This window comes from Pseudomonas sp. LBUM1644, from assembly GCF_059716195.1.
The window spans coordinates 1,495,323-1,610,665 of sequence record NZ_CP166812.1 but is presented as its reverse complement, the minus strand read 5'-3'; the positions used below and the strand labels follow the sequence as shown (position 1 = coordinate 1,610,665).

General features: G+C 59.7%; 102 protein-coding genes and 2 pseudogenes (2 of these 104 cut by a window edge). 52 read left to right on the top strand and 52 right to left on the bottom strand.

Features of this window, described 5'->3' with window-relative positions; genetic code table 11:
- Positions 1-292 carry the 3' end of an HD domain-containing protein gene (locus ACA052_RS07350; RefSeq protein WP_497649060.1) on the top strand. Its footprint begins 299 nt before the window's first position, so 292 of the gene's 591 nt are visible here — the last part of the coding sequence; its start codon lies beyond the left edge, outside the window; its stop codon occupies positions 290-292.
- A gap of 56 nt (positions 293-348) precedes the next feature.
- Here the strand turns inward: ACA052_RS07350 and ACA052_RS07345 are convergent, their stop codons facing one another.
- Positions 349-1,164, bottom strand: a complete 816-nt coding sequence (locus ACA052_RS07345) for a UDP-2,3-diacylglucosamine diphosphatase (protein WP_497649059.1) — start codon at positions 1,162-1,164, stop codon at positions 349-351.
- Between the two features lie 132 nt (positions 1,165-1,296).
- On the opposite strand from ACA052_RS07345, the gene ACA052_RS07340 reads away from it, so the two are divergent.
- Both ACA052_RS07340 and ACA052_RS07335 read left to right on the top strand, forming a co-directional pair.
- Positions 1,297-2,061, top strand: coding sequence for a helix-turn-helix transcriptional regulator (locus tag ACA052_RS07340; protein WP_497649058.1), 765 nt, complete (start codon positions 1,297-1,299; stop codon positions 2,059-2,061).
- Positions 2,062-2,224: 163 nt separating this feature from the next.
- Complete coding sequence (locus ACA052_RS07335; protein WP_497649057.1) at positions 2,225-3,118, top strand: DMT family transporter; 894 nt, start codon at positions 2,225-2,227, stop codon at positions 3,116-3,118.
- Here ACA052_RS07335 and ACA052_RS07330 read toward each other — a convergent pair.
- From ACA052_RS07330 to recQ, 4 genes are all read right to left on the bottom strand, one after another.
- Positions 3,112-3,399 (bottom strand): Rdx family protein, encoded by a 288-nt coding sequence (locus ACA052_RS07330; protein WP_497649056.1) that lies wholly within the window; start codon positions 3,397-3,399, stop codon positions 3,112-3,114. The genes ACA052_RS07335 and ACA052_RS07330 overlap by 7 nt on opposite strands.
- Positions 3,400-3,431: 32 nt before the next feature.
- Positions 3,432-5,237, bottom strand: a complete 1,806-nt coding sequence (locus ACA052_RS07325) for a motility hub landmark protein FimV (protein WP_497649055.1) — start codon at positions 5,235-5,237, stop codon at positions 3,432-3,434.
- 128 nt (positions 5,238-5,365) lie between these two features.
- Positions 5,366-5,800 carry a MarR family transcriptional regulator gene (locus tag ACA052_RS07320; protein ID WP_497649054.1) on the bottom strand — a complete coding sequence of 145 codons (435 nt, stop codon included), beginning with the start codon at positions 5,798-5,800 and terminating at the stop codon, positions 5,366-5,368.
- 119 nt (positions 5,801-5,919) lie between these two features.
- Complete coding sequence (gene recQ, locus ACA052_RS07315) at positions 5,920-8,046, bottom strand: DNA helicase RecQ (protein ID WP_497649053.1); 2,127 nt, start codon at positions 8,044-8,046, stop codon at positions 5,920-5,922.
- 380 nt (positions 8,047-8,426) lie between these two features.
- Between recQ and ACA052_RS07310 the strand changes: the two genes are divergently transcribed.
- The 4 genes from ACA052_RS07310 (at position 8,427) to lapD (ending at position 12,774) form a co-directional block, all read left to right on the top strand.
- Positions 8,427-9,014: a UPF0149 family protein gene (locus tag ACA052_RS07310; RefSeq protein ID WP_497649052.1), complete on the top strand. Its 588-nt coding sequence runs from the start codon at positions 8,427-8,429 to the stop codon at positions 9,012-9,014.
- 10 nt (positions 9,015-9,024) lie between these two features.
- On the top strand, positions 9,025-9,420 hold the full coding sequence (locus ACA052_RS07305; RefSeq protein WP_497649051.1) for a YbaN family protein: 396 nt from the start codon (positions 9,025-9,027) through the stop codon (positions 9,418-9,420).
- A gap of 684 nt (positions 9,421-10,104) precedes the next feature.
- The gene (lapG, locus tag ACA052_RS07300) at positions 10,105-10,812 is read left to right on the top strand and encodes a cysteine protease LapG (RefSeq protein WP_497649050.1); all 708 of its coding nucleotides are present in this window, start codon (positions 10,105-10,107) and stop codon (positions 10,810-10,812) included.
- A 21-nt stretch (positions 10,813-10,833) separates the two neighbouring features.
- Positions 10,834-12,774: a cyclic di-GMP receptor LapD gene (gene lapD / locus ACA052_RS07295; protein WP_497649049.1), complete on the top strand. Its 1,941-nt coding sequence runs from the start codon at positions 10,834-10,836 to the stop codon at positions 12,772-12,774.
- Positions 12,775-12,962: 188 nt separating this feature from the next.
- Here the strand turns inward: lapD and ACA052_RS07290 are convergent, their stop codons facing one another.
- The gene (locus ACA052_RS07290) at positions 12,963-20,840 is read right to left on the bottom strand and encodes a retention module-containing protein (protein ID WP_497649048.1); all 7,878 of its coding nucleotides are present in this window, start codon (positions 20,838-20,840) and stop codon (positions 12,963-12,965) included.
- A gap of 59 nt (positions 20,841-20,899) precedes the next feature.
- Here ACA052_RS07290 and ACA052_RS07285 point away from each other — a divergent pair, with 59 nt between their 5' ends.
- From ACA052_RS07285 to ACA052_RS07270, 4 genes are all read left to right on the top strand, one after another.
- On the top strand, positions 20,900-21,115 hold the full coding sequence (locus ACA052_RS07285; protein ID WP_497649047.1) for a hypothetical protein: 216 nt from the start codon (positions 20,900-20,902) through the stop codon (positions 21,113-21,115).
- Between the two features lie 321 nt (positions 21,116-21,436).
- Entirely contained in the window at positions 21,437-22,795 is a 1,359-nt protein-coding gene (locus tag ACA052_RS07280; RefSeq protein ID WP_497649046.1) for a TolC family outer membrane protein, read from the top strand.
- Between the two features lie 172 nt (positions 22,796-22,967).
- Positions 22,968-25,127: a type I secretion system permease/ATPase gene (locus ACA052_RS07275; RefSeq protein WP_497649045.1), complete on the top strand. Its 2,160-nt coding sequence runs from the start codon at positions 22,968-22,970 to the stop codon at positions 25,125-25,127.
- A gap of 9 nt (positions 25,128-25,136) precedes the next feature.
- A complete protein-coding gene (locus ACA052_RS07270) occupies positions 25,137-26,516 on the top strand; it encodes an HlyD family type I secretion periplasmic adaptor subunit (protein ID WP_497649044.1) in 1,380 nt (459 codons plus the stop codon).
- A gap of 136 nt (positions 26,517-26,652) precedes the next feature.
- Here ACA052_RS07270 and ACA052_RS07265 read toward each other — a convergent pair whose 3' ends face one another.
- Positions 26,653-27,249, bottom strand: coding sequence for a tRNA-uridine aminocarboxypropyltransferase (locus ACA052_RS07265; protein WP_497649043.1), 597 nt, complete (start codon positions 27,247-27,249; stop codon positions 26,653-26,655).
- A gap of 14 nt (positions 27,250-27,263) precedes the next feature.
- Positions 27,264-28,160 (bottom strand): LysR family transcriptional regulator, encoded by an 897-nt coding sequence (locus ACA052_RS07260; protein ID WP_008153227.1) that lies wholly within the window; start codon positions 28,158-28,160, stop codon positions 27,264-27,266.
- Positions 28,161-28,456: 296 nt separating this feature from the next.
- Between ACA052_RS07260 and speB the strand changes: the two genes are divergently transcribed.
- The 6 genes from speB to ACA052_RS07230 all read left to right on the top strand — a co-directional run bounded on the left by speB (position 28,457) and on the right by ACA052_RS07230 (position 34,063).
- Positions 28,457-29,407, top strand: coding sequence for an agmatinase (gene speB / locus ACA052_RS07255; RefSeq protein WP_178129018.1), 951 nt, complete (start codon positions 28,457-28,459; stop codon positions 29,405-29,407).
- Positions 29,408-29,416: 9 nt separating this feature from the next.
- Positions 29,417-29,839, top strand: a complete 423-nt coding sequence (locus tag ACA052_RS07250; protein ID WP_497649042.1) for a YybH family protein — start codon at positions 29,417-29,419, stop codon at positions 29,837-29,839.
- 54 nt (positions 29,840-29,893) lie between these two features.
- A complete protein-coding gene (locus tag ACA052_RS07245) occupies positions 29,894-31,402 on the top strand; it encodes a purine-cytosine permease family protein (protein WP_497649041.1) in 1,509 nt (502 codons plus the stop codon).
- 163 nt (positions 31,403-31,565) lie between these two features.
- A complete protein-coding gene (locus tag ACA052_RS07240; protein ID WP_497649040.1) occupies positions 31,566-32,945 on the top strand; it encodes a sodium:solute symporter family protein in 1,380 nt (459 codons plus the stop codon).
- 85 nt (positions 32,946-33,030) lie between these two features.
- Positions 33,031-33,756, top strand: coding sequence for an MBL fold metallo-hydrolase (locus tag ACA052_RS07235; protein WP_497649039.1), 726 nt, complete (start codon positions 33,031-33,033; stop codon positions 33,754-33,756).
- A 55-nt stretch (positions 33,757-33,811) separates the two neighbouring features.
- Positions 33,812-34,063, top strand: a complete 252-nt coding sequence (locus ACA052_RS07230; RefSeq protein ID WP_497649038.1) for an acyl carrier protein — start codon at positions 33,812-33,814, stop codon at positions 34,061-34,063.
- Positions 34,064-34,257: 194 nt separating this feature from the next.
- Here ACA052_RS07230 and ACA052_RS07225 read toward each other — a convergent pair whose 3' ends face one another.
- Positions 34,258-34,386, bottom strand: a complete 129-nt coding sequence (locus tag ACA052_RS07225; protein WP_007914492.1) for a PA1414 family protein — start codon at positions 34,384-34,386, stop codon at positions 34,258-34,260.
- 139 nt (positions 34,387-34,525) lie between these two features.
- Positions 34,526-35,419: a putrescine utilization regulator PtrR gene (ptrR, locus tag ACA052_RS07220; protein ID WP_497649037.1), complete on the bottom strand. Its 894-nt coding sequence runs from the start codon at positions 35,417-35,419 to the stop codon at positions 34,526-34,528.
- 103 nt (positions 35,420-35,522) lie between these two features.
- Between ptrR and ACA052_RS07215 the strand changes: the two genes are divergently transcribed.
- A complete protein-coding gene (locus ACA052_RS07215; RefSeq protein ID WP_497649036.1) occupies positions 35,523-36,704 on the top strand; it encodes an MFS transporter in 1,182 nt (393 codons plus the stop codon).
- On the opposite strand, the gene ACA052_RS07210 is transcribed toward ACA052_RS07215, so the two are convergent.
- The 3 genes from ACA052_RS07210 to ACA052_RS07200 all read right to left on the bottom strand — a co-directional run bounded on the left by ACA052_RS07210 (position 36,649) and on the right by ACA052_RS07200 (position 39,103).
- The gene (locus ACA052_RS07210) at positions 36,649-37,581 is read right to left on the bottom strand and encodes a DMT family transporter (RefSeq protein ID WP_497649035.1); all 933 of its coding nucleotides are present in this window, start codon (positions 37,579-37,581) and stop codon (positions 36,649-36,651) included. The genes ACA052_RS07215 and ACA052_RS07210 overlap by 56 nt on opposite strands.
- A 165-nt stretch (positions 37,582-37,746) precedes the next feature.
- Positions 37,747-38,139 carry a DUF2177 family protein gene (locus ACA052_RS07205; RefSeq protein WP_497649034.1) on the bottom strand — a complete coding sequence of 131 codons (393 nt, stop codon included), beginning with the start codon at positions 38,137-38,139 and terminating at the stop codon, positions 37,747-37,749.
- 127 nt (positions 38,140-38,266) lie between these two features.
- Positions 38,267-39,103, bottom strand: coding sequence for a CvfB family protein (locus ACA052_RS07200; RefSeq protein ID WP_157710135.1), 837 nt, complete (start codon positions 39,101-39,103; stop codon positions 38,267-38,269).
- A gap of 350 nt (positions 39,104-39,453) precedes the next feature.
- Here ACA052_RS07200 and ACA052_RS07195 point away from each other — a divergent pair, with 350 nt between their 5' ends.
- The 3 genes from ACA052_RS07195 (at position 39,454) to ACA052_RS07185 (ending at position 41,502) form a co-directional block, all read left to right on the top strand.
- On the top strand, positions 39,454-39,642 hold the full coding sequence (locus ACA052_RS07195; protein ID WP_017337097.1) for a PFL_1563 family small protein: 189 nt from the start codon (positions 39,454-39,456) through the stop codon (positions 39,640-39,642).
- Between the two features lie 209 nt (positions 39,643-39,851).
- Positions 39,852-40,568 carry a TorF family putative porin gene (locus ACA052_RS07190; RefSeq protein WP_497649033.1) on the top strand — a complete coding sequence of 239 codons (717 nt, stop codon included), beginning with the start codon at positions 39,852-39,854 and terminating at the stop codon, positions 40,566-40,568.
- A 64-nt stretch (positions 40,569-40,632) separates the two neighbouring features.
- Positions 40,633-41,502, top strand: coding sequence for a DUF6279 family lipoprotein (locus tag ACA052_RS07185; RefSeq protein ID WP_497649032.1), 870 nt, complete (start codon positions 40,633-40,635; stop codon positions 41,500-41,502).
- Positions 41,503-41,603: 101 nt separating this feature from the next.
- Here ACA052_RS07185 and ACA052_RS07180 read toward each other — a convergent pair whose 3' ends face one another.
- Positions 41,604-41,993, bottom strand: a complete 390-nt coding sequence (locus tag ACA052_RS07180; RefSeq protein ID WP_497649031.1) for a transcriptional regulator — start codon at positions 41,991-41,993, stop codon at positions 41,604-41,606.
- 178 nt (positions 41,994-42,171) lie between these two features.
- Between ACA052_RS07180 and ACA052_RS07175 the strand changes: the two genes are divergently transcribed.
- The 3 genes from ACA052_RS07175 to ACA052_RS07165 all read left to right on the top strand — a co-directional run bounded on the left by ACA052_RS07175 (position 42,172) and on the right by ACA052_RS07165 (position 44,075).
- Complete coding sequence (locus tag ACA052_RS07175) at positions 42,172-42,906, top strand: DUF899 domain-containing protein (protein WP_497649030.1); 735 nt, start codon at positions 42,172-42,174, stop codon at positions 42,904-42,906.
- A 132-nt stretch (positions 42,907-43,038) separates the two neighbouring features.
- Entirely contained in the window at positions 43,039-43,506 is a 468-nt protein-coding gene (locus ACA052_RS07170; protein ID WP_497649029.1) for an AraC family transcriptional regulator, read from the top strand.
- Between the two features lie 296 nt (positions 43,507-43,802).
- On the top strand, positions 43,803-44,075 hold the full coding sequence (locus tag ACA052_RS07165; protein WP_497649028.1) for a hypothetical protein: 273 nt from the start codon (positions 43,803-43,805) through the stop codon (positions 44,073-44,075).
- Between the two features lie 160 nt (positions 44,076-44,235).
- Here ACA052_RS07165 and ACA052_RS07160 read toward each other — a convergent pair.
- Positions 44,236-44,481: pseudogene (locus ACA052_RS07160) on the bottom strand (S-layer family protein); the annotation flags it as partial.
- 210 nt (positions 44,482-44,691) lie between these two features.
- Between ACA052_RS07160 and ACA052_RS07155 the strand changes: the two are divergent.
- Entirely contained in the window at positions 44,692-44,967 is a 276-nt protein-coding gene (locus ACA052_RS07155) for a hypothetical protein (protein ID WP_497649027.1), read from the top strand.
- A 101-nt stretch (positions 44,968-45,068) separates the two neighbouring features.
- Here ACA052_RS07155 and ACA052_RS07150 read toward each other — a convergent pair whose 3' ends face one another.
- Positions 45,069-46,415 carry a DEAD/DEAH box helicase gene (locus ACA052_RS07150; protein ID WP_008153197.1) on the bottom strand — a complete coding sequence of 449 codons (1,347 nt, stop codon included), beginning with the start codon at positions 46,413-46,415 and terminating at the stop codon, positions 45,069-45,071.
- 193 nt (positions 46,416-46,608) lie between these two features.
- Here ACA052_RS07150 and ACA052_RS07145 point away from each other — a divergent pair, with 193 nt between their 5' ends.
- On the top strand, positions 46,609-47,907 hold the full coding sequence (locus ACA052_RS07145; RefSeq protein WP_497649026.1) for a mechanosensitive ion channel family protein: 1,299 nt from the start codon (positions 46,609-46,611) through the stop codon (positions 47,905-47,907).
- Positions 47,908-48,030: 123 nt separating this feature from the next.
- On the opposite strand, the gene ACA052_RS07140 is transcribed toward ACA052_RS07145, so the two are convergent.
- Complete coding sequence (locus ACA052_RS07140) at positions 48,031-48,675, bottom strand: hydrolase (RefSeq protein WP_497649025.1); 645 nt, start codon at positions 48,673-48,675, stop codon at positions 48,031-48,033.
- Positions 48,676-48,834: 159 nt separating this feature from the next.
- On the opposite strand from ACA052_RS07140, the gene ACA052_RS07135 reads away from it, so the two are divergent.
- Positions 48,835-49,722: a LysR family transcriptional regulator gene (locus ACA052_RS07135; protein WP_497649024.1), complete on the top strand. Its 888-nt coding sequence runs from the start codon at positions 48,835-48,837 to the stop codon at positions 49,720-49,722.
- 15 nt (positions 49,723-49,737) lie between these two features.
- Here ACA052_RS07135 and ACA052_RS07130 read toward each other — a convergent pair whose 3' ends face one another.
- From ACA052_RS07130 to ACA052_RS07115, 4 genes are all read right to left on the bottom strand, one after another.
- Positions 49,738-50,586, bottom strand: coding sequence for a mechanosensitive ion channel family protein (locus ACA052_RS07130; protein ID WP_497649023.1), 849 nt, complete (start codon positions 50,584-50,586; stop codon positions 49,738-49,740).
- Between the two features lie 103 nt (positions 50,587-50,689).
- A complete protein-coding gene (locus ACA052_RS07125) occupies positions 50,690-51,556 on the bottom strand; it encodes a carboxylate/amino acid/amine transporter (RefSeq protein ID WP_497649022.1) in 867 nt (288 codons plus the stop codon).
- A gap of 325 nt (positions 51,557-51,881) precedes the next feature.
- Positions 51,882-52,481 (bottom strand): FMN-dependent NADH-azoreductase, encoded by a 600-nt coding sequence (locus ACA052_RS07120; RefSeq protein WP_497649021.1) that lies wholly within the window; start codon positions 52,479-52,481, stop codon positions 51,882-51,884.
- Positions 52,482-52,695: 214 nt separating this feature from the next.
- Positions 52,696-53,025, bottom strand: a complete 330-nt coding sequence (locus ACA052_RS07115) for a 3-phosphoglycerate kinase (RefSeq protein WP_497649020.1) — start codon at positions 53,023-53,025, stop codon at positions 52,696-52,698.
- Between the two features lie 49 nt (positions 53,026-53,074).
- Between ACA052_RS07115 and ACA052_RS07110 the strand changes: the two genes are divergently transcribed.
- From ACA052_RS07110 to ACA052_RS07095, 4 genes are all read left to right on the top strand, one after another.
- The gene (locus ACA052_RS07110; protein WP_497649019.1) at positions 53,075-53,998 is read left to right on the top strand and encodes a PA3225 family LysR-type transcriptional regulator; all 924 of its coding nucleotides are present in this window, start codon (positions 53,075-53,077) and stop codon (positions 53,996-53,998) included.
- 14 nt (positions 53,999-54,012) lie between these two features.
- Positions 54,013-54,828: an alpha/beta fold hydrolase gene (locus tag ACA052_RS07105; protein WP_497649018.1), complete on the top strand. Its 816-nt coding sequence runs from the start codon at positions 54,013-54,015 to the stop codon at positions 54,826-54,828.
- Positions 54,822-55,379: a peptidylprolyl isomerase gene (locus ACA052_RS07100; RefSeq protein WP_497649017.1), complete on the top strand. Its 558-nt coding sequence runs from the start codon at positions 54,822-54,824 to the stop codon at positions 55,377-55,379. Before ACA052_RS07105 ends, ACA052_RS07100 begins: the two co-directional genes overlap by 7 nt.
- 82 nt (positions 55,380-55,461) lie before the next feature.
- Complete coding sequence (locus ACA052_RS07095) at positions 55,462-57,294, top strand: ABC transporter ATP-binding protein (protein ID WP_497649016.1); 1,833 nt, start codon at positions 55,462-55,464, stop codon at positions 57,292-57,294.
- Between the two features lie 272 nt (positions 57,295-57,566).
- Here the strand turns inward: ACA052_RS07095 and ACA052_RS07090 are convergent, their stop codons facing one another.
- Positions 57,567-58,691 carry a GNAT family N-acetyltransferase gene (locus ACA052_RS07090; RefSeq protein WP_497649015.1) on the bottom strand — a complete coding sequence of 375 codons (1,125 nt, stop codon included), beginning with the start codon at positions 58,689-58,691 and terminating at the stop codon, positions 57,567-57,569.
- Between the two features lie 283 nt (positions 58,692-58,974).
- Here ACA052_RS07090 and ACA052_RS07085 point away from each other — a divergent pair, with 283 nt between their 5' ends.
- Entirely contained in the window at positions 58,975-60,333 is a 1,359-nt protein-coding gene (locus ACA052_RS07085; RefSeq protein ID WP_497649014.1) for a putative porin, read from the top strand.
- Between the two features lie 201 nt (positions 60,334-60,534).
- Here ACA052_RS07085 and ACA052_RS07080 read toward each other — a convergent pair whose 3' ends face one another.
- From ACA052_RS07080 to aceK, 3 genes are all read right to left on the bottom strand, one after another.
- The gene (locus tag ACA052_RS07080) at positions 60,535-61,656 is read right to left on the bottom strand and encodes a beta-ketoacyl-ACP synthase III (protein ID WP_497649013.1); all 1,122 of its coding nucleotides are present in this window, start codon (positions 61,654-61,656) and stop codon (positions 60,535-60,537) included.
- 454 nt (positions 61,657-62,110) lie between these two features.
- Complete coding sequence (gene hrpA / locus ACA052_RS07075; RefSeq protein ID WP_497649012.1) at positions 62,111-66,022, bottom strand: ATP-dependent RNA helicase HrpA; 3,912 nt, start codon at positions 66,020-66,022, stop codon at positions 62,111-62,113.
- A 271-nt stretch (positions 66,023-66,293) separates the two neighbouring features.
- Complete coding sequence (gene aceK, locus ACA052_RS07070; protein WP_497649011.1) at positions 66,294-68,012, bottom strand: bifunctional isocitrate dehydrogenase kinase/phosphatase; 1,719 nt, start codon at positions 68,010-68,012, stop codon at positions 66,294-66,296.
- Between the two features lie 157 nt (positions 68,013-68,169).
- On the opposite strand from aceK, the gene ACA052_RS07065 reads away from it, so the two are divergent.
- Positions 68,170-69,075 carry a DMT family transporter gene (locus ACA052_RS07065; protein ID WP_497649010.1) on the top strand — a complete coding sequence of 302 codons (906 nt, stop codon included), beginning with the start codon at positions 68,170-68,172 and terminating at the stop codon, positions 69,073-69,075.
- A gap of 132 nt (positions 69,076-69,207) precedes the next feature.
- Here ACA052_RS07065 and ACA052_RS07060 read toward each other — a convergent pair whose 3' ends face one another.
- From ACA052_RS07060 to ACA052_RS07035, 6 genes are all read right to left on the bottom strand, one after another.
- Positions 69,208-70,785, bottom strand: a complete 1,578-nt coding sequence (locus ACA052_RS07060; RefSeq protein WP_497649009.1) for an aldehyde dehydrogenase (NADP(+)) — start codon at positions 70,783-70,785, stop codon at positions 69,208-69,210.
- A 41-nt stretch (positions 70,786-70,826) separates the two neighbouring features.
- The gene (gene araD1, locus ACA052_RS07055) at positions 70,827-71,822 is read right to left on the bottom strand and encodes an AraD1 family protein (RefSeq protein WP_497649008.1); all 996 of its coding nucleotides are present in this window, start codon (positions 71,820-71,822) and stop codon (positions 70,827-70,829) included.
- Positions 71,823-71,852: 30 nt separating this feature from the next.
- Complete coding sequence (locus tag ACA052_RS07050; RefSeq protein WP_497649007.1) at positions 71,853-73,028, bottom strand: L-rhamnonate dehydratase; 1,176 nt, start codon at positions 73,026-73,028, stop codon at positions 71,853-71,855.
- Positions 73,029-73,263: 235 nt separating this feature from the next.
- Complete coding sequence (locus ACA052_RS07045; protein WP_497649006.1) at positions 73,264-74,268, bottom strand: 4-hydroxythreonine-4-phosphate dehydrogenase PdxA; 1,005 nt, start codon at positions 74,266-74,268, stop codon at positions 73,264-73,266.
- Entirely contained in the window at positions 74,265-75,221 is a 957-nt protein-coding gene (locus ACA052_RS07040; RefSeq protein ID WP_497649005.1) for an amidohydrolase family protein, read from the bottom strand. The genes ACA052_RS07045 and ACA052_RS07040 overlap by 4 nt, the downstream gene beginning before the upstream one ends.
- Positions 75,214-76,554 carry an MFS transporter gene (locus ACA052_RS07035; RefSeq protein WP_497649004.1) on the bottom strand — a complete coding sequence of 447 codons (1,341 nt, stop codon included), beginning with the start codon at positions 76,552-76,554 and terminating at the stop codon, positions 75,214-75,216. The genes ACA052_RS07040 and ACA052_RS07035 overlap by 8 nt, the downstream gene beginning before the upstream one ends.
- A gap of 506 nt (positions 76,555-77,060) precedes the next feature.
- On the opposite strand from ACA052_RS07035, the gene ACA052_RS07030 reads away from it, so the two are divergent.
- The 4 genes from ACA052_RS07030 (at position 77,061) to ACA052_RS07015 (ending at position 81,200) form a co-directional block, all read left to right on the top strand.
- A complete protein-coding gene (locus tag ACA052_RS07030; RefSeq protein WP_497649003.1) occupies positions 77,061-78,077 on the top strand; it encodes a Bug family tripartite tricarboxylate transporter substrate binding protein in 1,017 nt (338 codons plus the stop codon).
- A 52-nt stretch (positions 78,078-78,129) separates the two neighbouring features.
- A complete protein-coding gene (locus ACA052_RS07025; RefSeq protein WP_497649002.1) occupies positions 78,130-78,663 on the top strand; it encodes a tripartite tricarboxylate transporter TctB family protein in 534 nt (177 codons plus the stop codon).
- The gene (locus tag ACA052_RS07020) at positions 78,660-80,189 is read left to right on the top strand and encodes a tripartite tricarboxylate transporter permease (RefSeq protein ID WP_497649001.1); all 1,530 of its coding nucleotides are present in this window, start codon (positions 78,660-78,662) and stop codon (positions 80,187-80,189) included. Before ACA052_RS07025 ends, ACA052_RS07020 begins: the two co-directional genes overlap by 4 nt.
- Positions 80,190-80,258: 69 nt before the next feature.
- Positions 80,259-81,200 carry a LysR family transcriptional regulator gene (locus tag ACA052_RS07015; protein WP_497649000.1) on the top strand — a complete coding sequence of 314 codons (942 nt, stop codon included), beginning with the start codon at positions 80,259-80,261 and terminating at the stop codon, positions 81,198-81,200.
- Between the two features lie 766 nt (positions 81,201-81,966).
- Here the strand turns inward: ACA052_RS07015 and ACA052_RS07010 are convergent.
- Positions 81,967-82,830 carry a DMT family transporter gene (locus tag ACA052_RS07010; protein ID WP_497648999.1) on the bottom strand — a complete coding sequence of 288 codons (864 nt, stop codon included), beginning with the start codon at positions 82,828-82,830 and terminating at the stop codon, positions 81,967-81,969.
- Positions 82,831-82,927: 97 nt separating this feature from the next.
- Complete coding sequence (locus ACA052_RS07005; RefSeq protein WP_497648998.1) at positions 82,928-83,092, bottom strand: hypothetical protein; 165 nt, start codon at positions 83,090-83,092, stop codon at positions 82,928-82,930.
- Positions 83,093-83,270: 178 nt separating this feature from the next.
- Here ACA052_RS07005 and ACA052_RS07000 point away from each other — a divergent pair, with 178 nt between their 5' ends.
- On the top strand, positions 83,271-83,816 hold the full coding sequence (locus ACA052_RS07000) for a hypothetical protein (protein ID WP_497648997.1): 546 nt from the start codon (positions 83,271-83,273) through the stop codon (positions 83,814-83,816).
- Positions 83,817-84,066: 250 nt separating this feature from the next.
- On the opposite strand, the gene ACA052_RS06995 is transcribed toward ACA052_RS07000, so the two are convergent.
- Both ACA052_RS06995 and cysK read right to left on the bottom strand, forming a co-directional pair.
- Positions 84,067-85,005: an aspartyl/asparaginyl beta-hydroxylase domain-containing protein gene (locus ACA052_RS06995; protein WP_497648996.1), complete on the bottom strand. Its 939-nt coding sequence runs from the start codon at positions 85,003-85,005 to the stop codon at positions 84,067-84,069.
- Between the two features lie 245 nt (positions 85,006-85,250).
- On the bottom strand, positions 85,251-86,225 hold the full coding sequence (gene cysK / locus ACA052_RS06990; RefSeq protein WP_497648995.1) for a cysteine synthase A: 975 nt from the start codon (positions 86,223-86,225) through the stop codon (positions 85,251-85,253).
- Positions 86,226-86,352: 127 nt separating this feature from the next.
- Between cysK and ACA052_RS06985 the strand changes: the two genes are divergently transcribed.
- Positions 86,353-87,429, top strand: a complete 1,077-nt coding sequence (locus tag ACA052_RS06985; protein WP_497648994.1) for a DUF748 domain-containing protein — start codon at positions 86,353-86,355, stop codon at positions 87,427-87,429.
- On the opposite strand, the gene ACA052_RS06980 is transcribed toward ACA052_RS06985, so the two are convergent.
- A complete protein-coding gene (locus ACA052_RS06980) occupies positions 87,426-87,929 on the bottom strand; it encodes a DUF2442 domain-containing protein (RefSeq protein WP_497648993.1) in 504 nt (167 codons plus the stop codon). The two genes, ACA052_RS06985 and ACA052_RS06980, sit on opposite strands and share 4 nt — an antisense overlap.
- Positions 87,917-88,146: pseudogene (locus ACA052_RS06975) on the bottom strand (DUF4160 domain-containing protein). Before ACA052_RS06975 ends, ACA052_RS06980 begins: the two are co-directional and overlap by 13 nt.
- Positions 88,147-88,347: 201 nt before the next feature.
- Here ACA052_RS06975 and ACA052_RS06970 point away from each other — a divergent pair.
- On the top strand, positions 88,348-89,193 hold the full coding sequence (locus tag ACA052_RS06970) for an AAA family ATPase (protein WP_008035065.1): 846 nt from the start codon (positions 88,348-88,350) through the stop codon (positions 89,191-89,193).
- A 38-nt stretch (positions 89,194-89,231) separates the two neighbouring features.
- Positions 89,232-90,410, top strand: coding sequence for a vWA domain-containing protein (locus ACA052_RS06965; RefSeq protein ID WP_150713797.1), 1,179 nt, complete (start codon positions 89,232-89,234; stop codon positions 90,408-90,410).
- Positions 90,411-90,514: 104 nt separating this feature from the next.
- Here the strand turns inward: ACA052_RS06965 and ACA052_RS06960 are convergent, their stop codons facing one another.
- The 4 genes from ACA052_RS06960 to ACA052_RS06945 are packed head-to-tail and all read right to left on the bottom strand — an operon-like array spanning position 90,515 to position 94,216.
- Positions 90,515-91,435 (bottom strand): 5-oxoprolinase subunit C family protein, encoded by a 921-nt coding sequence (locus ACA052_RS06960; RefSeq protein WP_497648992.1) that lies wholly within the window; start codon positions 91,433-91,435, stop codon positions 90,515-90,517.
- Positions 91,432-92,136 (bottom strand): 5-oxoprolinase subunit B family protein, encoded by a 705-nt coding sequence (locus ACA052_RS06955; RefSeq protein ID WP_497648991.1) that lies wholly within the window; start codon positions 92,134-92,136, stop codon positions 91,432-91,434. The genes ACA052_RS06960 and ACA052_RS06955 overlap by 4 nt, the downstream gene beginning before the upstream one ends.
- Positions 92,133-92,885 carry a 5-oxoprolinase subunit PxpA gene (locus tag ACA052_RS06950; protein ID WP_497648990.1) on the bottom strand — a complete coding sequence of 251 codons (753 nt, stop codon included), beginning with the start codon at positions 92,883-92,885 and terminating at the stop codon, positions 92,133-92,135. The genes ACA052_RS06955 and ACA052_RS06950 overlap by 4 nt, the downstream gene beginning before the upstream one ends.
- A gap of 44 nt (positions 92,886-92,929) precedes the next feature.
- Positions 92,930-94,216: an MFS transporter gene (locus tag ACA052_RS06945; RefSeq protein ID WP_497648989.1), complete on the bottom strand. Its 1,287-nt coding sequence runs from the start codon at positions 94,214-94,216 to the stop codon at positions 92,930-92,932.
- Between the two features lie 147 nt (positions 94,217-94,363).
- Between ACA052_RS06945 and ACA052_RS06940 the strand changes: the two genes are divergently transcribed.
- The 4 genes from ACA052_RS06940 to ACA052_RS06925 all read left to right on the top strand — a co-directional run bounded on the left by ACA052_RS06940 (position 94,364) and on the right by ACA052_RS06925 (position 100,652).
- Complete coding sequence (locus tag ACA052_RS06940) at positions 94,364-95,293, top strand: LysR family transcriptional regulator (protein WP_497648988.1); 930 nt, start codon at positions 94,364-94,366, stop codon at positions 95,291-95,293.
- Between the two features lie 111 nt (positions 95,294-95,404).
- Positions 95,405-97,327 carry an IucA/IucC family protein gene (locus tag ACA052_RS06935; RefSeq protein WP_497648987.1) on the top strand — a complete coding sequence of 641 codons (1,923 nt, stop codon included), beginning with the start codon at positions 95,405-95,407 and terminating at the stop codon, positions 97,325-97,327.
- A complete protein-coding gene (locus tag ACA052_RS06930) occupies positions 97,317-98,474 on the top strand; it encodes an MFS transporter (RefSeq protein WP_497648986.1) in 1,158 nt (385 codons plus the stop codon). Before ACA052_RS06935 ends, ACA052_RS06930 begins: the two co-directional genes overlap by 11 nt.
- 66 nt (positions 98,475-98,540) lie before the next feature.
- The gene (locus tag ACA052_RS06925; protein ID WP_497648985.1) at positions 98,541-100,652 is read left to right on the top strand and encodes a TonB-dependent receptor; all 2,112 of its coding nucleotides are present in this window, start codon (positions 98,541-98,543) and stop codon (positions 100,650-100,652) included.
- A gap of 31 nt (positions 100,653-100,683) precedes the next feature.
- Here the strand turns inward: ACA052_RS06925 and ACA052_RS06920 are convergent, their stop codons facing one another.
- Genes ACA052_RS06920 through ACA052_RS06910 form a run of 3 tightly spaced genes read right to left on the bottom strand, consistent with a single transcriptional unit; the run spans position 100,684 to position 102,546 of the window.
- The gene (locus tag ACA052_RS06920) at positions 100,684-101,226 is read right to left on the bottom strand and encodes a DUF2937 family protein (RefSeq protein ID WP_497648984.1); all 543 of its coding nucleotides are present in this window, start codon (positions 101,224-101,226) and stop codon (positions 100,684-100,686) included.
- A gap of 13 nt (positions 101,227-101,239) precedes the next feature.
- Positions 101,240-102,016, bottom strand: coding sequence for a class II glutamine amidotransferase (locus ACA052_RS06915; RefSeq protein WP_034150022.1), 777 nt, complete (start codon positions 102,014-102,016; stop codon positions 101,240-101,242).
- A gap of 32 nt (positions 102,017-102,048) precedes the next feature.
- Positions 102,049-102,546, bottom strand: coding sequence for an MFS transporter (locus tag ACA052_RS06910; protein WP_497648983.1), 498 nt, complete (start codon positions 102,544-102,546; stop codon positions 102,049-102,051).
- Between the two features lie 191 nt (positions 102,547-102,737).
- Here ACA052_RS06910 and ACA052_RS06905 point away from each other — a divergent pair, with 191 nt between their 5' ends.
- Positions 102,738-104,792 (top strand): S9 family peptidase, encoded by a 2,055-nt coding sequence (locus ACA052_RS06905; protein WP_497648982.1) that lies wholly within the window; start codon positions 102,738-102,740, stop codon positions 104,790-104,792.
- A 263-nt stretch (positions 104,793-105,055) separates the two neighbouring features.
- Complete coding sequence (locus ACA052_RS06900; protein ID WP_497648981.1) at positions 105,056-105,529, top strand: cyclic nucleotide-binding domain-containing protein; 474 nt, start codon at positions 105,056-105,058, stop codon at positions 105,527-105,529.
- On the opposite strand, the gene ACA052_RS06895 is transcribed toward ACA052_RS06900, so the two are convergent.
- A complete protein-coding gene (locus ACA052_RS06895; RefSeq protein ID WP_497648980.1) occupies positions 105,526-105,816 on the bottom strand; it encodes a hypothetical protein in 291 nt (96 codons plus the stop codon). The genes ACA052_RS06900 and ACA052_RS06895 overlap by 4 nt on opposite strands.
- 94 nt (positions 105,817-105,910) lie before the next feature.
- Between ACA052_RS06895 and ACA052_RS06890 the strand changes: the two genes are divergently transcribed.
- The 4 genes from ACA052_RS06890 (at position 105,911) to ACA052_RS06875 (ending at position 108,106) form a co-directional block, all read left to right on the top strand.
- Entirely contained in the window at positions 105,911-106,597 is a 687-nt protein-coding gene (locus tag ACA052_RS06890; RefSeq protein ID WP_497648979.1) for a spermidine synthase, read from the top strand.
- A gap of 48 nt (positions 106,598-106,645) precedes the next feature.
- Positions 106,646-107,020 carry a YajD family HNH nuclease gene (locus tag ACA052_RS06885; protein ID WP_497648978.1) on the top strand — a complete coding sequence of 125 codons (375 nt, stop codon included), beginning with the start codon at positions 106,646-106,648 and terminating at the stop codon, positions 107,018-107,020.
- Between the two features lie 151 nt (positions 107,021-107,171).
- Positions 107,172-107,642 carry an RNA methyltransferase gene (locus ACA052_RS06880; protein ID WP_497648977.1) on the top strand — a complete coding sequence of 157 codons (471 nt, stop codon included), beginning with the start codon at positions 107,172-107,174 and terminating at the stop codon, positions 107,640-107,642.
- Between the two features lie 92 nt (positions 107,643-107,734).
- Positions 107,735-108,106 (top strand): YgaP family membrane protein, encoded by a 372-nt coding sequence (locus ACA052_RS06875; protein ID WP_497648976.1) that lies wholly within the window; start codon positions 107,735-107,737, stop codon positions 108,104-108,106.
- An 87-nt stretch (positions 108,107-108,193) separates the two neighbouring features.
- Here ACA052_RS06875 and ACA052_RS06870 read toward each other — a convergent pair whose 3' ends face one another.
- Positions 108,194-109,423, bottom strand: a complete 1,230-nt coding sequence (locus ACA052_RS06870; protein WP_497648975.1) for a hypothetical protein — start codon at positions 109,421-109,423, stop codon at positions 108,194-108,196.
- 19 nt (positions 109,424-109,442) lie between these two features.
- Positions 109,443-109,892: a YcgN family cysteine cluster protein gene (locus ACA052_RS06865; protein WP_497648974.1), complete on the bottom strand. Its 450-nt coding sequence runs from the start codon at positions 109,890-109,892 to the stop codon at positions 109,443-109,445.
- Positions 109,893-110,171: 279 nt separating this feature from the next.
- Between ACA052_RS06865 and ACA052_RS06860 the strand changes: the two genes are divergently transcribed.
- Positions 110,172-110,765, top strand: coding sequence for a nitroreductase family protein (locus ACA052_RS06860; RefSeq protein WP_497648973.1), 594 nt, complete (start codon positions 110,172-110,174; stop codon positions 110,763-110,765).
- Between the two features lie 90 nt (positions 110,766-110,855).
- On the opposite strand, the gene ACA052_RS06855 is transcribed toward ACA052_RS06860, so the two are convergent.
- The 5 genes from ACA052_RS06855 to ACA052_RS06835 all read right to left on the bottom strand — a co-directional run.
- Complete coding sequence (locus ACA052_RS06855; protein ID WP_497648972.1) at positions 110,856-111,788, bottom strand: D-2-hydroxyacid dehydrogenase; 933 nt, start codon at positions 111,786-111,788, stop codon at positions 110,856-110,858.
- A 120-nt stretch (positions 111,789-111,908) separates the two neighbouring features.
- Positions 111,909-112,202 carry a YcgL domain-containing protein gene (locus ACA052_RS06850; RefSeq protein ID WP_007898694.1) on the bottom strand — a complete coding sequence of 98 codons (294 nt, stop codon included), beginning with the start codon at positions 112,200-112,202 and terminating at the stop codon, positions 111,909-111,911.
- Positions 112,199-113,332 (bottom strand): ribonuclease D, encoded by a 1,134-nt coding sequence (gene rnd, locus ACA052_RS06845; protein WP_497648971.1) that lies wholly within the window; start codon positions 113,330-113,332, stop codon positions 112,199-112,201. The genes ACA052_RS06850 and rnd overlap by 4 nt, the downstream gene beginning before the upstream one ends.
- Positions 113,333-113,455: 123 nt before the next feature.
- Positions 113,456-114,115 (bottom strand): class I SAM-dependent methyltransferase, encoded by a 660-nt coding sequence (locus ACA052_RS06840; protein ID WP_497648970.1) that lies wholly within the window; start codon positions 114,113-114,115, stop codon positions 113,456-113,458.
- Between the two features lie 67 nt (positions 114,116-114,182).
- Positions 114,183-115,343, bottom strand: the 3' portion of a protein-coding gene (locus ACA052_RS06835) for a phosphoethanolamine transferase (RefSeq protein ID WP_497648969.1). Its footprint extends 489 nt past the window's final position; 1,161 of the gene's 1,650 nt are visible here — the last part of the coding sequence; its start codon lies off the right edge, out of view — the gene reads right to left on this strand; its stop codon occupies positions 114,183-114,185.

The window sequence follows — 115,343 nt, the reverse complement described above, 5'->3', positions numbered from 1 at the left end:
CAAGCCGTTCGTCAGCGCAGAAAACCTGTGGATGGTCGAGAAACACGGGATTTTCCAGGGGTATTACTTCTTCCATCATCTGGGCATGGACCGGCATTTGCGCGAGCAATTCAGCGGGCATCCGCAGTATCAGGCGACGATTGAGTTTTGCGCCAAATACGACGCGGCGGCGTTTGATCCGGCGTATGACACACTGGCGTTGAGCTTTTTTGAGCCGATGATGGAGAGATTGTTTGCGCAGCCGAAACATTCGATTTACAAGGCGGCGATGGAGGAATATTCGCCCGCTTAAGATCAAAGGATCGCAGCCTGCGGCAGCTCCTACAGGGGGCTGCGATCTTTTGATTTTTATGCCGGTTCTGCGACTTTAACGGCTTTTAACTCCGCCTCCCGCGCCTGGGCATCCGCCAACCGATACAACTCGATCGAGCCATCCCAATGTTCGATCAGCGCCGTACACGACTCCACCCAATCCCCGCAATTGAGATAATCCACCCCGCCCACCTTGCGAATCTCGGCATGGTGAATGTGCCCGCACACCACGCCATGCAATTCGCGCTTGACGCATTCATGGGCGATGGCTTCTTCGAAGTCGCTGATGAAGCTGACCGCCGTCTTCACCTTATGCTTGAGGTACGCCGACAGCGACCAGTACCCATAGCCATAACGGGCGCGCCAGTGGTTGAGCCAGCGGTTGAGGGTCAGGGTGAACTCATAGGCCGAGTCGCCGAGAAACGCCAGCCAGCGGTGATAGCGGGTGATCACGTCGAACTGATCGCCGTGGATCACCAACAGGTGGCGGCCATCGGCAGTCACGTGTACGGCCTCGTCCACCAATTGGATATTGCCCAGAATCAGCTTCGAATAGCGGCGTAGAAATTCGTCATGATTGCCGGTGACGTAGATCACCTCTGTGCCGCGTTTGCTCATGGTCAACAGGCGACGAATCACATTGGTGTGCGCCTGCGGCCAATACATGCCGCCGCGCAGTTTCCAGCCGTCGATGATGTCGCCAACCAGGTAAATCTTGTCGGCGTGATACCCCTTGAGAAACTTCGACAGGTGTTCGGCCTGACAATCGCGCGTGCCCAAATGCACATCGGAAATCCACAAGGTGCGCACACGTTGCTTACGGCTGGGTTTGGCGAGCTCGGCGCTGGTCATGGGCAACCCTCTGCTATTTTTTGCGAGCTTGCACTGAAGCCGTTAACAGTCAGTGACACAAACAAGTCAGTGCCATGACAGTGAACCGGCAAGTCGCCGGTGTAGACTGGCGACCTGCCAAGGAGACCTGCGATGAGACCGTTCCTCACGCTTCGCCAATACAGCCGAGACCTGATCGTCCACAGCCACGACCACGCACAATTGGTGTTCGGGCTCTCGGGCGCGCTGGATTTCGAGGTTGGCGGCCATGGCAGTCAGGTGGTCCAGCAAAGTTTCGTGGTGGTGCCTTCCGGTTTTCATCACGCCTGCGGCAGCGCCAATGGCAGCCGTTGCCTGGTACTCGATGTGCCGAGCGATCAATGGGTTGCCCAGTCTCTGGGAGAACACGCCGATGCCAGCCGTCGCTTGCTCGACAACGCCGGGCGCCTGCCGCTGGATGCCGGGCAAAGCCAATTGGTCAGCTGGCTGGCGGGAAGTCAGGTCAGCGACCCATTGATCGCGCAACAAGGCGCGGTGCTGTTGCTGGCCAGTCTCAACAACGCCAAACCCGAACGTATTGGTGGTCGGCGGCTGCCTTATGCCGCGTTGAATTCGCACATCGACCAGTACGCGGCCTCTCCGCTGCAAGTGGCGGACCTGGCCCGCGTGGCCGGCCTGTCCAGCGCTCGATTGCACGCACGGTTCGTTGCCGAATGTGGGCAGACGCCCATGGATTACATCCGCAGTCGACGCCTGCACCGGGCCGTGGAGTTGTTGCGGGATTCGGCGTTACCCATCGGGGAGATCGCCAGCCGGGTCGGATACAGCTCTCAAAGTGCTTTCGCTGCGGCGGTGTTGCGGGAGTTCGGTGCCTCGCCCGGAAAACTGCGCCGCGAGGCTGGCGACAAAAGTCGATAGTTTGCCGACAGACATACCTGGCTTCGCACGATTCAATGTAGGAGCTGCCGAAGGCTGCGATCTTTTGATCTTGATCTTGGAAAGGCAAGATCAACAGATCGCAGCCTGCGGCAGCTCCTACAGGAGACGATGTTGTTTCCGGCCACGCTTATCAAGGATTGCAATGACTCCCCGTACCGCCCTTGGCGCCCTGCATATCGGCGCACTGATGTTCGGCCTGACTGGCGTATTCGGCAAACTCGCCGCTGCGTCACCCGCTGTGATCGTTTTCGGTCGTGCTGCGTTTGCTGTGCTTGCGTTGGCATTCTTCGCGCGATTTGCCAGCACTACGCGCTGGCAGAAACTCGAAGCCGTGGATTGGCGCCGACTGTTGCTCAGCGGCCTGCTGCTGGCCGGGCACTGGGTGAGCTTTTTCATCGCGGTGAAAGTGGCAGGCGTGGCGATTGCGACCTTGGGGTTTGCCAGTTTCCCCGCGTTTACCGTGATCCTCGAAGGACTGATTTTCCGCGAACGAATTCGCGCCAACGAAATCCTGCTGGTGGTGCTGGTGAGTATCGGGCTGGTGCTGGTCACCCCTGACTTTGATCTGGCCAGCGGTGCCACCATCGGGCTGCTATGGGCAGTGGCATCCGGTTTGCTGTTCGCCTTGCTGTCACTGACTAACCGTGCCAGCTCCGGGCGAATTCCACCGGTACAGGCCGCGCTGTGTCAGAACGTAGTCGTCGCGGTGTGCTTGCTGCCCGTGGCGGCACCTCAGTTGAGTGAAGTGCGCGCCCTGGACTGGCTGTGGATTGGTCTGCTCGGGGTGTTCTGCACCGGCGTCGCTCATAGTCTGTTCGTCGCCAGCCTGGCGGTGATAAAGGCGCGGACCGCCGCCGTGGTGTTCGCGCTTGAGCCGGTGTATGGCATCACCGTGGCCTGGCTGTTGTTCAATGAAAACCCAACCTTGCGCATGCTGATCGGCGGTGCGTTGATCATCGTGGCGATCGTGGTTTCCAGCAGGCTGTCGGGCGGTTCAAGCAAGAAAGCCGTGGCCGCAGAAGCCGCGTCTCACTGAGTGCGGTCGTTGTGCCCAAGGTCGCGGTCCGGGTCGATCTGATCCCGGACCCGCTGCTTGAGCACCTTGGCTTCGGGAAAACCACCGTCGGCCTTGCGCTCCCAAATCTGCACATCGTCACAGAAAATGTGAAAGACCCCACCCGTGCCGGGCACCAGGGAGACTTTGCCCAAATCGTCGTCGAAGGTACTGAGCAATTCCTGGGCCAGCCAGGCGGCACGCAACAGCCACTGGCATTGCGTGCAATAAGTGATGACAATTTCCGGTTTGCATGCAGTCATGATCGGCGAAGTTCCTGAAACAGAGGGCGCCGCTATGATAGCCCGGCCAGCAGATTCCGGGCCGTCTGCTTGAGCGATTCGTTATCTTCCTTGAGTAATTCGTTGAGCAGTTCGATGGCGCTGTCCAGATCACCATCATCGATGCAGTTCTGGGCTTGCTCCAACTTCTCGGCGCTGCGCGGCTCAGCGGGTTCCAGGTGCAATGGTTCAAGTTCCAGCGACGGGTCGGGATCGCTGAACGCGTTGAGAAAGCCGTCGTCCAGGGATTGCGAGTCAGACTCATCACCCCATTCAAGCTCGGGCTCGCCGAGCGTGGCGTCGTCGGGCATTTCGAAGACATCGGGCAAGACGTGCAGGTTCGAGGTAAACGCTGACTCAAGCGGTGCCGGCCCATTCGCTAGCTTGGCAGCGGATGGCGAGTTTTCGAAGGGGCTGATCAGGTCCCAACTGGAATCCATCGACAGATCATCCAGGTTCAACTGGAAGTCATCGTGGGGCGTCACCTCGTTGGTCACCGTGCTGGTCGGGGTGATGGTCACTCCTGTGACCAACGGTGCCGCTCCGTTGAGTTTCGGATAACGCGCACGGATTTCCTGAAGCTGCTGGTCGTCGAACCCGGCATCGCGCAGGCTGGATTCCTGCGTTGCATAGGCCGGCCCGTCACCTTGTTGCCCGAGGACTTCCAACAGCTGCACGGCCAGATCGGTTCGCTGCGGTTCCTTGACCAGCGCCTCGCGCAGCAAACCGGCCGCCTCGGAAAAACGCCCGTAGGCGAGATAGATACCAACGCCTTCAAGCACATCACCGGCGGGCGTCGATACTCCCGGTTCAGGTGCCGGCCGCACTACAGGAGATTGCGTAACCGGTTGCGCAGTGCGACTGAGGACCGGTTCAGGTCGCGGCGGTAGCTCGGGGGATTGTTCGGGAAGCGCTTGAACCTGCTGCCGTTGCCGACGAACAAACCACCCCAGCAACAACAAAATCACCAGCGCCAGCACTCCGAAAATCAGCGACCAGTGGCTCGTTTCGGCTTCTTCGACAACAGGGGCGGGGGCGGGGGCGGGGGCGGGAGCAACCGCCACTGGCGCTACTACCGGTGCCGGCGCTTGCTTGATCTCTGCCAGTTGCGTCTGCAGTTCGCTCACCTGTTTTTTCTCGCCGGCGATCTGCTCGTCCTGACTCTGAACCTTCGCCTTCAGCTCTTCGATGGTTGCCTGTAGTTGCTGGTTTGCCAGCACGCTCGCGGCCAATTGCTCGGCGACAGGATCGACGACCGGGGCGGCGGCAGGTTGATCGACCCGTGGAACGGGCGGCTTTTTGCCCTTCGAAGCTGGCGCCGGGGCGGCGGCCGGTTCGACGCTGGGGAATGCAGAAGACTGGGAATGAGCAACCGGCTCGTCAATGACAGGTACGATCCCCGGCGCACCCGGCGGATCAATCAGCACGGTGTACTCACGCAGCAAACGCCCATTGGATTGATTGAGCTGCACCACGAAATCCAGGAACGGTTCATTGACCGGTTTGCTGGAACTCACGCGGATCAAGCTGCGGTTGCCCCGCAGGATCGGTGTGAACTTCAGATCATTCAGGAAGAACACCCGATCAACGCCGGCGCGGCTGAATTCCTCGGCCGTTGCCAGGCTGACCGACAGGTCGCCCTCCTCCAGGCCCGCGGCGTCCACCAGGGCGATGTCCGCGCGTAACGGCTGGTTCAGCGCTGAATGAAGGGTGATCTCACCCAAGCCCAGCGCAGGCGCCAATGCCGAGTAAGTGACTGCGCCACCGACCAGAAGCAGCCTGGCGCAACCCTGCAAAACCGATTGCCAACTCTCGAGCATGAGCATCCCTTAGATAACCAGAACCGACCTGTGCGTGTTCGCACATCCGGTACGAACACGATATTGCCTAGTAGTTCTTTATAGTCTGCCCAACGGGGTATCTCAAAAGCCTGGCGTGCGGTTATGCCTCAAGATTTTTCCAGATTGGCCAGGATGTGCCCGTGAACCCGCATGCAGGTCTTCAAATCTTCCTCATCGACGCCTTCGAACAACTCATGCCGCAGTTTGTTGGCAATGGTTTCAATTCGTTCGATCAGGGGAAGTGCCGGCGCGCAGAGGACGATTTTTTTCGCCCGGCGGTCTTCCAGCACCGATTGGCGCTGCACCAGGCCTTGGGTTTCAAGACTGTCGAGCAGTCGAGCCAGGGTCGGCCCTTCAACACCGACGCTCTGCGCCAGTTCACGTTGAGTCGGCGCTTCATCGAAACGCGCCAGGTGCAACAGCACCAGCCAGCGCGCCTGGGATAGCCCGAGGCCGGCCAGCCGGCGGTCCAGTTCGGCACGCCAGCCACGCGACATATGGGCCAGTTGCATGCCAAAGCGGTGTTGATCGGTTAACGGCATAAAACACTCATGATCAGACTGAAATAGAGAAAAACTAATTATTAGTCAGCTAAGCATGGCCGTAGGCTGGAGGCAAGGTTTGCTCTGTAGTGAATCGTTACATCAATGTAACAGGTGAGTCATATCTCGAATTCGGACTGCAGCGCTGCCCGGACGCAATACAAAACACCTTCAGGCACACGCCCGGCGAACAATGCGGCAATCTCCGCCACTGGCGGCAACTCACCCTCGCCGTCAAGGAACGCGTCCTGGATTTCCCCCATCAAGTCTTCGGGCAGGTCCAGCGCCTGCTCCAGCGACAACTGCTGCTTGCCAATCGCCTCGGCCAGCAGGGTGTAGACGTTCTTTTCCGAGCATTGCAGCTGCCCGGCGATTTGCAGCGGTGTCATGCCGGCGCGCGCCAGGGTGATCAGTTCGTGGCGCAGGTCGGCCACCACTTTCGGTGCCTCGACCTGGCCGCCGAGCACTTCGAGGAATGCTTCGCCGTAACGCTCCAGCTTGCGTGCACCGACGCCGCTGACCGTGGCCATCTCCGACAGCGAGGTCGGCTGGCTGCGGAGCATTTCCAGCAAGGTCGAGTCGGGGAAGATGACGTAGGGCGGCACGCCGTGTTCTTCCGCGAGTTTGCGCCGCAGGGCTCGCAAGGCTTCCCACTGTTCGCGTTCCTCGCCGCGAACCAGTTGGCTCGCCGGGCTCTTGCTGCTTTTAGCTGTCGTTTGCGGTTTGAGATCGCGGCGCAGTTCCAGGGTCACTTCACCCTTGAGCAGTGGCCGGCAAGTGTCGCTCAAGCGCAGGCCGCCGTAGCCTTCGAGGTCAATGTCCGCCAGGCCGCGAGCCACCAATTGGCGGAACAGGGAGCGCCATTCGCTCTCCCCCATCGCCTTGCCGACACCGAAGACCGACAGATGCTGGTGGCCGATACCGCGGATTTTTTCGTTGTCCTTGCCCAACAGCACGTCCACCAGATGCCCGACACCGTAGCGCTGGCCGGTGCGGTAAATCGCCGAGAGTGCCTGGCGAGCCGGCTCGGTGGCATCCCAGGTCTGCACGCCATCGACACAGTTGTCGCAATGGCCGCACGGCTCGGGCATGTCTTCGTCGAAGTAGGCCAGCAGCGTTTGACGACGGCAGCGGGTTTCTTCGCAGAGCGAGAGCATGGCGTCGAGTTTGTGCTGTTCCAGACGCTTGTGGCGCTCGTCGCCCTCGGAGTTCTGCAGCATCTGCTTGAGCATCACCACGTCTTGCAGGCCGTACGCCATCCAGGCGTCGGCCGGCAGACCATCACGGCCGCCCCGCCCGGTTTCCTGGTAATAGGCCTCAAGGGATTTCGGCAAATCAAGGTGCGCGACAAAACGCACGTTGGGTTTGTCGATGCCCATGCCGAAGGCCACGGTCGCGACCATGATCAGCCCTTCCTCGTTGAGGAAGCGCTTCTGGTGATGAGCCCGCGTGTCGTTGGGCAGGCCGGCGTGGTAGGGCAGCGCCGGGAAGCCTTGCTCGCTGAGGAACACCGCGACTTCGTCGACTTTCTTGCGCGACAGGCAGTAAACGATGCCGGCATCGCTGCGCCGCTCGGCGAGGAACGCCAGCAATTGCTTGCGCGGCTGCTCCTTGGGCACGATGCGATAGAAAATATTGGGTCGGTCGAAACTTGAGAGGAAGCGCTCGGCATCCTGCAAATGCAGGCGATCGACGATTTCTTCGCGCGTGCGCTTGTCGGCAGTGGCGGTCAGGGCGATGCGCGGAACGTTGGGAAACAATTCCGCCAACTGGCCCAGTTGCAGGTATTCGCGACGGAAATCGTGGCCCCATTGAGACACGCAGTGCGCTTCATCGATGGCGAACAGGGAGATTTCAAGGCTTTGCAGGAAGGCCAGCATCCGCGGCTGAACGAGGCGCTCGGGCGCCAGGTAGAGCATTTTCACTTCGCCGCGTTTGATTCGCGCGGCCAGGTCGCGTTGCTGCTCGGCGCTGAGGGTGGAGTTCAACGCTGCCGCGGCGACGCCCAACTCTTCGAGTGTCGCGACCTGGTCGTCCATCAGGGCGATCAGCGGCGACACCACCACCGCGAGGCCTTCGCGCAACAGCGCTGGCACCTGGAAGCACAACGACTTGCCGCCACCGGTAGGCATCAGCACCAGGGCGTCGCCACCACTGGCCACGCGCTCAATGATTGCACCCTGACGGCCACGAAAACTGTCGTAGCCGAAGATGTCCTTGAGGACGCGTTGAGCCTGTTCGAGCATAAAAACTCCAAAAATCACCGAAACATCCCTGCAAGGCTGGTTCAGAACCACGAAGGCTGCACCGACAAATCGTAAGTGCGCATTGCATGACGCTTCACATTTAGCCGGGACGCCAGCAGGGCATCACAAAACGCGGGAGTATACCCGAGCCCTCCTCTTCACAGGGTGCCGCTGATAAGAGTGAACAAACATGATCCCCTGTAGGAGCTGCCGCAGGCTGCGATCTTTTGATTTTGATTTTTTGAAAGCAAGATCAAAAGATCGCAGCCTGCGGCAGCTCCTACAGGGAGAGGTGGGGGCAAATATCCCGCGCGGCTGGCCTGAGCGCTCAAGAAGGCCTAGAATTCCCGCATCTGTTTAATTCCCAAGGTAGCCCTTTAATGTCCTTCGCTGAGCAACTAACCCGCCTGCAAGTCTTCCTCGACGCCGACGAGCTGCATGACGAGGCGCTGGACTACGTGGCCGCCCACGGCTATCTCACCGCACTGTCGATCTGTTCCGAAGCCGTGCCCGACCGTGAATGGATCGATGCGCTGTTCGCCGAAGAGCCGCATTACGCCGATGACACCGAGCGTGAAGCGATCGAATCCACATTGCTGGCCCTCAAGGCGCACATTGCTCGCCAACTGGCGTCCGATGAAGAGTTCGAGCTGCCTTGCGAACTGGACTTGGGCGACGATCCGGACGATTCCGACCTGCGTGGCTGGTGCATCGGCTTCATGGAAGGCGTGTTCCTGCGTGAAGCGGCCTGGTTTGAAACCGCCGAAGACGAAGTCAGCGAAATGCTGCTGCCGATCATGGTCGGTTCGGGCCTGTTCGACGAACAACCAGAGTTTTCCGACATCGCGGCCGACGCCAACCTGATGGACGACATGATCGTGCAGATCCCTGAAGCCCTGACCGCGCTGTACCTGCTGTGCAACGCGCCAGACGAAAAACCGGCGATCCTCAAGCCTCGTCACCACTAAGGTTTTGCCTATGGACAACCCCATAGGCAACCGCTCCCTGATGTTGCGTTACGTGCTGCTGGCCATCGGCTGGCTGAGCGTAGCGCTGGGGGTGATCGGGATTTTCCTGCCAGTGTTGCCCACCACCCCGTTCCTGCTGTTGGCGGCCGCCTGCTTCGCCCGCAGTTCGCCGCGCTTTTATCAGTGGCTGGTGGAGCATCCACGGCTTGGCCCATGGATTCGCGACTACCTCGACGGCAACGGCATCCCGCTCAAGGGCAAGGTCTACGCCATCGGGCTGATGTGGGCGAGCATCCTGTTCTCCTGCTACCTGGTGCCCCTGCCGTGGGCTCGCGGGTTCATGTTGACCAGTGCGGTGTTGGTGACGGTTTATATCCTCAAGCAGAAAACCTTGCGCAAATCCTGAGTCCGTTTCTGGATGCTTTTTGACTGGGGACATATCCGTTTCTTCGGTGATGGCTGCTGGGAAAGGGGCAACAGATCCAGATCAAAAGATCGCAGCCTTCGGCAGCTCCTACAGGGATCGCATTCCACTGTAGGAGCTGCCGAAGGCTGCGATCTTTTGATCTTGATGTGATCGTTTCCACGCAGAGTGGAACGATCAAACATCGGCGTACGGCTTTTGATTCTCACCACTCAAGGCCGAGCGTTAGCTCGCCTGTAGCTCTTGATCTTGACGCACCGCCCCCTCGAGAGGCCGAGTGCAGGTTCTGCGCAGTGGGCAACCCGGCATGGATGCCGGGTTAGCCGCCCCCGGCCATGGATGGCCGATGGCGGCGGGCCCACGGAGCAGGACCGGAGCGAGGGCATGCCGAGCCACAGCGAGGCACCGAACGAAAGGGGCAAGAGCCCTTTGGTTACTTTGGGGCTCTTTTCCAAAGTGACTCGCTGTAAGAGCGAAACCGCCAGCAGCCATTACCGCAGCAACGGATATGTACACCAGCAAAAAAATCGTCTGCCACACGGCCTTCGCGAGCAAGCTCGCTCCTACAGTAAAGCCCCCCTCACTGAAGCCACCCACCCGACGACCAACCCTCCCCCGACAAAAACACCGCCTAGACTTCAGGCATCTGCACGTGAGCAGCCAGACATGTCCCGTAGTCCGCGTAGTCCAGGATGGTCAACGCCCCGACTTCGGTTCGGCGGATGGCTGCTGCTGGCAACTTTGCTGTTGGCCGGGCTGAGTACCGTCCAGGCCGACTGGGCCTTCTCGCAAATTCTGCAGATTGCCGAACAACGCTACGCCCCCCTCGGCCCAGGACGGGGACGGATCGAGGCGTGGCATCAAATGCTGCAAGGCGAAGCCCACGCGCCTGAGGGCGAGCAACTGAACGCGGTCAATCGCTTCTTCAATCAACAATTGAGCTTTCAGGATGACACCCGCATCTGGCGTCAGACCGATTACTGGGCCACGCCGGTAGAATCCTTGATCAAGGGTGCCGCCGATTGCGAGGACTACGCCCTGGCGAAATATTTCAGCTTGCGCCACCTCGGAATTCCCAGCGAACAGCTGCGCATCACATACGTCAAAGCCCTGACCCAGAACCAGGCGCACATGGTGCTGACCTTCTACAGCAGCCCCACGGCCGACCCGTTGGTGCTGGACAACCTGATCGGCGATATCCGCCCCGCCTCCCAACGCAAAGACCTGTTGCCGGTGTACGCCTTCAACGCCGAAGGCCTGTACTTGCCGGGCGCCAACGGAGGTAAACGCAGCAGCGACTCGAAAAACCTGTCGCGCTGGCAAGACGTCTTGAAAAAAATGCAGGCCGAAGGGTTCGCCGTAGGTAACGGATAGCCACCACGGCAAGGAGCGTTCATGTCATTGCGCAAACAGTTGTTTCTCGCCATTTGCCTGTTCTTGCTGGTGGCGTTCAGCGGCAGTTTTTTCGTCAGCCTGGAAAGCTCCCGCGACCAGACGCTCGGCCAGCTCCGCGCCCACGCCCAGGATGCCGCCAGCGCGCTGGGGCTATCGCTGACCGCGCAAATTGACGACCCGGCGATGATCGAGTTGATGGTCAGCTCGATTTTCGACAGCGGCTATTTCAACAGCATCCGGGTGATCGACATCAAGGATGAGCAGGTGTTGGTAGAACGCATCGCACCGAAGAAAATCGAGGGGATTCCCGCCTGGTTTGTGAGTGTGGTCAATCTTTCGCCACAGGGTGGCGACGCGTTGATCATGCGTGGCTGGGAGCAGGTGGCACGGGTCGAAGTACTGAGCAATCCGCAGTTTGCCCTGGCCAAACTCTGGGACAGCACCCTCGGCAGCCTGATCTGGTTGCTGTTGTGCGGACTGCTCAGCGCCATGGTGGGGGGCTGGATGTTGCGGCGACAATTTCGCCCGCTCGACAAACTGGTCACACAAGCCGAAGCCATCAGCAAACGCGAGTTTCTGACACTGCCGACGCTGCCCCGCACCCCTGAGTTGAAGCGCGTGGTGCTGGCGATGAACCAAATGGTGGAGAAGCTCAAGGCATTGTTTTCCGAGGAAGCCGCACGCAGTGAAAAGCTACGGGTCGAGTCCTATCAGGACAGACTGACAGGCTTGGCCAACCGACGTTTACTCGATGAACAGCTGGCCGATCAGTTGCTGGTTTCCGAACAGAGCCGAGACGGCCATTTGCTGATGCTGCGGATCAACGATCTGGCCGGCCTCAATCAACGCCTGGGAGGTCAAGGGACCGACACGTTGATCAACACGGTCGGCGAACTGCTCAAGCGCCTGACCCAACAGCCGGAGCATCGCACCTGGTTACCGGCACGCAATCGCGGTGGCGAATTCAGCTTGCTGGCGCCAGGACTGGACGCCGAAGGCGGCGCACGCCTGGCCGGCGAAATCAGCGCCACCCTGGAGAACCTGCGCCTGACCGGTACCAGTGATTGCACGCCCGTCGCGCATGTGGGAATCGCCGCCTATCACCCCGGCGAACCCGCTGATGATGTACTGAGGCGAGTTGATCAGGCGCTGACCGAAGCCCGGCACCATCCCGAGCGACCGTGGGTTTACCTGGCCCACGGCAACACTGCATTAAACCCAACGCACCACGACTGGCAACAGTGGATCGACGATGCGCTGACCCATGGCAAGCTGCAGTTGTATTTCCAACCCGTGGTGCAATGCGCCGACACCAGTCAGGTGCTGCATCACAAAGTGCTGGCGCGCCTGCTCGACCCACAGGGCGAAGCGATTGCCGCCGGAGACTTCCTGCCGTGGATCGAACGCCTGGGCTGGTCGGCGCGATTTGACCTGGCCATGCTCGAAGCGACCCTCGATTACCTGGTCGCCAACCGTTGGCCGCTGGCGCTGAGCCTGTCCGGCAGCACGCTGCGCGATCAAGTGCAGTTGCGACAGATCATTGACCTGCTCGAATCACTGCCCGAACTGGCGCCGCTACTGACACTGGAAATCGACGAACGCCAACTGCCACCCCCAGAAGAACTCCAGCGTCTGAGCCACAGCCTGCTCAAGACGGGATACCCCATCGGCCTGCAACATTTTGGCGGCAGCTTTAGCCAGATCGGCAATTTGACCCAACTGGGGCTGGCGTACCTGAAAATCGACGGCGCCTATATCCGTGCCATTGACCAGCGCAGTGACAAGCGGCTGTTCATCGATGCGATTTTCAGGGCGACCCACAGCATAGATTTGCCGTTGATTGCGGAGAGGGTTGAAACCCAAGGGGAGCTTGAAGTGATCAGAGCGCTGGGGGTGTTCGGGGTGATGGGCCGGCTGATCGGGCCGCCGGTGCCGATGTGACTTACCTATTTAACCGAGTCATCGTTCTTCGCGAGCAAGCCCGCTCCCACAGTTTGACCGCAATCCCCCTGTGGGAGCGGGCTTGCTCGCGAAAGCGGTCCAGCAATCGGCACAAGGTTAACTGACAGACAAAAAAAACCGCCATCCCCTTTTACCGGGATGGCGGGTTTTGTCGTTTCGGTGTCAGATCACACCGTATCAACCTTCAACGAATGGTCGTTGAGCATCCCGTTGATAATGGTCGCCGTATCGTGCCCACCTGCAATCACCCCGCCCGCCCCCGGCGTTACGCCGTAATGACTGGCCAGGTTCACACCCGCAAGGTCGATGGTCTGATTTGGCGCAGCGCCCGCCATGCCGCTGACGTCGATGCTGGTCACCAGAGAGGCGCCGCTGCCGGTGACTTTGAAGTGCAGGTAGTCATCCAGCGATGCTGCAGTGCCGTTCTCGCCTTGCAGCAATTGCGACAGGTCGAGTTTGTCGGTGCCCGGCGTGAAGTCGGTCACCACGTCGTGGCCGCTGTTGCCTTTGAGCCACTGGAAGGTATCCGCGCCAGCACCGCCGGTGAGGGTGTTGTTGCCCAGACCGCCAATCAGGAAGTCATCGCCGCCGCCGCCCTTGAGGATGTCGTCGCCCAACCCGCCATTGATGATGTTGCTGTTGTTGTCACCGGTGAGGCTGTCGTTGAAGTTCGAGCCGGTGAGGTTTTCAATCGCGGTCAACGTATCGGTGCCGGCACCGAAGGTGTTTTGCGCGGTGAGCAGGCTCAGGTCGGCAGTGACCCCGGCCGTGGCATGCGCATAACTCGCGGTGTCGTTGCCGGTGCCGCCATCGAGCAGGTCATTGCCCGCACCACTGAACAGCAAGTCATTGCCGGCGCCACCGTGCAACTCGTTGTTGCCTGAGCCTGCAGTGAGCACGTCGTTGCCGTCGCCGGCATTGATGACGTTGTTGCCGGTGCCTGCCACCAGCACGTCATCACCCGAGGTGCCGGTGAGGGTGTGGCCGTCCTGATAACTGATGGTCACGCCTGCGCTGTCACTGCCGCCATGGTTGTCGTTGGCAGAGTAGGTGCTGTGGGTATCGGGGGTAAGGTCGTGAGCCCCGGCGTAGTTGACCGTCATGGTCAGCTGGTAGCCTTCGGCGGCCGCGCTGCTGCCACTGGTGTTGGTTATATTGGTGACGTGGATCTGGTAGGTGCCATCGGCCAGTGCCGTAATGGTCCCTCCATCAGGGATGGTCACGAACGCACCGCCATTGAGCGAGTACTCCATGGTGATGTGACCGGCCGCGAGGGTGTGATCCAGATTCAGGGTTTCACCCTGTTTCAGTTTCACGGTGATGAGGTCTTCATCATTGGCGTTGGCAGTGGTGACCGCGCCCAGAAAGCCACTGATCACCAATACCGCCGTCATCGCTGCCGTGTTGGCGGCGAATAAGCTACGTACATCGGCCAGTGCCCGGTTGGCGGCGACATCGGGGGTAGCGGCGAAGTTGATCGCGCCGGTGCCGACGAAGTCCGCGCCTTTCGGCACCCAGCCCGTAGTGAACGTGGTCGGTGCCGCCGTCAGCGGATCGCCATTGGCGTCGGTGTCGTTGGCCAGCAGCAATTCGCCCGGCACCACGACACTGCCCGACAGCACGTTGGTGATGACGTGGTCATCCCCCGCCACCGGCGCCGCGTTTGGATTGACTTTGACCACCAGGTTCGAGCTGGCCGTATCGCCGTCGTTGTCACTGACGGTGAAGCCGATGTTTTCTGTGAGGACCACGGCGGTGGCTTTTTGCGAGGTGTAGGTGTACTCGCCGGTGTCGAGGTTCACCACCAGGGTGCCCTTGTTGTCGGTGGCGATGCTCAGGGTGTTGTTCACCGTGTTGAACGTGCCGTGGTTCAACCCGCCACTGAAGTTCAGCGAACCCTGGTTGGTGTTGCCTTTAGGGTCGTAGGTGTAGGTCGTGCCGTCGACCGTGATGGTTTTGATGAAACCGCCATCGGCGCCGAACGTCCCGCCCTCCATCAGAGTGCCGGTGACCGGCGCGCCGACCACGGTGCCCGAGAGCACCGCGTTGAGTTGGGTGAGATCGGTCACCACCACCGCGTTGGTATTGGTGTGGTTGCTGCCGTCATAGGCCAGAGGATTGAGGTTGGCGCTGCTCACGCCGCTGCCCAGGCCGATCGCGTAGTTCTTGATGCCGTTGGCGTCGAGGAAGCCTTTCAACGCGGTCTCGTCGGCGGTGCCGATTTCCTGGCCGCTAGTGGGTTTACCGTCAGAGAAGAAGTAGCCGACGTTCTGCGCCCCGGTCAGTTTGCCCGCGGTGTCGAACGCGGCTTTCATTGTGGTCACGGCCGCGTCGTAGTTGGTGTTACCGCCCGCCGTCAGGCCGGAGATGATCGACTTGGCCGTCGCCACGTCCACCCAGACCGAAGTCTTGTCGGTGGCGGTGGTGCTGAAGGTGACAATCTGCACTTTCACGTCGCCCAGGTCGTCGTACTTTTGGAGCAAGGCATTGATCGCCGTTTTGGCCCATTCCATACGCGACACCCCCGGCACGCCGGAAGCGTCGGCCATGCTGCCGGACACGTCGATCACCAGCAGCAGGTTGGAGTCGATCTCCGTGGCGGTGACCGAACGCTCCGAAGCGGCCGCTTTGGGCACGTCATCGACGATATCGACCTTGATGATGCTGGTGCTGCTGTTGCCCAGTGCATCGGTGGCTTTGTAGGTGAAGCTTTCGCTCAAGGTATTGGCGCCGTCGTTGGCACCCGGCGAGGTTTTCGGTGCTGAGGTCAGGGTGTAGGTGTACGTGCCGTTGGGGTTGAGCAGGATTTGTCCGTACGTCCCGGTGGCGCTGCCAACCAGGGTGTAGGTGATCGCGCCGGAGGCACCGGTGACCGAGCCGACCAATGTGCCGGTGGCGGTTTCGCCTGTGTGACCTGGGTCGCTGCCGGTGACGGTGCCCGCGGCCAGGTCCTGGCCGTCCTTGCTCAGGTCGAGGGCTTTTTCGAAGACCGTCGCATCGGTGTCGGGGACCGCTTTGATGCAGCTGTTGGTGACGTCGATGGTGATGGTGGTGGTGCTTTGGTCACCGTCGGCATCACGCAAGGTGTAGGTGAAGGTATCGCTCGCACCCGGGCCGCTCACCGAGTCCGGATTGCTGTGATAGACCGCGTTGCCCGCTGCATCCAGCGTCAGGTAACCGTAGGTGCCATTGATCTGGGTGCCCAGGCCACCGCTGACCGGGGTCGAGGTGTCGGAGCCGAAGCGCACGCCAACCACGCCGCCACCCGCCGCCGGGCCATCGGCGCCGCCGACGTCGTTCCACAGCACGTTGCCGGTGACGACATTACCTTCGCCGACCGAGATCGCATCGGCGTGGGCGGTCGGCGTGTCGTCGACGATGTTGACGTTGATCTGGCCGGTCGCGGTGCTGCCGTCCTTGTCGGTGGCGACGACGTTGAAGTTATCCGAGATGCTGTTGGCGCCGTTGGCATTCGGGTGAGTGTCGCTGTAATTCAGGGTGTAGCTGTAGCTGACCACGCCAGTCGCCGGGTTGTAGCCGGTGATAGTGAAGACGGCGCCGTGCTCGCCGCCGGTCGATTGCGGGAAGCCCGCCGCCACGCCACCGGTGACCACGGCGATGCCGCCGACGGTCAGGGTTTGCAGGCCATCCGGCGCCGTTACGGTGAAGGTGCCGTTCTGGGTCAGGGCCGGGGCGTTCGGATCGGTGCCGTAGGTGAGGTTTTTCTCGTAGACCGTCAGCTCGCCGCCCTGGACGTTGAGGCCGTTGAGGGTTACCGGGCTGTTGTGGATGTTCAGCTCCAGCGTGGCGGTGCTGGTGTCGCCGTCGGCATCGGTCAGGGTGTAGGTGAATTTCTCGGTGCCGCTGTCGCCGTCGTGCAGCGCTTTGAAATCGGCGTCACTGGTGCTCAGGGTGTAGGTGTACGTGCCATTCGCGTTGAGTATCAAAGTGCCGTAAGTGCCGGTGAAGGTGCCGGCGGTGATCGGTCCCGAGTTCGGCCCGGTCGCGACGTGGTCGGCGCCTTGCACGTCGTTGGTCAGCACGTTGCCTTCGAGCGTCAGGTTCCCGGACGTGGCGGTGCTGGCGTTGTTGTCGTTGACCGCTTTCGGCACGTCATCGACGATGTTGACCACGATGGTGCTGGTGACGACGTTACCCAGGGAATCGGTGGCGTGGTAGGTGAAGCTTTCGCTCAGGGTGTTGGCGCCGTCGTTCGCGTGCGGCGTGGTGCTGGCCGGCGAGGTCAGGGTGTAGGTGTACGTGCCGTTGGGGTTGAGCAGGATTTGCCCGTACGTCCCGGTGGCGCTGCCGACCAGGGTGTAGGTGATCGCACCAGTGGCGCCGGTGACCGAGCCAACCAGCGTGCCGCTGGCGGTTTCGCCAGTGCTACCCGGCTGGCTGCCGGTGACGGTGCCGGCGGCCAGGTCCTGGCCATCCTTGCTCAGGTCGAGGGCTTTTTCGAACACGGTCACGTCATTGTCGCTGACCGCTTTGATGCAGCTGTTGTTCACATCAATGGTGACGGTGGTGGTGCTTTCGTCACCGTCGGCATCACGCAAGGTGTAGGTGAAGGTATCGCTCGCACCCGGGCCGTTCACGGCGTTCGGATTGCTGTGATAAACCGCGTTGCCCGCCGCGTCCAGTGTCAGGTAACCGTAGGTGCCATTGATCTGGCTGCCCAGGCCGCCGCTGACCGGAGTCGAAGTGTCGGAGCCGAAACGCACGCCAACCACGCCGCCACCCGCAGCCGGGCCATCGGCGCCGCCGACGTCGTTCCACAGTACGTTGCCGGTGACGATGCCGCCTTCGGCGACCGAAGTTGCATCGGCGTGGGCGGTCGGCGTGTCGTCGACGATGTTGACGTTGATCTGGCCGGTCGCGGTGCTGCCGTCCTTGTCGGTGGCGACGACGTTGAAGTTATCCGAGATGCTGTTGGTACCGTCGGCATTTGGATGGGTGTCGCTGTAATTCAGGGTGTAGCTGTAGCTGACCACACCGGTCGCCGGGTTGTAGCCGGTGATGGTGAAGACGGCGCCGTGCTCGCCGCCGGTCGATTGCGGGAATCCTGCCGCCACGCCGCCGGTGACCACGGCGATGCCGCCCACGGTCAGGGTTTGCAGGCCATCTGGCGCCGTCACGGTGAAGGTGCCGTTCTGGGTCAGGGCCGGGGCATTGGGATCGGTGCCGTAGGTGAGGTTTTTCTCGTAGACCGTCAGCTCGCCGCCTTGTACGTCGAGACCGTTCAGGGTCACCGGGCTGTTATGGATGTTCAGTTCCAGCGTGGCGGTGCTGGTATCGCCGTCGGCATCGGTCAGGGTGTAGGTGAATTTCTCGGTGCCGCTGTCGCCGTCGTGCAGCGCTTTGAAATCGGCATCGCTGGTGTTCAGGGTGTAGGTGTACGTGCCGTTGGCATTCAGCACCAGGCTGCCGTAAGTGCCGGTGAAGGTGCCGGCGGTAATCGGTCCCGAGTTCGGCCCGGTCGCGACGTGGTCGGCGCCTTGCACGTCGTTGGTCAGCACGTTGCCTTCGAGCGTCAGGTTCCCTGACGTGGCGGTAGCGGCGTTGCTGTCATCGACGGCCTTAGGCACGTCATCGACGATGTTGACCACGATGGTGCTGGTAACGACGTTACCCAGGGAATCGGTGGCGTGGTAGGTGAAGGTTTCAGTCAGGGTGTTGGCGCCGTCGTTCGCGTGCGGCGTGGTGCTGGCCGGCGAGGTCAGGGTGTAGGTGTACGTGCCGTTGGGGTTGAGCAGGATTTGCCCGTACGTCCCGGTGGCATTGCCAACCAGGGTGTAGGTGATCGCGCCAGTGGCGCCGGTGACCGAGCCAACCAGCGTGCCGCTGGCGGTTTCGCCGGTGCTGCCCGGTTGGCTGCCGGTGACGGTACCGGCGGCCAGGTCCTGGCCGTCCTTGCTCAAGTCGAGGGCTTTTTCGAACACGGTCACGTCGTTGTCGCTGACCGCCGTGATGCTGCTGTTGTTCACATCGATGGTGATCGTCGTGGTGCTTTCGTCACCGTCGGCATCGCGAAAGGTGTAGGTAAATACGTCGGTCGCGCCTGGGCCGTTCACGGCGTTCGGGTTGCTGTGGTACTCGGCGTTGCCGTGGGCATCCAGCGTCAGGTAACCGTAGGTGCCATTGATCTGGCTGCCCAGGCCGCCGCTGACCGGAGTCGAGGTGTCTGAACCGACGCGCACGCCGACCACTGCTCCCCCTGCGCCATCGGCGCCGCCGACGTCGTTCCACAGGACGTTGCCCGTAACGGTGCCGCCTTCCGCGACCGAGGTTGCATCGGCATGAGCGGTCGGCACGTCGTCGACGATGTTGACGTTGATCTGGCCGGTTGCCGTGCTGCCGTCCTTATCGGTGGCGACGACATCAAAGTTCTCGCTGATGCTGTTGGTGCCATCCGCATTCGGATGGGTGTCGGTGTAATTCAGGGTGTAGCTGTAGCTCACCACGCCAGTCGCCGGGTTGTAGCCGGTGATGGTGAAGGTCGCGCCCGTGCCAGTGTCGGCTGATTGCGGGAAGCCCGCCGCGACGCCGCTGCTGACCACGGCGATGCCGCCGATGGTCAGGGTTTGCAGGCCATCCGGCGCCGTCACGGTGAAGGTGCCGTTCTGGGTCAGGGCCGGTGCATTAGGATCGGTGCCGTAGGTGAGGTTTTTCTCGTAGACCGTCAACTCGCCGCCCTGGACGTCGAGGCCGTTGAGGGTCACCGGGCTGTTATGGATGTTCAGCTCCAGCGTGGCGGTGCTGGTGTCGCCGTCGGCATCGGTCAGGGTGTAGGTGAATTTTTCGGTGCCGCTGTCGCCATCGTGCAGCGCTTTGAAGTCGGCATCGCTGGTGTTCAGGGTGTAGGTGTACGTGCCGTTGGCATTCAGCACCAGGGTGCCGTAAGTACCGGTGAAGGTACCGGCGGTGATCGGTCCCGCGTTCGGTCCGGTCGCTACGCGGTCGGCACCTTGCACGTCGTTGGTCAGCACGTTGCCTTCGAGCGTCAGGTTCGCTGACGTGGCGGTGCCGGCGTTGCTGTCGTCGACGGCTTTCGGCACGTCGTCGGTGATGTTGATGTCCAGCGAACCCGTGGCGGTATCGCCATTGCCGTCGCCGGCCACCACGCTGAATTGTTCACTGAGGTTGTTGACGCCGTCACCGGCCGAATGGGTTTCGTTGCCGTTGAGGGTGTAGCTGTAACTCACCACGCCGGTGGCCGGGTTGTACCCGGTGATGGTCAGCGTGTTACCCAACTGGGTCGTGATCGATTGCGGGAAGCCTGCGGCAACGCCGCCGCTGATGACACTGATGCCACCCACGTTGAGGCTCAGCAGACCATCAGGGGCGGTCACGGTGAACGTGCCGCTCTGGGTCAGCGCGGAAGGATTGCTTGCCGAGCCATCGGGAAGATTGGCTTCGTTGAGGGTGAGCTCACCGTCCGTAGCGTTGAGACCACCCAGGGTCACCGGGTTGTTGACCGGAGGCGGAGGCAGCACGTCAACCACGGGGGCCGCGGCCGGGGTGTTGTCGTTGATGTCGGCGTTGTGGCGTTCTTCAGGGAATTCGGGAATGCCGCCAAACCCGGCCGTCGGAAAGCCAATCGTAGGATCGATGCGCCCACCCACTTCTTCCAGCAACACAACACTGTGACCGCCGCCCAATGCGCCACCGGGAGCCCCGGTCGCTGCTGGACCTGCCGCCGTGGCTTCACCGGTTTGCGTCGGGTCAGCGCCGGCCGCGATGGCTTTTTGCAGTTGCTCGACATCCGTCAGTTGCGCCTGGCTCGGCGTCACCGCTTCCGCGGTGTCGACATGGGGCGTCTGGTGGGCGAGTAACTGGGCGTTCATTTGCAAGCTGCTGCCACGCCCGAGCGTCAGTTCCTGGCCATTTTGCAGATGCACTGCCACCGCGCCTTCGGCCCCAGTGACCAGTTGATCGCCGGCGAACAACCGGTCTCCTTCGATCAAGGCGCGCCGAGTGCCGTCATTCGCAACCGCGAACACCTGACCAATGACTTTACTGACGATACCGATGAGCGTAGCCATGTGCATTTCCTCCGCTGCCAACCGTCTCGTTGGCATCCTGTTTTCGCGAAGATGTGCGCATGGCTCAGGCGGGTTACCTGGCGAATCGTCTGCTCAATGGGTGCGGTTTTTTTAAATACACCACGACCCCGGCGACGAATTCGCCAAGTGCATCGCTCACGGACCTGTTGTTCGGTTCAGGACAAAAACCCAATGCATTCAATGGCATCGGGATCCAAAAACGAAAACAACAGGCCCTGCGAGCGATTCGTAACAGTTCTGAAGCAACCAAGTGACAAAAAACCGGCACCCCAAAACAGCTACACTTCCCTCCCCTACAGCACATCTCCGCCCTTATCGATAAGTGGTTGGAACTTTTCGCAGCCTCCAAAGAGCTCCCTAAGGCTCATAAATCAAGGGCTGCCGAGTGAAACAATGTGCTGGATTTTAAATAGCGCATAAGTTTTTTTTGGAATAAGCTTATGAAAAAAAGTTCTTAGGTTTTCTCTAGAATGTTCTTAGCTCTGTTGTTACAAGCTTGAAACGGTTTTACCTATAAATGTTGTCAATAAATTGGCGACTGATAAAGCACCATTAGGATTCAGGGAGATGCACCCATGCGCCACTTAACCCCCCTCTGCAGTGCGATTCTGCTGGCCATGACCTGCGCGTCGCAGGCGCAGGCGATGTCCTTGACGGACGCAATCCAGAGCACTATCGCGACCCACCCGGAGCTCGCATCGCGCGTGGACAGCCGCCTTTCGGCCGATGAGCAGGTCAAAGTCGCCAAGGGCGGGTTTTATCCGTCGGTGGATCTGAATGCCGCGTACGGGCGCGGGTACAGCGATAACACCAACACGCGCGCGTTCGGCAACCACCACACCGAAATCCTGACCTACACCCAGTCGGAATTGCGCCTGCGGCAAATGCTCTTTGACGGTTTCAACACGTCCAACGAAGTCGAACGCACCAAAGGCGTGGTCAATTCCCGGGCCTATTACGCTCAGGGCACCGCTCAAGACCTGGCCTTGCGCACCATCGAGGTCTACCTCGAAGTGCTCAAGCGTCGCGAACTCGTGTCCCTGGCCAAGAACAACCTGCAAGCGCACTTGCGGGTCAACGATCAGATCGGCCTGCGCACCCAACGCGGCATTGGCAGCAACGCCGACTCCGACCAGTCGGTTGCTCGTCGGGCACTGGCAGAGAACAACCTCGACACCGCAGAAGTCGACCTGGCCGACGCCGAGTCGAATTTCTACGCCGTCGTCGGGCGCCTGCCCGATGAACTCGAAACACCGCCGTCGACCCGCGGCGAACTGCCCACCACCCTGCAGGAAGCCCAGCAGAGCATGGTGGAAAACAACCCGTACCTGAAATCCGCCCAGGCTGACGTGCAGTCCGCCGAGAGCCAGTACGAAGTCGCCAAATCGCCGTTTTACCCACGCTTCGACGCCGAAGCGGCCGTGGGCGCCAACAACAACGTGCAGGGCGACGAAGGCCACGACAACGAATGGCGCGTGGGCGTAGTGATGAACTACAACCTGTTCCGCGGCGGCAGCGACAAGGCACGCCTGGCCTCCGATGCGCACCAGATCAACCAGGCCATGGACATCCGCAACAACGCCCTGCGCCAGCTCAACGAGAACATCCACCTGGCCTGGAACGCCATGGTCAACGCGAAGAAACAAACCCCGACCGCCCGCGAATACGCCGACACGAGTAAACGCGTGCGGATGGCGTACCAGGATCAGTTCGGCCTCGGTCAACGTACCCTGCTCGACTTGCTGGACAGTGAAAACGAGCTCTACAACGCCAACCGCCGCTACACCGAAGTCCGCTACACCGAGGAGTATTCGATGTACCGTGTACTGGCGAACATGGGCCAGTTGTTGAGCAAACAGCGGGTGGTGCTGCCCGCAGATGCGATCGCCCAGGCCGAAGTCAAAAACGAAGCCCGTTTGCCTGAACTCAAATGAAGTCCGTGTAGGAGCTGCCGAAGGCTGCGATCTTTTGATCTTGGTTTTGTGGCGGCAATGACGGCCCCAAAGATCAAAAGATCAAGATCAAAAGATCGCAGCCTTCGGCAGCTCCTACAGTAGAGGTGTAGATATCGATGACTATTGCCGCAGTGCAACAGGAGCGATCAGTGTGACTAGCATGGAACCCGGCAACACCGGTGTCGATCCGCGACTGAGCTTCGACGACCCGCTTCTGGACGGGCTGTTGATTCTCTGCAAACTCCACGGTGCGACGGTCAGTCGCGCCAGCCTGAGTGCCGGCCTGCCGCTGAACAAACAACGCATGAGCCTGGACCTGCTGCCACGTGCAGCGGCCCGGGCCAGCTTGCAGGCGCGCTTGCTGCGCCGTGAACTGGCGGACATTTCCGCCCTCAACCTGCCCGTGATGCTAATCCTCAACAATGGCCGCACCGCCATTCTGCGGCGTTTTGGCGATGACGGTCAGTTGCTGATTCTGCCCAGCGAAGCCGACGGCGGCGAACAATGGGTCAGCCGTGAAGAGCTGGCCGAAAACTACAGCGGCCAGGCCTTGTTTGCCCGGCCGCGCCACGAACTCGAAGACTTGCGTTCGCCCCTCGTGCCGCGCGTGGAGGCATGGTTTCGCGACACGTTGAAGTTGTCGAAATGGCTGTACAGCGACGCCATCCTGGCGAGTTTCCTGATCAACCTGCTGGGGTTGATGGTGCCGCTGTTCGTCATGCAGACCTACGATCGGGTCGTGCCGAACCAGGCCACGTCAACCTTGTGGGTGTTGTCCATCGGCTTGCTGATCGGCACCGGTTTCGAACTGGCGCTGCGGGTGGTTCGCGCGCACTTGCTGGACACTGCCGGGAAGAAAACCGACGTGATCCTCTCTGCCACGCTGTTCGAACGCATCACCGGCATGTCGATGAAAGCGCGGCCGGCGACTATCGGCGGTTTCGCCCAGAGCATTCACGACTTTCAGGGCCTGCGCGAATTTCTCACCGCCGTGACCCTTACCAGCCTGATCGACTTGCCCTTCGCCGTGCTGATGCTGGTGGTGATTGGCCTGCTTGGCGGCTGGCTGGTGGTGATTCCGTTGCTGGCGTTCCCGATCACGATTTTCTTTGCGATGGTGATTCAGGTGCGCCTGCGCGACACCGTGCAAAAAAGCCTCACCCTCGGTGCCGAACGCCAGGCCCTGCTGATCGAAACCCTCGGCGGCCTCGAAACGCTCAAGGCCTGCAGCGCCGAAAGTGAACGCCAGCATAAATGGGAAACCACCCACGGCGCCCTCACCCGCCTCGACAGCCACGCGCGCAATCTCTCGGCGCTGGCCACCAACGGCACGCTGTTCATCCAGCAGTTCTCCGGCATGGCGACGATTGTCGCCGGGGTCTACAGCATCATCGCCGGCAATTTGAGCGTCGGCGCACTGGTGGCGACTTACATGCTAGGCAGTCGTGTGCTCGCTCCATTGGGGCAGATTGCCGGGCTGATCACGCGCTACCAACAAGCGCAACTGACCATGAAAAGCACCGATGCGCTGATGGGCCTGCCGCAGGAACGCGACGCCAAACAGCGGCCGCTGGAGCGCACCCAATTGCAAGGCGCACTGGATGTCAGCGGCGTGACGTTCCACTACAACGGCCAGAACGCGCCGGCGCTGGCTAATATCAGCTTCAGCGTAAAACCGGGTGAACGAATTGGCATCATCGGTCGCAGCGGCTCCGGCAAAAGCACCTTGGGGCGACTGCTGATGGGTTTCTATGCACCGGAAGAAGGCCAATTGCTGCTCGATGGCCTGGACCTGCGGCAACTGGATGTCGCCGACTTGCGCCAACAAATCGGTTACGTCGCCCACGACCTGCCGCTGCTGGCCGGCAGCCTGCGCGACAACCTGACCCTCGGCGCACGTTACATCAGCGATTCACGGATGCTCGAAGTGGCCGAACTGACGGGCGTGACCGAACTCGCTCGGCAACATCCGCAAGGTTTTGACCGGCCAGTGGGCGAGCGTGGCCAGCTGCTGTCGGGTGGTCAGCGTCAGGCAGTGTTGCTGGCCCGCGCCTTATTGCTCGACCCACCGATCATGTTGCTCGACGAACCAACCAGCGCCATGGACAACAGCAGCGAAGACATCTTGCGGCAAAAACTCCACAGCTGGGTCCAGGGCAAAACCGTGCTGCTGGTCACGCATCGCACGTCGATGCTCAGCCTGGTGGACCGGCTGGTGGTGCTGGACAATGGACGGATCGTCGCCGACGGTCCGAAAGAAGCGGTCATCGATGCACTGCGCAAGGGCCGCGTCGGCTCTGCGGCTGTCTAGGAGCAACTCATGGCCCGTTCATCATCCGACGCGTCGCACTCTGATTCGAAGCGGCGCGGCTACTTCGGCAGTTTCAGTAAAAGCGCGGAAAGCGAATTCATGCCGGAAACCGCCGGCGCTGCATTGCAAGACTCCCCACGCTGGTCGCGGATCACCGTATGGCTCGCTGCCGGGCTGATTATCAGCGCGGTGGTCTGGGCCAAGTTCGCCGTGCTGCAAGAAGTCACCATGGGCGAAGGCAAGGCGATTCCGTCGAGCAAAGTGCAGGTGATTCAGAACCTGGAGGGCGGCATCGTCACCGAAATCTTCGTTCGCGAAGGGCAAATGGTGAACAAGGGCGACACCCTGCTGCGCCTGGATGACACCCGATTCCTGTCGAACAAGGGCGAAAGCGAGGCGGACCGTTATGCGCTGACGGCGCAGGTTGAACGCCTGTCCGCCGAGGCGGAAGGTCGGCCGTTCAAGCTGTCAGAAGTGGTGATCGCAAAGGCGCCACAGGTGGCCGAGGACGAGCGCTCGCTGTATGACCAGCGCCAGCGTCGACTTGCCAGTGAGCAGCGCACACTGAGTGAACAACTTCGGCAAAAAACCCAGGAACTGGCGGAATTCCGCTCGAAACAGGGGCAATTCAGTTCGAGCCTGGCGCTGCTGCAGGAAGAGATGAACATGTCCGCGCCGCTGGTGGGCACCGGCGCCGTTTCACCGGTGGAAATCCTCCGACTCAAGCGCAGCGCCGTTGAGATCCGTGGCTCGTTGAATGCCACCACACTGGCCATTCCTCGCGCGGAATCGGCGATCAACGAGATCAAGAGCAAGATCGATGAGTCCGAACAGTCCTTCCGTTCGGATGCGGCGAAAGAGCTGAACGAGAAACGCACCGACCTGTCGAAAATCACAGCGTCGAGCATCGCCATCGATGACCGCGTGACCCGCACCACGGTGGTCTCGCCCGTGCACGGCATTATCAAGGTGCTGAAGGTCAACACCATCGGCGGCGTGGTCCAGCCAGGCAGCGACATGGTAGAAATCGTACCGCTGGAGGACAACCTGCTGATCGAAGCCAAGGTCCGGCCACAGGACGTGGCGTTCCTGCATCCAGGCCAGAAAGCCATGGTCAAGTTCAGTGCCTACGACTACACGATTTATGGCGGCTTGAGTGCCAAGCTTGAGCTGATCGGCGCGGACACGATTACCGATGACAAGGGCAACAGCTTTTATCTGATTCAGGTCAGGACGGACAAAAACCACTTGGGCGGGGATGTGAAGCCGTTGCTGATTATCCCGGGGATGGTGGCGACGGTGGATATCATTACCGGGGAAAAAAGCGTGCTGGATTACCTGCTCAAACCGGTGCTGAAAGCCCGGACCGAGGCGATGCGCGAGCGGTAGACCTGGTCAGAATTTTGAGTGTTTGTTATACCGCTTCGCGGGCAAGCCCGCTCCCACATTTGACCGAGTTCCGCCAGGAGAAACGCGATCAATGTGGGAGCGGGCTTGCTCGCGAAGAGGCCTTCAAAAACAATAACTATTTCGGCACATGATTACGTAGAAAGGTCTCCTCCCCCATCGCCGCAATCTGCCCCTCGATCAGCGCCTCGAACGGCTTCAACAACGGTTCAAAAGAGCTTGGCGCTTCGAGGGTTTGCAGCGCCTGCACAATCGCCTCCACCGTCGACAACGCACCCGGCCCCGGCGCCTTGCGCAATCGATAACGCGACACCGCACCCTCGGCCAGCGCGACCCTGGGCAGCGCCGCCAGCAACGGATTGAGGTGCAGCATCTTGCGCGCCTTGCGCCAGGTACCGTCCGGGACCACCAGCAGCAGCGGTTCATCGGTTGCGGTGTAAGCCTGCAACGGCTGAGCATCATCGCCAGGAAACAACAACCGCGCCTGATACCCCGGCTGATTCAACAGTGCCGGCAAATCCTCGAACACTTCGCCGACAATCAATTGCGCATTGTTCAACCCCAACGCCGCCAACCGCGCGGTGTTCAGCGCATGGTTCACTTCACTCGGATGCTGCAACAGCAATACCCGCGTGCGGCTGTCGAGGCTCGGGATCAATGGGCACAGGCAATGGGATTGCGGGCGCAGGCAGCGGGGGCAGTGGATTCTGGACATCGCTTCTTTTTCCTTTAGGCGGCCTGGTTCAGTTGTGCCTTGAGCAAGTCGCGAAAGGTCTGGATCAGTGGTTCGCGACTGCGGCCACGGCGCACGATCATCGAAAACGGCGCCTGATATCCGAAGGTTGCCGGGAGCAACACGCGCAAATCGCCCTTGTCCGCCCAGGCCTGGGCATAGTGCTCCGGCAAGTAACCGATGTAGGCACCGGACAGCACCAGAATCAGCTGCGCCTCCATACTTTCTACCGTCGCCGCACTGTGCTTGAAACCGTGGCGTGCCAGTTCGGCCTGGCTCCAGTAACCACGGCCGACCATGCGCTGCTGGGTGATGACTTGCTCGGGGATGCGCCGCTCGGTGAACAACGGATGGCGGCTGCTGCAATACAGCCAATGCTGTTCGCGGTACAGCGGCATGTAGACCAGGCCGCTCATGCGCGTGGAAAACGCACCGATGGCCAGGTCGAGACGGTTGTCCTGGACGCCGAGCTGCAATTCGTAAGGGCTCATGACGGACAAATGCAAATGCACGGCTGGGTGTTCCTGGCTGTAGGCGCCGATGGCCTCGGCAAACGGCAAGGCCTTGTCGCTGACGGTGGAGTCGATGACGCCGAGGTTCAGCGTGCCACGCAGCTCGCCCTTCAACGCTGCCGCATACTGTTCGAACCCTTCAAGTTCGCCGAGCAGGCGCAAGGTTTCCTGATGGAACAGCTCACCTTTGCTGGTCAGGCTGAAACCGCCACGGCCGCGATGACAGAGCACCAGGCCGAGGGCCGCTTCGAGCTGGCTCATGTAGGTACTGATGGCCGACGTCGAGAGGTTGAGCTCTTGCTGGGCGTTGGCGAAACCCTGATGACGAACCACGCTGACGAAGATGCGCAATAGTTTCAGGTCGGGTAAAGCGTTGGCCATGGGGCACTCCAAACACCGGACGGGTTTCAACTGAATCGTGGGCTGCTTCTGTAGGAGCTGCCGAAGGCTGCGATCTTTTGATCTTTAGCGGTTACATGGCTGCAAAATCGAGATCAAAAGATCGCAGCCTTCGGCAGCTCCTACAGGGTCAACTTCGATCTCAAGGGGTGAAGTCTATCGTCGCTCTCGCCATTAGTTTAGAAAAATCTGAACTAAGTATTTGCCCGTAGCGATTCTTCGCCGCCACTACATTTTGCAGAATCGGCCCCTAATACAAAAACGATGAGGCCCTACCCGTGGACAAGATTCTTCACCAACCACTGGGCGGCAATGAAATGCCGCGCTTCGGCGGCATCGCCACCATGATGCGACTTCCCCATTTGCCAACCGCTGCCGGCCTGGACGCTGCCTTTATCGGCGTTCCGCTCGACATCGGCACCTCGCTGCGTCCGGGCACCCGTTTCGGGCCTCGTGAAATCCGCGCTGAATCGGTGATGATTCGCCCGTACAACATGGCCACCGGTGCTGCACCGTTTGACTCGCTGTCGGTCGCCGACATCGGCGACGTAGCGATCAACACCTTCAACTTGCTGGATGCCGTACGGATCATCGAAGAATCCTACGACAACATCCTCGAACACGATGTGATCCCGCTGACCCTGGGCGGCGACCACACCATCACCCTGCCGATCCTGCGTGCCATCCACAAGAAGCACGGCAAGGTCGGCCTGGTGCACATCGACGCCCACGCCGATGTGAACGATCACATGTTCGGCGAGAAAATCGCCCACGGCACCACCTTCCGTCGCGCTGTCGAAGAAGGCCTGCTGGACCCGGACCGCGTTGTACAAATCGGCCTGCGCGCCCAGGGCTACACCGCTGACGACTTCAACTGGAGCCGCAACCAGGGCTTCCGTGTGGTTCAGGCTGAAGAGTGCTGGCACAAATCCCTGGCACCGTTGATGGCTGAAGTTCGCGAGAAAGTGGGCGGCGGTCCGGTGTACCTCAGTTTCGACATCGACGGCATCGACCCGGCTTGGGCGCCGGGTACCGGCACCCCGGAAATCGGTGGCCTGACGACCATTCAGGCGATTGAAATCGTTCGCGGCTGCCAAGGCCTCGACCTGGTCGGCTGCGATCTGGTAGAAGTCTCGCCCGCTTATGACACCACCGGCAACACCTCGCTGCTGGCCGCCAACCTGCTGTACGAAATGCTCTGCGTACTGCCTGGCGTGGTCCACCGCTGAGGATTGACCATGACCGAACGCGATCAGGTTCTGCAAGCTGCCGCCGATCTGGTGACAGCCTTTACCCGTAATGATCGCGAAGCCTACTTCGGCGCTTTCAGCGCCGATGCGAGCTTCGTGTTCTACACCCTCGAACAGCCCCTCCTGTCGCGCGATGACTACCAGGCGTTGTGGGACAGCTGGCGCTCGGAGGATGACTTCGAAGTGCTTTCGTGCACTTCAAGCAACGCTTTCGTCAGCCTGCAAGGTGACGTGGCGATTTTCATCCATGACGTGGCCACCGAGCTGCGCATGCAAGGGAAGCAACACTTCAGCCAGGAGCGCGAGACGATTGTTTTCAAGAAACAAGCGTCTGGCCAAGAACAACAAGGCCAATGGCTGGCCTGCCACGAACATTTGTCCGCCATGCCGGAAGGGCTGCCAACCCCTTAGCCAAACAGGTGACGCTCACACACGATGAGCGCGCCTTTATGATCGGAGCTGATCATGAATAACAACAACAACGACCAAAGCCTTACGCAAATTGAAACCTACGGGGTCGAACAAATCCCGGACAACGAACGCACCGCAGGCCCGACGGACTTGTTCCGGATGATCTTCGGCGGTTCCAACACCTTTGCCACCGCCGTGCTCGGCAGTTTCCCGGTGCTGTTCGGCCTGTCTTTTCAGGCGGGCGTCCTGGCGATTGTGCTCGGTGTGTTGCTGGGTTCGCTGATCCTCGCGCCGATGGGCCTGTTCGGCCCAATCAATGGCACCAACAACGCCGTGTCTTCCGGTGCGCACTTCGGCGTGCACGGGCGGATCGTCGGTTCGTTCCTGTCGCTGTTGACCGCCATCGCCTTCTTCTCGCTCTCGGTGTGGAGTTCGGGTGATGCGCTGATTGGTGGTGCCAAACGCTTGATCGGTCTTCCGGAAACCGACCTGACCCTGGGCCTGGCCTATGGTCTGTTCGCGATCCTGGTACTGACGGTTTGCATCTATGGCTTCCGTTTCCTGCTGTGGGTCAACAAGATCGCCGTGTGGAGCGCCAGCCTGCTGTTCCTGCTAGGCATCTTTGCCTTCGCCGGGCCTTTCGATGTGAACTACGCCGGCACCGTCAGCATGGGCCAACCGGGTTTCTGGGCCGCCTTCATCGGTGCTGCTTTGGTCGCGATGAGCAACCCGATTTCCTTCGGTGCGTTCCTCGGCGACTGGTCGCGCTACATCCCGCGTGACACCTCCAAGCGCCGGATCATGGCGGCGGTGGTGATCTCGCAGATCGCGACCTTTATCCCGTTCCTGTTCGGCCTCGCCACCGCCACTATCGTAGCGATCAAGGCGCCGGACTACATCGCGGCCAACAACTACGTCGGCGGTCTGCTGGCGGTGTCGCCGAGCTGGTTCTTCCTGCCGGTGTGCATGATTGCAGTGATCGGCGGCATGTCCACCGGCACCACCTCGCTGTATGGCACCGGGCTGGACATGTCCAGCGTATTTCCTCGGGTGCTGTCGCGAGTCAAGGCCACGTTGCTGATCGGGGTGATGTCGATTGCCTTCATCTTCATCGGGCGCTTTGCGGCAAACCTGGTGCAAAGCGTGTCGACCTTCGCCGTGCTGATCATCACCTGCACCACCCCGTGGATGGTGATCATGATCATCGGTCTGCTGGTGCGTCGCGGCTTCTACTGCCCGGATGACCTGCAAGTGTTCACCCGTGGCGAGAAAGGTGGTCGTTACTGGTTCACCCACGGCTGGAACTGGCGTGGCCTGGGTGCCTGGATCCCGAGTGCAGCCGTCGGCTTGTGCTTTGTGAACCTGCCGGGGCAGTTCGTCGGTCCGCTGGGCGACCTGGCTGGCGGTATCGACATCAGCCTGCCGGTCACCCTCGGCCTGGCGTCGCTGGTGTACCTGGCGCTGCTGAGCCTGTTCCCGGAATCGGCGGCGGTGTTCGGCCCGAACGATTCGCGCAGCAAGGTTGACATCGCGACTCAAGCGAATGCACGCCAAGTAGCCTGATACCGAAATACCTGTGGGAGCGAGCCTGCTCGCGAAGGCGGCTGCACATCCAGTATTGATGTGACTGACAGACCGCATTCGCGAGCAGGCTCGCTCCCACAAAAGCTGCACCACAGAAACGCTTTTGTTTCACCATAAAAAAGACAATCGGAGACACGCCAACATGGCATTGGATTTATTCGTCGTACTCATCTACGCCGCCGCGATGCTGATACTCGGCTACTACGGCATGCGCAAAGCCAAGACCAACGAAGACTTTCTGGTCGCCGGTCGTAACCTCGGCCCGAGCCTGTACATGGGTACCATGGCCGCCACCGTCCTGGGCGGCGCGTCCACCGTCGGCACTGTGCGCCTGGGCTACGTCCATGGCATCTCCGGCTTCTGGCTCTGCGCCGCACTGGGTTGCGGGATCGTGGCGCTGAACCTGTTCCTCGCCAAACCGCTGCTGAAACTGAAGATCTACACCGTTACCCAGGTCCTGGAAAAACGCTACAACCCGATGGCCCGCTCCGCGAGCGCGGTGATCATGCTGGCGTATGCGCTGATGATCGGCGTTGTCTCGATCCTGGCCATTGGCACCGTGCTGCAAGTGCTGTTCGGCCTGCCGTTCTGGGTGTCGGTATTGCTCGGCGGTGGCGTGGTAGTGATCTACTCCGCGATCGGCGGCATGTGGTCCCTGACCCTGACCGACATCGTCCAGTTCGTGATCAAGACCGTGGGCCTGATGTTCATCCTGCTGCCAATCTGCCTGTACCGCGTTGGCGGTTGGGATCAGTTGGTGTTGAAACTGCCGGCAAGCGCCTTCAGCTTCACCACGATTGGCTGGGACACCATCATCACCTACTTCATGATCTACTTCTTCGGGATCCTGATCGGCCAGGACATCTGGCAGCGCGTGTTCACCGTCAAGAGCGCCAAGGTTGCCCAGGTCGCCGGTACATTCGCAGGCTTCTACTGCATCCTTTACGGCTTGGCCTGCGCCCTGATCGGCATGGCCGCTCACGTGTTGATCCCGGACCTGGACAACGTCAACAACGCCTTCGCCGCCATCGTCAAACTGTCCCTGCCGGATGGTATTCGTGGCCTGGTGATTGCCGCTGCCCTGGCCGCCATGATGTCCACCGCCAGCGCCGGCCTGCTCGCCGCTGCCACCACCCTGACCGAAGACCTGCTGCCGAAACTGCGTGGCGGTAAACAGTCGACCCTGGGCATGAACCGCCTGTTTACCCTGTTGACCGGCATCGTCGTACTGGGCATCGCTCTGGTCGTGAATGACGTGATCAGCGCCCTGACCCTGGCGTACAACTTGCTGGTGGGCGGCATGCTGATCCCGCTGATCGGTGCGATTTTCTGGAAACGTGCCACCACCGCCGGCGCTATCGCCAGCATGGGCATGGGCTTCGCCACGGCGCTGGTGTTCATGTTCAAGGACGGTCTGGACGCCAACACCCCGATCTACTACAGCCTTGGCGTAGGTCTGGTGAGCTTCGTGCTGGTCAGCCTGGTGTCTCCTCGCCCGGCAGCGGTGGCCAGCGCCGCCTAAGCTGAACATAACGACTTGATGCTTTCTTCGACGGGTGCGGCGTCGGTTGCCACACCCGTTTTTTTTCGCCTGAAGGAAACTGCTTATGAAGATTGTCAGCCGCGACCAGTGGTTCGAGGTCAAACAGCTGAGTGACGGCATCCGCTTGATTCACGAGCCGTACATCCGGCCGTTCTATCGCTGCAACCTCTGGCACATCCAGGGCCGCGACAAGGATGTGCTGCTGGACAGCGGCTCGGGGTTGGTCAGCTTGCGCGAGCAACTGCCGTGGATCACCGAACGGCCACTGGTGGCGGTGGCCAGCCATTGCCATTTCGACCACATTGCCGGGCATCACGAGTTTCCTGAACGCCTTGTGCATCCGGCCGAAGCGCAGATCCTCGCTTCTCCGGACGGTGAGAACACATTATCGACGGCGTTTGTCGGCGACGAGATGTTCGAGGCGCACCCTGATTGCCCGTTGTGCTACGCCGAATATCGGGTAAAAGCCGCACCCGCGACAGGGATGATTGAAGAAGGTGACGTGCTGGACCTGGGCGATCGCGTGCTGCAGGTGCTGCACACACCGGGGCATTCGCCAGGTGGCATCAGTCTGTACGAAGCGGCCACCGAGACGTTATTCAGTGGCGACATCATTTACGACGGGCCACTGATCGAAGACGCCTACCACTCCAACCTCGACGATTACGCGCGCAGCCTGCAACGCTTGCATGCGCTGCCGATCCGTACGGTGCATGGCGGGCATTTCGGGAGTTTTTCCGGGGAGCATATGCGTACGATGATTGACCAGTGGCAACGCCTGCACAGCTGAAGCCTGCTGTACTCAGACGCAGGGACAACAACAATAACGCCCTCGAAGAACAACCATGAGAAGAGCCGCCGTTCGCGCCGCCGTACACCGCTTTATCAGCCACCTGCTGGAAAGTCAGGATGACTTCGACGATAACGCCAGCTTGCAGGATTTAGGGTTGGATAAAGCGGACATTGAAGACCTGATCTTCCACCTGGAAGATGAGATGGGGTTGACGGCGTTCACGGCGGAGGAAGATGAGATGCTCAAGACCGCGAGGACCGCGAATGACTTGAGCCGGTTTTTGATTGAGATTGGGCGGCATTGAATCCGCCCACTGCCTGGAATTTACCTGCGTTCCCGTAGCAGCTGCCGAGGCTGCGAGGCTGCGTCCGGCTGCGAAGCAGTCGTAAACCCTACATGCAGCAATGTCCTGATAGATCACGTCGCCTGATTTCACGACTGCTTCGCAGCCGAACGCAGCCTCGCGGGCTCGGCAGCTGCTACATAGCTGCGTCGCGATTACCGGCGGCGCTGCTGGCGTCGGCGTTGCTCGTCGTCAGTGCGAATAGGCACGGGTTGCAGAGGTGGTTCGATCAAACCGAGTGCAACACCCAGGTCGTGCAGCCAGTTTTGGATTTTCTCTTTCATGGTGCCCCCTTCAGGGTAGTGCCGAGCGGCTTAAATTCTGTGGCCCCTTCGCACTGATAATAGTCCGAAGTCCTACGCAATGCTCGACCAAATCCGCAATGATCTGTTACTGAATTGAACAAAATACCTGACCGTTAGTTCAAGCAATTTCCCGAGCCTGAATCGGCGCCGAGGGAAATACCGCTTGTTGCTGCTCAATCCACGCATTCAGATTGGCCCCAACCATGCCCTTGCGCCACATCAGCCAGGTCGTTGCCTTGGCAAACGGCTCGGCCAACGGATGCACTGCGACGCTTTCACGGCCCGGCAGGCTGGCGAGCATCGACTCAGACATCAGCGCCACACCCGAGCCGGCAATCACGCAGGCGAGCATCCCCGGATAGGATTCGATCTCCATCGCCCGCCCCATTGCCGCGTGGTCGTGGGCAAACCAGGCTTCCAGGCGCATCCGGTAGGAACATCCCTGGCGAAAGGTGAACACCGACCGCCCTTCCACATCCAGCGCACTGCGCACCGGCGGGTGATCGGCCTCGCTGATCAGCACCAGCCGTTCGTCGCACAACGGCACGCCATCGAGCCCCGCCAGTTCCAGCGGGCCATCCACCAACGCTGCATCGAGGCGACCGGTGAGCAAACCTTCAAGCAATTCGCCGCTGGGCCCGGACTGCACCTGCAGGTTCACCGCCGGGTAAGTGCGGTGATAGCGGGCCAACAACCCTGGAAGGTGAATGGCCGCGGTGCTGTACATGGTGCCGAGCACGAAGTCGCCGGCCGGTTGCCCGCCTTGTACCGCCGCCTGGGCTTCATCGCGCAGATTGAACAGCTTGGCGGTGTAGTCCAGCAGGACTTTTCCCGCAGGCGACAACAGCAAACGCTGACGCTCACGAACGAAAAGCACTACACCCAGCTGCTCTTCGAGTTGTTTAAGCCGCGTCGACAGGTTCGACGGCACACGATGCAAGCGTTCGGCCGCGCGGGTAATCGAGCCCTCCTCCGCCACGGCCTGGAAGATCCTCAATTGGCTGAATTCCACGACATTCTCCAAATAAGAACAAGTTACTCACTATTATTCATTTTTAAAGAAAGTCAATCAGTCCTAGCCTGACGGTCATTGATCCTCTGTCGGAATTCAGACCATGTCTCCTCTGATTCGCTTACTCGCCAGCTTTATCGCCCTGATGATGGCCATGGGCATCGGGCGCTTCGCCCTCACGCCGCAAATGCCGCACCTGCTCAGCGAAGGCCAGATCGACCTGACTGCCGCCGGTCTGATCGCTGCCGCCAATTACCTGGGTTACTTCGTCGGTGCCGTGGATGCGATGTTTTCCCGACGGCCCGAGCAAGTCCGTCGTCGCCTGTTGGGTGGTTTATGGTTGTGTGTCTTGTTGACCCTGGCTTCGTTCTGGGCCAACGGTTTCTGGTCCCATCTGGTTCTTCGGTTCGGCACTGGCGTGGCCAGCGCCTGGGTGCTGGTGATGATCACTGCGCTGAGCCAACCGCTGGCCGCAGCGGCGGGTCGCCCACGACTCGGTGCCCTGGTCTTTGCCGGACCGGGCCTGGGGATTTTCCTGACAGGACTGTTGGCCCTGGGCTCGAACCTGCTGGGTCAAACCTCCGCGACCTTGTGGCTGGTGTATGCAGGTGTCGGGCTGGCGATGCTGCTGGGCATTCTGCCGTTCCTGCCACAACCCGCCGCCACCGCAGCTGTCGCCCCCACCGTCCCGACCTCCGGCAATCAAGGCATCGCCCGCTTAGGTGTGATCTATGGGCTGTACGGCCTGGGCTACATCATCCCCGCCACGTTCCTTTCGCAAATGGCCAACGCGCAGTTCCATGGCCAATGGCAGGCCGACTTGTTCTGGCCCTGCTTCGGCCTCGCGTCGGCCATTGGTGTTGTGCTGGTCAGTCTTCGTCGACACAACCCGAACGCTACACGTCACTGGCTGGTAGCAACGTTGTGGCTGCAAGCGGCGGGTGTTTTCGCTTGCCTGTTGGGCAGCGGTCCGGGCCTGGCGCTGGGGGTGATCCTGTGCGGCACTCCGTTCCTGGCCTGCATGCAACTGGTGATGCAACGCTCGCGGGAACTGGCGCCTCATGCCACGCAGCGCAACGCTGGACTGCTGACGGCGTGCTTCGCCGTGGGCCAGCTCGCCGGGCCGTTATTGGCCGCAACAAGCAGCCATTTCAGTGGTGGCTTACAGCCTGCGCTGGTGTTCGCCGGCAGCGGTTTGCTCATCGCTGGCGGCCTGTTGTTCCGTCCGGTCAATGCTGGCCGAGGGCTTTGCGCAACCGACGGCGCACCCACTGCTCAGCGCTGACAAACGTGATGCCCAGCAACACCAGGACGGCACCAATGATGAAGTTGAGGCTCAGTGCTTCACCCAGCAATAGCACGCCGAACGTGACGCCGAACAACGGCGTCATGAACGAAAACACCGCCACATTCGCCGCCAGATAGCGGCGCAGCAGCCAGAACCAAACCAGGTAACTGAAGAACGACACCACCAGTCCCTGGAACAGCACGCTCGCCACCGCCACCGCGGTCAGGCTGACGCGAGTCACTTGACCGCTGAGAATGGCGATCAGCAGCAGCCCCACAAAACCGACGATCAGTTGATAGAACAAGGTGAGTGTCACCGGCGCTTCCGACAGCCGCGAGGCGCGTACTACCACGGTAGTCGCGCCCCACGCGGCCCCGGCCAGCACGCCCAGGGCATCGCCCATCAACATGCGGTGATCGAGGTTGTCCCAGGACACACCGCCGGCAAACGCAATGGCAATGCCGAGAAAGGCGAGGACAATTCCCAGCCACTGCACCGGTCTTAAACGTTCACTCGGCAACAGCCAATGAACGCCCAACGCGGTAAAGATGGGTGCGGTGTAGAGGAACACCGACATGTGCGCCGCAGTGGTCAGTTGCAAACCTTCAGAGATGAAGAAGAATTCCACGCCAAACAAGGCGCCCGCGAGCAACCCGCCTCGCCACGTGTTGGGGACCTGATCCCAACCACCCTTCCAGCAGATCAGCAATCCTACGAGCAACGCGGAAATACCCGACCGCCCGACCGCCTGCATCACCGGCGCAATATCAGGTGCGGCCCACTTGATCATAACTTGCTGAATGCCCCAGATCAGGCACAACCCGATCATCACCTGCAGGGCAAACCCATCGGCGCTACGCCGGGCGGCGCTCACCGGAATACCTCGACAACACAATCCATGGCAGTGACTCGACAGTAAAAGCAAAGCCCCGACCGGCTTGTTGAACCAACGGCGCCGGGGCGAAAAATTATGCTGTCGATTATTAACCAGATGGCCAGAAAAGAGAGCCTGCAAGAGACCTTTAAATCATCAGGACCGTCACAGCGCCTTGCGCGCAGCCCAATACCCAATGCTGCAAGCCACGCAGGTTGCCAACGTGCCCCACGCCATGTCCATCAATGCCAACTGCGCCGACCATCCTTGCAGCGTCGCCCAATTGCTGAGGTCGTATGTGCCGTAAGCCACCAGGCCCAGCAAGGCGCCCCGGCTGGCAACCCGCTGCCAGCTGTTTGCCGGAAGGATCACAAACACCACGCAACCCACTGCATAGAGGAGATAGAACGCGGCTGCCGGGGCCAGCAGCGGTTGGTCGAGCATCAGCGAACCGAGCAGCGCCCGATACGTCGGGGCCATCAGCACGCCGAGCCACAGGCCGTCGAGCACGAGAAACGCGAACAAGGTGCCCGCGTAGGCAAACAGCGCTTTTTTCATCAGACCCCAACCTCAAGTGGACCCTTGTAGGAGCTGCCGCAGGCTGCGATCTTTTGATCTTGTCCTTTATAAAATCAAGATCAAAAGATCGCAGCCTGCGGCAGCTCCTACAGGGGATTGAGTGAGGTCAGCTTAGTTCAATGCGATCAGCATGAATGACGATCTGGCCGTTCTTGTACAAGGCACCGATGGCCTTCTTGAAGTTGCCCTTGCTGACGCCAAACATACTGCTGATCACCGTCGGATCGCTTTTGTCGCTGACCGGCAGGCTGCCGTTGTTTTCGCGCAACTTGGCGAGAATCTTCGAGTTCAGGCTGGTGGCTGCTTCTTCGCCCACCGGTTGCAGGCTCAGGCTGATCTTGCCGTCGGCGCGGACTTCCTTGATAAAGCCCTTCTCTTCTTTACCGGCGCGCATGAACTTGAAGATTTCGTTCTTGTGGATCAAGCCCCAATGCTTGTTGTTGATGATCGCCTTGAAGCCCATATCGGTCGCTTCGGCAACCAACAGATCAACTTCCTGACCAGGGGTGTAGTTAGCCGGGGTCTTGTCCAGATAACGGTCCAGGCGTGCCGTCGCGGTGATGCGGCGGGTGTGCTTGTCGAGGTAGACGTGCACCACGCAATACTCGCCAGCGGTCATCTGACGCTTTTCTTCGGAGTACGGCAGCAACAGATCCTTCGGCAGGCCCCAATCCAGGAAGACGCCGATGCTGTTGACTTCAACGACTTTCAAACTGGCGAATTCACCGACTTGAACTTTCGGCTTTTCGGTAGTTGCGATGAGTTTGTCATCGCTGTCCAGATAAATAAAAACGTTGAGCCAGTCTTCATCTTCGCTGGGAATATCTTTGGGAATATAACGATTAGGCAGGAGGATTTCGCCATCCGCGCCACCGTCCAGATATAAACCGAAGTTAGTGTGTTTAACCACTTGCAAACTGTTGTAACGCCCGACTAAAGCCATTTCCAATACCCTCATTGCGTGGCGGCATTCTACCCGGTTTTACCGGCAGTGTTCGGTGGCCAGCCCGGTGGCGATAGAAAATCCTTGGCAGGCCTTGATTTTCCTGGGCTATGTGCACACGCGAGAGCCACTCGTCAGACCGATCCGGCAGCGCTGACCAGTCCCCGCCGAACCGAATACGATTTTTTCAGGCGAATGTTCTTATTTAAAACAGCAGCTTAGCCGGATAATTAATTCCGAGATTGTTGAATAATCGAGAGATCGCCTCAGCAGTTTCAGAGGGATATTTACCAAGCAATTGTCAAGTATTTCCTGTACGATGCCTGGCCAAGTTAATTTTCTACAGGTTAATGGCCGCCATGCGTGTAAAAGCATCCAACAGCAAAGCAAAGCCAGCTCCAGCCGTTGAAACCAGCGAATCGATCAACAACCAGATTGCTGCGTTCCTCAAGTCCGGCGGTGAAATCCAGCAAATTGCCAAAGGCGTCAGCGGCCAGACGTTCGGCCCGTCCAAGCAGATCACCCTGGGCAAGAAGTAACACCCAGCGTTAACTGGTCCACAAGCGCTTTGAGCTTCGAAGCGCCTGGACTGGAATCCTCCTCGCAACACCCCGTCAAACACATCCATATTTCAAAAATCGACGAACGGCCATCGATGCCGAGCATTCGCCGGTATGCTTGCACACGTCTAGATCAAGCGTTTCAGTAGTTTTTCGGTTACTGCGGCGCACTGCTCATGGAATGACGCATGCTCAAACCCTCTCTCATATTGCTCGGCACCCTGCTGTCGTGTTCGGTCGCCAATGCGCAAATCTTTCAGCGTGAATTGGGCGACTTCGATCTCAAACTCGGTACCACGCCCAGCCGCAGCATGGCTCAGGGGCTGGTCAAACCGTCCACAACCGGTTCGTTCCACGGAGGCCTCGACCTGAGTCACGACAGTGGCTTTTACATGGGCCAATGGGCCCCGAGCATGGGGTTGAGTCCCGGGAAAAACCTTGAAGTCGATTCCTACATGGGCTTTAAACAACCTTTTGATCAAACCCTCGGCTACGAAGTCGGCATGATCCGCTACAGCTACCCGAAAGTGGAGACCCTCGACAGCCAGGAGCTTTTTGGCGGCCTGACCCTGTTGGGCAGTCGTTTCGGCGCAGCCTTCAGCAACGACCCTGATAAGCAGAACAGCACCGTGTTCGCCGACCTCGGCGGCAATCAACCGTTCGGCATTGGAATCAGCATGAAATACACCACCCACCAGCTCAACACGCCGGTGTCCGTGGACGGTGGTTATGTCGCAAGTTTTACAGATTGGTCAGTGCAATTCTCGCGGCCCTTCATGGGCATCGATCTCGACCTGATCTACAGCGGTTCCAGCTTGAGCGGCAGCGACTGCTCCGCCTATTCCGGGCACAACAGCCAGTGCGACGGCCTGGTGACCCTCAAGGCCGAACGCGCGTTCTATTGATCGGCTGAACTGCCGGGTTCATCCTGCGTTCACATGAGAACCATGCTTTCGCAAGGACTCGCCCATGTCGCGCTGGCTGAAACGTTTCGTTTTTCTCATCATCTTGAGTCTTGCCCTCGGTGCGTGCAGCCGTATGGGCCTGGCCTACCGCAATCTCGACGTGATCATTCCCTGGACGCTCAGCGACTACCTGGACATGAACGGCGAGCAGAAAGGCTGGTTCAATGAACGCCTCAAGGAACACCTGAGCTGGCACTGCACCACGCAACTGCCGGGCTACCTCGACTGGCTGGACCGCTTGCAGGTCATGGTCGAGACCAATCAGGTCACCGATGCCGCGCTGCAAACCCGCACCCAGGAAGCCAAACAGGCGATCGCCCAGACCGCGCGGGAAATCACCCCGTCCGCCATTGAGTTATTAAAGGGGCTGGATGACCAGCAAGTGGCGGAAATGAACGACGCCTTTGCCAAGGACCAGCGCAAACGCCAGGAGGCATACCTCAAGCCGCCCCTTGCTCAGCAGATCAAGAAGCGCGGCGAGCGCATGGAAAAGCGTCTGGATGACTGGCTCGGCCCGCTCAGCGTCACGCAACAGCAACGGGTCGTTTCGTGGTCGACCGCGTTGGGTGACCAGAATCAGCAGTGGATCGCCAATCGCGCCCATTGGCAGAAGCAGTTCAGTGCGGCGGTAGCGCAGCGTCAAAGCCCGGAATTCCCACAGCGAATAGAGACGCTTCTGGTGAATCGCGAGAGTTTATGGACGCCGGAATACCGTCAGGCCTACGCTAACACCGAAGCCCAGGCACGCGGATTGATCGTGGATTTGATGGCCGAGAGTACACCGGCCCAGCGCCAGCGGCTGTTGAAGAAGATTGAGGGGGTGAGGAAGGATTTCAGCGATTTGAAGTGTCTCAAAGCTCTGAAGCAAGGATAAAAAACAAGATCAAAAGATCGCAGCCTTCGGCAGCTCCTACAGGTGTACACAACACCCTGTAGGAGCTGCCGAAGGCTGCGATCTTTTGCTGTCTCTACAAATCAGGCAATCTGCGCCTTCGACGCCACTTCATCAAACGTCACTTCATCCAGCGCATCCTCCTGCTCATCCAACACCTGCCGAGGATGATCATTACCCGGAATGCTGCTGTCGATCAGGCTCAATAAACTCGAGCCCCGCGGCGTCAAAATGTAATTGGAGCCCGTGCCGCCCTGTTCCTCAGGCCGGGGCTCGATGTAGCCACGCTCCAGCAGTAATTTTTCGTACTCGCCGGCCACCGCTTTCAGGTGATCCAGGTTTTCAGTCTGCTCGCCCTCGGAAGATTTCTCGGCCGCGTACTGCTCGGCATAAGGCCGTGGCGTGAAGCTGCTTTCACCCTTCTGCACTTCGTGCAGCAAGCGTTCAATCAAATCCCAGTTATAAGTCGTCATCCTGATTCAACCTCCAGTGCCCGTGATTGAGATGGCCTTCTTAAGTTGTGACCGACGCCATGCGCAGCCGTTCACCCGCGGTTTTTACCGGTATCGACCGGTGGCATGTCGAAATGGGTGCAGGCCAAACGACTAGGCTGTGTAAGTCACCTCCCAGCACCCCGCAGGAGAAAACGCCATGAAGATTCAGAATCATCCGGTCGTGTCCCGAAAAGAGTGGCTCGCCGCCCGAAAACAACACCTCGAGCACGAAAAAGCCTTCACCAAGGAACGGGACAGACTCAGCGCCGAACGCCGTGCATTACCCTGGGTACAAATCGACAAGGACTACCATTTCCAAGGTCCCAACGGAGAGCTGAAACTCGCCGACCTGTTCGGCGGCCGTAGCCAGTTAGTCGTCTACCACTTCATGTTCGGCGAAGGCTGGGACGAAGGCTGCTCCGGTTGTTCGTTCCTGTCCGATCACATCGATGGCGCCAACCAGCACCTGGCCCACCATGACGTGGCCGTGGTGGCGGTTTCCCACGCGCCGTTTGCCGAGTTCCAGCCATTCAAACGACGCATGGGCTGGAAATTCGACTGGGTGTCGTCAGAAGGTTGCGATTTCAATTACGACTTCGGCGTCTCGGCCCGAGCCGAAGAGGTCGCCGCCGGCACCGCCACCTACAACTACGAAAAATCCGACGGCGCAGAAGAAGAACTCCCCGGCCTCAGCGTGTTTTATCGCAACGAAGGCGGCGAGATTTTCCATACCTACTCGACCTATGCCCGAGGCCTGGACTTGCTGGTCGGCGCCTACAACTACCTCGACCTGACGCCCAAAGGCCGCAACGAAGAGGAAATCATGGAATGGGTGCGGCATCACGATCGATATGAAGACAAGACATCGTCCAGCTGCTGCCATGGCGGATAAACCTTCACAACCAAGCCTTCCTGTATGGACACAGTTCCGTGAACACCATAGCTCCCTGTGGGAGCGGGCTTGCCCGCGAAGAGGCCCTACCGACCAACACAAAAACCACCAACTAAAACCCAGGCCTACCCAATGAACGTCACCTTAAAAACCCTACCCCCAGCCCGCATCGCCTACCTGCGCTACACCGGCCTCTACGGCCCACAAATCGGCACCTTCTGGCGCGAAACCGTCGCCCCATGGATGAGCGAAAACAACCTGCTCAACCGCGTACGCTACGGCATCGGCCACGACGACCCCAGCACCACGCCACCGCAATACTGCCGCTACGACGCCTGCGTCGAAGTGCCCGCCGACTTCGAGCCCAAATACCCGTTCGCCGTCACCCACCTGCCCGGTGGCCGCTACGCCGTCGCCCACTTCAAAGGCCCGGCCAGTGAAATCCCGGCGGCCTGGGGTGAGTTTTGCGCGAAGTGGATGCCCGAAAGTGGCTTGGCCTACGACCAGCGACCAGGTTTCGAACGTTATCCGGTGGAGTATTCCTACGACGCGAACGCGGATGTAATAGAAATGGACCTGTGCATAGCGGTGAAAGACTGATCACTCCAAACCCTGTGGGAGCGAGCCTGCTCGCGATGGCTGACTTACATTCACCATGGATGCTGACTGATACACCGCTTTCGCGAGCAAGCTCGCTCCCACAAGGCTCCGTGTTGGTCTGCAGAATGCATCAAGCATCCTACTGCAACAGCGCAAATGCCCTACACCAAACTCAGAACTCGCGACCTGTAATGCCTGAACGATAAAGCTTATAGTCATGCCGTCCGCCCAAAAGGCGACCGGGTTTGGCGACCTGATAAACAGAGAGTCCTCATCAATTAAAAGAGACTCCAACTATGAATAGATACATGCCCCTCACCGGAATCGACCTGATCCCGGCCTCCCTGCTCATCGACACCGAAGCACCACTCGACGTCCTGCAAGCGACCGCCGACTACCGCATCCGCACCGTTACTCAAGTTCTGGAAAACATCGCCTTCCGCGCAGAAATCGGCTGTGACACCGTCGTGCTGTCCGACTTTTCCAAACTGTTGGCCATCCCTCTTCGAGATGGCTGCGACTTGATGGATGTTATCGGTATACGCCTGCGAGCGCAGGCTATGAAGTGAAATGAAAACGGGCGACCTGTGGGTCGCCCGTTTTAACTTGCGCAGACTTATTTGCAAAATGTAGGCGTGGAACCCAGCAGCTATCTTGTGTAGGCCCGAACTCACTAAAAACTTTACTTAGGAATGATGATGGGGATCATCACCGGTGAAGGTGGCGCGGTCCGGCGATCAGGGTGATGTCGTTACCCGCAATCAGTGCCCCGGTCGGACCAAGGCGACCATCGGCCTGGGCCAGGTACAGCACCGGCACCAGGACTTTTTCGCCATTCACTTCGTGCTCTTCGAGCCAGACGATGTCGTGGGTCAGGGCCGCGACTTGTTGCGAGGTCAGGCTGACACCCATCGACAGATTGAGTGCGTCCTTGCTGGCGATGGCGTTGTTCATCAGGTACTTGAACAGGCCTTCGGTCTTTGGCCGCCGTGATCGAGACGTTGCCACCAGCCTGGATGACGGCGTTGCGAGTAGTGGTTGTACTGGCCGCACCGGTGTTGTCCTTGGCGATTTCTATGTCATCGCCACGGCGGCATTTCCTAAAAGCAGAAGGCAACGTGTGAACTTTCAGCAACCCAAAGCCTCAACCGAATAACCCGCCTTAACCGGAACTGAGGCCCATCTATGAAAACCCTGCTGAAAATCACCCTAGCTGCCACCCTTGCTTGCGCCCTCCCCGTTTGGGCCTGCACTCCCGAGGAAGCCACCGCCAAGCGCGAACAATTGGCCAAGGAAGTGGCCAAGCTCACTGAGCAGAATCCGAAGAAGGCCAAGGAGATCAACGATGAGTTGCAGAAGATGGATTTGGGGACGGCCAGTGCGGATTTGCCGGATAAGTGTCAGTTGATTGATCAGCGCATCAAGGAGTTGGAGACGGCGGATAAGAAGGCCGAGGGTTAATAGCAGATCAAAAGATCAAAAGATCGCAGCCTTCGGCGGCTCCTACGGACATAAAAAAACCGGACATTTGTCCGGTTTTTTTATGGGGTCGCTACAGCGCGTTATTCAGCCGCCGGCGCTTCCGGCTTGCGGCGCTTGAGCGGTGCCATGCCGTCTTTGCTGACCAGCGACAGGGCGTCGGTCTTCGGGCGGTTGGCGATCTTGCGCTTGGTTGGGGCCTTGGCGCCGGTTTTCTTCTTGTCGCCCTTGGCGTCGACCTTTTTCTTCTTCACGCCAACGGCTTTTCCCGAAGCCTTGACCTTTTTCGGTCCGCCGTAGGTGCCTTTGACTTCCTTGATGGTGCGGCGCTCGAAGCTCTGCTTGAGGTAGCGCTCGACGCTCGACATCAGGTTCCAGTCGCCGTGGCAGATCAGCGAGATGGCCAGGCCATCGTTGCCGGCGCGACCGGTGCGGCCGATGCGGTGAACGTATTCGTCGCCGCTGCGCGGCATGTCGAAGTTGATCACCAGGTCCAGGCCTTCCACGTCGAGACCGCGAGCAGCAACGTCGGTGGCAACCAGGATTTTCACGCCGCCCTGCTTCAGGCGGTCAATGGCCAGTTTGCGGTCTTTCTGATCTTTGTCACCGTGCAACACGAACGCTTTGTATTCCTGCGCCACCAGGCGGCCGTAGATACGGTCAGCCATGGCCCGGGTATTGGTGAACACGATGGCCTTCTGATAGGTCTCGTTGGCCAGTAGCCAGTTCACGATTTGTTCTTTGTGCTGGTTGTGGTCAGCGGTGATGATCTGCTGGCGGGTCGTCGCGTTCAGGTCACTGACGTTATTGAGCTGCAGGTGCTCAGGGTTGTTCAGCACCTTGGCGACCATTTCGCGCAAGCCCGAACCGCCAGTAGTGGCGGAGAACAGCATGGTTTGCTGACGGTTGGTGCACTCTTCCACCAGGCGCTGCACATCTTCGGCGAAGCCCATGTCGAGCATGCGGTCGGCTTCGTCGAGGACCAGGACTTCAACTTCTTTCAAGTCGAGGTTGCCGGCGTTCAGTTGCTCGATCATCCGGCCCGGCGTGCCGATCAGGATGTCCGGCACCTTGCGCAGCATGGCGGCCTGGACCTTGAAGTCTTCACCGCCGGTGATCAGGCCGGACTTGATGAACGTGAACTGGGCGAAGCGCTCGACTTCCTTGATGGTCTGCTGGGCCAGTTCGCGGGTCGGCAGCAGGATCAGGGTCTTGATGCTGACACGGACTTTCGCCGGGCCGATCAGACGGTTGAGGATCGGCAAAACAAAAGCAGCGGTTTTGCCGCTACCGGTTTGCGCAGTCACCCGCAGGTCACGCCCTTGGAGCGCCAGCGGAATAGCCGCTGCTTGCACTGGCGTTGGCTCGACAAATTTAAGCTCGGCCACGGCTTTGAGCAGGCGTTCGTGCAGGGCGAATTGGGAAAACACGGGTGCTACCTCGAAGAAATACAAAAAAACAGCTGCATAGGGTACCGGTTTCGGGCGCGTAGGCCGAGTTTCTTTATGCAAACGGCAGTAAACAGTGGCTTTTTTGTTGCCTGATTTGTCCCCGACCGTAATACAAAGCGGCTTAAATGCTCTAATCGCCCTGTCGCGTCCTATAGAAGAATCGTTTCTGCCCATGGATATCAAACAGCTCTGGCTCAATGCCCAAGACCTTTGGGGTGCGCTCGATCAGCACCCGCTCCTGCATTCCACCCTGGCGCTGATGGTGCTGCTGGCGATTGCACTGGTCCTCGGACGAGTGGCGCGTTATCTGGTCCTGCACGCCACCAAATTGCTCGGTCGCCAACCGGCCTTGCACTGGGTCAACGATTTGCGTCACAACAAGGTCTTTCATCGACTTGCGCAGATGACGCCGTCCCTGGTGATTCAATTCGGCCTGCACTTGGTGCCGGAGTTGAGCAAGACCAGCCTGAACTTCCTCGGCAATATGGCGCTGGCGTTCACCATTCTGTTCCTGGTGCTGGCCGTCAGCGCCCTGCTCAATGCCATGCTGGACATTTACGCGCGCACCGAACACGCCCGCACACGGTCGATCAAAGGCTATGTGCAGCTGGCGAAAATGGTCTTGTACGTGTTTGGCGCGATCATCATCGTCGCTACGCTGATCGACCGTTCGCCGCTGTTGCTGCTGTCGGGCCTGGGCGCGATGTCCGCGGTGATTCTATTGGTCTACAAGGATACGCTGTTGTCGTTCGTGGCCAGCGTGCAACTCACCAGCAATGACATGCTGCGGGTCGGCGACTGGATCGAGATGCCGCAAGTCGGCGCCGACGGGGACGTGGTCGATATCACGCTGCACACGGTCAAGGTGCAGAATTTCGATAAGACAATTGTGTCGATTCCGACCTGGCGCCTGATGTCCGAGTCGTTCAAGAACTGGCGCGGCATGCAGCAGTCGGGTGGGCGACGGATCAAGCGCAGCCTGTTTATCGACGCCAGCGGTGTGCGCTTCATCCGCGATGACGAGGAGCAGAAGCTGTCCCAGGTGCATCTGCTGACCGACTACATCGGCCGCAAACAAGCCGAGCTCAAGGCCTGGAACGAGGCCCAGGGGAATGTGGCGGCGATGTCGGCCAACCGTCGGCGAATGACCAATATTGGCACCTTCCGCGCTTATGCACTGGCGTACCTGAAGAGTCACCCCGAGATTCAGCCGAATATGACTTGCATGGTGCGGCAGATGCAGGCCACGGCCCAGGGGATCCCGCTGGAAATCTACTGCTTCACCCGCACCACGGCGTGGGCGGATTACGAGCGGATCCAGGGGGATATTTTCGATTACTTGCTGGCGGTGCTGCCGGAGTTTGGCTTGAGTCTGTATCAGCAGCCGAGCGGCGGCGATCTGAGGGCTGGATTACTCCCGGCGGTGTTAGGCGCAAGCCATATCCCCGAGCCTGAAAAACACATCATGTAAACCTGCATTACCTAGTAGGAGCGAGGCTTGCCCGCGAAGGCGGTGTGTCAGGCAACATTGATGTCGACTGACACACTGCCTTCGCGGGCAAGCCTCGCTCCTACGGGTGGCGGCGTATCGGGTTTATTTGGTCTGACGCTGCGGCGCCTTGTGCACCATGGTGTAGGCGTAATCAACACCCATGCCATACGCGCCGCTGTGTTCCAGCACCAGGCTCATCACCGCTTCGTAAGTGTCCTTGTGTGCCCAATCGCGTTGGTACTCAAGCAACACTTGTTGCCAGGTCACCGGCACCGCGCCGGCCTGAATCATCCGCTGCACCGACATGTCGTGCGCTTCTTTCGTGGTGCCGCCAGAGGCGTCGGTGACGATGTACACCTCGTAGCCTTCCGCCAGGGCTTCCAGCGCCGGGAAGGTCAGGCAGACCTCTGTCCAGAGCGCGGCAATGATCAACTTCTTGCGACCGGTGGCTTTCACCGCGTCAACCAGTGCCTTGTCTTCCCAGGAGTTCATCGAGGTGCGCTCGATCGGCTTCTGGTCCGGATGCACGGCCAGCAACTCGGGCCAGATGTAACCGCTGAAGCTTTCGGATTCCACCGAGGTGTAGATGGTCGGCACGTTGAAGATCTTGGCCGCTTTGGCCAGGCCAACGGTGTTGTTCTTCAAGGTCTGGCGATCGATCGACTGCACGCCGAACGCCATTTGCGGCTGGTGATCGATCAGGATCAGGGCGGAGTTGGTTGGGTTGAGCAATTCACGAATAGACATGGCGCGTTCCTTTTGATGTCGATAGTTCGAATGAGTAATGGGTTAGTCGACGTTGCCGCGAGAGGCTTTGTCGTCGGCTTGGATGTCACTTTAGGGGCTAGCCACAAAAGGGACAATTCCCTAAAATAGAGAATAATTGATTCTAAAAAAGGGACAATCATGGATCGCATCGAATGCATGCGCGCCTTTGTCGTCACGGTCGGCGAGAACGGCTTCGCCGCCGCTGCACGGGCAATGGATGTGCCGCGATCAAAAGTCAGCAAACAGATTCAGGCGCTGGAGGAAGCCATCGGCGTGCAATTGCTGCAGCGCACCACCCGCAGCCTGCACTTGACCGAGGCTGGCGCCGAATACTTCGACGCGGCTCGGGAAGTACTGGCATCGCTGGACGAGGCCGAGCAGCGTGCGCGCAATGGTATTGGCGAGTTGCGTGGGGTGCTGCGGGTCAATGCCCCCATGTCGTTTGGGCTGCGCCGACTGGGGCCGTTGATTCCGCTGTTCCATGAACAACACCCGAACATCGAACTGCAACTGGTGCTCAGCGACCAGCAGGTTGACCCGGTGCGGGGTGGTTTCGACGTGACGATCCGCATCGCCAGCATGCCGGACTCGACGATGATTGCCCGGCAGCTGGCACCCGCTCCGCGGATTATGGTGGCGTCTCCCGCTTATCTGGCACGCGCAGGCACGCCGCAGACCCCGCAAGACCTGCGCACCCATCAATGCCTCAACTATGGGTATCTGCAAAGCGGCGTCAGCCTGCAGCTGTGCAACGGCAAGGAAACCCAGCGGGTCAATGTGACCGGGCCGTTGCACGCCAACAACGGCGACCTGCTGGCCCAGGCAGCCGAAGCCGGCATGGGCATTGCGCTGCTGCCCAATTTCATCGTCGAGGATGCCTTGGCGGCCGGTCGGCTGGTGCCAGTGATGTGTGAATGGCAGGCGCCTGCGATCACGATTAACGCGGTTTACCCTTCGGCACGCCGGGTTCCGCAAAAGACCCGGACGTTTATCGAGTTCCTGGTGGCGCAGCTCGCAGAGAAATGAAGCGGCGCCCAGGGCTCAACCGGCTTGCTGCTGGACGATCACCGTCTGCGTCGGCATCGGCGCCGGGAAACCGGCCTCGCCGAGGGTATCCTTGATGGTGCGGTTGGTATCAAAGTAAACCTGCCAATAGTGCTCGTTGTGGCAGTAAGGACGCACCGCCAACACCGGACCGACCAGGTTGAACTCTAAAATCTCAATCTCCACCGCAGGCTCGGCGAGCACATTGGGGATCGCGGCAATGTGTTGCTTGAGCAAGGCTGCCGCCGCTTTCCAGTCGGCCGCGCCAGACAGCTGGGCTTTGAGTTCGACGCGGCGGAACGGGTTGTGGGTGAAGTTCTGGATGTTGTCGCTGAAAATCTTGTTGTTACCGACCAGCGTCAGCACGTTATCCGGCGTATTGATCGCGGTCGCGAACAGGCCGATTTCCGTGACCGTACCCGTGACCCCGCCCGCGCAGATAAAGTCGCCGACCTTGAACGGGCGCAAGACGATAATAAAAGCGCCTGCCGCCAGATTGGCCAGCAACCCCGACCAGGCCAGACCGATCGCAAGACCGACCGCAGCCAGCAGCGCGGCGAACGTTGTGGTCTGCATGCCCAGGTAGCCGAGAATGCCGATCACCAAAATGATATTCAGCGTCACGGTAATGGCGGAGCCGACATAGCGCAGGACGGTCGGGTCGACTTTCTGCCTGCCCAGAGCCCGCTGCACCATTCCGACAGCAAATCCTATCAGCCAGCGCCCGACGATCCAGAAGGCGATTGCGGTGAGCATCTTCACCGCGAAAGCGGCCCCATATACTTGTACCGCGGCAATCAACGCGCTGAACTTCGCGGTGGTCACGTTAACGATCGTCTCGTCCATGGCAAGGGCTCAAAGGAGAGGAATGGATCCAAAGACACTAGCACACCCCCTACGCCCCGCCAGTCTATAGGCCTCACGGCGTACATGGCTGACTCCCCAGGGGTCAGGTCAGCGCCAAAGGCTTTCGTACACCCAACCGGCTGATCCAGACCGCCATCAAGATCACCGACCCACCGAGAAACAACCGCCCGAGCTCTTCATGCTGATTCCAGATCAGCAGATTGATCAGCAACCCCACCGGCACGTGCAGGTTGTTCATCACCGCCAGCGTCCCGCCGTTCACCAGACAGGCGCCCTTGTTCCACCAGTACAACCCCAATGCGGTCGAGACCAGGCCGAGGAACACCAGCACACCCCACTGAAGCGGTGCTTCGGGCAGGAAATTCTGTTTGCCGAACAGCAAAAACGCGGGCAATGCCACCGCCAATGCGCCCAAGTAGAAGTAGCCAAAACGCCGGTAATGCGGCAGGTCGCTCGGATGGCGCGCGACCAGGTGCTTATAAAGTACCTGCCCGGCGGCATAGGTGAAGTTGGCCAGTTGCAGCAGCAGGAAGCCCATGAAGAAATCCGGGTTGATCCGGTCATAGCGAATCACCGCCGCACCTGTGATCGCCACCAGTGCCGCGACCAATGCCCACGGATTGAAGCGGCGGTTCAGCGCGTCTTCGATCAGCGTCACATGCAGCGGCGTGAGGATGGTGAACAGCAACACTTCCGGCACCGTCAGCACCCGGAAGCTCAGGTACAGGCAGACGTAGGTCACGCCGAACTGCAGGGCACCGATCAGCAGCATGCCGCGCATGAAGGCCGGTTCGACCTGACGCCAGCGGGTCAGCGGAATAAACACCAGGCCCGCCAGCACCACCCGCACCAGCACGGCGAAGTAGCTGTCGACATGACCTGCCAGGTATTCGCCGATCAAACTGAAGGAAAACGCCTGAATCAGCGTGACAAAAAGTAGATAGCCCATGCTCGCCTCGTTTTGGATGGCGGCGACGATAGCGGGTTTTGTCCATTATCGCGACAACACGCAGGTCCCTGTAGGAGCGAAGCTTGCTCGCGATGGAGTGTCAGTTGGCACAATGCTGCCTGACACTCCATCGCGAGCAAGCTCGCTCCTACAGTTCGTGCCGTTCACAAAATCGCAGGCAAAAAAAAGCCCGATCTCGCTAAAGCGTTCAATCGGGCTACTGCACTCAGGAGCAACAAGTGCAAAGGGAGGTCGATGCGCGTACAGGCTTGAAGGGTTGCGCCAGGTCACTTGAACATCAAGGGATTATCTGGCGATTAAAGCCTCAAGCGACCTGAGAAAGCTTGGCGTTGGCCTGGTTCAGGCCTTTCTCCTGGAAGTCGCCGCCCAGGTTCATGCCTTCTGCGTGAATAAACGTCACGTCGTGAATCCCGATGAAGCCCATGACCTGACGCAGGTAGGGTTCCTGGTGATCGGCGGGGCTGCCGGCATAGATCCCGCCGCGAGCCGTCAGCACGTAGGCGCGCTTGCCGCTGAGCAAACCTTGAGGACCGGTGTCGGTGTACTTGAAGGTCACACCGGCGCGCAGCACGTGGTCGAGCCAGGCTTTAAGGGTGCTCGGGATCGCGAAGTTGTACATCGGCGCAGCCATGACCAGCACATCGGCGGCCAGCAGTTCGTCGGTCAACTGATTGGAGCGTTCCAGGGAGGCCTGTTCGATGTCGTTGCGTTGTTCGGCGGGTTTCATCCAGCCGCCCAGCAGGTTGATGTCCAGATGCGGCACCGGGTTGACGGCGAGGTCACGTACGGTGATCTGGTCATCGGGGTGGGTGGCTTTCCACTGGTTGATGAAGGTCTGGGTCAGTTGACGCGAAACCGAGTCTTGCTGACGGGCGCTGCTTTCGATGATCAGAACGCGTGACATGGGATGTAGGCTCCATCTGAGAATGCTGTAAGTCGATGGAGTGAAGGTTAAACAGAGTCATATCGATGAAAAAGCGCAAATAACTGCTATAACCCATCAACAAATTCGTTTATAAGCGCAGCATCCCTTTATAAGAGCGAGCTTGCTCGCGGTGGAGTGTCAGGCAACATTGTGTCGACTGACACTCCATCGCGAGCAAGCTCGCTCCTACAAGTCATTTCGGGGTGCAGGTCAGGTCGATGCGCATCTTGATGATGGTACGGGTGAATTTGGCGGTAGCGTTCGTGTGTTTGCCGGCAAGCACTTCGATCTTGCGGGTGCGCGGCGCTTCCGGACCATTGTTGAACACCACTTTACAGATCGCATCGGTGCTGCCGAAGTTGTTGACCTGAATCGAGGCGATGTCGTTATCCGTGTCGTACGCGTTGTAGTCGATGCTCAAGCCGTTCAGCTGCTTTTGCACGTCGACCGGATACGCAGACGCCGTCAGCGGCAATAGCGCCAGCAGTACACAACCCGATACCACACAACAAAGCTTTTTCATTCAGCAGTCTCCAATAAGGGCTGCCAGCTTAGGACAAGAGGAGCTATTCATGAAAGCGCCCCGCGTGACCCTTGATCAATGGCGAACGCTTCAGGCCGTGGTCGACCACGGTGGTTTCGCCCAGGCCGCCGAGGCGCTGCACCGTTCGCAATCGTCGGTGAGCTACACCGTGGCGCGCATGCAGGACCAGTTGGGTGTGCCGCTGTTGCGCATCGACGGCCGCAAGGCGGTGCTGACCGAAGCCGGTGGCGTGTTGCTGCGCCGCTCCCGGCAACTGGTGAAACAGGCCAGCCAACTGGAAGACCTGGCCCACCACATGGAACAAGGCTGGGAAGCGGAAGTGCGGCTGGTGGTCGATGCCGCGTACCCAAGCGCTCGCCTCGTCCGCGCGTTGACCGCGTTCATGCCACAAAGCCGTGGCTGCCGGGTGCGTCTGCGCGAGGAGGTATTGTCGGGCGTGGAAGAAGTGCTGCTCGAAGGCGTGGCGGACCTGGCCATCACCGGTTTCAGCATTCCCGGTTACCTGGGCGCAGAGCTCAGCGACGTCGAATTCGTGGCGGTTGCCCATCCGGAACATTCCCTGCACCGGCTGAATCGTGAACTGAGTTTCCAGGACCTGGAAAGCCAGATGCAAGTGGTGATCCGCGACTCCGGCCGCCAGCAGCCACGGGACGTCGGCTGGCTCGGCGCCGAACAGCGCTGGACCGTCGGCAGCCTCGCCACCGCCGCGACATTTGTCAGCAGCGGCCTGGGTTTCGCCTGGTTGCCTCGGCACATGATCGAACGCGAACTCAAGGAAGGCACGCTCAAGCTGCTACCGTTGGATCAGGGCGGCAGTCGCAACCCGAGCTTTTATCTGTATTCGAACAAGGACAAACCGCTGGGGCCGGCGACGCAAATTCTCATCGAACTGCTGCGCACGTTCGACACGGCGCCGCTGGATGCACCTTTCGCTGCCCCTGAACAAGCCTGACACGGAGTGAACGCATGGCCTATTTCGAACACGAAGGATGCAACCTGCACTATGAGGAGTACGGCCAGGGCGCGCCGTTGCTGCTGGTCCACGGTTTGGGCTCCAGCACCCTGGACTGGGAAATGCAGATCCCGGCACTGGCGGCACGTTACCGCGTGATCGTCCCCGATGTGCGCGGCCACGGCCGTTCCGACAAACCCCGTGAGCGTTACAGCATCGCCGGATTCACCGCCGACCTGATCGCGCTGATCGAACACCTGAACCTCGGTCCAACGCATTACGTGGGCTTGTCCATGGGTGGCATGATCGGCTTTCAGCTGGCGGTTGATCAGCCGCAATTGCTCAAAAGCCTGTGCATCGTCAACAGCGCACCCGAGGTCAAACTGCGCAGCCGCGACGACTACTGGCAGTGGTTCAAACGCTGGAGCCTGATGCGCGTCCTCAGCCTCGGCACCATCGGCAAGGCGCTCGGAGGAAAGCTGTTCCCCAATCCGGAGCAGCAAGATTTGCGACAAAAAATGGCCGCGCGCTGGGCAAAAAATGACAAACATGCTTATCTCGCCAGCTTCGATGCGATCGTCGGTTGGGGCGTTCAGGAACGACTTTCAAAAGTCGCCTGTCCAACCCTCATCGTCAGCGCCGACCGTGACTACACACCGGTCTCGCTGAAAGAGACTTACGTAAAACTGCTGCCCGATGCGCGGCTGGTGGTGATCGCCGATTCGCGCCACGCCACCCCGCTGGATCAACCCGAACGCTTCAATCAAACCCTGCTCGAGTTTCTCACCGCAGTCGACACCACCCCACTCAGGATCCCTGACCCATGCTGAAAAAAATCGCCCTCGTCGCTGGCTCCGTGCTGTTTGCCGCCAACCTGATGGCCGCAACGCCCGCCAAGGCGCCACACGTGCTGCTGGACACCACCAACGGCCAGATCGAAATCGAACTGGACCCGGTCAAGGCGCCGATCAGTACCAAGAACTTCCTTGATTACGTCAACAGCGGCTTCTACAACAACACTGTTTTCCACCGTGTGATCCCGGGCTTCATGATCCAGGGCGGTGGTTTCACTCAGCAAATGAGCCAGAAAGAAACCAAGGCAGCGATCAAGAACGAGTCCAAGAATGGCCTGCATAACGTGCGTGGCACGCTGTCCATGGCCCGCACCTCCGATCCTGATTCGGCCACCAGCCAGTTCTTCGTCAACGTCAAGGACAACGACTTCCTCGACAGCGGCGACGGTTACGCCGTCTTTGGTAAAGTCGTGAAGGGCATGGACGTGGTGGACATCATCGTCAACTCGCCAACCACGACCCGCAGCGGCATGAAAGACGTGCCCGCCGACCCTGTGTTCATCAAGTCGGCCAAAGTCATCGACTAAGCTACACAGGAAGTCTTGAGCGGCAGCCGGAGTGCGCCGCTCACACTGTTCAAAGGAGAGCCCGTGCGCGGGCGGAGAACTGATGCTTTATCGCCGTTTTGAAACACTGATCGACATTTTCCGTGATGCACCGACGGCGGCTCCGCCGGATCGGGTTCTCCCTTTCTATACCTATTACTTGAAGCAGGTCTGGCCGAGTTTCGCCGCCCTGCTGATCGTCGGTCTGTTTGGCGCGCTGATCGAAGTGGCGCTGTTCAGCTACCTGAGCCGCATCATCGACCTGGCCCAGGGCACCCCCAACGTCAACTTCTTCAAGGAACATGGCATCGAGCTGGCCTGGATGGCCGTGGTTGCGCTGGTTCTGCGCCCGGTGTTCGTTGGCCTGCATGACCTGCTGGTGCACCAAACCCTGAGCCCCAGCATGACCAGCATGATCCGCTGGCAGAACCACAGTTATGTGCTCAAGCAGAGCCTGAATTTCTTCCAGAATGACTTCGCCGGACGCATCGCCCAACGCATCATGCAGACCGGCAACTCGTTGCGCGATTCGGCCGTGCAAGCGGTGGACGCGCTGTGGCACGTGTTGATCTACGCGATCAGTTCGCTGGTGCTGTTCGCCGAAGCCGACTGGCGCCTGATGATCCCGCTGCTGAGCTGGATTGCCGCCTACATCGGCGCGCTTTACTACTTCGTGCCACGGGTCAAGGAGCGCTCGGTGGTGTCCTCGGATGCTCGTTCCAAATTGATGGGGCGGATTGTCGACGGCTACACCAACATCACCACGCTGAAGCTGTTCGCCCACACCAATTTCGAACAGCAATACGCCAAGGAAGCCATCGAAGAACAGACCGTAAAAGCCCAACTGGCTGGCCGGGTCGTCACCAGCATGGATGTGGTGATCACCAGCATCAACGGCTTGTTGATCGTCACCACCACCGGCCTGGCGCTATGGTTGTGGACGCAGTCGCTGATCTCGGTGGGTGCCATTGCGCTGGCCACCGGTCTGGTGATCCGCATCGTCAATATGTCCGGCTGGATCATGTGGGTGGTCACCGGCATCTTCGAAAACATCGGCATGGTCCAGGACGGCTTGCAGACCATTTCGCAACCGGTCAGCGTCACTGACCGCGATCAGGCCAAACCCTTGGCCGTCGCCCGGGGCGAAGTGCGTTTCGAGCACGTTGATTTCCACTACGGCAAGAAGAGCGGAATCATTGGCGACCTGAACCTGAACATCAAACCCGGCGAGAAAATCGGCCTGATCGGTCCTTCCGGTGCGGGCAAATCGACCCTGGTCAACCTGCTGCTGCGCCTGTATGACGTGGAGGGCGGGCGGATCCTCATCGACGGCCAGAACATCGCCGACGTTGGCCAGGAAAGCCTGCGTGAGCGCATTGGCATGATCACCCAGGACACGTCGCTGCTGCACCGGTCGATCCGCGACAATTTGCTGTACGGCAAACCGGACGCCACCGACGCCGAACTCTGGGACGCGGTGCACAAGGCCCGCGCCGACGAGTTCATCCCGCTGCTGTCGGACGCCGAAGGGCGCACCGGTTTTGACGCGCATGTCGGTGAGCGCGGGGTAAAACTCTCTGGCGGTCAGCGCCAGCGGATCGCGATTGCCCGGGTGCTGCTCAAGGACGCGCCGATCCTGATCATGGACGAGGCCACGTCGGCGCTGGATTCGGAGGTTGAGGCGGCAATTCAGGAAAGCCTGGAAACGCTGATGCAGGGTAAAACCGTGATCGCCATTGCCCACCGGCTTTCGACCATAGCCCGGATGGACCGGTTGGTGGTGCTGGAAAACGGCAAGATTGCTGAAACCGGCACCCATGCTCAGCTGTTGGCTCATGGTGGGTTGTATGCGCGGTTGTGGCAGCACCAGACTGGGGGGTTTGTAGGGATTGATTGACGGCCCCAGGATCAAAAGATCGCAGCCTGCGGCAGCTCCTACAGGTGTCCGTGATCTTTCCTACGCTCCGCGTGGGAATGCATCCCGTGACGCTCCGCGTCACCAGTGCGCAGGATTCTGGTGTCACGTCGATAGCGGGACGCGGAGCGTCCCCGGCGGCATTCCTACGCGGAGCGTGGAATGATCACGGACACCTGTAGGAGCTGCCGCAGGCTGCGATCTTTTGATCTTGCCGTTGCCTTGATCTTCACCGATGCATGTTTCGCCAGGGATCACTCTTGCCGATAAGGCAAGGCCGTCCTCGCCTCCTCGGCATACGCCAACACCCCAAGACGCTCTTGCTGCAGGAAATCTTTGACCGCGGCTTTCAGGCCAGGATGGCGCAAGTAATGCCAGGAATGCGTAATGACCGGTTCAAACCCTCGAATCAACTTGTGCTCGCCTTGCGCGCCGGCATCGAAACGCTGGAAACCGTTGGCAATCGCGTAGTCCATGCCCTGGTAGAAACAGGTCTCGAAATGCAGACGGTCGAACTCCGCCAGACATCCCCAGTAACGACCATAAAAACTGTCGCCCCCCACCAGGCTGAACGCCATCGCCACCGGACGTAAACCCTGTTTGGCCAATACCACGCGAATCGATTCCGGCATGCGTTCGGCCAACAGGCTGAAAAATTCCCGCGTCAGGTACGGCGCTTGCCGACGCACCGCGTAGGTATTGGCGTAACAGGCATAGACAAAATCCCACTGTGCCTGGGTCAGTTGCCGACCTTCGAGCCACTCGAAATCAATGCCCTGCCCCGCCACTTGCTCGCGCTCCTTGCGCATCTGCTTGCGCTTGCGCGAACTAAGGACGTCGAGGAAGTCCTGAAAGTCCCGGTAACCGCGATTCTGCCAGTGATACTGACAGCCGATTCGCTGCAACCAGCCGGGCTGTTCGGCCAACGCCGCGTCAGTGAACGGGTCGGTGAAATTGATGTGAGCGCTGGAGAGCGCTTCGATTTCAAGATAGCCCGGCAGGCTCTTCAGCAACTCGAAACCGTCCTCGACACGGGCCGCCAGCAATCGCGGCCCGCTGACCGGACTGAACGGTACGGCGGTCAACAGTTTGGGGTAATAGTCGATGCCCGCGCGCTCGCAGGCATCCGCCCAGGCATGATCAAACACGTACTCGCCGTAGGAATGCCATTTGCGGTAACTGGGCAACGCGGCGATCAGCCGATCACCTTCTATATGCAGCAAATGCTCGGGCTGCCAGCCGGAATGAGGGCCGAGGCTGCCGCTGTCTTCCAATGCACCCAGAAAGGCATGGCGCAGAAACGGCTGACTCTCGGGCACGAGAGCGTCCCACGCCTGTGGCGCGATGTCGGACAGACTTTCCAGACGTTGCAACGGCATCAACTTCCTCTCCACTTCTTTGCGTGAAAGCCCCGCGAGTATCGCTTATCGGGGCGCAATCCACACCCGTGATTCGCCGACAAAGCCCGGAATAGAAAGTTCACGCGTGCTTTGTATCGTCATCTAGACGCCATCACTTTGCCACTGCTTTGTCATAAACCATCGCGATACTGGCGCCAGTTTTTAGAGCGTCGGGTTCTACCCGATCACTGTTTTCCGTCCGACAACGGTCGGTTTTTGCCCTGGATGGCTCAGTCATCCTCTTTCATCTTCGGAGATTGATATGCGTCTTGCTTCCACGAAAACTGCGGCGGCCCTGTGTGGCGGTCTGCTGCTGGCCATGAGTGTTCCGGCCAGTGCCGCAGTCGACGCCAAACTGCTCGACATGCTCAAGGCAAACGGCTCGATTACCAACGCGCAATACGGCGAACTGCAAGCCGAGTTGGCCAGGGATCAGAAAGATCAGCAAATTGCCCGTCAGGCTCAGCAAGAGACCAACGAGCAGATCGCGGCCACCGCAAAGAAAACCGACACACTGAGCGCCTTCGACCAGAAACTGGCGTGGGCCGCCAAGACCCAATTCAAGGGTGATGTACGTTTCCGTGAAGAAACGGTCCACAACGATGCCTTTTCTAACAACGCTAACACTGCTTCCGGCGACCAGGACCGTCAGCGCATTCGTGCCCGTCTGGGTGCCTACAGCGAAATCAACCCACAAGTTGACACCGGTATTCGTATCGCTACCGGCAGCAGCAATGATGCTCGCTCCACCAACCAGAGTTTCGACGGCAGCTTCACCAAGAAGCAAATCTGGCTGGACCAGGGCTACGTGGACTACCACCCCGACGCCATCAAGAACCTGCACATCATCGGCGGCAAGATGGCTCAGCCATGGGTGAGCATGGGCGACATCATCTGGGATAGCGACATCAACCCGGAAGGTCTGGCAGTGACCTACAAATACCCGCTGGGCGGCAGCACCGAGCTGTTCGGCAGCGCCGGTTACTACACCCTCAAGGACAACGTCGATGGCGAGGGCTACCAGTTCAATCACGACTTGCGTCTGTATGCTGGCCAGTTGGGCTCACGCTTCGCGATCACTGACAACCTGAAAATGACTCTGGGCGGCAGTGTTTACACCTACGACAACGCCGAAGACGCCACCGACGCCCTACCCTCCAACATCGCAGCAAACACCCCACTTGCCACCAACGGCAACACCCCGGGCGAAAATTTCAGACTGTACGAAGGTTTTGGTCAGCTTGACGTCGGCGGTCTGCCAATGCCGCTCTCGCTGTACGGTCAATACGTCAAGAACACCGAAGCCAGCAACGGTCAGGACACTGGCTGGCTGGCCGGCGTCAAGACCAAGGTGTTCGGCTTCGGCGTGGACTACAACTACCGCGACGTACAGCAAAACGCGGTGGTCGGCGCCTTCACCGACTCCGACTTCGCCAGCGGTTTCACCGGTTCGCGTGGCAGCAAGCTGAAAGTGAGCTACGAAATCGACAAGAACTTCACCCTGGGTGCGACGTACTTCATGGCGAACGCCGACTTCGTCGCCAACACCGCCACCAACGCCCTCAATCATCAAAGCGACGACATCAACACCCTGCAACTGGACGCCGAAGCCAAGTTCTGATTCTGCGTCACACGACTTGGGCAAGGACGCCTGAGTTGTTTTCACAAACTCGCGTTGTTGTATCGGTCCCCATCATCCGTCCGATACCGCAACGCGAGTTTTTTTGTGGGTAAAAAAAAGATCGCAGCCTGCGGCAGCTCCTACAGGGGGATTACCTAAATCCTGTAGGAGCTGCCGCAGGCTGCGATCTTTTAGGCGAAATCAGCGCTTACGCAGAATCACGCTACCAATCGAATAACCCGCGCCGAACGAACTCAGCACCGCCAACGAACCTGCCGCCAGGTCGTCCTGGTTTTTGTGAAACGCAATCACCGAACCCGCAGAGCTGGTGTTGGCGTAGGTGTCGAGAATCACCGGGGCTTCTTCTTCGGTGGCTTCACGGCCCAGCAGCTTCTTCACGATCAGGTGGTTCATGCTGAGGTTGGCCTGATGCAGCCAGAAGCGCTTCACGTCCCCGATATTCAGCTTGTTCTCTTCCAGGTGCGTAGCAATCAGCTCGGCAACCATCGGGCACACATCGCGGAACACCTTGCGGCCTTCCTGCACGAACAGCTTGTCCTTGGCACCAATGCCCTCTTCCGCCGCACGGTTGAGGAAGCCGAAGTTGTTGCGGATGTTGTTGGAGAACTTGGTCAGCAGTTTGGTGCTGACCACGTCGAACTGATGCCCGGACGTCGCCAGGTCGGCACGTTCGATGATCACCGCAGTGGCGGCATCGCCGAAGATGAAGTGGCTGTCGCGGTCGCGGAAGTTCAGGTGACCGGTGCAGACTTCCGGATTGACCATCAGGATCGCCCGGGCCTGGCCCAGTTGCACGCTGTTGGCGGCGGCCTGAATGCCGAACGTCGCCGAGGAACAAGCCACATTCATGTCGAAACCGAAACCCTGGATGCCCAGCGCTTCCTGGACTTCGATGGCGATGGCCGGGTAGGCGCGTTGCAGGTTGGAGCAGGCGACGATCACGCCGTCAATGTCTGCCGCGGTTTTGCCCGCACGCTCCAGGGCTTGCTCGGCCGCGCCGATGGCCATCTGGCAGAGCACCGACCATTCGTCGTTGGAACGCTCCGGCAGACGCGGCGCCATGCGTTGCGGGTCGAGGATGCCTTCCTTGTCCATGACAAAGCGGCTTTTGATGCCAGAGGCCTTTTCGATAAACGCTGCGCTGGACTCGGTCAAGGCTTCGACGTCACCACGGGTGATGGCGTCGGCGTTGTCGGCGTTGAACTGCGCGACGAAAGCATTGAAAGACTGCACCAGCTCTTCATTGGAGATGCTGTTGGCCGGGGTATACAGGCCGGTGCCGCTGATGACGACGTTATGCATGGTCGTTTCTCTAATCTGTTCAGGCAGAAAGCATTGGCACCGACGTACCAACACACAAAGGGTCTGCTCCCGTCAGGGGAAGCAAACCTGGCATCGCTTTATTCCGAACCGCTGATGCCAGTGAAGGCTCAAAACCGCGGGGCCGGCGTTTATAGGCGCGAAGTTTGCCATAAACGTTGGGTTTTGGCGCCTTTTTGCGAGACCAAGCGACATTACCGATTCACACATTTTCCCGGGAATCCCTGTAGGAGCTGCCGAAGGCTGCGATCTTTTGATCTTCATTCGGCACGACACCGAAAGATCAAAAGATCGCAGCCTTCGGCAGCTCCTACAGGGATCGCGGGGATCGCGGGGATCGCGGCGTTAGCAGGGATCGCCGGCGATTGCAGGGATCGCGGGGATCGCGCCGTTAGCGGGGATCGCCGGCGATCTCAGGATTCGCCGGGAATCGGGGTTATGGCTCGACTTGCGTCCATTGCTTGTTCAGGCGCTTGTCGGAGATCGGCACCTTGGTCCCCAATTGCTGGGCGAACAGTGAAACCCGGTATTCCTCCAGCCACCAGCGATACAGCTCCAGCTGTGGATCGCGCTTGCCTTCCTGGGCATGTTTGCTGGCGCGGGTCTGGAATTGAGCCCAGAGACCAGACAATTCGCCGCTCCACACCCGGTCCTTCTGCACCTGCGCGCCGAGCTTTTCAAAACGCTGTTCGATAGCCTTGAGGTAGCGCGGCAGTTCCTTGAGCCACTGCATCGGTGTTTCACGGACAAATCCCGGGTACACCAGATGACTCAGCTGCTGCTTGATGTCGTTCAGGGCCACGGCTTGCGCCAGGTCGATCTTGCCCTTGAAGCGTTTTTGCAGGCCGTGCCAGAGCTTGAGAATCTCCAGTGTCAGTCTGGCCAGACGCTCGGCATGCTCGGTCCAGCCACCGCGTTTGCGCTCGGCCAACGCCGCCAGTCCCGCGCCATCACGTGGCAACGGGTCCTCGCCGTCGAGGATGCAGCTGTCGAGGCTGGCCAACAAAATGTCTTCCACCAGGCTGTCGATGCGGCCCATGTCGCGGTACATCAGCCCCAACTCGGTCAGGCCCGGCAACTTGCCGCGCAGAAACTTCGCCGGCTCCGCCAGTTGCTGCATCAACAAGCGTTGCAAGGCCCGGCGATGCTGGAACTCGGCTTCGGCCGGCGTGGAGAATCGCCCTTCCTTGACCGTGCCGGCTTCTTCCACCAGCGCCGGATAGACCGTCATCGACAGTCCGGCGATCTTCTGTTGAGTCTTTTCCGCCACCGCCGCAAAGGCTTTCGCCTCGACCGGCTGCTGGCTTTTTGCAGTTTGCGGCACCGCCAATGCAGCCTGGCTCGCTTCGGCAAAACGCGCAGTCAGCTCCGCCAGATCTCGCCCTTCACCCAGGAATTTGCCTTGGCCATCGACGATTTCCAGGTTCATCCGCAAATGGTTTTCGACCTGCTGCGCCGCTTCGGCCCAGGCTTCATCGCTGACCCGCGCACCGGTCATGCGCAGCAGTTCCCGGCCCAGTGCCTGAGGCAATGAACCCTCGGCGAACGTCATGCGCTGCAACGCGGCTTTGACGAAGTCCGGCACCGGCACGAAATTCTTGCGCAGCGCCTTGGGCAGGTTGCGCACCAGCGCGATGCACTTGGCCTCGATCACGCCCGGCACCAGCCATTCCAGACGCTCCGGCGGCAGCATCGGCAACAGCGGCGCCGGCACGCGCAGGGTCACGCCATCGCGGGGATGATTCGGCTCGAAGTGATAACTCAGGGCCAGTTCCAGATCGCCAATGTGCAAGGTGTCCGGGTAATGCAGGGCGGTGACTTCGCTCGCCTCACGGGCCAGCACGTCTTCTTCGCGCATGATCAACAACTGTGGATCTTTCTGGCTGTTGACCCGATACCAGCTGTCAAAAGTCGCCGTCTGGTGGATCTCTGCCGGCAGTCGCGCGTCGTAGAAGGCGAACAAGGTTTCTTCGTCGGCGAGGATGTCGCGCCGACGGGCCTTGGCTTCCAGTTCGTCGAGTTGTTCCAACAGTTGCGCATTGGCCGTCAGGCACTTGGCCCTGGACTGTATCTCGCCGCGCACCAGGCCTTCGCGAATGAAAAACTCGCGAGACACCACCGGGTCGATCGGCCCGTAATGCACCGGCCGGCGACCGACCACAATCAGCCCGAACAGGGTGATCTGCTCGAACGCCACGACTTGACCGCGCTTCTTCTCCCAATGCGGTTCGAAGTGGTTTTTCTTGATCAGGTGCCCGGCCAGCGGCTCGATCCAGTCGGAGTCGATCTTGGCCACCATGCGCGCGTAGAGCTTGGTGGTTTCCACCAGTTCGGCGGTCATCAGCCATTGCGGACGCTTCTTGCCCAGACCCGATGACGGGTGAATCCAGAAACGCCGCTGACGGGCACCGAGGTAATCGCCCTCATCGGTTTTCTGGCCGATCTGGCTGAGCAGGCCCGACAGCACGGCTTTGTGCAGTTTCGGGTAATCCGCCGGCTCTTTGTTGATGCTCAGCTGCATGTCGCGGCAGATCAGACTCAACTGACGGTGCGAATCGCGCCATTCGCGCAGACGCAGGTAATTCAGGAAATTCTTGCGACACCAGTTACGCAACGGACTCGCGGTCAGCGCCTGGCGCTGCTCTTCAAAACCACGCCACAGATTGACCAGCCCGGCGAAGTCCGAATCCACGTCCTTCCATTGCGCGTGCGCCTGATCTGCCGCCTGCTGACGCTCCGGCGGACGCTCGCGCGGGTCCTGGATCGACATGGCACTGGCAACGATCAGCACTTCCTGCAAGCTGCCGAGTTTCGCCGCTTCCAGCAGCATGCGGCCCATGCGCGGGTCCACCGGCAAGCGCGCCAGATTCCGACCGAGTGGCGTCAGCTGGCTGTTGCGGTCCACGGCCGAAAGCTCTTGCAGCAGGTTGAAACCGTCGCTGATGGCCTTGCCATCGGGTGGCTCGATAAACGGGAAATCGGTGATCTCGCCGAGGCGCAGATGCAGCATCTGCAAAATCACCGCCGCGAGGTTGGTCCGCAGGATTTCCGGGTCGGTAAATTCCGGCCGGCCGATGAAATCCTCTTCGCTATAAAGACGAATGCAAATACCCGGCTCGACCCGTCCGCAGCGGCCTTTACGCTGGTTGGCGCTGGCCTGGGAAATGGCTTCGATGGGCAGGCGCTGAACCTTGGCGCGATAGCTGTAGCGGCTGATACGCGCGGTACCGCTGTCGATCACGTAACGAATGCCCGGCACGGTCAGCGAGGTCTCGGCGACGTTGGTCGCCAGGACGACGCGACGGCCCGGGTGCGACTGGAAAATCCGCTGCTGCTCGGCCGGCGACAACCGCGCGTACAACGGCAGGATTTCAGTGTGCTTGAGCTGGGCCTTGCGCAGCATGTCGGCGGCGTCGCGAATCTCTCGTTCGCCGGGCAGGAACACCAGCACATCGCCGGGGCTCTTGCGCTCGCTGCGTTCGAACGCGGCGATTTCGTCGAGGGTCGCGAGGATCGCCTGATCCACGGTCAAGTCGTCTTCGACGCGATTGCCCTCTTCGTCCTGCTCCAGGGTCAGTGGGCGATACCAGGTTTCCACCGGGAAAGTACGGCCGGAGACTTCGACGATGGGCGCGTCATCGAAGTGCTTGGAGAAACGTTCAAGGTCGATGGTCGCCGAGGTGATGATGACTTTCAGGTCCGGGCGACGGGGCAGCAGGGTTTTCAGGTAGCCGAGCAGGAAGTCGATGTTCAGGCTGCGTTCGTGGGCTTCGTCGACGATGATCGTGTCGTAGCGCTCGAGGTAGCGGTCGTTCTGGGTTTCCGCCAGCAGGATGCCGTCGGTCATCAGCTTGATCAGGGTGTTGGAATCGCTCTGGTCCTCGAACCGCACCTGATAGCCGACCAGTGCACCCAATGGCGTCGCCAATTCCTCGGCCACCCGGCTGGCCACGCTGCGAGCGGCGATTCGACGCGGCTGCGTATGGCCGATCAGGCCATGTTGGCCGCGACCGATTTCCAGGCAGATTTTCGGCAACTGAGTGGTTTTACCCGAACCGGTTTCGCCGGCAATGATCAGTACCTGATGCTTGAGCAGCGCCGCTTTGATTTCATCGCGCTTGGCGGCAATCGGCAAACTGTCGTCGTAGCGAATCACCGGCAGGCTGGCGCGCCGCGCCAACACCTGATCACAGGACGCCTGCAGGCGCGTCACCCACTGGGCCAACTTGGCCTCGTCAGGTTTCTTGCGCAGCTCAAGCAACTGCCGCCGCAGCCGGTGGCGGTCGGCGAGCATGGCGTGATCGAGATTTTTCAGCAGTTTGTCGATGGAGGGCGATTCGTCGGTCATCGGGTACGCAATTCAGTCGTCTAGTGGCGCAGGGGGCCAATTGTCGCAGATTTAAAGGACAAACGAGATCCCTTGTAGCCTCTGGCGAAGGCTGCGTTCGGCTGTAGCAGCTGTCGAGCCCCAGCGAGGCTGCGTTCGGCTGCGAAGCAGTCGTAAAATCAGCCAACGCGGTGTTTCAGGTAAACCGAGCTAATTGGATTGACGACTGCTTCGCAGCCGAACGCAGCCTCGCTGGGGCTCGACAGCTGCTACATAGATCGTGCGAATCCGGCTATTCGTTGTCCAGGCCTTTGCGGCGGTAGGGGAACACGTCAATCACTTTGCCGTCGCGGATGGCTGCCTGGAGGCTTTTCCAGTAGTCGGCGTTGTACAACTCGCCATGCAGTTGATCGAACAACTTGCGCTGCCCCGAGTCGGCAAACAGGAACGGCGGAAACTCTTCGGGGAACACATCCAGCGGTCCGATCGAATACCACGGCTCGGACGCCATCTCGTCTTCCGGCGTACGCGGTTGCGGGATATGCCTGAAGTTGGCCTCTGTCAGGAAACAAATCTCGTCGTAGTCATAAAACACCACGCGGCCATGACGGGTGACGCCGAAATTCTTCAGCAGCATGTCGCCAGGAAAGATATTCGCCGCCGCCAGTTGCTTGATCGCCAGACCGTAATCCTCCAGCGCTTCGCGCACCTGCGCTTCGTTGGCGTTTTCCAGGTACAGGTTCAACGGCGTCATCCGCCGCTCGGTCCAGCAGTGGCGGATCAGCACGGTGTCACCCTCGACCGACACCGTGGACGCTGCCACCTCCAGCAGTTCTTCCAGGCACGCCGGATCGAACTTGCTCAGCGGGAAGCGGAAATCGGCGAACTCCTGGGTATCGGCCATGCGCCCGACCCGGTCGACGCTTTTCACCAGTCGGTACTTCTCGATGACCGTTGCGCGGTCGACATTTTTCGACGGCGAGAAGCGGTCCTTGATGATCTTGAACACGGTGTTGAAACCCGGCAGCGTGAACACGCTCATGACCATCCCGCGAACGCCCGGCGCCATGATGAACTGGTCGTCGGTGCTGGCCAGGTGATTGATCAACGCCCGGTAGAACTCCGACTTGCCGTGTTTGTAGAAGCCGATCGAGGTGTACAACTCGGCGACGTGCTTGCCCGGCAAGATGCGTTTGAGGAACCCGATGAACTCCGCTGGCACCGGCACGTCGACCATGAAATACGAGCGGGTGAACGAGAAGATGATCGACACGTCCGCTTCATCGGTGATCAGCGCGTCGATCTGGATGCCGTGGCCCTCGCGGTGCAGCAGCGGAATCGCCAGCGGCCATTGCTCGTCGGCGGTGTAGATGCGCCCCACCAGGTACGCGCCCTTGTTGCGATAAAGCACTGAGGAAAACAGTTCGACGCTTAACTCGGGGTCCTTGCACACCCAATCCGGCAGGTTCTCGCGCAGTTGTGCTTCGAGACGACGCAGATCGCCGGGCAGGTCGGCGTAGTCCTCGCTGAAGCGGTAGTCGGCGAAGATGCTCGCGAGCATGCCGGACAGCTGGCCTTGCGGCTTGTAAGTGCGGGTTTGCGCGGCGCGCGCCCGGCGCAGGCTGGGCCGGGTGGTGTGGATGAACATGCAGCCGTCGCTGATCAGGTCATGGCTGAACAGCCCGCAGAAGATCGAGTTGTACCAGGTCTCGGACAATTCATCGTCGAAGCGCAGGTCAATAAGGGTGATGTAGGCGCTTTTGACCAGCGGCCAGCAGCTGACGTCCAGCGTGTCCGTGTCAAACGCGATGCGCAGCCGTTCCACCGTTTCGCTGACTTTTTCTTCATACAGATTGATCCGCGCCGCCGACGCCGATTGCGTCTCCTGCCACTGGGCTTGCTCGAAACGGGCGCGGGCACCGTCGGTGATCTGGCGGAAATGCTCGCGGTAATCGTCAAAGCCATCGAGGATCATTCGGGCGATGTCGGCGGCTGGCCATTGCTGCGGCATGGTGAGACCTCTACGGGAATTCGGAAGGCCTGAGCTTAGCCAGTGAAGCGGGTGCAGGAGAAGCGGAATTTTCGCCACGAATTAATTGCTCGTTTTTCGGTTGCCATCGATCAGGCGCTCGGCAACACTCTCGCCCCCATCAAGGAAGGAGTGCACCGTGAACCCTGTTGATACCGTTCGTTTACTGTCGCTGGCGGCTATCTGGGGCGCGAGCTTCTTGTTCATGCGCATCATTGCGCCGGTGCTTGGCACCGTTCCGACGGCGTTTTTCCGTGTGTCGATTGCCGCCGCAGGCTTGCTGGTGATCCTCGGGCTGATGCGCATCAGCTGGGATTTCAAAGGCAAACTGAAAACCGTGATGCTGCTCGGGGTGATCAACTCCGGGATTCCGGCGACCCTATATTCCGTGGCGGCACAGGTGCTGCCGGCCGGTTACTCGGCGATTTTCAACGCCACCACGCCGTTGATGGGCGTGTTGATTGGCGGTCTGTTTTTCAGTGAACGGCTCACTGCCGCCAAGCTGGGCGGGGTGTTTCTTGGTTTGCTTGGCGTCGGCGTCTTGACCCGTGCCGGTCCGGTGGCCTTCGACCTGCAATTGCTGATGGGCGCCCTCGCCTGCCTGCTCGCTACCACCTGTTACGGCTTCGCCGGTTTCCTCGCCCGGCGCTGGCTCGATCAGGCCGGTGGCCTCGACAGCCGTCTTTCGGCGCTGGGCAGCATGCTCGGGGCGACGTTGTTTCTGTTGCCGCTGTTCGGTTACAGCGTGATCAGCCAGCCACCGGCGAGCTGGGGCGGCTGGAGTGTCTGGCTGTCGTTGCTGGGGTTGGGGCTGATGTGTACCGCGCTTGCGTACATTATTTACTTCCGTTTGCTCAGCTCGGTCGGGCCGGTGAAATCGATGACCACGACCTTCCTGATCCCGCCGTTCGGGGTGTTGTGGGGGGCGTTGTTGCTGGATGAGCCGCTGTCGATGGCGCACATTTATGGTGGGGTGTTGATTGCGGCGGCGTTGTGGTTGGTGTTGAAGCCGACGGTGGTGAAGGTCGCTGAGGTGACCCGATAGTTTTAGGTTGTCGCTTATGACGTCTTCGCGGGCAAGCCTCGCTCCTACAGTTTTATGTCGCTCGCAAGCAGCGGGCACGACTCAAATCCGTAGGAGCGAGGCTTGCCCGCGAAAGCGATCGTTCAGGCACTACTAAGCTGACTGACTCATCTCCCCATCCACCAACCGCCGAATCCCCAGCGGATTAGCGTTCTGCAATGCCTCGGGCAACAAGGCATCCGGATAATTCTGGAAGCACACCGGCCGCAGGAAGCGGTCAATCGCCAGGGTACCGACCGACGTCCCGCGAGCATCGGAAGTCGCCGGATACGGCCCGCCATGCACCATCGCCTCGCAGACTTCGACCCCGGTCGGATACCCATTGAGCAGGATCCTCCCAACCTTTTCCTGCAGTAACTCTGCCAGCCAGCGGTACTCCAGCAACTCCTCGAGTTCGCCGATCAGCGTCGCTGTCAGTTGCCCACGCAAACCCTGCAGCGCCGCCGTCAACTGTGCCCGATCCTCGACTTCAATAACGATGGTGGTCGGTCCGAACACTTCTTCCTGAAGCAGTTCATCGCCCTTGAGCAACAGACTGACATCCGCCTGGAACACCTGCGGCTGGGCCTGATTGCCCTGCTGCGGTTTACCCGCCAGGTGCGTCAACCCCGGATGTTCGTGCAGCTCACCGAGACCTCGGCTATAGCTGTCCAGTGCCCCCGCGTTGAGCATGGTTTGCGCCGGTTGCTGGTTCATGCTGGCGCAAAACGTTTCGACGAAGGTGCTGAACTGCGGCGAACGCAAACCGATGACCAGGCCGGGATTGGTGCAAAACTGCCCGCAACCCAGAGTCACCGAACCGGCCAGTTGCGCCGCGATCTGCTCGCCCCGAACCTTGAGGGCGTCAGGCAATAGAAACACCGGGTTGATGCTCGACATCTCGGCAAACACCGGGATCGGCTGTGGTCGGGTGGCGGCCATGTGGCTCAGGGCATTGCCGCCCTTGAGCGAACCGGTGAAGCCCACGGCCTGGATCGCCGGATGCTTGACCAGCCATTCACCGACGCCACCGCCATAAATCATATTGAACACGCCGGCCGGCATTTCCGTGCGCTCGGCGGCGCGGATGATTGCGTCCGCCACCCATTCGGCCGTCGCCATGTGCCCGCTATGCGCCTTGAACACCACGGGGCAACCGGCGGCCAGCGCCGAGGCGGTGTCGCCGCCTGCGGTGGAAAACGCCAGCGGAAAGTTACTGGCGCCGAACACGGCAACCGGCCCCAAGGCGATGCGGTACTGACGCAAATCCGGGCGCGGCAACGGCTGGCGATCCGGCAGTGCCCGATCAATCCGCGCACCGTAGAAATCACCACGCCGCAGCACCTTGGCGAACAAGCGCATCTGGCCGCTGGTGCGTGCGCGTTCGCCCTGGATCCGCCCGGCCGGCAACGCCGTTTCGCGGCACACGGTGGCGACGAAATCATCGCCCAGCGCATCGATTTCGTCGGCGATGGCGTCAAGGAACAGTGCACGTTTTTCCGCGCTCAGGTTGCGGTAGATCGGATATGCGGCGGCGGCAGCGTTGGCGGCGGCATCCACTTCGGCTTCGATCGCCTGGAAGAAGGTGCCCGGCAGCGGCTCACCGCTGGTCGCGTCGAGGCTTTGCAGCTGCAACGTGCCGTTGGCACTACGGCGACCGCCGATGTAGTTGTGTCCGAGTAACGTGGTCATGAGGGTTCCTTGACCGGCCGAAGGCGCCGGCAATTGAAGGCTTAAAGCGTACGCACCTGGCCGATGGCCAACGGTTGGGCGCTTTCGCCGATACCGTTTTCCAGCGCTGCGCCGAACTCATCGAGGCTGATCTGGAAGCGATCGCCCGGTTGGGTTTTCACCCCGTCGGCAAATGACAGCGTGGCGGTGCCGAAGTAATGCACGTGAACATCGCCGGGCCGCAGGAACTGCGCGTACTTGAAGTGGTGAAATTCAAGGTTCGCGAGGCTGTGGCACATGTTGTCCTCACCGCTGAGGAACTCCTTTTCCCAGAGCGTTTCGCCGTTGCGGGTGATACGACTGGTGCCGGCCAGATGCCTGGGCAACTCACCGACGCGCAACTCCGGACCATAGGCGCAGAAACGCAGTTTCGAGTGCGCGAGGTACAGGTAGTTGCGGCGTTCCATGACATGGTCGGAAAACTCGTTGCCCAAGGCGTAACCGACGCGATACGGCTGGCCGTCGTCGCCAATCACATAGAGGCCTGTCAGCTCCGGTTCTTCACCGGCGTCTTCGGCGAACGGCGGCACCGGGAAGTCCGCGCCGGGGCGCACGACGATGCTGCCGTCACCTTTGTAGAACCATTCCGGCTGCGCGCCGACCTGGCCGGCCGCTGGTTTTCCACCCTCCAGGCCCCATTTGAAAATGCGCATGGTGTCGGTCATGCCGGCTTCGACTGCACCTTCATGCTGGTGCATTTTGTCCCGCGCCGAGGCACTGCCCAAATGGGTCAGGCCGGTGCCACTGAGCAGGCAATGGGCCGGGTCTTCATGGTCCAGCGGCGGCAGGACCTGGCCCTGCGCCAACAATTGCGGGTAATCCGGACCTGGATCGGTGCCGCGCTGGGCGACTTCTTCTTGCAGGCTGCGTTGGCCACGAATGGCCGCGAGTGCCAGTTCACGGGTGCTGCGAGTGCCTTTCAGCACCTGGACCTGTGAACCCTCGACGAGGCCGACCTGGCGCTCACCGGCAGAGTTTTCAAATTGAATCAGGCGCATGTCGGCCCTCCAGAAAGTCAAGGATTTGGGTCACTCGATGATGTTGAAGTCGCTCAGGTACTCATCGGAGATTTCCAGGCCCAGACCCGGCTTGTCGTCGTCGAGCTGGATGTAGCCGTTGACCGGTTGCGGCTCGCCCTTGAACACGTAGTAGAAGAGTTCGTTGCCGACCTCGACGTCGAACACCGGGAAGAACTCGGCCATCGGCGACGCGGTGGTGGACATGGTCAGGTGGTAGTTGTGCATTTGCCCGGCGTGAGGAATCACCGGCACCGACCAGGCTTCGGCCAAGGCGTTGATCTTGCGCGCCGCAGTGATACCGCCGACGCGGTTGGTGTCGTACTGGATCACGTCGACGGCGCGGCGTTCCAGCAGATCCTTGAAGCCGTAGGAGGTGAACTCATGCTCACCGCCGGAGATCGGCATGATCCCCATTTTTTTCAGCTCGATGTAACCCTCGATGTCGTCGGCGATAACCGGTTCTTCCAGCCAGCGCGGTTCGAACTCGGCCAGCTTGGGCAACATGCGACGCGCGTATTCCAGGGTCCAGCCCATGTAGCATTCGAGCATGATGTCGATGTCCGGGCCGGCCAGGTTACGCAGGGCGCGCACTTGTTCGATGTTCTTGCGCATGCCCGCCGGGCCATCTTTCGGACCGTAGCCGAAACGCATTTTCAGCGCGGTGAAGCCCTGGTTCAGATAGCCCTGGGCTTCCTCGAGGAACAGGTCGAGGTTGTCGTTGGCGTAGAGCTTGGAGGCGTAAGTCCAGATCTTTTCCTTGGTGCGCCCGCCGAGCAGTTTGAACACCGGCTTGTTGACCGCTTTGCCCATGATGTCCCAGATGGCGATGTCGATCGCCGAGATCGCCGCCATGCCGATGCCTTTGCGGCCCCAGGCGTGGCTCTGGCGGTACATCTTCTGCCAGATGTATTCGTTGTCGAACGGGTCTTCGCCCATCGCGATCGGCGCCAGGTAGGTGTCGATGATTTCCTTGGCCACACGCGGCGCCAGGGCGCAGTTGCCGATGCCGACGAGACCCGTGTCGGTCTCGACCTCCACCACTAGCCAGCCGTGGAAACGGAACGAGCCCATGGCGTCGCCACGCTCGAACAGGATGTCGCTGGCGTTGGTGCAGAAGTGCGCTTGAGGTGGGACAACTTTGCCTTTCCACTCGAAGACGCGGGTACGGATTGCTGTGATTTTCATGAATTCAGTTTCCTTGCGCTGCAGGCTTTTTGTCGTTGTTGAGCGACTTTAGCCAGCGCCCGGGGGTGACGGATAATCACTTATGCACATCCATCGATAACCTGGGGTGATAGGAAAAACGAATTAATGAGTGGATAGGGTTATCGGAAAGCAAAAAGATCGCAGCCTTCGGCAGCTCCTACAGGTGGACGCCTGTAGGAGCTGCCGAAGGCTGCGATCTTTTGATCTTCAGCTTCTAGTAGTTGCTGGTACCCATCCGACAAGCAATCTCGAACGCCTGCCGAATCGCCCCAACGTTAGCCTTACCCTGCCCCGCAATATCAAACGCCGTCCCATGCGCCGGCGTGGTAATCGGGATCGGCAAGCCGCCCTGCACCGTCACCCCACGGGAGAAGCCCATCAACTTGATCGCGATCTGTCCCTGGTCGTGGTACATCGTCACCACCGCGTCGAAGGCACTGGCATCGCCCTGAACCTTGAGGAAAATCGTGTCGCCCGGATACGGCCCCTCCGCAGCGATACCCAACGCCTGCGCCGATCGAACGGCCGGGCCGATGATGTCCAGTTCTTCGCGACCGAACGAACCGTTGTCGCCGTTGTGCGGGTTCAAGCCACACACACCGATGCGCGGTTTTTCCAGGCCATTGCGCTTGAGCGCGGTGTCGATCAGCTGGATCGCTTCCACCACCCGCGCCTGGCTGAGCATGCCAGGCACTTCGGCCAAGGCCACGTGGGACGTCACTCGCGATGTCCAGAGGTTGTCGAGCACGTTGAATTCGCAGAACGGCCCGTGGAAATCCAGCAGCTCGGCGAACCAGTGCAGCTCATCGTTATGCGCCATGCCGGCCATGTGCAGCGAGGTTTTGTTCAGCGGCCCGAACAGCACCGCGTTGGTGGTGCCGGCCTCGGTCAGGCGCAGGGCTTTCTCCAGCGTGTCGAGGCTGTAGCGACCGCCGATGACACTGGCTTCGCTGCGCGGGAACTCGCCGAGGGTGTCGCCGCGGAAGTCATAAAACAGCGGCGTGTCATCACGAAAATCCAGCTGATCCAGCGACTCGACACGACGATACGGAAATTCGACCCCGGCGATGCGCATGCCGCGGCGCATTTCCGTCTCATCGGCGATCAGGATCACGTTGGCTTGACTGCGCACCGAAGGCTCGCCGAGCAGGCGCGCGATCAGTTCCGGGCCGATACCTGCCGGGTCACCCAGGACCATGGCGATGGTGGTTTTGTTCATGCTTCACTCCTCAAGACTTCAGGCAATGTCCGGTCAATGGCGCAAGGCTCGCAGCGATAAATCCGCTGTGCGTTGCTATAGAAAAGACGCTCCTGATCTGCCCTTGGCTGATCAGCAACGATGGATTTGAAACCGCTGTAGATGTCGTCGAACGAGCCGCACAGGCTGTCCACGGGGAAGTTGCTGGCGAACATCGCCCGGTCCGAGCCGAACATGGCGATCACCTCGCGTACGACCCAGGCATTGTCTTTGGCGCGCCACGCCTGGCCGGCCTGGCCCAGGCCAGAAATCTTCACCTGCACGTTCGGCCATTCGGCCAGCCTCGCCATTGCCAGGCGCCAGCCCGCCAGGCCTTCGGCACTGCGGTCATTGGGCAAACCGGCGTGGTTGAGAATCAGCGTGGTGCCGGGAAAGTCCCGCGCCAGTCGCTCGGCCTCGTGCAGGTTCCACCAGGGTGTCTGCAAATCGAAATGAAGCCCCAGCCCTTGCAGAACGGCGTAACTGCGTCGCCAGTGTTCGTCGCTCATCAGGCTGCGCATGTGGCCAACCTGTGCGGGCGAGGTCGGTCCGCCGGGTTTGTGGCGCACGCTGCGCACACACTTGAAACTCGCTTGTTCGGTGAGCACCGCGATGGCGTCCGGATGATCGAGCCAGGCTTGCGCCACGATCGCGTTCGGTACGCCATAGCGGGCGGCCAGGCCTTCGATGAAACGGGTTTCGCCAATCGGGTCTTGCGGGTCCCATTCGGCTTCGATGTACACCGTTTGCACGACGTTGTGAGGGCCGGCATCGGCGAAGTAATCGTCGGGAAAATAACGACGCTTGATCGCGCTGTAATCACCGTAGCGAAACGCAATGTTGGCGTCGGGCGCGAGCCACGGATGGTAATTGATCGACGGGTCCCAGAAGTGATGATGGGCATCGATGATCGGGCCGTCCCACAGTTTAGTCATAGCGCACCTCGTCGAGGCTGATGAATAAAGTCGCCAATACAAACACCGCCGAGCACACCGCAAAGAACCCCAGCACCGGCGCAAAACCACCGGCCATTTGCAGGATAATCCCCACCAGAATCGGCACCGCGATGCCGCCGGTGCTGCCGGCCATGTTCATCACGCCGCCGATCAACCCGACTCGCGCCGGTGCCGCCAGCAACGCCGGGAAGCTCCAGTAGAGGCTGCCCCACATCAAGAAAAACGCGGTCATGGCCAACAACGCCACGGCCGCAAAAGGATTGCTCAGGGTCGGCAGCAGCAGGAACGCGCCGAGGGCCACCAGGCCGGAAAACGCCAGCAGGCTCTTGACCGCCACACCGCGGCTGACACCTTTGCGAATCAAGCCGTCGCACAGGAAACCGCCGGTCAGAGAACCCAACGCACCGCAGACGAAGATCACGAAAGTCGCCGCGCCAATGCCTTTGATATCGAAACCGCGAGCCTGCGCCAGGTAACTCGGGCCCCAGGTCAGCAGCCCGAAATACACCATCGCCCAACTGGCGCGGCCAATCAGCAAACCGCTCAGGGAACGGGCGGCGATGCCCAGGCCTTTGACCGGCACACGCGCCGCTTCAGCCGCCGGCGTAGCGCGCCCGGCGTTGATCTTCGCCAGTTCCTCCGCATTCACTTGCGGGTGAGTGGCCGGGTCATCCCGCAGATAACGTCGCGCCAGCCAGGCGAGTACCAACGTTGCAATACCGGCGATAACGAACGCCAGGCGCCACGAATCCAGCGAAGCAATCAGGTAGGCGATGATCAACCCGCCGACGGCTACGCCCAATGGGCTGCCACTGTCCATCAGCACCGCACCGCGACTGCGCTCGCTCGGTGCCAGCCACAGCGAAATCAGTTTGCCGCCCGAGGGAAACAACGGTGCTTCCGCGGCACCCAGTGCGACGCGGGCGAACAGCAATGACAAGCCGCCCGTGGCAAATGCGGCGATCACCTGGAACGTCCCCCACAGCCCGGTGGACCAACTGATGACCCGGTGCGGCCCGAAGCGGTCGATCATCCAGCCGCCGGGAATCTGCAACAGCGCGTAAGCCCAGAAAAAGCTGCTGAGGATCAGCCCTTGCATACTCGGCGACAGGGAAAATTCATGGGCGATGGTCGGCATCGCGATGGACAACGACACCCGATCGATCAGGTTGACCATGGTCAGCGCGAAGATGATCGCGAAGATCCTCCAGCGCACACTGCTGGCCTTGGTGGTGCCGGTCAGCGGTGTGGCCGCTGCGACGGGCTGGGCAACTGCGCCGGGCAGATGCAGGGAAGCACTGGGACGAGCCATGGTGCGTACCTCGATTTATTATTTTTGTATGGGCCAACAGTGCCGCTTTAAAACTGTAGGAGCGAGCTTGCTCGCGAAAAACGCTAACGATTACGCGGTTTTTCTGGCGAATCGCGGCGCTATTGAGTTCATCGCGAGCAAGCTCGCTCCTACAATTAATAATTAAGTGCGTTTTAAGGCGGCGTTGGTGAGCACTATCGAAGGCTCATTGATAACCGTCTAATCAAAACTTGAAATACGGCGATAGCCTCGGGTTATGGCATGCCCTGTTTTGAGCCCGCTTTCAGGGGCGCCCTATCGCTCGACTTTCCTCGTAAACCGCTCTGGTGCAGAGCCCTTGGCGATCCTGGCGATTTCGTCCGCCGTGACCTATAACCCCAGGCTATCGGTGTATGTATTGTTTTGACTAGACGCGGGGCCGGAGGCTTCCCACACTCAGGCCAGGCTTGCAGCTTTTGAACACCGACAAGTCACTCATAACAACTACAAAAACGAGGCCTTCCATCATGCGAAATGCATTCGTCCGTCGCACATCCCGTCTGTTTCTTGGCTGCACACTGATCGCCGCCGGAACCCTTCCCGCTCTCGCTCAAGCCGCCTGGCAACCGGACAAGAACGTCGAAATCGTTGTCGCTGGCGGTCCCGGTGGCGGCACTGATCAACTCGGCCGGCTGATTCAGTCGATCATCACCACCCACAAGTTTCTCGAGGTGAATACAATCGTCCTCAACAAGGGGGGCGGCAATGGCGCCGAAGCCTTTCTCGACTTGAAGATGAACAAGGGCGACCCGGAAAAACTGGTGATCGGCACCAACAACATCTACCTGTTGCCGCTGGTTTCCAAGCTCGGCTATCAATGGCAAGAGTTGACGCCCGTCGCTGCCGTGGCCGAGGACGACTTCATTCTCTGGAGCTACAAAGACGCGCCGTGGAAGGACGCCAAAGGCTTCTACGAAGCAGTCAAGGCGGACCCGTCGAACCTGCGCATGGGCGGCAGTCAGTCCAAGGATGTGGACCAGACCCTGACCCTGCTTCTCAACCAGACCAACAACAGCAAACTGGTGTACATCCCGTTCAAGAGCGGCAGCGAAGCCGCGACCCAACTCGCCGGCAAACACATCGCCGCCAACGTCAACAACCCCAGCGAAAGCATCAGCCAATGGCGCGGCGATCAGGTCGAGCCGCTCTGCGTGTTCAGTAACGAGCGCATGGCCTACACCGAAAAAGTCGCCGGCGATAAATCCTGGGCCGACGTGCCGACCTGTCACGAACAGGGCCTGGGCATCGATCAGTACCGCTTCCCGCGCACCGTGTTCATGCCCGGCGAAGTCACCGCCGAACAGCGCGCGTTCTATGTCGAGCTGATGCGCAAAGTTACCGAGACGCCGGAGTTCAAGGCCTACGTCAAGCAGAACGCGCTGGTGCCAACCTTTCTCGAAGGCGAGCCGCTGACCGCCTACATTGAAAAAGACACCGCCCGCGTCACGCCGGTGTTCAAAGAAGCCGGCTGGCTGAAAAACTGAGTTGTCCACGGCCGTCCGCTCGCGCACGGCCGTCACCTCTGGAGGTGCTTTCATGTCCCATTCTTCGGATTCACCGACGCTGGTCGGTACCCGCTGCGTCGAACTCGGCCTGGCACTCTTCACGGCGCTGATTGGCGCGGTGGTGATGTTCGGCAGTCTCGAACAAGGTATCGGCTGGGGCGATTCCGGCCCTGAGCCGGGTTACTTCCCCTTCTACATCGGCCTGATGCTCAGCGCCGCCAGCGTGGCCAACGGCGTGTTGACCGTGGTGCGCTGGCAAGCCCTGAGCATTGCTTTCGTCAGCCGCAGCGCGTTCCGGCAAGTGCTGTCGGTGTTCATCCCGATTGCGCTGTTCGTAGGCGCCATGCCATTCACGGGCATCTACGTGGCCTCGGCCTGCTTCATCGCCTGGTTCATGTGGCGTGACAAGGTGCGCGCCAAGCCTTATGGAAAATTGATGATTGCCACCGTGTCCCTCGGCGCAGTGCTCGCCAGTTACCTGATTTTCGCGCTGTGGTTCAAGGTCCCGCTGGATGCCGGCCCGATGGGCGACTGGATTGCCCTGGCCGGGAGAAAATTCAAATGAGCGAGTTCGATTCCCTGCTGCAAGGCATGAACCTGATCCTGACCCCGGGCCATGTCGGCCTGATGGTGATCGGCGTGCTGCTGGGCATTCTGGTCGGCGTGTTGCCCGGCCTCGGCGCCCCCAATGGCGTAGCGTTGCTGCTACCGCTGACGTTCACCATGTCGCCGGTGTCGGCGATCATTCTGCTGTCGTGCATGTATTGGGGCGCGCTGTTTGGCGGCTCGATCACCTCGATTCTGTTCAACATTCCCGGAGAGCCGTCATCGGTGGCGACCACCTTCGACGGCTACCCGATGGCCCGCGAAGGTCGCGCCGCCGAAGCCCTGACCGCCGCGTTCAGCTCGGCACTGATCGGCGCGTTGGCCGGGGTGTTGCTGCTGACTTTCCTGTCGACGCGGATTGCCGCGTTCGCCATGTCTTTCAGTTCGCCTGAGTTCTTTGCGGTGTATCTGTTGGCGTTCTGCACCTTCATCGGCATGAGCAAGAACCCGCCGTTGAAAACCGTGGTCGCGATGATGATCGGTTTCGCCATGGCAGCGGTCGGCATGGATACCGTGTCCGGCAACTTGCGCCTGACCTTCGACCAACCGGTGCTGATGACCGGCATCAGCTTCGAAGTGGCGGTGATCGGTTTGTTCGGCATCGGCGAAATCCTTTGCACCGTCGAGGAAGGCCTGGTGTTCCGTGGCGAGCATGCGCGCATTACACCGATGATCATCCTGCGCACCTGGGCTAAATTGCCTCGCTACTGGTGGACCATTGTGCGCAGCACGCTGGTGGGGTGCTGGATGGGCATTACACCGGGCGGCCCGACCGCGGCTTCATTCATGAGCTACAGCCTGGCGCGGCGTTTTTCGAAAAATCGCGACAACTTCGGCAAGGGTGAACTCGAAGGCGTAATCGCCCCGGAAACGGCCGACCACGCCGCCGGCACCAGCGCCCTGCTGCCCATGCTGACCCTGGGTATTCCAGGTTCGGCGACCGCTGCGGTGATGCTCGGCGGCTTGATGATCTGGGGCCTGCACCCGGGCCCGACGCTGTTCGTCGAGCAGCATGATTTCGTCTGGGGCCTGATTGCCAGCATGTACCTGGGTAACGTGGTGAGTCTGATTGTGGTCTTGGCTACTGTGCCGCTGTTCGCCTCGATCCTGCGCATTCCGTTCTCGATCATCGCGCCGATCATCATCATGGTCTGTGCCATCGGCGCTTACTCGGTGCACAACTCGTTCTTCGACGTGGTGTTAATGCTGGGCTTCGGCGCGCTGGGCTACCTGTTCAAGAAACTCGGTTATCCGATCGCTCCGCTGGTGCTGGCGGCCGTGCTGGGGGACAAGGCCGAAGATGCATTCCGTCAGTCAATGCTGTTCTCCGACGGGCACCTGGGGATTTTCTGGTCCAACCCATTGGTGGGCTGCCTGACCACGGCCGCGCTGTTGATGCTGTTCTGGCCGCTGATTTCCAAGGCATTGGGAGCACTGGTGGGGTTGCGTAAACCCAACGTTGCCAAGCCAAAATCGGTGCTGTGATACGGCAATGCTGGCAACGCCTGGCATTTGTTGTCAGGCTTGCCGCAGTCTATTTTGCGAGCGCGGCCCATGACCCGAATTCCTGATGCCAACGTGATCCACAGTCGACTGCGTCTGCGCCAATTGCGGCTGATGCTGGCGCTGCAGGAATTCGGCTCGTTGCGCCGCGCCGCGGACCACATCGGCATGACCCAACCCGCAGCGACCAAGATGCTGCATGAAGCTGAGGATTTGCTCGGCGTCGAGCTCTTCGAACGCCTGCCCAGGGGCATGCGTTCCACCCCGTTCGGGGAAACCGTCATCTACTACGCGCGCATGGTGTTTGCCGAACTCAGTGGCATGCGTGAAGAGCTGGTCGCGCTAGAATCCGGCAACCTCGGGCGAGTGGCGGTCGGGGCGATTCCGGCGCTGGCTTCGGGACTGCTGACCCGGACCATCGCGACCTTGAAACAGAGTCACCCACGGCTGTCGATGAGTATTCAGGTCGATACCAGCGACGTGCTGGTGCAGGCGCTGTTGCAGGATCAACTGGATATTGTCCTGGGGCGGATTCCGGCCGGTGCGCGGGCTGAAGAATTGCTGTTCGACAGCCTCGGTGAAGAAGCCCTGTGCGTGATCGCTGGTGCGCAAAATCCACTGGCGCAAGAGAAGCAACTGAGTTGGGCAGAATTGCAGAACATGACCTGGGTGTTGCAACAGCATCCAAGTCCGATGCGCGCGATCATCAATCAGGTGTTCCACAACGCGCGGGTCGACATCCCCAACAGCATCGTTGAAACCACGTCAATCATGACATTGCTCTCACTGATCCAGCAGACCGATATGCTCGGCGTCACGCCGGTGTCGGTGGTCGAGGACTACCCCGGCCGTGATTTGCTGGCGGTGTTGCCGATCAAGTTCGAGGCGCGGCTGCCGCCCTATGGATTGATCACCCGGCGCCATCGCATTCAGTCGTCGGCGATGCAGGCGTTCATGAATTCGGTGCGGGCCGAGCATGCGCTGAGCAAATAAAAAGGCCGGATAGCGGTTTGGTTTTTTGGTCGGGCTACATATTCGTTTCTTTGAGGATGGCGGCTAATGGTTCCGCCCTTACGGCGGGTCACTTTCGAAAAGCCGGAATGCCGGCCCAGTCGAAAGTAACCAAAGCGCTCTTGCCCCTTTCGTTCGGTGCCTCGCTCCGGTCCTGCTCCGTGGGGGCGAATACCGAAACGGCACCGCGAGGCGGCCTACCGGCCGGCCTGGCTCTACAGATGTACGCATTTCCCTGTAGGAGCTGCCGAAGGCTGCGATCTTTTGATCCTGCCTTTAACGGCAGTCAAATCGCCGAAGATCAAAAGATCGCAGCCTTCGGCAGCTCCTACAGGGGATACATGCATCCCGCAAGAAATGGGTCTGCTATCAGGCCGCCTTCGCGAGCAGGCTCGCTCCCCCATAAAGCAGATCGGCGTACAGTTTGTGATGTTCACCACTCAAGGTCGAGCGTTAGCTCGCCTGTAGCTCTTGATCTTGACGCACCGCCCCCTCGTGAGGCCGAGTGGAGGTTCTGCGCAGTGGGCAACCCGGCATGGATGCCGGGTTAGCCGCCCCCGGCCATGGATGGCCGATGGCGGCGGGCCCACGGAGCAGGACCGGAGCGAGGGCATGCCGAGCCACAGCGAGGCACCGAACGAAAGGGGCAGAAGCGCTTGGTTACTTGGCGCTTCTCCAAGTGACCCGCCGTAAGGGCGGAACCATTACCAGTCGTAGCCGCAAAAACGGATATGCCCCCAATCCATAACTACGCCGTCTTACGAAACACAAACCCCAACCCAACAATGATCAGCACCATCCCAAGCATGCTCAACATCGCAAGCCTGTTGCCGAAAAACAGATAATCCATCACCGCCGTCACCGCTGGCACCAGGTAAAACAGACTGGTGACATTCACCAGATTGCCCCGAGCGATAAGACGGTACAGCAGCAGAGTCGCCAACACCGACACCACCAGCCCCATCCACAACACCGGCACGATGAAACCACTGCTGTGTTCAAAGTGGAATGGCTGGAACGGCACGAAAACCCCGCAGAGCAACAACCCGGCGAGGTACTGCACCGGCAACGTACCGAGGGGATTGTCAGTGATGCGTTTCTGCATGATCGAGCCGAACGTCATGCTCGCCAGTGCCAGCAGACCAAAGAGCATGCCAGCCAACGACATGCCTGCCAGGCCGATGCCTTGGTAGACCACCATGATCAACCCGGCCAGCCCCAGCGTCAGGCCGAACATTCTGCTGGCTGATCGCTGACGCTCCATGATCACCACCGTGAGAATCGGCTGTACGCCCATGATCGTAGCCATCACACCCGGCGTGACTTTCAGGTCCAGGGCCAGCAGATAGAAGATCTGATAAGCCCCCAGTAACACCACGCCCGTAGCCACCGCATACAGCATCGGCTTGCCGCCCTTGGGCAGTTTCAGCTTGAGCAACGGTTTCAACAGCACCAATCCACACAGAGCGATGGCGAAGCGAATCAACAGAAAGGCAAAGGGTGACGCGTGGGCCAGGCCCCATTTGGAGAAGATCGCCCCGCTGCTCCACAGCAGGACGAACAGGCTCGTGGACGCCGCCGCGAGCGCGGATTTTTTCGACAGGACAAACATGAATACCACCTGTAGTCAGGCAAAAAGCCAACTCAGCCGAAGCTGAAATTCAGTAGTTTTTTTCAGGCGGGCTTGGGGAACAGCCAAGAACAACTGATCAGCCCGAAACGCCAACGCCCGGCGGTGATACGACCGCGTATACCGGCGTGCTACGAACAGGTGGGGGGTAATGACTGATCTGCGCAGGCTGCTGATTCCCGCACGGCATGACGCCAGCGTTGACCGCTGAATCGACTACCGCGTTGATGAGGGATGCAGGCATGGGCTGATCTTTTTTGAGGGCCGTGCTTGGGAAGGCAGGCGAGCGCCGACTATAACCAGCGACTGACATGGATTGCAATCAGTTGGACAAAGAGCCAGTAGCGACAGCTAAAGATCTGCTGCTTACTCTGGGAGAACGGAATCGCCCTCTGCGGGAGACATGGAATGCTTGAGATTACATGCCAAGGGAACGGACGCATCTTCGGTATCAGTTGTATAGGTCAAACGCGAGAACACTTGCGAGCATCAAGACTGTCCAGATGCAACATGAGCTGGAGCTGAGTGGCCAAGGAGGCCTCGATTTATCGAAAGTGCGCTTTGACCCGATCAACGCTCAGGCACTGCATGCTTGGGAGTCCTGGGAAGATCAACACTTTGCATGGAATGAAGTGCTCGGATGGAAAGCTAGGGAGCCATTGGCGCTGGATCTAGCCATCTGGTTCGATGGAGAACTTTGCGGATTGTGCTTTGCAAATCCAAACAAAAGCCGGCGCAGAATTCGCATCGTGCGATTGGAAGGACGGCCAGGAGAATTTCCCCCCCTGAAAAAACGTATCGCAACATTGTCCTTATTGGTCATTCAACAGTACGCCAATATTCTCGGCAGCCGCTTTATCGAAGTTCAGGAACCGATGCCAGGCGCCATTTCAATCTACCAACGGCTCGGTGTTTACTTCGATGCAGACCACCGCCTTGTCAAAGCAGTCGGGAGCCTAGTATCTTGAACTTTGTGCAAATAATAACCAGCAGCGAAGAAAATATGAGTAAACCGATTAAAAACACCCGTACAGGAAAACGTCGTTCCATAGTCGGAAGAAAAAAAATCACGTCGGAGCTGACGCCTAATGAGCGGAGCCTTCTACAAATACTTGTGGCAGGCATCGAAGATGAACCTGATGTGCTCGCCGGGCGCCGATGAAATTCACGGCAAAAAAAACCGCTCAAAAGGAGCGGTTTTTTGTTTTGTAATCGGAATCAACCAAACAACCAATACCCCAAAAACGTCAGCACCACCACCGCCAACACCGGCCGCAGCACGCGATATGCTTTTTTATGACGACGCTTCCACTGCTTGACCACACCACTGAACTTGTCGCTGGAGTTCTTGCTCCAGGCATAAGCCTGATTGATACCGCCAACCCGTTCATCATCAAGATTCTGCGGCGCGGTGGCGCGACCCAGCCAGCCACTGATACAGCGGTTGATGCGGGTCATGAGGCGGTTACTCAACGGCCGCTCGATGTCGCAGAACAGAATGACCCGAGTCTTCTCGGTTTCGTTCTTGACCCAGTGCACATACGTTTCATCGAACATCACGTCTTCACCGTCACGCCAGGCGTAAACCTGACCGTCGACGAAAATGCGGCAATCATCGGAGTTCGGTGTCGACAGCCCCAGGTGATAACGCAGGGATCCGGCAAACGGATCGCGGTGGGGGTTGAGGTGACTGCCACCGGGCAACAACGCAAACATGGCGCCTTTGACGTTGGGAATGCTGCTGACGAGGGCCACTGTTTTAGGACACAGGGCTTCGGCAGATGGTAAGGGTTTGTCGTACCACTTGAGGTAGAAACGCTTCCAGCCTTTCTTGAAGAAAGAGCCGAAACCGGCATCATTATTCTTTGCCGCGGCGCGTATGTAGCCCTCGTCGAACAGGTGCATCGCTTCGTCGCGAATGACTTCCCAGTTGTCTTTGAGCACGTCCAGTTCCGGGAACTTGCTGCGGTCCAGGTACGGTTTGGACGGCACGCCGGAGAACAGATACATCAGGGCGTTGTAGGGCGCGAACAGCGCAGAGTGGTTGACGAACTGACGCAGGACCGGTAAACGCGCCTTACCGCGCAAGTGCACGTAGAGAGTGCTACCCAGGAACAGCAGCAACAGCGACGCCTTCGCGGCAAAGGAAAAGGTCATCAACAACTCCTTGAGAATAGGCAACTTTGCACAACGCCATTTACCCGACGTGGCAGCCGGCCATGATAAATCACTACCGGCTTCGGGAAAAACCCGCAAAACCCAACATTCAGTGTTAACGATCGCGCAATAAAGTACTTATTAACATAAGGCTCCTGAACGTAGGCTGACCTGGGTCAGCCTCCCCTCGCCTTAAGAAGCAAAGATTAAGATCAAGATCAAAAGATCGCAGCCTCCGGCAGCTCCTACGCCTGGTTTTCCTGGTCGGTGAACAGATCACTGAACAGCATGCTCGACAGGTAGCGCTCGCCTGAGTCGGGCAGAATGACCACAATGGTCTTGCCCTGCATTTCTGGGGTTTCGGCCAGTCGGACGGCCACTGCCATGGCCGCGCCGCAAGAGATGCCACACAGAATCCCTTCTTCCTGCATCAAGCGCAGTGCCATGGCCTTGGATTCGTCATCAGTCACCAATTCCACCCGATCGACGATCGACAGATCAAGATTCTTCGGCACAAACCCGGCGCCGATCCCCTGGATCTTGTGCGGGCTCGGCTTGATCTCCTCGCCGGCTAGCGCTTGGGTAATCACCGGTGACGACACCGGCTCTACCGCCACGGAGATGATCGGTTTGCCCTGGGTATTCTTGATATACCGCGAAACGCCGGTAATGGTTCCACCTGTTCCGACGCCTGCGACCAATACATCGACCGCACCGTCGGTGTCGTTCCAGATTTCCGGACCGGTGGTTTTTTCGTGGATGGCCGGGTTGGCCGGGTTATCGAATTGTGCCGGCATGAAATAGGTGGAGGGGTCGCTGGCAAGAATTTCGGCAGCCTTTTCGATCGCACCTTTCATGCCCTTGGCCGGTTCTGTGAGTATCAACTCGGCGCCAAGGGCCTTGAGCACTTTGCGGCGCTCGATACTCATCGAGGCCGGCATGGTCAGCATCAACTTGTAGCCGCGCGCGGCAGCAACGAATGCCAGGCCAATGCCGGTATTGCCAGAAGTCGGTTCAATGATCGTCATACCAGGTTTGAGTTTGCCGGAGCTCTCGGCATCCCAGATCATATTTGCGCCAATCCGGCACTTAACCGAATAACCCGGGTTGCGCCCTTCGATCTTGGCCAGGATGGTGACGCCGCGCGGGGCGATGCGGTTGATCTGAACCAGCGGCGTATTGCCAATGGAATGGGCATTGTCAGCGAAAATACGACTCATGGCTGGGTCCTTATACAGCGTTGAATAAGCGCTCCAAGGTATGCTTCTTGCCTGTGGTCGTCCAGTCGGGTCGAACGTCCACGCATCGCCGCAGTCAATGGTTTTACATCGCCAGAGATTTGCCATCATGAAACGTCGATACAGCTGGCCCCTGTGGATCCTCACCGTCATCGTTGTGCTACTGATTGCGCTGCATATCGCCCTGCCCTACATGGTGCGCGATTACCTGAACGATAAACTGGCGAACATGGGTGACTACCGTGGACAAGTCACCGACGTAGACCTGGCCCTGTGGCGCGGCGCCTACAAAATAAACGGACTGAAGATCGTCAAGGTCGACGGCAAGGTGCCGGTGCCCTTCGTCAACGCGCCGCTCATCGACCTCGCCGTCAGCTGGCATTCGCTCTGGTACGACCATGCCGTCGTGGCCAAGGTGCAGTTCTTCAACCCCGAGGTGAACTTTGTCGACGGCGGCGCCAACAAGCAAAATTCCCAGACCGGTCAGGGCACCGACTGGCGTGAACAATTGAGCAAGCTGGCACCGATCACCCTGGACGAAGTGCGTATCTTCGACGGCAAGATCAGTTTCCGGAATTTCAATTCCAAACCACCTGTCAATATGAACGCCACCCAGGTCAATGCCAGCATTTACAACCTGACCAACGTCGTCGACAAAGAGGGCAAGCGCGACGCGCGCTTCGAGGGCAAGGCGCTGCTCCTTGGCCAGGCGCCGATGGAAGCCACCGCGACCTTCGACCCGTTGAGCAACTTTGAAGACTTCGAATTCCGTCTGCGGGCCAAGGACATCGAACTCAAACGCATGAACGACTTTGCCTCGGCCTACGGCAAGTTTGACTTCAACGCCGGCCACGGTGATGTGGTAATTGAAGCGAAAGCCAAGAAAGCCCAATTGACCGGTTACATCAAACCACTACTGAAAGACGTGGACGTGTTCAATTGGCAGCAGGACGTGGAAAACAAGGACAAAGGGATTTTCCGTTCCATCTGGGAGGCCATCGTCGGCGGCTCCGAAACCGTGCTGAAAAACCAGGGCAAAAATCAGTTTGCGACCCGTGTCGAGCTGAGCGGCAACGTGCATCGACAAGATATCAGCGCGTTCCAGGCGTTTTTGCAGATTTTACGCAATGGTTTCATCCAGGCCTTCAATGCCCGGTATGAGCGTCCGAAGCCAGAGACGGGTTAAGGTTTGCGGGTGACGGTGTAGCGCCCGGTCTCTTCGGCCGCGCGCGCCTGATTTGATTGTTGCTGCAAGAAATCCCACCCGAGACAGGCCAGGGCCAATGATCGGGGCACGGCTGCACGGCCACTGCTGTAGCGAGTGATGCTTCGGGCACTCACGCCCAGTGCTTCGGCTGCCTGATTGAGGGGCAATCCGGTGCGGGCTCGCCAGTCGATGAAGATGCGGGTGTTTTCATCGGATGTGTTTTGCGCGAGAGCATCCAGATACAACGTGTCTGCACCAATCTGAATATCCTGCTCAGGCCACTCGACACTCCAGCCATCATCGCCTGGCGTCGCACTCTCGAATGCGCCAGCCTCCAGCAGAGGCTGCAATCCGGGATATGAACGCAGGTCCCTGCTCAAATCGAGGGTCAATTGCTGGCCGTCGATGAAAGTCAGCGCCAGACGAAAGCCCGGCAATGCCTGCACGGCCGACAGCCGTGGTCGTTTCATGGGTAACATCGCTTCCAATCCTCCAGCAATTGCACTTGATGGGCCCTGACCCACGCCAGCGCTTCCTTGATAATCAACGGCGGCGCCTTGCCGACCATCACTTCGACGGTTTCCAGGCTCAGCATCACATCAAGCCCGCCACCGGTCAGATGGACGTGGGTGGCGGATGATCCTTCTCGCGCAGCTGAATACGGTACGTATCGCGAAATCGATATTTAGTAGACATGCCAGGCAAGCTATCGCCAAAATGGCGATAGCTCAATACTGGCCAGCAGCCAAGACTGAGTCAAGATGTGACGCCCCATTCAGAGACTGAATAAGACGTCTGCGTTCACAGTCGACCGGGCGCCGCGTTATAGTCGGGCACTACACTATTTCGCCCCGCCCTGCCTCGTTCAGGTCGGCATTACCGTTCGAGGATTAGCAGATGAAGTTCGAAGGCACCCAGGCCTATGTCGCCACCGATGACTTGAAGCTGGCGGTCAACGCCGCCATTACCCTGGAGCGGCCGCTGCTGGTCAAGGGCGAACCGGGTACCGGCAAGACCATGCTCGCCGAACAACTGGCCGAGTCCTTCGGCGCCAAGCTGATCACCTGGCACATCAAGTCGACCACCAAGGCGCATCAGGGTCTCTACGAGTACGATGCCGTCAGCCGCCTGCGCGACTCGCAACTGGGCACGGAAAAGGTCCACGACGTTCGTAACTACCTGAAAAAAGGCAAGCTCTGGGAAGCGTTCGAATCCGAAGAGCGCGTGATTCTGCTGATCGACGAAATCGACAAGGCTGACATCGAGTTCCCGAACGACCTGCTGCAAGAACTCGACAAGATGGAGTTCTACGTTTACGAGATCGACGAGACCATCAAGGCCAAGAAACGCCCGATCATCATCATTACCTCCAACAACGAGAAAGAACTGCCGGACGCGTTCCTGCGCCGTTGCTTCTTCCACTACATCGCGTTTCCGGATCGCGTCACGCTGCAGAAGATCGTCGATGTGCATTACCCGGACATCAAGAAAGACCTGGTCAGCGAAGCGCTGGACGTGTTCTTCGACGTGCGCAAGGTGCCGGGCCTGAAGAAAAAACCATCGACCTCCGAACTGGTGGATTGGCTGAAGTTGCTGATGGCCGACAACATCGGCGAAGCGGTCCTGCGCGAACGTGATCCAACCAAGGCGATTCCGCCACTGGCCGGCGCACTGGTGAAAAACGAACAGGACGTGCAATTGCTTGAGCGCCTGGCGTTCATGAGCCGTCGCGGCACTCGCTAAGCTCCGCTTTTTTTTATCAAAAGCGGGAGGCCAACGCCATGCTGCTCAACCTGTTCAATGAAATGCGCGCAGCCAAGGTGCCAGTCTCGGTACGCGAGTTGCTGGACCTGATCAACGCGCTGAAACAACGCGTGACCTTCGCCGACATGGACGAGTTCTATTACTTGTCCCGAGCGATCCTGGTGAAGGATGAAAAGCATTTCGACAAATTTGACCGGGCGTTCGGAGCGTACTTCAACGGCCTGGAAAAACTTGACGACCACCTTCAGGCGCTCATTCCTGAAGACTGGCTGCGCAAGGAGTTCGAACGTTCCCTGACCGATGAAGAACGCGCGGCGATCCAGTCCCTTGGCGGCCTGGACAAGCTGATCGAAGAGTTCAAGAAGCGCCTCGAAGAACAGAAGGAGCGCCACGCCGGCGGCAACAAATGGATCGGTACCGGTGGCACCAGCCCGTTCGGTTCCGGCGGTTTCAACCCGGAAGGTATTCGGGTCGGTGACGCCGGCAAGCGTCAGGGCAAAGCGGTCAAGGTCTGGGATCAACGCGAGTACAAGAACCTCGACGACTCGGTGGAACTGGGCACCCGCAACATCAAGGTAGCCCTGCGCCGGCTGCGTAAATTCGCGCGCCAGGGTGCGGCGGAAGAGCTGGACATCGATGGCACGATCGACCACACCGCTAAAGATGCCGGATTACTCAACATCCAGATGCGGCCGGAGCGGCGCAACACCGTCAAGCTGTTGCTGCTGTTCGACATCGGTGGCTCGATGGACGCCCACGTGAAGATCTGCGAGGAATTGTTCTCGGCCTGCAAGACCGAGTTCAAGCACCTGGAGTACTTCTACTTCCACAACTTCATTTATGAATCGGTGTGGAAGAACAACATGCGTCGCACCTCCGAACGCACCTCGACCCAGGACCTGCTGCACAAGTACGGTGCCGACTACAAAGTGATTTTCATCGGTGACGCGGCGATGGCGCCTTATGAAATCACCCAGGCCGGTGGCAGCGTCGAACACTGGAATGAAGAAGCCGGTTATGTGTGGATGCAGCGCTTCAAGGAGAAGTACAAGAAGCTCATCTGGATCAATCCGTATCCGAAAGACACCTGGAGCTATACCTCGTCGACCAATATCGTGCGGGATTTGATTGATGATCAGATGTATCCGCTGACGTTGCGGGGGTTGGAGGAAGGGATGCGGTTTCTTTCCAAGTGACCTGAAAGATCGTCCGAACGCGGCCCGAGCCTTCGGCAGCTCCTACAGAGATCGGCGTAGGAGCTGCCGCAGGCTCGGGCCGCGTTCGGACGATCTTTTGATCTTCACCTGAATCGCCGTAGATACTCGACCTGCTCCCGATGCGCCACCTCCTGCACCACCGGCCGTAATCGCACCATCGCCCCCGGCAGACACTGCGCCAGCCGCGCCAGCGCCAACGGCGTCAATGCCCCCAACCGCGGATAACCGCCAATGGTCTGCCGATCATTGAGCAGCACAATCGGCTGTCCATCCGGAGGCACCTGGACCGCGCCCAGCGGAATGCCCTCGGAAATCATCGGCTTACCCTGGTACTGCAACGCTGTTCCCAACAGGCGAATGCCCATCCGGTCAGCACGGCTGTCGAGGGTCCAGGTACGGTTGAACGCGTCGAACAGACTCTGGCCGCTGAACTCACCGATCTGTGCACCCAGTACCAGGTCCAGCGGAGCATCCAGATTGAAGTCCGGCACTTGTTCGAGCGGCACCGCCCGCAACAACACCAGCGCATTCCCGGAATAGCTCAATGCGGAACCTTTGGCCAACGCCCGGCCCATTCCATCCAGGCCACCCAGTTCCTCACGGACCACCGTCGCACTGCTGCCCAACACCTTCGGCGCATCAAACCCGCCCGGTGCCGCCAGATAGGCGCGTGCCCCGAGCAGCGGTTGAGTGAACTGCAAACGCTGGCCTTTGTTCAGCCGAAAACTGCGCCACGGCGCCAACGCCTCGCCATTCACTTGGGCGCCCAGATCCGCTCCGGCGAGTGCCAGCACGCAATCTTCCTCGGCCACCACCGTGAACCCGCCCAGGGTGATTTCGATCACCGGCGCATCCAGCCCATTACCCAGCAGCCAGTTGGCCCACGACATTGAGCGCCAGTCCAGCGCTCCACCTTGGGTGACACCCAAATGCCGCACGCCGAAACGACCAGCGTCCTGCAACAGGCACAGCGGCGTACTCGCCTCTATTGATAGACGGCTCATGCCTGCGCTCCCAGTGGTGTGTCGTCGCCGCCCAGGTTGATGAACTCGGCATGGCTGACCGCTTCGAAGCGCACGGTGTCGCCCGGTTGCATGAGGCTGTAGCCCTCACGTTCGCGGTCGAACAGTTTGGCCGGCGTGCGACCGATCAGGTTCCAGCCGCCGGGAGACACAACCGGGTAGGCGGCGGTCTGGCGTTCGGCGATGCCGACACTGCCGGCCGCCACTTTCTTGCGCGGGGTATTCAGGCGCGGCGCAGCGAGCACTTCTTCCACCAGCCCCATAAAGGCAAAACCCGGCGCGAAGCCCAAGGCGAACACCTGATACTCGCGCTCACTATGACGGCGGATCACCTCCTCCATCGCCAGTGCGCTGCGCTGAGACAACAGGCTCAGCTCCGGGCCGACGCTCACGTCGTACCAGACCGGCAGCACATGACATTGGCCGCCGGTGCGAGCATTGGGCGACAGATCGATCAAGGCTTGAGCGATCAGCTCTCGTGCCTGAGACGGACTCAACGCCGTCAGATCGTAATGCACCATCAACGTCGTGTAGGACGGCACCAAATCAATCAGATGCACGCCGAACGCCCCGCGCAGTCTCTCACTGGCAGCGAGCATCCACGGCATGTTGGCTTCGGCGATTTCATCGAACAGGCGCACCATCAAGCAATCCAGCGCGACCACTTCCACCCGCAGTTTCATGGCGCACTCTGCTGATCAAGGGCTTCGCGAATCCGTCGCACCGCGGCCACCGAGCTGGCGTTGTCGCCGTGCACGCAGAGGGTGTTGGCCTGCAAGAGCAAAGCGCTACCGTCGCTGGCGGTGAGGTTGTCGCCTCGGGCAATGGTCAGCGCCTGGTCGATGATTTTTTCCGGATCGTGGTGCACCGCGCCCGGTAGTTGCCGCGAGACCAGCATGCCCGCGCTGTCGTAAGCGCGGTCGGCGAAGGCTTCGAACCACAACGTCACACCGTATTCATCACCCAATTGCTGCGCGACACGGTTATCGCGAGTCGCCATCAGCATCAGCGGCAACGACTTGTCATAGGAAGCCACGGCTTGCAGGACTGCCCGCAATTGCGCCGGGTTGGCCATCATGTCGTTGTACATCGCACCGTGCGGCTTGACGTAGCTGACGCGTCCGCCCTGGGCCCGGCAAATCCCGTCGAGGGCGCCAATCTGGTAATGCAGAATGTCCTGCAGTTCCTGGGCGTTATACGTCATGGAGCGACGTCCGAAACCAACCAGATCCTGATAGGCCGGATGCGCGCCGATCTTCACACCATGACTCAAGGCCAGGCTGACGGTCTTGCGCATAATGCTCGGGTCGCCGGCATGAAAACCGCAGGCAATGTTGGCGCAGTCGATGAAGGGCATGACCTCGGCGTCCAGACCCATGGTCCAGTTGCCGAAACTCTCGCCGATGTCACAGTTCAATAGCAGGCGGCTCACGGTGAACTCTCCTGTAGGCTTTATTCTTTTCAGATGTAGGCAGATTACTGCTCATCCAGTTGTTTGCCACGGGTTTCTGGCAGACTCAGTGCCGCAAGGATCACCACCCCGTAGGAAACCGCCGCAAAGGCGCCGATGCCGACACTCAACGGCACCGTCTGGCTGAGCAAACCGATCAGCAGCGGGAACAGCGCTGCCAGCGCACGCCCGATGTTGTAGCAAAAACCCTGCCCCGAACCACGAATTCGTGTTGGAAACAGCTCGGTCAAAAACGCGCCCATGCCACTGAAAATCCCCGAAGCGAAGAAACCCAACGGAAAGCCCAGCCACAGCATCACGCTATTGCTGACCGACAATTGGGTGTAGAGCAAAACGATGGTGAACGAGCCGATGGCGAACAGGATGAAGTTCTTCTTGCGCCCGAGGATGTCAGTCAAATACGCGCTGATGACATAACCGACGTAGGAACCTACGATCACCATCGCCAGATAACCGCCCGTACCGAGCACGCTCAAACCCCGCTCGTTCTTCAGGAACGTCGGCAGCCAGGAGGTAATTGCGTAATAACCGCCCAATGCGCCGGTGGTCAGCACCGAGGCTCGAATTGTGGTGAAAAGGATGCCAGGGGCAAAAATCTCGTAGAACTTCGCCGGGTTACTCGGCTCTTGCCTGGCTTTGGCTTCGCGATAAATCTCCGGGTCCTTGACCAGCCGGCGGACGAAGATCACGAAAACTGCCGGCACAATGCCAAGGATAAACAGCGCGCGCCAGGCGTCTTCCGGTGGCAACACCGAAAACAGCAGCGCGTACAGAATCGCGGTCAACCCCCAACCCAGCGCCCAACCCGATTGCACCATGCCCACCGCTTTGCCACGGTCCTTGGCGCGAATCACTTCGCCCATCAGCACCGCGCCAGCGGTCCACTCGCCCCCGAAACCGAAACCCATCAAGGTGCGGCTGATCAGCAGTTGCTCGTAGTTCTGCGCAAACCCGCAAAGGAAGGTGAAGAAGGCGAACCACAGCACCGTCAGTTGCAAGGTGCGCACGCGGCCGATGCGGTCGGAGAGAATGCCGGCCAACCAGCCACCAATGGCCGAGGCAATCAGGGTGCTGGTGTGAATCAACCCGGCTTCACCGGTGGTAATGCCCCACATTGCAATCAGGGTCGGCACCACGAAACTGAGCATCTGGGTGTCCATGCCGTCCAGGCCATAGCCGATCTTGCAACTCCAGAACGTGCGACGTTCCTGCTGATTGATGTTGCGGTACCAGTCGAAAGGTCCCGGGCGAGCGGTGGCCTTGGGGATGTCGAGCGTGTCGGGCGCACTCATGGCAAATCTCCGCGCTAATTTTATTGGTATTGTTCTGAGCCCCGACGACGCCTATCGTGGGAACCGGATGGCCTGATTTTTGGCTCCCCGGCCCTTCTGCGTCCAACTAATAAAAACCCGCCCTAGACATAAGAAAAACTTTATCCCATGAACCTGAAGTTTCTCGAGACCTTCGTCTGGGTCGCCCGGCTCAAGAGTTTTCGCCTGACGGCAGACAAGCTATTCACCACTCAGGCATCGATTTCCAGCCGCATCGCGGTGCTTGAAGGTGAGCTCGGGGTGAAGCTGTTCCTGCGTGATTCACGCGGTGTGAGCCTGACCCCCGAAGGTTTGAAAGTGCTCGAATACGCCGAGCAAATGATGGACACCATGCAGGCCCTCAGGCAGTCGATCGAGACGCGTTCGAACAAGGCCGGACGCGTGCGCATCGGCGTCATGGACACGGTGATTCACACCTGGCTCAGCCCGCTGGTGGCGCAGATGACAGATCACTATCCGCTGGTGGAGATCGAGCTGGTGGCCGATACCTCGCTCAACCTCTGCGATCAGCTGCAAAAAGGCTTCCTCGATCTGATCCTGCAAACCGATCTGGTGCGCCAGGAAAGCGTGCGCAGCCTGGAGCTGGCGAGTCATCCGATGGGCTGGATCGCGGCGAGCAATTCGATCTACAACCGTGACTACACCAATGTCGCCGACCTGGCGCGTGAGCGGATCATCACCTATTCGAAGAACTCACATCCGCATCAGGAAGTGCTCGCGCTGATGCAGGCCAATGGCGTGATGACACCGCGGCTGAACTGTGTGAATTCGGTGTCGGCCATTACCCGGCTGCTGCGCGATGGCTTCGGCATTGGCGCGTTGCCGCCGGTACTGGTAGCCGAGGAACTGGCGCGGGGGGAGTTGATCTTGCTGGCCATCGAGCAACGGCCGCCGAATTTGCAGGTGGTGGTGTCGTGGCGAACCGGGGCGGAATGGGTCGAGGAGATCGTTGCGTTGTGTCAGTTGGTGTTGGAGGGGTATGCGCGCAAGGTGGGTGAGGATTACATCTGCATAAGCAAACCAGTGGTGAATATATAAACCGGAAGTTTCCCACGCGATAATAGGAATCGCCCTCATTACCATTATTTTCCAAGACGTTACTCTTTGCGCGCTTTCAGCTAAACGACTGTCGACAAGGAGTCGGACTCGATGCGCGCTTATTCGAAAAAACAGCAGCAATTGCTCTCGCACTGGAGCGAAGCCCTTGGCACAGAGGCGTTCCAGACCCATCGCATTACCCTCGATCATCTGAGCAATGCGCTCGAACCCGCCGCTCAACGCTGCTTTCAACGCCTGATCCAGGCGTTGTTTCGAGAAAACCTGATCGCCCCCGAAACCTGCGAGTTCGGCATCGACGGCCAGTGCCGGTTGCCAATCGGTGATGGTGCGTACCTTCGCTTTGATTATTTATCGGGCGGAAGAATGAACAGTTGGGATCTGCGCGGCAGCATAGTCCTCCATACCCCCGGCATGCTGCCACATAGAATCCAGTTGCCCAGCGAACTGCTCGTTCACCTCAGCACTCAATTTACCCCCACGGCTTCCCCCCAGGCACTCGAACGCCTAACCCGAGAGCTAGATAACAGTTTCAGCAATGACACCCTGTGCCTAGCGTTTCACCACCGATGGACCGAACGTCTGAGAGAGCAGATCGACACCAGGTATGACGACAATTTACTTGCGTGGCTCAAAGCCAGCCCCGGCCATCGAAACCCAATATCACTGCTTGAACAATGGGGCACACTCGGCCATCCCTGGCACCCTAACTACAAGACCAAATTGGGCCTGAGCGCCGCTCAGGTCATCGCTTTCTGCCCGGAGTTCGAAGCGAGCATTCCTATTGTCCTGTGCGCCTTGCACCGCGAATTCGCCCACGTCGAAACGCTGGCCGGCACCCTCGATTACCGGGACTGGTGGCAAGGCCACTTCCCACAGGCCGCCGAAAAACTGCAGCAGCATTTGGAGCAACTGGGACTGGATGCAACGGACTACCTTCCACTCCCTGCTCACCCTTGGCAGGCCCATGAGGAATTGCCTCATTCGTTCGCCAAAGAGCTCGCCGACAACCGGCTGATCATCACCAACATCGTTGCGTTCACTGGCAACCCGACCATGTCCTTCCGGACGGTAACGCCGGAGGACAGTGGAGTCGCGCCAATGGTCAAACTGCCGGTGGCGCTACGGTTGACCAGTGTGCAGCGCACTGTGTCACCGCGCTCGGCCAGAATGGGGCCGCGCATCAGCCAATTGATCCTGCAGATTCTCGATCAGGCACCGAACATTAAGCGCCTGCTAAATATTGTTCCGGAGCGCATCGGCATTCACTACGTGCCGCAACCGGCCGATGACGAGCAATCCCGGCATGCGGCTGTGCTTTATCGCGACAACCCGCAAACGCTGATCAAAATTGGTGAGCTGGTGGTTCCGGTAGGCTGCCTGTTCGCCGTCAATGAGTTCGAACAACCGTTACTGCGTGACTGGGTACGGCTGGCTCAGGGCCGGGACGATAGGGAGGCGATGCTGGCGTTCTTCGAGGATTACCTGTCGATTACCGTACCGAGCCTGCTGGGTATGTATTTGATGTATGGCGTGGCGTTCGAAGCGCATCAGCAAAACAGCTTCATGGTGATGGGTACCGATGGACAGTTGAACCGGCTCTTATTGCGCGACTTTGGCGATATTCGTATCCATCGCAAAACACTGCACGCGAAGGGTCTCGATATCCAGTTGCACGACCCGAAAATGACCCTATACGACGAGCCTGGTTTTGTCCGTGACAAACTTCTGCACACGACGTTCATGTGTCACTTGGGCGAGTTGGCATTACTCTGCGCCCGACATTGGAATGTGCCTGAAAACATTCTTTGGGAGCGTTTGGCAACTCGCGTTGCTCATTGCTTCGATACCTTGCGCGAACACGTCGAACCGGAACGTTGGGAGGTCGAACGCCAGGCCTTGATGGAGCAGGATTGGCCAGCCAAGTCGTTCATGCGCATGCGATTGCTCGACTGCCATACCGATATCGTCGGACGCTTGAGTAACCCATTGCGATCAAGCACTCATGCGCGCTGACGGTCGCGCATTGCAACTGCTGATAGCCATCCAGTTTGTCTCCATGGGAGCCATGGAAATGAGCGGCCCGTTCTGGCCCATACAGATCCAGCTTCTTCTCGGGCCAGAAGGTGCTGGTCACATCCCGTTGTTGTCGGCGCTGGTCTACGCCGGCCCGATGTTCGCGGCCATGCTTCTGACGCCTGTATGGGGGCGGTTGGGGGACCGCGTCGGGCACAAGCCGATGATAGTTCGGGCGTTGCTGGCACTCGCGCTGTGCCAGGGGTTGGCGAGCATCATCGTCGACCCTTGGTTGCTGGTAGGCATTCGCGTAATGCAAGGCGCACTGGCCGGGTTTCTCGCCGCTGCGCAAGCCTATGCGCTGGCCTGTTGCGACAACTCCCGGCGCGGTATCACCCTGGCTCGCCTGCAATCAGCGACAGCCGTCGGCTCGCTGATCGGCCCGGTGCTGGGCGGCTGGCTGATGGATATCTCGGGATTTGCCCTCCTCTGTTATGGCGCGACCGCGATTTGTCTCGGGTGTGCACTGGCAAGTTTTTTCCTGCCGGCCGACACGACTCGGAGTTCGAATGAAAAACCTGTTGCGCCGGTTTCCCTGCCAAAAGGCTGGCTCGGTGGAATTCTGCTGGTGATTGTGCTGATTCAAGCCGCGAAGTTGATGCCGCAGCCGTTTTACGCCTTGTACGTCGCCAACATCTTGCAGGCGCCTAACTGGCTGATCGGAGCCACTTACGCGGCGAGCGCCGCGACCCTGGCCCTGTCCGCACCCATCTGGGGACGCCTGTTCGACCGCTGGGAGTCGACTCACACCCTACGCGTTATCGAAGGTGTGGCCTGGTTGTGCGCCCTGACGCTAGCCGCGACAGCACTGGCCAACGAGTGGTTGGGATTTCTCGCCAGTCGGCTGATCTGGGGTATCTGGCAAGGCGCGCTACTTCCCGTCACTTACGCCCTAATCGCCAATACCGTTTCCCCAAACCAGCATGGTTTTGCCCTGGGCCTCGGTAACAGCGCGGCAAAGGCTGGTGCTTTGCTCGGCGTCGTTCTCGGCGGAGTCGGTATGGGGATCGTCGGCCTGGCCCACAGTTTCTGGCTGGTTGCGCTGGCCTACGCGCTGGCCGCCCTCGGGATCCGCTGGGTGCGGTAATTCATCGCAACGTCCGACCACTTGACCTTCCCTACGCACATTCACCACAACTAAAAAGATCACGCCATGACCCAAACCAAGTTTGTATTTTTCATACCACTGCTCGGCGTATTCAGCGCCGCTATCCTGGCCGAGGAGACAGAGCAACAGCCTGGCACCTTGAACGTCCAGGCCACCGTCGTCTCCGCGACTCGCAACCAGGCAACCATTGCCTCGATTCCCGGATCGGTCCAGGTGATCGACGAACAGCAAGTCCGCGAACAGAGCGGCGCCGGTCGTCGGGTCTCCGATATCCTCGGGCAATTGGTCCCTGGTCTTGCACCGTCCAGCGGCGGCATGAGCAACTTCGGCCAGACGCTGCGCGGGCGCAATATGCTGGTGTTGATCGACGGGGTGTCTCAGATCGCTACACGCGATAATTTCCGCCAGCTCAACAGCATCTCCCCGGCCAGCATTGAACGTATCGAAGTGATTTCGGGAGCCAGCAGCGTCTACGGCGCGGGCGCTTCGGGCGGCATCATCAACATCATCACCAAGCGTAATCAGGGTCAGGATTTCGCTTACAGCAGCAAACTGGGTCTGACCAGCGGCAACAACCTCAAGAGTAAAGGCTTCGCCTACGAAGTCTTCCAGAGTGCGACCGGACGCAAGGATGCGCTGGACTGGTACGTCTCCGCCGACCTGACCCAGCGCAACGATCAATACGATGGTAACGGCAATCGCATCCCTCAGGACACGTCCCAAGGCAGCAACATGGACACCGAAACCTATGACCTGCAAGGTCGATTCGGTTACGAACTGGACGCCAACAAAAAACTCAGCCTGTCACTCCAGGACTATAAGGACCAACAGGACACCGGCTACTCCAAAAACCCGAATAACCGGCAGCAAGCCGTGGCGATCAAAGGGCTGAAACTGGGCGACCAGCCGTATACCCATAACCAGGCGGTCGACCTCAACTACACCGACAGCGACCTATACGGTCAGGGCCTTCAACTGGAAAGCTATTGGCGCCGTGCCGATGCGCTGTTTTTCCCGGACCTGTCGCGAGGCAAGGCAGGGATCGCCGACAACAACAGTGTGCAGGATGTCTACGGTTTGCGTGCGGCCATCGACACGCCATTGCCAGCCATCGGCAGTGCCACGGGCAATCTGGTCTGGGGCGCCGACTACAATCGCGAACGCTCCAGCCAACGTGGTGACCAGTACACGCGAAACGGACTGACCTACACCAAGACCGGCACAACCTATGAAATGGGCCCGGACATCGACACAAACACCAAGGCACTTTTCGGACAGATCGCCTGGGACATCGGTGACTGGACCTTACGTGGCGGTGTGCGTCGCGAGTGGATCGAAAGCGAGATCTCCGACAGTATCGCGTACGGTCAGATTGTTCAGACCGGCATACGCGCAACCTTGCCCGGCGATACCCTTAAATACGACGCCACGCTGTATAACCTGGGCGCTGTCTACCACTTGAGCGAAAACCAGGACATCTTCGTCAATTACAGCCAGGGATTTTCGCTACCGGACATCCAGCGTTTCATGCGAGATGTGAGCAGCACGTTCGACATCCAGAGCCTCAATGCTCAGGCTATCAAGGTCGACAGTTACGAACTGGGCTGGCGCGGCAATTGGGACACGTGGCAGGCCGATGTTACTGCGTATGAAAACACCTCGGACGTGACCCAGTTCTACGATGCCAATGATCGTGTGCTGCGTCTGATTAATCAGAAAGAGCGAGTTCGTGGTATCGAAAGCAGCCTGACTTATCGTGCGACCGATCACTGGTCGTTAGGCGGCACATACGCCTGGGCCAAAGGCGAAACCGAGCACAACGGCAAATGGGCCGACCTGCCGGCCACACGCATTTCACCCGCTAAAACCACTGTGTTTATTGGCTATGCCCGAGATGACTACAGCCTGCGCCTGCAAGGCCTGCACCTGGCCAGTTACGATGCCGCTGCCAAGGACAACAACGGGCGTGACATAAATGGCTATACGCTGGTGGATCTGCTTGGCTCAATGCAGTTGCCGGTCGGACGTCTGGAGGGAGGGGTCTACAATTTGGCTGACCGCACCTACCAGAATCTGTTCACCCAAGCCAACGCCCGAGCGCCCTACGCGAACGCGCAAGGCAGGACATTGACCATGAGTTACTCGATCGATTGGTAAAAAAAGAGCCGGTAATCCGGCTCCTTCTTTTTTACAACCCGCGCACATCCCGGTCTTCAATCGGTCGGCTCTGGCGCAGGCGTTTGCCGCCCAGCACCACCCAGTCGATCAACCGGAACAGGCATTCGATCCCGAACGAAAGCAGCAACGCGCCGCTCATGCCCCAGATCATCGCTTCCGGCGTCAACAGGATCTGGTAGCTGTAGCCATTCCAGGTTTCCTTGCGAATGTCCGGATCAGCGGCCAATGCCACTTGCAGGACGCGGATGTACCACGGGCCTTGCATGGCCTGGAACTGTTTATCGAGGGCCAGCTGACGGGTGAGCAAGGTGCTCAGGCTGTCGGCGTCGCTGCGAAAAATCGGGTCTTCGCTGGCGCGGTAATGGGCGACCAATGCCTGCATGTCACCTTTGAAGAACTGATTGGCCGTGCCCTGGAAACCGCTCAAGCCGGTTTGCGCTTCAATCAAATGGGCTTCGACCCGTTTGGTGTAATCGCTGATGAACCCCGGCACCTGAACACCGATCAACAGGCCCGCCGCAAACAACACCAGCCGTAGATAACTGAGCAACATGGGGGGAGATCCTTTATTCGGTCTTGCCCTGGCTGACGCATTCGCCGCGTCGCCAGAGGCTCCATTGGCCCGGTTCGTAGCGGGTCCAGGTTTCGTTTTCGGTCAGGGGTTCGGTGGCAATCACCGTGACCACGTCGTTGGGGGTGGTTTCGGCCTGGAAGTCGACAATGACATCGACATCCTTCAGGCGCGCCGGGCCGAACGGGGCGCGGCGGGTGATCTGCGCCAGTTTGGTCGAGCAGTAGCAGAACAGCCAGTCACCGTCGCTGAGCAGGCAATTGAAGACGCCTTTGCTGCGGTATTCGGCGCAGGCGGCCACCAGGTCCGGCAGCAGTTCTTCGACCTCGACCGGCTCAGGGAACGCCGCACGTACGCGGTTGAGCAAATCGCAGAACGCCGCTTCGCTGTCGGTATCGCCGACCGGGCGGTAGAAACTGGCGGTCGGTTGAAAGTCCGCGAGCTGGCCGTTATGGGCGAAACACCAGTTGCGCCCCCACAGTTCGCGCACGAACGGATGGGTGTTGGACAGGCAGACCTTGCCGACATTGGCCTGGCGAATGTGCCCGATCACCACTTCACTTTTGATCGGATAGCGCTGCACCAGGTTGGCGACTTCGGACTCGCAGCTTGCCGCCGGGTCCTGGAACAGTCGCAGGCCACGGCCCTCGTAAAAGGCGATGCCCCAACCGTCACGGTGCGGTCCGGTACGGCCGCCGCGCTGCATCAGCCCGGTGAAGCTGAACACGATATCGGTCGGCACATTGGCGCTCATGCCCAATAACTCACACATGCTCGGACTCTCGCTTCAAGGCAGGGGCAACGTTACAAACGCGGTTCGACCCGCAACCGCTGAGGGTTGCTCGGGACGGGCGGACGACCATAACGATCATCGCCGGCACCGCCGAAAGGTTGATCGTCTTCAGGTTCGTCAGCCCTGACGGCGGCTTTAGCGGCCGCTGCCTGTTCCTGGCGAGCCCTGGACGCGCGCTCGATGGGAAAACGGATGGCCACGAACACCAGGTAAATGCCAAAGGCAATCATGCCGTACATGAACAGGTCGGAAATCGCCCGCCAGGCGTTGTTGCCGACCTTGAAGGCGAGGTCGAGGGCCGTAATGGCGATGGCCGGAGCGACCTTTTCCTTCACCGGGTCGATAATGGTCGGGCTAAACAGCAACACGGCCATCAGCAGCCGCAGCGGTTCACGCAACCAGCGCCACATCCAGCGGGTCATGCGCATCCACACCAACAGGCAGCCTAAAGCGGCAAAGGCGTAGAGGCCCCAAGCGATCAGATAGTCGTTCTCGGTCATGGTGTCCATGGCAAGGCAGGCAAAGAGGCGCTTATAGTAACGACTTTTCGCACATCAGGCTTGTCCATGTGGGAGCGGGCTTGCTCGCGAAAGCGGTGTATCAGGCGAAATCCATATCGACTGACACTCCCTCTTCGCGAGCAGGCTCGCTCCCACAGGTTGCGAAGCCCTCTATTCCGTACATTGTTCGAGAGTCCTTCATGCCCCTATCCGCCAACGTTTCCGACGCCCCGATTGCCCACAAGGCAGAAGGTTCTGACCCGTATGCCTGGCTGCAGGAGCGCGACACCGACGCGGTGCTCGACTACCTGAAGGCCGAGAACCATTACCAGGAAGCGCAAACTGCCGATCAGGCCGGCCTGCGTGAAACCCTGTTCGAAGAGATCAAGGGCCGGATTCTCGAGACCGACCTGTCCTTGCCTTCCCCTTGGGGCCCGTACCTGTATTACACGCGGACCACCGCCGGTGACGAATACGCCCGTCACTACCGCTGCCCGCGCCCGGCCGATGACAGCCTGCAACTGGACGAGAGCCGGGAAGAACTGTTACTGGACCCGAACGAACTGGCCAATGGCGGCTTCTTCTCCCTCGGCGCGTTCAGCATCAGCCCCGACCATCAGCGTCTGGCCTACAGCCTCGACACCACGGGTGATGAGATTTACACGCTGTTCGTGAAGGAATTGTCCAACGGCCGTGTCAGCGAACTGGAGTTCCAGGATTGCGACGGCAGCATGACCTGGGCCAACGACAGCCTGACGCTGTTCTTTGGCGAACTCGACGACACCCATCGGCCGCACAAACTGTTCCGCTATCGGCTGGACGGAACGGCGGCCGAAGAAGTCTTCCATGAGCCCGACGGCCGGTTCTTCATGCATTGCTACCGCTCGAGTTCCGAACAGCAATTACTGCTGTCCCTGGGCAGCAAGACCACCAGCGAAGTCTGGGTGCTCGACGCGTTCCAGCCGCAGCAGCCCTTTACCTGCCTGGCGCCACGTGTTGAAGACCATGAATACGACGTCGACCATGGCGCGCTCGACGGCCAATGGACCTGGTTCATCCGGACCAACCGCGACGGCATCAACTTTGCCCTTTATCACGCCATCGATACCGGCGTCGCACCGACCGAGGCCGACTGGCAGAACCTGATCCCGCACAGCGACAGCGTGATGATCGACGGCATGAGCCTCAACGCCGGGGCCATGACCCTGAGTTTGCGCGAGGGCGGCTTGCCTATCATCGAGGTTCATCCGCAGGATTTACCGAGTTACCGGGTGCAACTGCCGGATGCGGCCTACAGCCTGCATGTGCAGAACAGCCTGGAATTCGTCAGCGAGCGGATTCGTCTGCGCTACGAAGCGTTGAACCGCCCGGCACAAATCCGCCAACTCGAACTGGCGACCGGCGAGCAGAAAGTCCTCAAGGAAACGCCGGTGCTAGGTCCGTTCGATGCTGATGCCTATGTGAGTCAGCGCCTTTGGGCGACGTCGCCAGACGGGACGCAGGTGCCGATCAGCCTTGTAGTCAAACGCGAAGCACTGGGAAAACCTACGCCGCTTTATCTCTACGGCTACGGCGCTTATGGCGAAAGCCTCGACCCATGGTTCTCCCATGCCCGATTGAGTCTGCTGGACCGTGGCGTGGCATTCGCCATTGCTCACGTGCGTGGCGGCGGAGAGCTGGGGGAGGCTTGGTATCGCGCGGGCAAGCAGGAACATAAACACAACACGTTCAGCGACTTTATCGCCTGTGCCGAACATTTGATTGCCAATGGCTTTACCACTTCATCGCAATTGGCGATCAGTGGAGGCAGCGCCGGTGGCCTGTTGATCGGCTCCGTGCTCAACATGCGGCCAGAGCTGTTTGCTGCAGCGATTGCCGAAGTGCCGTTCGTCGACGTGCTGAACACTATGCTCGACCCGGACTTGCCGCTGACCGTCACTGAATACGACGAGTGGGGCAATCCCGAGGAGCCGGACGTTTATGATCGGATCAAGGCCTACGCCCCGTACGAAAACGTCACCGCGCAAGCGTATCCGGCGACCTTGGTGGTCGCAGGCTACAACGACAGTCGCGTGCAGTATTGGGAAGCCGCCAAGTGGGTGGCTAAACTGCGCGCGACCAAGACTGACAACAATCCGCTGCTGCTCAAGACCGAATTGGGTGCCGGGCATGGCGGAATGAGCGGCCGATATCAGGGGTTGCGTGACGTAGCGCTCGAATACGCATTTGTTTTCAAGGTTTTGGGCATCGCCTGAGGAACTTGGCCCGGCGTATCGGTCTTAACACCAGACACCGGGCTGACGCAGCTCTCTGTAGCAGCTGCCGAGCTTGCGAGGCTGCGTTCGGCTGGGCAGCAGTCGTGAATCCAGGCGACACGATTTGTCAGATAAACCGCGAGTTCCAGTTTTACGACTGCTGCGCAGCCGAACGCAGCCTCGCAGGCTCGGCAGCTGCTACAAGAGGTCGTGAGATCTTTATCAACCCGGAACAACAGACACAACAAAAAGACCGTGACGACATGTCAGAACCGACCTTACTGAACAATGAAATACGCGACTGGCTGATGGACTGCGGCCTGTTTGACCAATTGCTGCCCGTGGACTTTGCTGCGGCGTCGGGCTATTTCAGTATCAGCACCGTCGCCCAGGGCGAAGAGATTTTCCACGAAGGCGATGCCGGCAGTTTCATGTGCATCATCCACTCCGGCCAGGTCGCCGTGCAGAAAACCAACGGCGACGGACAATTGGTGACCATGGCTACCTTGCGCAGCGGACGCTCGTTCGGCGAAATGGCCGTGCTCGACGGCGAACGGCGTTCGGCCAGTTGCGTGGCCGCCAGTCATTGCCAGCTGCTCAACCTGGGCAAGGACTCCCTGGAAAAGATGATCAACGACGCGCCGAAAATCGCCGCGAAGGTCATCCGCGCCCTCGCCGTTTCCCTGTCCAAACGCCTGCGCATGGCCGACGGGCAATTGCTATCGCAGCAAGTCTAACCCCCCGGCGGTTTCACCCTTGGCGAGTTTTGCTCCAACCCCGGCAACGGTTGGTCCTTGGTTGGCGGGCTAGGCATTTCAATGGGCACCAACGGTGGCCCGCCGCTGCCCGGGCCGACTTTGGGCAAGGGTGCGGGACTGATTTGCGGATATGGCGTGGGAGTCGCCGTGCCGGGCGAACCAGGCAGTGGCGAAGGACTGGTCGGAATGATCTGCATTTCCTGGGCGCGCAGTGCAGTTATCGAGAGCGCGGCCAAGGCAATGACCGTTAGAATGGTGCGCTTCATCAATGGCTCCGTTGGCCTTGTTGTCTGTTTGCAGGCTACTCCCAACTGCGTGCGTTTGCCTTCCCCCAATGCCCATTCTTCTCAAGAGAGCTCCATGAAACGTTTCGTTCTGCTCGACACTGCCCCTATCCCTGAAAACGGCGGTGCCCTGTGCCTGTTCGAATACGGTGAGGATTTCGTCATCAAGATCCAGGGCGGCGATGGCGGGCAATTGATGAACACCCGCATGCACGGCTCCGAAGATGCGTTGGCCGAGATTCCGTGCCGCAAAGTCGCCGGCCGGCCGAACTCGCGAGTGTTGATCGGAGGCTTGGGCATGGGCTTCACGCTGGCCTCGGCCCTTAAACATTTGGGCAAGAGCGCTGAAGTGGTGGTCGCCGAACTGGTACCCGGCGTGGTTGAGTGGAATCGCGGACCGCTGGGAGAAAAAGCCGGAAACCCGTTGCTCGACCCGCGCACCGTGATCCGCATGGAAGACGTGGCCAAGGTGCTGCAGGCCGAGCCCCAAGGTTTCGACGCGATCATGCTCGACGTCGACAACGGTCCGGAAGGCCTGACCCAGAGGGCCAACAGCTGGCTGTATTCGGCCGGTGGCCTCGGCGCCTGCGCCAAGGCCCTGCGGCCCAAAGGCGTGCTGGCGGTCTGGTCGGCCAGTGCCGACAAGCAGTTTTCCGACAAACTGAAAAAGGCCGGTTTCAAGGCCGAGGAAGTGCAAGTCTTCGCCCATGGCAACAAGGGCACCCGCCACACCATCTGGATTGCCGAGAAGCTCAAGGCCTGAGCTAAACTCCACCTATACCGTCATTAGTCTTTTTACAAAGGTGAACCCATGAGTTCGTCAACGCCTCCGACCAACACTTCGAAGCTGGACCGCATCCTCGCCGATAACCAGCGCGACAAGGAAATGGGTTACCGCGACAAGGCCCTGAAGATGTACCCGCATGTGTGCGGCCGCTGCGCCCGTGAGTTCGCCGGTAAACGCCTGAGCGAGCTGACCGTGCACCACCGCGACCACAATCACGACAACAACCCGCAAGATGGGTCGAACTGGGAATTGTTGTGTTTGTATTGCCATGACAATGAGCATTCGCGATATACCGACCAGCAGTACTTTAGTGAGGGCTCGCTGGGTTCGCCGAAGATCGCCAAGGCGACGCATAACCCGTTTGCTGCGTTGGCGGGGTTGATGAAGAAAGAAGATTAGAAGCAAAAGATCGCAGCCTTCGGCAGCTCCCACATTGAATTGCGTACGCCTGTAGGAGCTGCCGAAGGCTGCGATCTTTTGATCTTGTTCCTCAACGCCCCTTCCCCAATCCCCGTATAATCGCCGTTTTTTCCCCGAAGGCACCCCGCTCGTGGCAGACAAACGGTACAGCTGCATTGGTTTGTATAACCCCAAATCACCCGAGAACGTCGGTTCGGTGATGCGCGCCGCTGGCTGTTACAGCGTGGCGTCGGTGTTCTACACCGGCAAGCGTTATGAACGCGCCGCCGACTTCGTCACCGACACCAAGCGTGCCCACTACGACATTCCGTTGATCGGCATCGACGACCTGAAGAAAATCCTGCCGCTGGGCTGCGTGCCCGTGGCCGTGGAACTGGTCGAAGGCGCCCGCTCATTGCCGGAATACACCCACCCGGATCGCGCACTGTACATTTTCGGCCCGGAAGATGGCTCGCTGGATAAAGAGATCCGCGACTGGTGCGAAGACGTGGTCTACATCCCGACGACCGGCTGCATGAACCTCGCGGCCACTGTCAACGTCGTGCTCTATGACCGCATGGCCAAGGGTTTGAACACCCGCTCCGGAGCGAAATTTCGTTGATTCGCCGCACATCCAATGGAACAAGCTGTCCGCTTCGGCAGTCAGCTTAATTATCTATTCTTGAAGCAGCCTTTCCCGCCTGGAGACAGATCATGAGCGAACTCAAACGCGTTGAGCGTATCGAATCCACCCCGTTCCAGACTCACCCCGACCAGAACGTTCATGGTTGGGAGCGCATCGGCTCGCTGGCCGGTGGCGTGGTGATGGTCGGCAAGGGACTGCGTCGTGGCGGTGTGTTTGGCTTGATTCAAGTGGCGATCGGCGGTGTAGCGCTGGCCCGTGGTATTACCGGGCACAGCTCGGCCAAGAGCCTGCTGGAAAAGAGCCGTCAGGACATGAACAACGTGCGGGCGAAGATTCAACGTGCCGGGGAAGAATTGAGTCGGTTGAAGGCAAATGCCGAGGCGGCGACCAATACCGCGACCGTGACGGGCAATGATTCGTTGAAGTCGCCTAAAGCTTAAGATCAAAAGATCGCAGCCTTCGGCAGCTCCTACACAGGGTTTTGCGTACACCTGTGGGAGCTGCCGAAGGCTGCGATCTTTTGATGTTTACTGAAGCAACTCGGTATCGAGGACCTTGGACGATTCGCCTAAAACGCCTTCGGCCAGTTGAACAAACTCCTTGGTATCCACGCTCTCCAGATGCATTGCCCCGCGCAACACATCATCCAGCGAACGCTTGTTCCGTGTCTTCAGGCGGATCTCGCGATCCAGTTCCTGTAACACCACCACCGCTTTCGAAATCTGCGCCGGGCTGATCTGCTCGCCGCGCAAGGTCGTGACTTTCTGGCTGTCCTTGGCCAACTTGTGCTGCAAACCCGCATACCGCTCATCACTCATACCGCCGGCACGGCGCACCATTTCGATCGCGTAGTACTCGGCAAACCCTTCGCTGATCCATTCGCTGCGCTGTTTGTCGTTGATCCGCGCGAACATTTGGGCCAATTCACGCACCAGCGCGCTGGAGCCACCTTCGCTCACCAGCGGCAGGCGTGTGTTCAGGTAGATCGAGTCATGTGCGGCAAGGCTACCGCGCCACATCGGGTCGTTGGCGCCGACAATCAGCAATTTGCCGGGATGACGCGCAAACACTTCTTGCACTTGTGGCCAGACAAACGTCAGCAGTGTCAGCACATCCATGCGGCGCAGGCCCTGGCCTTGAGGCGAGGCGACAGTGACCTCGGTTTCCCCCAGCCGTGTGCGACGGCTGCCAAGGTGACCGGCGAGCATCCAGCCGGTGGGCCGGTCGAACAGTCGGGAAACGTTGTCGATGCGGAACTTGTTCTTGCCGATCCGCGGCCAGGCGGTTTCGACGCTTTTCCAGCCGTTGGGCAATTCGAATTCGAGCCGTGAAACCAACTCGATGCCATCCTGTTGATCGAGTTTTGCGGCCGGCACCAGGTCATCGCCGCGCATCAGCGCCCAAGTCGGCGTCATGCGGCTGTCGAAGCTGCCGCTCTTGAGGCTGTGGCTGATGCGTACGCGGTAGGTCAGGCTGGCCTTGTCGGCGGCCGGATGCCAGACACCGCGGGCCTGTTCGCCCGGTGTGAGCTGCCATTGGCCGTCGGCCTTGAAGTCGCTGTAGTGGCTGCCGTCACCGAGGTCGAAATCCAGGCTGCGCACAGCCGAGCCTTGGGCCAGGGTCAGACGCACTTCCGCCTGGTCGCTCTGCGGCAGCAGACGCACGTGGTAATCCAGATCGACTTTCCTGGCCGCCCACACCGACGAACTCAGGGCCACCAGCCCGACGGCCAACGCCAGCCGCAATCCCACAGCCATACACACCCCTTGTAAAACGTTAACCCGCTCGAAAAATCAGATGATCTTCCCAATCGTCTTCGGCCACGCTGCCTTCGGCGAGCATACGCCCGGATTGTGAAATACGTTCGTGGTGCACCGCATCACGATCACCGCACACCAGATGATGCCAAAGCGGCAAGTCCTTACCTTCACTGACCAGGCGATAACCGCAGGTCGGGGGCAGCCATTTGAACTCGTCGGCCTTGCCGGGTGTGAGCTGGATGCAGTCCGGCACGAAGTCCCGGCGGTTGGGATAGTCGGTGCACTGGCAGGTTTTCAGGTCCAGCAATTTGCAGGCGATGCGCGTGTAATAGACCGAGTTGTCCTCTTCGTCTTCGAGCTTTTGCAGGCAGCAGAGACCACAGCCGTCGCACAGCGACTCCCATTCCACTTGATCGAGTTGATCGAGGGTTTTGCGTATCCAGAACGGTTCGACTTTGGCGGCCATGGCTCAAGCATCAACATCAGGTGGTGAAAAGGCCGCCAGTCTAGTGCCCAGAGCCCCGCGGGCCAAGCATTGGCGACTGCCGGTAGAACGGCACTTGTCAGTTCTTGCGCCGCCAAGTAGCTTTGCCAGTTCAAGGAGCCAAGCTTGCGTGCCATTAGCGCCCGACCGCGTTGCATTCAGGTGAGTTACCACGGCTCTCGAAAACCTCATCGCTCAGCTCAACTGCGCCCGCCGGTTTTTATTCGACTCTCTGACTCACACGTAGCAAGGAATTTCTGCATGAGCGCAAATCCACGCGTTGCCGACTATGCCATCCACCCGCAATTCACTGATCGCTGGTCGCCCCGCGCCTTCACCGGCGAAACCATTCCCGAAGAAACCCTGCTGAGCTTCTTCGAAGCCGCACGTTGGGCGCCCTCGGCCTATAACTCGCAGCCTTGGCGGTTTCTGTATGCGCGTCGTGATACGCCGAACTGGGGGCGCTACCTGGGCTTGCTGAACGAGTTCAACCGCGGCTGGGCACAACACGCCTCGGCGCTGGTGATCGTGGTGTCGAAAACTACCTTCGCGGTGCCTGGTGCGACTGAAGAAACCCCGGCCTTGTGGCACACCTTCGACACCGGTTCGGCCTGGGGTCATTTGGCGTTGCAAGCGAGCCTCAGCGGCTGGCATACCCATGGCATGGCCGGTTTCGATCAGGAGCTGACCCGCAAAGAGCTGAATATCCCTGAGGGTTATGCGCTGCACGCGGCTGTTGCTGTAGGCAAACTGGGCGATAAGGCAACGCTGGCGGATTACCTGCAAGCGCGTGAAGAACCGAGCCCGCGTCGTCCGCTGAGCGAGCTCGCTGCTGAAGGTGATTTCACCCTCTAAAAGCAAAAGATCGCAGCCTGCGGCAGCTCCTACAGGGGAATGCATATCCCTGTAGGAGCTGCCGCAGGCTGCGATCTTTTCAGCGACAACTCAGTACCCGCGAGTGAAATCCACTTCCCCGCGCAATGCCTCTCCCGCCTGATACGCCCGCAAATTCTCGACAAACAGGTTCACCATCATCGTTGGCGATGTCGGTGCCGAACTGTGGCCGGTCAGTAGCAAACCCCAGGCCGTCCAAAACGGGTGGCGTTGCGGCAGTGGCTCCTGGCGGCAGACGTCGATCACGGCACCCGCCAGATGCCCTTCCTTCAACGCTTCCACCAAGTCCGCATCAACCACCGCCACGCCGCGTCCGACGTTGATGAACAACCCGGTCGGCTTGAACTGCTTGAACAGCGCCGCGTCGTACAGGTCATGGGTATCCGGCGTATTGGGCAGCAGGTTGACCACGTAATCCACTTCACCGACCAGGCGCGGCAGGTCAGCCAATGTCCCGATTTCGGTAAACGGCGCCTGCTCCCGAGCTTCGCTGGCGATGCCATACAGCTCGACACCAAACGGCACGAGGAACCGCGCCACGGTCTGCCCGATGTCACCGGTGCCGACGATCAACACTTTGCGCCCCGCCAGGCTTTGACCATGGCGACTGTCCCACTTGCGCTCAACCTGGCTGACCAGCCGCGCCAATACTTCGCGCTCGTGGCCGAGCATGTAGGTCAACACGTATTCGGCCATCACCTGGCCGAAAATCCCTACCGCCCGCGTCAGGCGATAGTGCCGTGGCAAGCCGTCGGCCAGCAGCGGCGTGATGCCTGCCCAGGTCGATTGCAGCCAGTGTGGTTCGTGCCCCTGGCGCAACAGGGTTGCCAGCAGGTCAGGCTGACCGAGCCAGATCGGGCAAGCGGCGGCCTGGCTGGCCAGCTCGGCGGAGTCACCGCTGGTCATGACTTCCAGATCAGGCGCTGCTTGACGCAACAGTTGGGCGTACACAGGGTGGTCGTGTTCAGCAATCAGAACGCGCATGGTTCAAACCTTTCAAAAACAGTGCAGACGCCCGCCGACGGAGTATTGCTCCATCGTCACGGCCATCGCCAAAATCATTCCAGTGTTTCATAAAGGCTCTGAACAGAGCCTGTCTGCCGGTTACATCGGATCGTTACGGCGCAGCAACTCTTCTGGCAAATGCTCGATGTACTCGTCTTCAGCCGGCGGCATTTGCAGGTGATAACCCTGCTTTTCGAGGTTTTCCAGGACCACAGTGATGTCCTCGCGCGACAATTTGCGCTCGGGGGTCAGCACCAGGTCGAAAGCGTGGTGGGGCTTGCCGAACGCGGCCATCAGACTTTCCGGGACGCGCTCCAGTGCGTCACTTTTGAGCACATAGAGGTACATCTCGTTTTTCTTCAGGCTTCGGTAGATGGAGCAAATACGTTTCAAGGCTGTTCTCCGGCGGTGGCCAGGCTGTCGAGCAGCGCTTGGCCCATCAATTCGCGGCGCCAGCCACGCAGCGAATCAGGCAATTGGTAAGGACCGTTGGGGTAGCCGCTCTTGAGCAGCGCTTCCAGGGTTTTCTTGCGCAGCATCAACTCCGGCGCGATGTTCAGGCGCTCGGCTTCGGCCTGGCCGATGGCGCGCAGCTGTTTGACCAGCGCAGCAGCATCCACCGGCAAGGGCTCAGGCACAGCGGGTGGCCACTGCTCAGGCGACACACTGCCTGAGCGTTTGATCAGATCAAGCAGAAATTCGCCGTCCTGACGCACGGTACGCGGATGCATGTCTTCGATTTTCGCCAACGCGCCGAGGTTGTCCGGTTGAGTCCGCGCCAGCGGCCACAGGGAATGTTCACGGACAATACGGTTGCGCGGCAGATCACGGGCGCGGGCCTCGCGCTCACGCCAGGCGCAGAGTTCGCGCAGCACGGCCAGTTGGGCACGGGAGAGTTTCCAGGCCAGTTTGGCTTCGCGATAGACCTCGTAAGGGTCGACCTCGCGGCGCAGATTGGCCACCAGCTCGGCACCGTCCTCCAATACCCAGTTGTATTTGTCGTCAGACAGTTTCGGACGAAGCTGTACGAAAACTTCCGCCAGGTGCAGGGCATCTTCGGCGGCGTAGCTGATCTGCGTGTCGGAAAGCGGGCGTTGCAGCCAGTCGGAGCGCGTCTCGCCCTTCGGCAGGTCGATGCCGAGCACCTCGTGCACCAGGCGCGAGTACCCCATGGAAAAACCCAGGTTCAGGTAAGCGGCGGCCAATTGGGTATCGAACAACGGCGCCGGCAGACTGCCGGTCAGGCGCAGCAAGACTTCGAGGTCTTCGCTGCACGCATGGACGACTTTGACTACGGCCGGGTTTTCCAGCAACGCGGACAGCGGTTGCCAGTTATCAATGGTCAGCGGGTCAATCAGGTAAGCGCGTACGCCATCACCGATCTGCAGCAGGCCAGCGATCGGGTAAAAGGTGTCGACCCGCATGAATTCGGTGTCGAGGGCAACGAAAGGCAGCTGCTGCCACTCGGCGCAAAACTGACCGAGGCTATCGTTGTCGCGAATCCAGTGAATATCGATGGCCACACGGCTCTCCCTTGAAGAATGGCGCGCAGTATATATCGCCCCCGGCGATTTCCGCGCATCCACTGAACAAGAGCTTTAGCGAAATTACCTGCCGAACTGCAAGATTTGTCTGACAAATGGAGCCTAACCGGTCTTACGCAGTACGTAGACCCGCATCCGCGCGCAACCCGGCAGGAAATCCTGATGACTGAGCAAGCGGAAACCGGCTCGCTTGAACTCGGCTTCTACGTCCGCCCTGCTAACGAGCGAGCGGGCGGTAGCGCGCTCTGCGCTTGATCGCCGGGGGAAACGAGATTCGACCCGCAACGCGACAATGACCGTATCGCGGCTGACTCGATGAAACTCTTCCAGCATGGCCAACCGATGCTCGGGGGAGACGATGTGTTGAAACAGCTCCATGCAAAAAATGCAGTCAACCGCATTGGCCGTCAGACCGATGGTGAACGTTGAACTCTGAAACGTCTTGACCCGCCTGAGCAGGTCCTGCGTGTGATGTGTCTGGGCGTGATTAAGCATGTCCTGCGACGGATCTGACGCGAGAATCACCCGGTTCGAATGTTCGGCCAGCACCGGCCAGAAGCGCCCGATACCACAAGCCACATCGAGCACCAGTCCCGGCTCGCCGGCGACTTTGAGCGCGTTGCGCACCCGTTGCTCGTCACGCCATAACGTCAGGCGTTCGGCCAGGCCACGAGGTCGCGGCTCAAGGCAGACGCGCGCGTGTTCCTGGTCGTAGCGCCTGGCGAACTCAAGTTCTATGGCGGAAGGGGGCTGAGCGGACATATGCGATGGCTCTAGGATTCGACGGCCGCAGGTTAGCGGCCGGAGTATGAAAAACAGGTCGAAGCATTCACTCTTTGGCCAACACGCCGTCGATCACGGCACCACGGCATCCGGCAAACATATCCAGATCCTGGTTGTAGACCTTGCTGTTGACCTCCAGCAAGCCGAGCATCGAGTGGAACAGGTTGTCCTGGCTCAAGGGTTTGTCACGACTCAGTTGCAGGCAATGGGTGTCGACCGAGAACGACTTTTGATAACTGTCGGAGAACCAGGCCAGCATCGCGACACGTTTCTGTTGTTCCGGCGCCAGCATGTAAGGCGTGCCGTGGAGGAACAAGTTGTACTCGCCCAGGGATTCGCCGTGGTCCGACAGATAGAGCATCGCGGTATCGACCTTGTCCTGATTGTTGCGTAACAGATCGATCAGGGTCGACAGCACATGGTCGGTATAGACCAAGGTGTTGTCGTACCCGTTAACAATGCTGTCGCGGCTGCAATTGTTCAGCGCGTTACTTTCACACACCGGGGTAAAGCGCTCGTACTCTTTCGGATAACGCTTGAAGTATTCCGGACCGTGACTGCCCATTTGGTGCAACACCAACACCGTGTCTTTATCCAGGGTATCGATGAAGTGCTGCAAACCTTGCAGCAGGATTTCGTCGCGGCACTCGCTGTTGGCGCACAGCACCGGGTCTTTCAGGTTACTGACGTCGTCGAGGGTGACACGGTCGCACGTGCCTTTGCAGCCTGACTGATTGTCACGCCAGATCACGTCGAGGCCGGCGCGCTTGAGCACATCCAGCAGGCCTTCTTCATTCTTCGCCTTGCCGGCGTTGTAATCCTTGCGGCCCATATTGGAGAACATGCACGGCACGGAAACGGCGGTTTCCGTGCCGCAGGAATGCACATCCGTGAAAGCGATCAGGCCGGCTTCCTTATCCAGTTTCGGCGTGGTGTCGCGGTTGTAACCGAGGATGCCGAAGTTTTCGGCCCGGGCACTTTCACCCACCACCAGGACCGTCAGGGATTTGCGGCCATGGTTCTGCCAGGTCGGGTTGCGCTCGGCGTCTTCGCCGATTTTGACAAAGGGTTGGTGCGACGACACAACTTGCTCACGCAGGTAGCCAAACGAGGCACCGATGTAGTTGCTTGGCACTACCATCAGGCGCAATTCATGGTGATTGCGAAACAATGAAGACAGGCCCTGATAGTTGATCAGCGCGACCCC

Coding starts and splice junctions, on each gene's coding strand:
- ACA052_RS07345 (WP_497649059.1), bottom strand. CDS start 1,164: ATGACCAGCGCCGAGCTCGCCAAACCCAGCCGTAAGCAACGTGTGCGC.
- ACA052_RS07340 (WP_497649058.1), top strand. CDS start 1,297: ATGAGACCGTTCCTCACGCTTCGCCAATACAGCCGAGACCTGATCGTC.
- ACA052_RS07335 (WP_497649057.1), top strand. CDS start 2,225: ATGACTCCCCGTACCGCCCTTGGCGCCCTGCATATCGGCGCACTGATG.
- ACA052_RS07330 (WP_497649056.1), bottom strand. CDS start 3,399: ATGACTGCATGCAAACCGGAAATTGTCATCACTTATTGCACGCAATGC.
- ACA052_RS07325 (WP_497649055.1), bottom strand. CDS start 5,237: ATGCTCGAGAGTTGGCAATCGGTTTTGCAGGGTTGCGCCAGGCTGCTT.
- ACA052_RS07320 (WP_497649054.1), bottom strand. CDS start 5,800: ATGCCGTTAACCGATCAACACCGCTTTGGCATGCAACTGGCCCATATG.
- recQ (WP_497649053.1), bottom strand. CDS start 8,046: ATGCTCGAACAGGCTCAACGCGTCCTCAAGGACATCTTCGGCTACGAC.
- ACA052_RS07310 (WP_497649052.1), top strand. CDS start 8,427: ATGTCCTTCGCTGAGCAACTAACCCGCCTGCAAGTCTTCCTCGACGCC.
- ACA052_RS07305 (WP_497649051.1), top strand. CDS start 9,025: ATGGACAACCCCATAGGCAACCGCTCCCTGATGTTGCGTTACGTGCTG.
- lapG (WP_497649050.1), top strand. CDS start 10,105: ATGTCCCGTAGTCCGCGTAGTCCAGGATGGTCAACGCCCCGACTTCGG.
- lapD (WP_497649049.1), top strand. CDS start 10,834: ATGTCATTGCGCAAACAGTTGTTTCTCGCCATTTGCCTGTTCTTGCTG.
- ACA052_RS07290 (WP_497649048.1), bottom strand. CDS start 20,840: ATGGCTACGCTCATCGGTATCGTCAGTAAAGTCATTGGTCAGGTGTTC.
- ACA052_RS07285 (WP_497649047.1), top strand. CDS start 20,900: ATGGCTCAGGCGGGTTACCTGGCGAATCGTCTGCTCAATGGGTGCGGT.
- ACA052_RS07280 (WP_497649046.1), top strand. CDS start 21,437: ATGCGCCACTTAACCCCCCTCTGCAGTGCGATTCTGCTGGCCATGACC.
- ACA052_RS07270 (WP_497649044.1), top strand. CDS start 25,137: ATGGCCCGTTCATCATCCGACGCGTCGCACTCTGATTCGAAGCGGCGC.
- ACA052_RS07265 (WP_497649043.1), bottom strand. CDS start 27,249: ATGTCCAGAATCCACTGCCCCCGCTGCCTGCGCCCGCAATCCCATTGC.
- ACA052_RS07260 (WP_008153227.1), bottom strand. CDS start 28,160: ATGGCCAACGCTTTACCCGACCTGAAACTATTGCGCATCTTCGTCAGC.
- ACA052_RS07250 (WP_497649042.1), top strand. CDS start 29,417: ATGACCGAACGCGATCAGGTTCTGCAAGCTGCCGCCGATCTGGTGACA.
- ACA052_RS07245 (WP_497649041.1), top strand. CDS start 29,894: ATGAATAACAACAACAACGACCAAAGCCTTACGCAAATTGAAACCTAC.
- ACA052_RS07240 (WP_497649040.1), top strand. CDS start 31,566: ATGGCATTGGATTTATTCGTCGTACTCATCTACGCCGCCGCGATGCTG.
- ACA052_RS07235 (WP_497649039.1), top strand. CDS start 33,031: ATGAAGATTGTCAGCCGCGACCAGTGGTTCGAGGTCAAACAGCTGAGT.
- ACA052_RS07230 (WP_497649038.1), top strand. CDS start 33,812: ATGAGAAGAGCCGCCGTTCGCGCCGCCGTACACCGCTTTATCAGCCAC.
- ACA052_RS07225 (WP_007914492.1), bottom strand. CDS start 34,386: ATGAAAGAGAAAATCCAAAACTGGCTGCACGACCTGGGTGTTGCACTC.
- ACA052_RS07215 (WP_497649036.1), top strand. CDS start 35,523: ATGTCTCCTCTGATTCGCTTACTCGCCAGCTTTATCGCCCTGATGATG.
- ACA052_RS07205 (WP_497649034.1), bottom strand. CDS start 38,139: ATGAAAAAAGCGCTGTTTGCCTACGCGGGCACCTTGTTCGCGTTTCTC.
- ACA052_RS07200 (WP_157710135.1), bottom strand. CDS start 39,103: ATGGCTTTAGTCGGGCGTTACAACAGTTTGCAAGTGGTTAAACACACT.
- ACA052_RS07195 (WP_017337097.1), top strand. CDS start 39,454: ATGGCCGCCATGCGTGTAAAAGCATCCAACAGCAAAGCAAAGCCAGCT.
- ACA052_RS07190 (WP_497649033.1), top strand. CDS start 39,852: ATGCTCAAACCCTCTCTCATATTGCTCGGCACCCTGCTGTCGTGTTCG.
- ACA052_RS07185 (WP_497649032.1), top strand. CDS start 40,633: ATGTCGCGCTGGCTGAAACGTTTCGTTTTTCTCATCATCTTGAGTCTT.
- ACA052_RS07180 (WP_497649031.1), bottom strand. CDS start 41,993: ATGACGACTTATAACTGGGATTTGATTGAACGCTTGCTGCACGAAGTG.
- ACA052_RS07175 (WP_497649030.1), top strand. CDS start 42,172: ATGAAGATTCAGAATCATCCGGTCGTGTCCCGAAAAGAGTGGCTCGCC.
- ACA052_RS07170 (WP_497649029.1), top strand. CDS start 43,039: ATGAACGTCACCTTAAAAACCCTACCCCCAGCCCGCATCGCCTACCTG.
- ACA052_RS07165 (WP_497649028.1), top strand. CDS start 43,803: ATGAATAGATACATGCCCCTCACCGGAATCGACCTGATCCCGGCCTCC.
- ACA052_RS07155 (WP_497649027.1), top strand. CDS start 44,692: ATGAAAACCCTGCTGAAAATCACCCTAGCTGCCACCCTTGCTTGCGCC.
- ACA052_RS07145 (WP_497649026.1), top strand. CDS start 46,609: ATGGATATCAAACAGCTCTGGCTCAATGCCCAAGACCTTTGGGGTGCG.
- ACA052_RS07140 (WP_497649025.1), bottom strand. CDS start 48,675: ATGTCTATTCGTGAATTGCTCAACCCAACCAACTCCGCCCTGATCCTG.
- ACA052_RS07135 (WP_497649024.1), top strand. CDS start 48,835: ATGGATCGCATCGAATGCATGCGCGCCTTTGTCGTCACGGTCGGCGAG.
- ACA052_RS07130 (WP_497649023.1), bottom strand. CDS start 50,586: ATGGACGAGACGATCGTTAACGTGACCACCGCGAAGTTCAGCGCGTTG.
- ACA052_RS07125 (WP_497649022.1), bottom strand. CDS start 51,556: ATGGGCTATCTACTTTTTGTCACGCTGATTCAGGCGTTTTCCTTCAGT.
- ACA052_RS07120 (WP_497649021.1), bottom strand. CDS start 52,481: ATGTCACGCGTTCTGATCATCGAAAGCAGCGCCCGTCAGCAAGACTCG.
- ACA052_RS07115 (WP_497649020.1), bottom strand. CDS start 53,025: ATGAAAAAGCTTTGTTGTGTGGTATCGGGTTGTGTACTGCTGGCGCTA.
- ACA052_RS07110 (WP_497649019.1), top strand. CDS start 53,075: ATGAAAGCGCCCCGCGTGACCCTTGATCAATGGCGAACGCTTCAGGCC.
- ACA052_RS07105 (WP_497649018.1), top strand. CDS start 54,013: ATGGCCTATTTCGAACACGAAGGATGCAACCTGCACTATGAGGAGTAC.
- ACA052_RS07100 (WP_497649017.1), top strand. CDS start 54,822: ATGCTGAAAAAAATCGCCCTCGTCGCTGGCTCCGTGCTGTTTGCCGCC.
- ACA052_RS07095 (WP_497649016.1), top strand. CDS start 55,462: ATGCTTTATCGCCGTTTTGAAACACTGATCGACATTTTCCGTGATGCA.
- ACA052_RS07090 (WP_497649015.1), bottom strand. CDS start 58,691: ATGCCGTTGCAACGTCTGGAAAGTCTGTCCGACATCGCGCCACAGGCG.
- ACA052_RS07085 (WP_497649014.1), top strand. CDS start 58,975: ATGCGTCTTGCTTCCACGAAAACTGCGGCGGCCCTGTGTGGCGGTCTG.
- ACA052_RS07080 (WP_497649013.1), bottom strand. CDS start 61,656: ATGCATAACGTCGTCATCAGCGGCACCGGCCTGTATACCCCGGCCAAC.
- hrpA (WP_497649012.1), bottom strand. CDS start 66,022: ATGACCGACGAATCGCCCTCCATCGACAAACTGCTGAAAAATCTCGAT.
- aceK (WP_497649011.1), bottom strand. CDS start 68,012: ATGCCGCAGCAATGGCCAGCCGCCGACATCGCCCGAATGATCCTCGAT.
- ACA052_RS07060 (WP_497649009.1), bottom strand. CDS start 70,785: ATGACCACGTTACTCGGACACAACTACATCGGCGGTCGCCGTAGTGCC.
- araD1 (WP_497649008.1), bottom strand. CDS start 71,822: ATGCGCCTGATTCAATTTGAAAACTCTGCCGGTGAGCGCCAGGTCGGC.
- ACA052_RS07050 (WP_497649007.1), bottom strand. CDS start 73,028: ATGAAAATCACAGCAATCCGTACCCGCGTCTTCGAGTGGAAAGGCAAA.
- ACA052_RS07045 (WP_497649006.1), bottom strand. CDS start 74,268: ATGAACAAAACCACCATCGCCATGGTCCTGGGTGACCCGGCAGGTATC.
- ACA052_RS07040 (WP_497649005.1), bottom strand. CDS start 75,221: ATGACTAAACTGTGGGACGGCCCGATCATCGATGCCCATCATCACTTC.
- ACA052_RS07035 (WP_497649004.1), bottom strand. CDS start 76,554: ATGGCTCGTCCCAGTGCTTCCCTGCATCTGCCCGGCGCAGTTGCCCAG.
- ACA052_RS07030 (WP_497649003.1), top strand. CDS start 77,061: ATGCGAAATGCATTCGTCCGTCGCACATCCCGTCTGTTTCTTGGCTGC.
- ACA052_RS07025 (WP_497649002.1), top strand. CDS start 78,130: ATGTCCCATTCTTCGGATTCACCGACGCTGGTCGGTACCCGCTGCGTC.
- ACA052_RS07020 (WP_497649001.1), top strand. CDS start 78,660: ATGAGCGAGTTCGATTCCCTGCTGCAAGGCATGAACCTGATCCTGACC.
- ACA052_RS07015 (WP_497649000.1), top strand. CDS start 80,259: ATGACCCGAATTCCTGATGCCAACGTGATCCACAGTCGACTGCGTCTG.
- ACA052_RS07010 (WP_497648999.1), bottom strand. CDS start 82,830: ATGTTTGTCCTGTCGAAAAAATCCGCGCTCGCGGCGGCGTCCACGAGC.
- ACA052_RS07005 (WP_497648998.1), bottom strand. CDS start 83,092: ATGCCTGCATCCCTCATCAACGCGGTAGTCGATTCAGCGGTCAACGCT.
- ACA052_RS07000 (WP_497648997.1), top strand. CDS start 83,271: ATGCCAAGGGAACGGACGCATCTTCGGTATCAGTTGTATAGGTCAAAC.
- ACA052_RS06995 (WP_497648996.1), bottom strand. CDS start 85,005: ATGACCTTTTCCTTTGCCGCGAAGGCGTCGCTGTTGCTGCTGTTCCTG.
- cysK (WP_497648995.1), bottom strand. CDS start 86,225: ATGAGTCGTATTTTCGCTGACAATGCCCATTCCATTGGCAATACGCCG.
- ACA052_RS06985 (WP_497648994.1), top strand. CDS start 86,353: ATGAAACGTCGATACAGCTGGCCCCTGTGGATCCTCACCGTCATCGTT.
- ACA052_RS06980 (WP_497648993.1), bottom strand. CDS start 87,929: ATGTTACCCATGAAACGACCACGGCTGTCGGCCGTGCAGGCATTGCCG.
- ACA052_RS06970 (WP_008035065.1), top strand. CDS start 88,348: ATGAAGTTCGAAGGCACCCAGGCCTATGTCGCCACCGATGACTTGAAG.
- ACA052_RS06965 (WP_150713797.1), top strand. CDS start 89,232: ATGCTGCTCAACCTGTTCAATGAAATGCGCGCAGCCAAGGTGCCAGTC.
- ACA052_RS06960 (WP_497648992.1), bottom strand. CDS start 91,435: ATGAGCCGTCTATCAATAGAGGCGAGTACGCCGCTGTGCCTGTTGCAG.
- ACA052_RS06955 (WP_497648991.1), bottom strand. CDS start 92,136: ATGAAACTGCGGGTGGAAGTGGTCGCGCTGGATTGCTTGATGGTGCGC.
- ACA052_RS06945 (WP_497648989.1), bottom strand. CDS start 94,216: ATGAGTGCGCCCGACACGCTCGACATCCCCAAGGCCACCGCTCGCCCG.
- ACA052_RS06940 (WP_497648988.1), top strand. CDS start 94,364: ATGAACCTGAAGTTTCTCGAGACCTTCGTCTGGGTCGCCCGGCTCAAG.
- ACA052_RS06935 (WP_497648987.1), top strand. CDS start 95,405: ATGCGCGCTTATTCGAAAAAACAGCAGCAATTGCTCTCGCACTGGAGC.
- ACA052_RS06930 (WP_497648986.1), top strand. CDS start 97,317: ATGCGCGCTGACGGTCGCGCATTGCAACTGCTGATAGCCATCCAGTTT.
- ACA052_RS06925 (WP_497648985.1), top strand. CDS start 98,541: ATGACCCAAACCAAGTTTGTATTTTTCATACCACTGCTCGGCGTATTC.
- ACA052_RS06920 (WP_497648984.1), bottom strand. CDS start 101,226: ATGTTGCTCAGTTATCTACGGCTGGTGTTGTTTGCGGCGGGCCTGTTG.
- ACA052_RS06915 (WP_034150022.1), bottom strand. CDS start 102,016: ATGTGTGAGTTATTGGGCATGAGCGCCAATGTGCCGACCGATATCGTG.
- ACA052_RS06910 (WP_497648983.1), bottom strand. CDS start 102,546: ATGGACACCATGACCGAGAACGACTATCTGATCGCTTGGGGCCTCTAC.
- ACA052_RS06905 (WP_497648982.1), top strand. CDS start 102,738: ATGCCCCTATCCGCCAACGTTTCCGACGCCCCGATTGCCCACAAGGCA.
- ACA052_RS06900 (WP_497648981.1), top strand. CDS start 105,056: ATGTCAGAACCGACCTTACTGAACAATGAAATACGCGACTGGCTGATG.
- ACA052_RS06895 (WP_497648980.1), bottom strand. CDS start 105,816: ATGAAGCGCACCATTCTAACGGTCATTGCCTTGGCCGCGCTCTCGATA.
- ACA052_RS06890 (WP_497648979.1), top strand. CDS start 105,911: ATGAAACGTTTCGTTCTGCTCGACACTGCCCCTATCCCTGAAAACGGC.
- ACA052_RS06885 (WP_497648978.1), top strand. CDS start 106,646: ATGAGTTCGTCAACGCCTCCGACCAACACTTCGAAGCTGGACCGCATC.
- ACA052_RS06875 (WP_497648976.1), top strand. CDS start 107,735: ATGAGCGAACTCAAACGCGTTGAGCGTATCGAATCCACCCCGTTCCAG.
- ACA052_RS06870 (WP_497648975.1), bottom strand. CDS start 109,423: ATGGCTGTGGGATTGCGGCTGGCGTTGGCCGTCGGGCTGGTGGCCCTG.
- ACA052_RS06865 (WP_497648974.1), bottom strand. CDS start 109,892: ATGGCCGCCAAAGTCGAACCGTTCTGGATACGCAAAACCCTCGATCAA.
- ACA052_RS06860 (WP_497648973.1), top strand. CDS start 110,172: ATGAGCGCAAATCCACGCGTTGCCGACTATGCCATCCACCCGCAATTC.
- ACA052_RS06855 (WP_497648972.1), bottom strand. CDS start 111,788: ATGCGCGTTCTGATTGCTGAACACGACCACCCTGTGTACGCCCAACTG.
- ACA052_RS06840 (WP_497648970.1), bottom strand. CDS start 114,115: ATGTCCGCTCAGCCCCCTTCCGCCATAGAACTTGAGTTCGCCAGGCGC.